Source organism: Pantoea sp. FN0307 (assembly GCF_050113815.1).
GTDB lineage: Bacteria > Pseudomonadota > Gammaproteobacteria > Enterobacterales > Enterobacteriaceae > Mixta > Mixta alhagi.
In genome coordinates this window covers 230687-346029 of record NZ_JBNJSO010000004.1, presented here as the reverse complement: position 1 = coordinate 346029, position 115343 = coordinate 230687, and the positions used below count along the sequence as shown (strand labels likewise).

Below are 115343 nucleotides of genomic sequence, written 5' to 3'. Positions count from 1 at the left end.
CCCTACTTTTGCACTGATCGCCCATTATCTGGTGGCAACCGATAAAGGGGTAAGCGCGTTACGTACCACGCTTGTTTTTGGCATGTGGGCCATTCTGCCCTACTTGTTTTATCTCCTCTCGTTATGGTTTTTCATCGGTGCAATGCGGCTACCTGTTGCGTTGGCCAGCGCCGTGCTATGCTGGGTGCTGGCCGCATGGTTACTGATCACCCTATGGACACGTTGGCATTAGCGTCCCGATTGCCAGTTTATGGAGACGCCCAACGAAGGCAAAACCTCTTCCGGGCTAAAACGACGTGCGCCACGATACTTTTCCGCTAAATCGGGCTGCTTAACCGGAATCTTAACCGCAAAAAGGTTATCTTCAGATTGAATCAAGCCCGGCGTAAGCGGTTCGAATCCTACTTTATGTTGTTCAAACATCTGCTCCAACATCGGCGTAGCGGCACTGACAAGATAATCGATGCCTGCCAGCTCTGCCAATTGCACAGCATGCCAGAGAATGGTTAGCGGTAATTCAGCATCCACATCCAGTCTGGCTGAAAAACGCGACATTTCCCATACTGCTTCTTTACGATCGAACGGGACGCTGATGCCTTCAACGTTACCCGGTTCCTGCCACTGCATCAAACGCGCGCAGCCGCAAATGCCCATACGCGCGTGCCAGGCGATAAGCCAGCTGACATCAGAACGGTCAAAGCGATCATACTCCTGCCCCGGCGTGCTGAGCCGGGAAGGTATCGACCACCCTTCACCGCGTGCAAATACGCTATAGCGATAACTGCCCAATTCCGCCAATAACGAGGATGGCATATCCTTTAGCTGGGTTTGGATAATCTTCATCATATTCCCCTGTCGCACTCCCTCGTTTAAGCCGTATTCATACGGCGCTAGCCCAGCTGAAACCCAGGCCGAAGGGTAGACAACTGGTTAACCTTATGAAACTACTAAATTTAGTAGTTGCGCTAGCGCTCACAATAAACCCATTGCCGCTGCATAGCTGGCTACCTGGGTTTTATTCGGTGCATTGAATCGTTTCTGCAAATTTTTTTGATGAAAATTTACCGTATGGGGCGAGATAGCCAGAATCAGTGAAATTTCTACAGCCGTTTTGCCCTCCGCCGTCCATTTTAATATTTCCAGTTCACGCTGGCTTAAGGTTATATCTAAAATGCGCATTGAGACATCGTCTAAACGCTGTAAAGTTTGTAATGACAGATCCAAAAGATACTGTAGTCTTAATTGTTGTTCTGGCTGTAATGTCAACATATTCAGCGCCTTTTTAGAAGACGCAGATAATATACCGAGCGCTCGATTAAGCGCCATAAGCGAACAGGAAACGCCTGAAGTCAGCCCATGGGATTTTGCCTCTTGCCAGAATAATTCCGTGCATTCCGATATGGCATCTTGCCACAGTATAAATTTCCCCGGCAGCTGGCAAAGATCAAGAATAGGATCGATTGCATAATAATTTTCATTTTCGTATTGCTTTACCCAACCCTTTGGATAGGTAGTAAAAAGAAACGTTTTAGGGCGCGTAAAGGGAACAGGATGGCGGATAAGTAAAGCAAATTGCTCCAATCCCAACGCTTTAACCTGCTGCTGTAATATATCCGTTAGCTCATCAGTGTTATTCAGTAAAAAAAACAGTGCCTCGACCTCCTTGCGCCAGGCGAAGTAATCATCGAACGTCATTAAAGCCTCACCGGTACGCGAAGGCTACTCGCGCCATGGTTTAAGTCAAACTGCCACCGATGTAACAAAAAATTAAATGCTCTCGAAAAATTATTTTAATTATATTGGCTTAAGCGGTTGCGGATAAGATCGCGCTGCATTTATGATACGTTAAGAAAATGTGATATAATTGCTTAAGCTACACGCTTTGAATCCTTATAATTTAGTAAAGTTATATTTATCAATCTTGCGCAAACTCAATACTTTGTGCATAAAGATAAGAATAAGATTTTTCTTAAAACTATTCAATCCCCTTGCAATTTAAGCCACGTTGATGTGAAAAATCGTGACGGATGTGAAATTCTTTTCATAAGAAAAAAGCGACAATAATATTCTTTTGAAACAGCATTATAGCAAAACTCATAACACAGGCTGATTGTTAACACCGTAATTATTCTAAAATCTCCGCTTTTACTTAAGCTCTTCTTAATTCATCACTAATAATCTTTTATAAAAAATTATCTGATCTCTATTAAATGCCGCTAACCTTTTTCGTAAGGCTTTATACCATTAGATACCATAGAAAAAGCGTTAAATAGTCCGTTTTTCAAATAATTCTTTATAGGCAGCAGCCAGTTAGCGACAAAGCATGTAGCCTCGCATCCCTAAATGGAAATGGCTGTCATGCGCCGCGTTATAATTTGGCCCCAGCGCGTTGCCAAACCAGGCGCAGCTGCTGTCGAACCAGCGATGCAGAAGCGCCGACGCTTCGCCCGTTCTGTGCCAGTCTCTTCCCACGCTGATTCGCGTACCGTTTGCCAGGCGAAACGCCGTTATATCCCATGCATCAGCGGTCGCATGTTCACTCAACCTGCCCTGCGCACGGTGATAAATATTGCGGCAGGCGTAGCTTCCTACATGCTCGATACGTCCCAACGGCGATTTAAGCGGGCTTGTTAGCGCTATTTGATTTGCCTGAATCACAAACATTGTACTGCTTACCGCCAACGGACAGCTGGCCAAAAAGCTGCTGCTCAGTGTTACCCTGGCAAACCGCTGTATCCGAATCGGCTTTTCCAGCGGGCAGGCTCCCTTCATCGCAGGAGGCTGAGTAAAGCTGATGAATCCTGCCTCACGGGCACGCTGCAATACCGACAGACAGGCCGCAGGATCATTGCGCAGGCGCTGAAGCTTGTAGCGCGTAATTGGCCCTGGCGCATCGGTGACCTCCAGCGGCTTAAAAGGATCCCAGTGCGATGGCAGATGGCGCTGTAGCCAGGGCATGCTTGCCAGCGCGGCCAGAATTATAATCAGCACTATCGCCATGGTTTTCACCCGCCCCTCCCCCGATTAGCCGCTACGCTTGCCTGTTAATTGTAGCCTGTGGTCCAGTTTTTACTGTGAAAGTTACGCATTTTGTGGTTTTTTGCGGCAGTACTGCATAAAAGTTGTACCTTTTCGCTGTTTGTAAATAAATGATGCCAACTTCGGGCCTCAAATTCTGCAGGATTGGCAAAAACCATTAGCTGATAATCGGTTAATTACACTATCTTATGCCAACTTACCTGCCGGTAAGCCTGATAACTATCGGCCAGCAGAGCCGCACGACATCACAGACAGGAACCACTTCATGACAGATCAAACCAAAGATACGCTGCAAAACGCAGAAAGCCCGGATAAGCTCCGGCGTAGTCTTCATAACCGTCATATTCAGCTGATTGCTATTGGCGGTGCTATCGGAACCGGCCTGTTTATGGGGTCTGGTAAAACCATCAGTCTGGCGGGACCGTCGATCATTTTTGTCTATATGATCATCGGTTTTATGCTGTTCTTTGTGATGCGCGCGATGGGCGAGCTATTGCTCTCCAATCTTGAATATAAATCTTTCAGCGATTTCGCCGCTGACCTGCTTGGCCCGTGGGCCGGTTATTTTACCGGATGGACCTACTGGTTCTGCTGGGTGGTGACCGGCATAGCCGACGTGGTCGCCATCAGCTCCTATTTCCAGCTCTGGTTCCCCGATTTCTCTATCTGGATGAGCGCCCTGCTTTGTGTTGTGGCCTTTCTGGCGCTTAACATTGTTACGGTTAAGCTGTTTGGCGAGCTGGAGTTCTGGTTTGCCATTATCAAAATCGTGGCCATCGTTGCGTTGATTGTTACCGGCATTGTCCTGGTGGCGATGCATTACCCTTCTCCGGGCGGCGGCACGGCTTCGCTGTCGAATATCTGGAATGAAGGCGGTATGTTCCCGAAAGGATTAAGCGGCTTCTTTGCCGGTTTCCAGATTGCTGTATTTGCTTTTGTCGGCATTGAACTGGTAGGCACCGCCGCAGCTGAAACGCACGACCCGCATAAGGTATTGCCGCGTGCAATTAATGCCATTCCGATTCGCGTTATTATGTTTTATGTGCTGGCGCTAATGGTGATTATGGCGGTAACGCCCTGGACGCACGTAGTCGCCGACCGCAGTCCATTTGTAGAAATGTTTATGTTGATTGGCCTGCCAGCGGCGGCCAGCATCGTGAACTTTGTAGTATTAACCTCTGCCGCCTCCTCGGCTAACAGCGGTATTTTCTCCACCAGCCGGATGCTCTACGGCCTTGCAGAACAGGGTGTGGCGCATCGCGCCTTTGGTCGTCTCTCAGCACGCGCGGTACCGACTGCAGGTCTGCTTTTCTCCTGCCTCTGTCTGCTGATTGGCGTGGCGCTGATTTACCTGATTCCGAATGTCATGACCGTGTTTACCATGGTCACTACCGTTTCGGCCATTCTTTTTATGTTTGTCTGGAGCATCATCCTCTGCTCTTACCTTGCCTATCGTAAAAAATATCCGCAGCGTCATCAGCAGTCGCGCTTTAAAATGCCGCTGGGCAAGCTGATGTGCTGGATATGTATGGCTTTCTTCGTGTTTGTCATTGTTCTGCTGACGCTACAGGAAGATACGCGCCAGGCGCTGATGGTTACGCCGCTGTGGTTTATTCTGCTGGGCATCGGCTGGTGGCTGCGTAGCCGTAAGGCAGCGGTGCGTTAACACCGGCCTGCTGCCAGAGTGACGTTCTGATACTGACAGCTTGTCAGCTCAGGGGCGAACGCAAGTTCGCCCCTTTTCGTTACAGACGCTGACGAAAGTGCCGCCACGTTTGCGTTAGTGAGGGTCTTGACGAAGCGAGCCGTGAAGGATGAGGGTTACGCGCCTGCGGAGCGCCCAGATCAAAAGTAAAGGTGAAATCTGGCGCTTCGCCCATACGCAAATCACTGATAAACAGTTTGCCGTCGCGCTGCTGCATGGCAAAAAAACCATGGCTAAACCAGGCGACACGCTCAACATGCGCATCTCCTTTCAGCTGTTGGTAGAGCGCAGCGCCACGATCGTGCATGCTAAGCTGCAGCGGTCGATGCGGCGCCAGCAGCGACCAGTAGCCCTCGTAGTAGTGCTCGGGCGTGACGGCGACTACGCGCCATACCAGCGTATTAAAAGCGGTGGGCGTTACCAGTAAATGAGACTTAACATCCAGCTGATGCGCCACCTGCGGAGCCACCTGATAAAGCGCAATTCCCTGCGCCGCCATGCTCCATAACAGATAGCCTGTACTGAGCGTCAAACCGGCGCGGCTCCAGCGCGGTTCGCGACGCCACAGGGCAACAATCAGGCAAATTATCAGCGACAGCGTATACAGCGGATCGACAATATAAATGCTGCCAATAGCCCAGGGGTAATCGGTAAAGGGCAGCCCCAGCTGGGTGCCATATACGGTCATCAGATCGAGCAACGGGTGGGTGATCAACGCCAGCCAGACAGCAGGCCACCACTGGATCCACTGAAAGCGCTGTTTGACCACGCCGGCAAGCAGCCACGCCAGCAACGGTGAAAGCAACGTTAACCAGACCAGCGCATGGCTTTCGGTGCGATGCAGAGTCATATTGCGGATTGCATCACCGTGATCGAGAAAAACATCCAGATCGGGCAAGGTGCCGCAAAATCCGCCCACCAGCGCCGACTTCCAGAGCGGCGCTTTGCGCCCCATGACCGCCATGCCTACCGAGGCGCCCAAAACCAATTGCGAAACGGAATCCATGCTTGCTCCTGGGTTGCAACCTAACGCTATAAGCCTGGCGTAATTCCGTTTCGCTGAAGGTAAAGTTTTTTAATCACCTCTCAGCGCACGCGAATGCCTTCAATCACCATATGCTGCACGTTGCGCACCGCCTGGTTAAAAAACTCTTCGTCATTCAGCGTCTGACCGGTTATCGCCTCTACCTGAACGGCAAAATCTGCGTAGTGTTGTGTGGTGGCCCACAGCATAAACACCAAATGCTGCGGCTCTACCGGCGCCAGCCGCTTTTGCGCCACCCAGTTTTCAATCACCTGCGATTTTTCATCTATCAACGCTTTAAGGTCGCTCTCAAGCTCGGCTTTCAGCAGCGGCGCGCCCTGAAGCATTTCCAGACAGAACAGTCGCGAAGCCTGGGGATGATCGCGCGATACCTCCATTTTCAGCTGGATATAGTGGCGAATCGCTGCCAGCGGCTCGTGATCTTCACGCAGCGCACGCAGCGGCGCTAACCAGACATCAAGGATCTCTTTCAGTACCGCGATATAGAGCGCTTCTTTAGAGGGAAAATAGTAAAGCAGATTGGTTTTTGATATACCGGCGCGCTCGGCCACTTTATCGAGGCGGGTGCCATGCATACCAAACTGCGAGAAGTATTCCAGCGCCGCGTTAAGAATGGCTGAACGCTTTGCCGCTGCCGCCTGTGAACGGCGTGTTGGTGCCTTATTTACCACTTTCACCCTGATCCTTTTTCTGAACAATGCCCGCGCTGCATCTTAGCAGTTGGTCGGTTCAGTTAAGAAGTAATTAACCGCTCTCATTACCTGCTGATAGCGGATAGTGCCTTGCCTGATTTCTGTGCAGCAGGTTTTGACCAAATGGTCTGTTTTAGCGCATCGCCTGGCTGCTTCCGTTGCTGCACTTGTTAATTCCAGTTTCATATCAATTAGTTAAAAATATGGCACACCTCTTGCTTTAGTTGCCTTACGCGCCGCCGGAACAGGAAAGGCAGGAAGCCCCGCAGCGCACGTTGGTTAAACCACTTCCACGAGGGCTTCATATGAAAATTGGCGTTTTTATCCCGGTAGGTAATAACGGCTGGCTGATTTCCAGTCATGCGCCGCAGTACATGCCGACCTTTGCGCTGAACAAAGCGATTGTGCAGAAAGCGGAGCATTACCATTTCGATTTTGCTTTATCAATGATCAAACTGCGCGGTTTTGGCGGTAAAACTGAGTTCTGGGATCATAACCTGGAGTCCTTCACCCTGATGGCGGCGCTGGCCGCTGTGACCACGCGCATCGAAATCTATGCCACCGCTGCCACTCTCACTCTGCCGCCCGCTATTGTGGCGCGCATGGCCGCAACTATCGACTCGGTTGCGGAGGGACGTTTTGGCGTTAACCTGGTTACCGGTTGGCAGAAGCCAGAGTATGAACAGATGGGACTGTGGCCGGGCGATGACTATTTCTCGCGCCGTTACGACTATCTGACCGAATACGTTACGGTGTTACGTGACCTCTGGGGCAGCGGCAAATCCGATTTGAAAGGCGAATTTTTTACCATGAATGACTGTCGCCTGAGTCCTCGCCCGCAAAAAGCGATGAAGGTGATCTGCGCCGGTCAAAGCGACGCCGGAATGGCCTTTTCCGCCCAGCACGCCGACTATAACTTCTGCTTTGGCAAAGGGGTTAATACCCCGGCCGCCTTTGCGCCAACGGCAGCCCGCATGAAAGCCGCTGCAGAGACCGCCGGGCGCGACGTCGGTTCGTTTGTGCTGTTTATGATTATCGCCGATGAAACGGACGAGGCGGCGCGCGCAAAATGGGAACACTATAAGGCGGGCGCGGATGAGGAAGCCCTGGCCTGGCTTACCACTCAAAGCCAGCAGGACAAGCGTTCCGGCAGCGATACCAACGTGCGCCAGATGGCCGACCCCACCTCCGCAGTGAATATCAATATGGGCACGCTGGTGGGTTCGTATGCCAGCGTTGCGCGTATGCTGGATGAGGTCGCTGCCGTTGAGGGGACGCAGGGCGTGTTGTTGACCTTTGATGATTTTCTGCAGGGCATTGAGGCCTTTGGCGAGCATATTCAGCCGTTGTTAGCCTGCCGGACACACGTTATCGCCGCAGCGCAGGAGGTAGCCTGATGAACACGGTTATTTGTAGCAGCGTCAGCCAGCAGGCGACCGTTACGCTGCCCGCCCGTCCTGAAAACATTGCTCTCCCGCCAGCGCAAACGGCGCTGATTGTGGTGGATATGCAGAATGCCTACGCCACGCCTGGCGGCTACCTTGACCTGGCGGGCTTTGACGTTTCCGCCACCCAGTCGGTAATTGAAAATATTGCCGTCGCCGTACAGGCCGCGCGCGCCGCCGGCATTCAGATTATCTGGTTTCAGAATGGCTGGGACCCGCAGTACGTTGAAGCCGGGGATGCCGGCTCGCCTAATTACCATAAATCCAACGCATTAAAAACCATGCGCAAACAGCCGCAGCTACAGGGCAAACTGCTGGCCAAAGGCGGGTGGGACTATGCGCTGGTGGATCGTCTTCAGCCGCAGCCGGGCGATATTGTGCTGCCCAAGCCGCGCTATAGCGGCTTTTACCACACCCCGCTTGACGGCATGCTGCGCAGTCGCAACATCCGCCACCTGGTTTTCACCGGCATCGCCACCAATGTTTGTGTGGAATCGACGCTGCGCGACGGCTTTTTCCTGGAATATTTCGGCATCGTTCTGGAAGACGCGACTTATCAGGCAGGCCCAGCTTTTGCCCAACAGGCAGCGATTTTTAACATTGAGACTTTTTTCGGCTGGGTTTCCGATGTGAATACCTTTTGCGCCACGCTGGCTGAACCAGCGCTTAAGCGCCCGGCCTGAACCATTGCACCCACAGGAGCTATCGTCATGCCTAAACATGTGATTATTCCACCCGGCAGTGGAACCCCTATCGCCCCTTTTGTGCCCGGCACGCTGGCGGACGGCGTGGTGTATGTCTCAGGTACGCTGCCCTTCGATCGCGAAAACAATGTGGTTCATGTGGGCGATCCCGCCGCGCAGACGCGTCACGTCCTGGAAACCATTAAAAGCGTGATCGAAACGGCAGGCGGCACCCTGGAAGATGTGACCTTTAATGCGATTTTCCTTACCGACTGGAGCCACTACGCCACCATAAATCAGGCGTATGCCGAATACTTTCCGGGCGATAAACCGGCCCGTTTCTGTATTCAGTGCGGGCTGGTAAAACCAGAGGCGCTGGTAGAAATCGCCTCCACTGCGCATATCGCTAAGTGAGGCGCCAATGCATCTGGATATTACGGGCCTGCGCGGAGACTACGCACCGGTGCTGGTACTTGCGGCTGGCTTAGGCGGGCTGGGCAGCTTTTGGCTACCGCAGTTAAACGCGCTACGTGGACGCTATCGGGTCGTGAGTTACGACCAGCGCGGCACCGGCCGCAATGCTGACCGGCTGCCTGAAGGCTACAGCCTGCAGGATATGGCCGCCGAGCTGGCGGAAAGTTTGCGGCTGGCAGGCATTGAGCGTTTCGATCTGTTGGGACATGCGCTGGGTGGCCTGATTGGGCTACAGCTGGCGCTGGACTATCCCACACGCGTCAAACGCATTGTGGTAGTGAACGGCTGGCTTAGCCTTGATGCACATACGCGCCGCTGTTTTCGTGTTCGTCAGGATCTGTTGCTTAACGCAGGCGTTGAAGCCTGGGTGCGGGCGCAGCCGCTGTTTCTCTATCCTGCCGACTGGCTTTCCGCCCATCAGGCACGTATTGAGGCGGAAGATGCGCTGCACTGCGCCCATTTTCAGGGCATGGAAAACCTGCTGCTGCGCCTGCATGCGCTGATGAGCGCCGACTTTCGTTCGTTTGCCGCCGCCATCACCCAACCAGTGCTGGCGCTGTGCAGCCGCGATGACCTGCTGGTGCCCTGGATCTGCTCACAGCAGCTGTGCGAGGCGCTGCCCAACGCCACGTTCCGGCAAATGAACTGGGGCGGACATGCGATGAGCGTGACCGATAGCCCGGCCTTCAACGCGCTGCTGCTGGCATGGCTTGAGGCTACGCCTGACACCATGCAACCCACATCCGATGCGCTGCCAGAAACGCTGCGCAGCTAAACCGCTTACCACATAAGGAGTGATCATGTCGCATACCGCTTTATCCCCTGCGCTTTCCGCCGTGGAGAAACAGGACTTTCGTAACGCGATGGCACGCCTCGGTGCTGCCGTCAATATCATCACTACGGATGGGCCCGGTGGCCGCGCCGGTTTTACCGCATCGGCCGTTTGCAGCGTCACGGATTCGCCGCCGACGCTGCTGGTTTGCCTGAACCGCTCCGCCTCGGTATGGCCCTCGTTTATGCAAAACCAGGTGCTGTGCGTAAATATCCTTGCGGCGGAACATGAGGCGCTGTCGAACCTGTTCGGCGGTAAAACGCCGATGGCGGAGCGTTTTATTGCCGCAGAATGGTCCACGCTGCTCACTGGCGCACCGATACTGAACGGGGCCGTGGCCTCTTTCGACTGCCGCATCAGCCAGACGATTAGCGTCGGTACGCACGATATCCTGTTTTGCGAAGCGCAGGCGCTGGTTTGTAATCAACATGGCGCCGGCTTGATCTATTTCGATCGCGGCTATCACCATCTGTTACGGCAGGAAGCCCGTTAACCCCGCTGCGGCGGCTCATCCCTTTTCCCCTGCAGGAGAAAATAATGGCGCATTCCTGGTTTCCTCAATGGCATAAAAAAACGGCGATAAGCGAAGATGGCGTTATCGCCCCGGATGAGACGCTGCCACTGGGGCAGACAGTGATCCTCGGCCTGCAACATGCGGTGGCAATGTTTGGCGCAACCGTGTTAATGCCGCTCCTCATGGGGCTGGACCCCAATCTCGCCATCATGATGTCCGGCATTGGCACTCTGCTGTTTTTTCTGGTGACCGGCGGGCGAGTGCCTAGCTACCTCGGCTCCAGCGCCGCCTTTGTTGGCGTAGTGATTGCCGTTACCGGCTTTAACGGGCAGGGCCTTAATCCGCATTTAGGCGTCGCGCTGGGAGGCATTATCGCCTGCGGTCTGCTTTATACCTTGATTGGCATGGTGGTGGTCAAAGCGGGCACGCGCTGGATTGAACGGCTTATGCCGCCGGTGGTCACCGGCGCGGTGGTGATGGCGATCGGGCTGAATCTGGCGCCTGTAGCGGTGCGCAGCGTCTCCGCGTCGGTATTTGACAGCTGGATGGCGGTGCTGACCATTCTCTGTATCGGCACGGTAGCGGTGTTTACCCGTGGCATGGTACAGCGTCTGCTGATCCTGGCAGGGCTTATTATTGCCTGGGCGCTCTATGCGTTGTTGACCAACGGGTTTGGTCTCGGCAAGCCGGTTGATTTTAATCCGATTGCCAGCGCGCCATGGTTTGGTTTTCCGCAGCTTACCGCGCCGGTTTTTTCAGTGTCAGCTATCACCATGATCGCGCCGGTGGCGGTTATTTTGGTGGCGGAAAATCTTGGGCATATCAAAGCAGTGGCGAGCATGACCGGACGTAACCTCGACCCCTATATCGGACGCGCCTTCATCGGCGACGGGCTGGCAACCCTGCTTTCCGGCAGCGTTGGCGGTAGCGGCGTCACCACCTATGCAGAAAACATCGGCGTGATGGCGGTTACGCGCGTTTACTCCACGCTGGCTTTTGTGGCCGCGGCGTTAATTGCCTTGTTCCTTGGCTTCTCACCAAAATTTGGCGCGCTGATCCATACCCTTCCCGCGCCGGTCATTGGCGGAGCCTCAATCGTGGTGTTCGGTCTGATCGCCGTAGCGGGCGCGCGCATTTGGCTGCAGAATCAGGTTGATCTGAGCAAGAACGGCAATTTGATTATGGTTGCGGTTACGCTGGTGCTGGGCGCAGGCGACTTCTCGCTGAAAATCGGTGCCTTTACGCTCGGCGGAATCGGCACCGCCACCTTCGGGGCAATTATGCTGCATGCCATCCTGCGTTATCGCCGCAGTTCGTCCTTTAGCGAGGCGGAGATCCTGCGGCAGAATCGTTAGCTTCTACTCTTCCACGGCGGGTTGGCTTTTTGCCCGCCTTTTCAGTTTACATTCACTCACCAGCACTCCCAGCACAATTAATGCGCCGCCCAGCAGCGCCGTGCCGGGCAGCCGTTCGCCAGCAATACGCCCCACTACGCCCGCCCATACCGGCTCGCCGGCATAGATAACCGTGGCTCGCGTGGGTGAAACGCTGCGCTGTGCCCAGTTCATCGTTACCTGAATCAGCGCGCTGGCGAGTCCCAGTCCCAGCGCACTGCCCCAAAGCCAGGTTGACATAGCAGGCACGCTTTCACCGTTGGGCTGCATCATCAAAAAAGAAAACAGAGACGCCACGCCCAGTTGCACAATGGTGACGCGGCGAATATCGACTTTGCCTGCGCTGGCACCGATCAGAATAATTTCCGCCGCAATCGCCAGCGTACTAAGCAACGTCGCGATTTCGCCTCGATTCAGCGTCAAGCCACCGCTCTCTGGTCCCGCCACCAGTAGCAGTCCGATAAAAGCCAGCGCTACACCACACCACGCCATCAGGCCAGGCATTTTGCCCAGAAAAACCCACTGTAGTAGCGGCACCAGCGGCACATATAACGCGGTAATAAAGGCAGACTGACTGCCAGAGATGGTTTGCATGCCCCAGGTTTGTAAGCCATAGCCGCAACCAATCGCGATGCCGATCCAGAACCCCGCCAGCAGTTCATGCCGCGTAAAGCCGCCCAGCGTGCGCCATGAAAAGAGCAGCAGGAGCAGCGTTGCGGTGGCGAAACGCACGCCGACGAAAAAGAAAGGGCCGCTCATGGTCATCGCATGATGCACCACCATAAAGGTGCCGCCCCAGATCATGGTAATAAAAATCAGGATGCCTTCCTGCAGCGTAAGCGTCCATTTGTAGCGAGATAACCGGCCCAAGATATTTATCCATTCCTTACAACGAAGGCTGCCAGTGTGCTTGTCTCACCACATCGGGTCAATGGTGCTAACGGCTTCCAGGCAAGCTTGTGGAGTTCTTCTATACTCTGTTACTGAAGTTATCTTTCATTGCTACAGGAGAACGTTATGTCACAGAAACAATCCCAGCAGAGTAAAGACGATCCAAAACAGGCGCCGGAATCAGGTGATAAAAAGCCTGCTAACCCGAAAAAATAAACGCGCCCGGCTGACCGCCGTAGAGATCGAAACTATTCCACAGGGAGCTGAACAATGGCAAAAATTCTGGTGCTGTATTATTCCATGTATGGTCACGTTGAAACCATGGCGCAGGCCGTTGCCGAAGGCGCAAGCCGCGTTAGCGGCGCTGAGGTAACCGTCAAACGCATACCTGAAACCATGGATGCTGAACGCTTTGCTCAGGTTGGCGGTAAAACGCAGCAGGATGCGCCGGAAGCGACCCCAGAAGAACTGCCGCAGTACGATGCTATTTTGTTCGGCACCCCTACCCGTTTTGGCAATATGTCTGGTCAGATGCGTACTTTTCTCGATCGCACTGGCGGGCTGTGGGCCTCTGGTGCGCTTTACGGCAAGCTGGCCAGCGTATTTACCTCAACCGGCACCGGCGGCGGTCAGGAGCAGACCATTACCTCCACCTGGACCACGCTGGCGCACCACGGCATGGTGCTTGTGCCTATCGGCTACGGCACTAAAGAGATGTTTGATATCAGTCAGGTTCGCGGCGGCACGCCTTATGGCGCGTCTACCTATGCCGGCGGTGATGGCTCTCGGCAACCAACGGCAGAAGAGCTAACTATTGCTCGCTTTCAGGGCGAGCATGTCGCCCGGCTGGCGGTAAAAATCAACGGATAGTCTCAATCAACACAGGAGAACATTATGGCAACGCAACAATCCAAAGCACATCATGTTGGCGAATGGGCAAGCCTGCGCCATACCTCACCTGAGATTGCTGAGGCAATTTTTGAAGTCGCAAATTACGATGAAAAACTGGCGGAAGAGATTTGGCGCCAGCAGGGTAATGACGACGTGCTGTTTCGCGCCTTCGATAAAACCGATGCAGATGTCCTGACCTGGGACGATGTGGTAGTGGAACGTAAAAACGTTTAGTCCGCCATGATATCTGCGGGCGGGAATTTCCCGCCCTTTTTATTTTTATTCCGCGAAAGGAGTCCTCTATGTCTACCTACCAGTCTGTTAACCCTGCGACCAATGAAGTCACTAAAACCTGGCCTGCGCATAGCGATGAGTATGTTGAAGACGCGCTGGCAACTGCCGCGCAGCTTTATCAGTCAGCCTGGTCGAAGGGCGATATCCAGCCGCGTATCCAGGTATTACATAAACTGGCAGACCTGATCGACAGTCGTGCAGAAGAGTTGGCTAAAATCGCCAGTCTTGAAATGGGTAAATTGCTGAAACAGAGCCGTGGCGAAGTGCAGATTTGCGCGCAAATCGCCCGCTATTATGCAGAGCATGCCGAAAAATTTTTACAGCCGGTGCCCTATCCCACTGATTTGGGTGAAGCATGGGTTGAACATCATCCGCTTGGCGTTCTGGTCGCTGTCGAGCCGTGGAACTTCCCTTACTATCAGCTCATGCGCGTGCTGGCACCCAATCTGGCGGCTGGTAATCCGGTACTGGCAAAACATGCGGCGATTGTCCCGCACTGCGCCAGCATCTTTGAGCAGCTGGTGCTGGAAGCAGGTGCGCCAAAAGGCGCCTGGACTAACCTTTTTATCTCCAGCGAGAAAGTGGCTGAACTGATCGCCGACGATCGCGTTCAGGGCGCCGCGTTGACTGGTTCTGAGCGCGCAGGCAGCGCCGTCGCACAGCAGGCCGGCAAATATCTGAAGAAAACCACTCTTGAACTGGGCGGCAATGATGTGTTTGTGGTGCTGGACGACTGCGATTTAGAAGAAGCGGTTAAACAAGGCGTCCAGGCGCGTTTGAGCAATGCCGGTCAGGTCTGTACCGCGGCGAAACGCTTTATCGTTCAGCGCAGCGTTGCCGATCGTTTCCTGGAAAAATTCACTGAAACCTTCAAAGCAGTGAAAATCGGCGATCCGCTGGATGAAAACAGCACGCTTGGTCCGCTTTCCTCTACCAGCGCGCGCGATACGCTGATTAAACAGGTTGAGGAGGCGGTCGCTAAAGGCGCGACGCTGCATTACGGCGGCGAGGCGCTATCCGGCCCCGGCTGTTTCTATCAACCCACTATTCTGACCAATATCACACGTGACAATCCCGCCTATTTCACCGAATTTTTCGGTCCGGTGGCGCAGGTTTATGTGGTTGAGAACGACGACGAGGCGGTACAGCTGGCCAATGATTCCCATTACGGCCTCGGCGGTGCCGTGTTTACCGGCGATATCGCGCGCGGTAAGCGTATGGCTGCGCGCATCGAAACCGGCATGGTGTTTATCAATTCCGCCAGCGATACCGCTGCAGAGCTGCCTTTCGGCGGCGTTAAACGTTCCGGCTATGGACGTGAGCTGTCCGATTTGGGCATTAAAGAGTTCGTGAATCAGAAACTGGTAGTGGTTTCCGGTCAGTAAGCGGACGGATCCATAAAAAAGGGAGCCTGAGGCTCCCTTTTTATTCTCTGTCTGGGATCAGCTGGCAGATCCTGCCTGTGTTGTCGGTGCCTGCTGCGCTTTCTCATCAGCGGCTTTTGGCTGTGGTTCAGCTTTTGGCTGTGCAGCAGATTCGGCTTTCTCGCTTGCCGCTTTATCTTTTGCAGCCTGCTCAGCATCCGCTTTGGCTTTAGCCGCAGCGGCCTTCGCTTTCTCTGCATCCGCCTGCGCTTTCTCTGCCGCAGCTTTCGCGGCATCGTCCTCCCCAGCGGCCTGTTTTTCCGTAGCTTTTGCCTGCTGGTCAGCTTTAGCGGCGTCCGCTTTATTCACCGGTGCATCCACTGCGGCTTTATTGGCTGCGGGTTTATCCGCGGCAGCTTTGTCCGCAACTGACTTACCGGCAGCAGGTTTGGCTGCAGCAGGTTTATCAGCCGCTGGCTTATCGGCGGCCGGTTTAGCTGCCGCTGCATTATCCTGTGCTGTTTTGGCCTCTGGTGCCGGTTTTACAGCAGCAGGCTGCAGCGCGGTGCCCTGCAATGCTGCATTCAATGCATTGCTGAACTGCTCCCATGAACAGAAACCGTTCGCATCCGTCTGGCAGCCGTTAAGCTGCAGCGTTACGCGTTTTGGCGGGTTTTTCAGGCTAAGCGCTTCGGCATCACGTAACTGCTCGGCGGTCTGGTAAACATATTCAATTTTCACCAGATCTTTATCTGCTTTCGCATCGTGCCAGCGCTCAAAAACAACCTGGCCGCCAATCGGCGTTTTCTCATACTGTCCCGGCAGCGTATAGGCTTTGGTATCCAGCGCTGCCAGCAGCGAAGCGATATTTGAGTCATGACCCACCATCAGCGTTACTTTTGGCGCAGAGGCTTTATCCTGATCCACCAGCTGGCTGCGAATGTAATCAATCAGCGGCGCTGCTACTTCCCGGGCAATTTCCGGCGAGGTAAACAGCGCATCCTGATAGCCGTTTTTAATCGCCGCCAGCTCCTGCCACTGTTCTGGGGTTTTAATCTGTCCCCAGGCGACCTGCTCCAGCGGGAAGCCCTGATAATATTGCAGGGTAAAGGCGTCTACCAGCGAATTACCCACTTTCAGCGGACCGGCAACGTTAGGTTCTTTGCCATTTTCCGCGCTGAATTTGTTTTGGTTATCGCTGCTCAGCGTGCACTGCTTTTTGCCGTTGCAGGCCGGTGAGTTTTTATAATCGACAATTTTTTCCAGACGCTGGAAGGCGGGCTTAAGGCTCAGCTTTTCACCTTGCGCATTCAGGGCCGCCAGCGCTTTCTTGTTGAACTCTTCGCTGTCGTTACTGATGACCGGGCTGAATACGGGATCCATAGTACCCATTTCATCCTGATGCGTTACGGTAACGTCGCAGCCGGGAAACGCGCCGGTAACAAAATATTGTGCTGTCGCGACGGTACGTTGCAAGCTGTTGGCATAGGCAAATACCTCGCTGGAAGCCGGACAGGCATCGTTTTTCATCAGTCCCTGCTGCGCCAGCCACTCGCGCGTATAACGCCCCATATAGACCTCCAGCACGCCGCCTTTGGTGGTCAGCTCGCCGCCCGCCACATCCCACTGCGGCCAGGCTTTTTTGGTCGCCTGCGCCAGCAGACTGCCGTTATCAGCCAGCGGAGCCCGCAGGTTATGACGGCTAAGCATTAATACCTGCTGGAGTTGCAGATCGCCGTCAGCAGCGTGGGCAGAAAATCCTAAGGGTAACGCCGCAATAACCGACAATGCGCAAAGACTGAGTTTTTTGATCATTGTTACTGTTCCATTCGATCTGATGATGACTGGCTGACCGCTGACCGCAGGGGCGTCAGCGCCAATAATGGGTATAGCATTACGCCCGACGCCATAATGCACAGCAGTCGGAAGCAGGCTTTATATCGTATCAGGACTATAGCAGACGTGCGACACTGCGCTTTAATCTGTTTAGCTAATTGAAAAGTAACGAAATGTTTTGGAAAGGCATCCGTTTGCGCCCGCTGGCGTCGACAAGATAAAAGAAAAAAGGCGAATCCTGACAAATTAGCCGGGCGTGAACAAGATTTAGCTGGCTTTGCTCTTGCAGACAGGGATTGCAGGCATAAAAAAAGCCAGCACGCTGTGCTGGCTCTTAAAATTTGGCGGAGGAGGAGAGATTCGAACTCTCGGATGGTTTCCCATCGGCGGTTTTCAAGACCGCTGCCTTAAGCCACTCGGCCACCCCTCCACAAGACAATCCACAACTGCGTTGCGACGTGTCATATTGTGCGACGAAGTCTAACGGCTTGATTCTGCTTGTGCAAGCCTCTTTTATGCAAAAAAGATCTGACTGATTATTTTCGCAGCGCCGCGCTGAAAACATAAGCAAAACCGCTTACGGCACAAACGAAAACGGGCCAGCATTGCTGCTGACCCGTTGTAATTCAGTGGCGGAGGAGGAGAGATTCGAACTCTCGGATGGTTTCCCATCGGCGGTTTTCAAGACCGCTGCCTTAAGCCGCTCGGCCACCCCTCCGCAATGAGGCGAACTATAAACACCCCTCAGCGCAATGTAAATAGTCAGGCTTGCTGTTCGCCTGAAAAACAGCCAAACCCTTTTTATTTGCTGGCTTAATCACCATTTGGTTCACAAAAACAGCGGCTTCACGCGTAAAGAAGGGTAAAGCGCCTTTTCCCTTTCCGCCGCGCTTCGTATGCTCTGCGCTAAGATTGTTACCCCTGTATGAGGTGCATTATGGATCGTATTGTTTCCCGCTCTGGTACCGGCACATCGTTGCTGAGTACTCATAAAGTTTTGCGTAATACCTATTTCCTGCTGGGGCTGACGCTGGCCTTTTCTGCCGCGACCGCAACCGCCAGTACCTTACTGAACCTGCCTGCGCCTGGCCTGATTCTGATGCTGGTGGGTTTTTATGGCTTGATGTTTTTAACCTACCGCCTGGCCAATAGTCCGGCCGGTATTGTGGCCGCTTTCGCCTTTACCGGCTTTCTCGGCTATAGCCTGGGCCCGATCCTGAACTCCTTCCTGTCGGCAGGCATGGGCGATGCCATTGCGCTGGCGCTGGGCGGTACCGCTCTGGTGTTTTTCTGTTGCTCCGCCTATGTGCTGACAACGCGCAAGGATATGTCTTTCCTTGGCGGCATGATGATGGCGGGATTTGTAGTGCTGCTGGTTGCGGTGGTTGCTAACCTGTTCCTGCAGTTGCCGGCTCTGCAGCTGGCTATCAGCGCCCTGTTTATTCTGTTTTCTACTGGTGCGATCCTGTGGGAAACCAGCAATATTATTCACGGCGGTGAAACCAACTATATTCGCGCCACCATTGGCCTCTATGTCTCGCTGTACAATATTTTTATCAGCCTGCTGAGCATTCTTGGCTTCTCACGTAATAACTAAACGCCCTCCGCGTATCGTTTTGCATGCCTGATTAAGGCCTCGCCCACCGGCGGGGCCTTATTTTTTGCCGCCGTTAAGTTTGCTAAGATAGCCACCGGTTAAACAAGTGAGGCCATATTGTGCTGTTTGAAGGTAAAGAAATTGCGCGCGACGCTCAGGGCTATCTGCTGAATTCTGCGGACTGGAGCGAAGCGCTGGCGCTGCATATCGCAGCTGAAGAAGCGATTACAATGAGCGAAGCGCACTGGGAAGTGGTGCATTTTGTTCGTGAGTTTTATCTGACCTACAATACCTCTCCGGCAGTAAGAATGCTGGTAAAAGCGATGGCGCAGAAGTACGGCGAGGAAAAAGGCAACAGCCGCTATCTGTTTCGTCTGTTTCCCGATGGCCCGGCAAAGCAGGCGACCAAAATAGCCGGCCTGCCCAGGCCGGTTAAATGCCTGTGACGCTTAAGCGAAGCAGCCCCTGCCCCGCTCTGATTAGCCTGTGGTAAAGCGCTGCGGGCGCTCACCCGCATGATGCGGCTCTGTTAATACGCGATCGACGCGCGCGCTGCGTGGCCCACCAGCCTTTAACCAGGCCACCAGCTGTTCCAGAGCCTCGCTTGCGCCACAGGCAAGCACTTCCACGCTGCCGTCATCCAGATTGCGCGCATAGCCGGTTAATCCAAGCTGCTGCGCCTGCATCTGGGTGCTGTAGCGAAACCCTACGCCCTGCACCTGACCATGAACCCAGGCTTTAATACATTGTTGCGTCATTGCGCGCTCCCCTGATGTCCGCTGATTGCATTTTGCCGGTAACCACCGGACAATGTCGCTTCATTTTCCGTTGGTAAGCATAGCAAAATATGACCGTTCGATTGATTCTCGCTAAGGGACGTGAAAAGTCCCTGCTCCGTCGTCATCCCTGGGTTTTTTCCGGCGCCGTTGCGCGTATGGAAGGTAAAGCCCAGCGCGGTGAAACCATTGACGTTTGTGACAGCCAGGGTAAATGGCTGGCCCGCGCAGCCTTTTCACCCGATTCGCAAATCCGCGCACGTGTCTGGAGCTGGCAGCAGGACGAATCTGTCGATATCGCTTTTTTTGTCCGCCGCCTGCAGGCAGCCCAGCAGCTGCGTGACTGGCTGGCGGTACGGGATGGCCTGGACAGCTACCGTTTGATCGCCGGTGAGTCTGACGGCATGCCGGGCGTGACGATCGATCGTTTTGGCTCCTTTTTGGTGTTGCAACTGCTTTCTGCCGGTGCGGAGTATCAGCGTCCGGCAATTATTTCCGCGCTGCAGCAGTGCTATCCCGACTGTAACATCTACGACCGCTCCGATGTGGCCGTACGCAAGAAAGAAGGACTGGAGCTGACCCAGGGGCCAGTTTGTGGGGCATTACCGCCCGATCTGCTGTCGATTAGCGAACATGGCATGAAGCTGCTGGTAGATATTCGTACCGGCCACAAGACCGGCTACTATCTGGATCAGCGCGACAGTCGCTTTGCTACCCGGCGCTATGCGCAAAATAAACGCGTGCTTAACTGCTTCTCCTATACCGGCGGCTTCGCTGTTTCTGCTCTGCTTGGTGGCTGTAGTGAGGTTATCAGCGTGGATACGTCGCAGGCGGCGCTGGATGTGGCGCGTCAGAACGTAGAACTGAACGGGCTGGATGTCAGTAAGGCGCAATTCCTGCGCGATGATGTGTTTAAACTGTTGCGCCGCTATCGCGATAACGGCGAAAAATTTGATCTTATCGTGATGGATCCGCCTAAGTTTGTTGAAAACAAAAATCAGCTGGCAGGCGCATGTCGTGGCTATAAAGACATTAATATGCTGGCGATGCAGCTGCTGAATCCGGGCGGCATGCTGATGACCTTCTCCTGTTCAGGACTGATGGCAACTGATTTATTTCAGAAAATTATCGCTGACGCCGCCGTTGACGCTCATCGTGATGTACAATTTATAGAGCAGTTCCGTCAGGCGGCGGATCACCCGGTTATCGCCAGCTATCCTGAAGGTCTCTATCTGAAGGGATTTGCCTGCCGCGTGCTGTAACTTGAAAACGATGCTTTTATCCCCATATTTGTGGTTAAAGGCAATGTTTGTCAGGAGGTATTGATGATTGCCAGTAAATTTGGAATTGGTCAGCAGGTGCGTCATAAGATGCTGGGCTTTCTGGGCGTGGTGGTTGATGTCGATCCCGAGTATTCGTTAGACGACCCTGATATTGATGATGTGGGCGCAAATGAGATGTTACGTACGGCGCCCTGGTATCATGTCGTTACCGAAGACGATGACGGTGAGCCGATTCATACCTATCTGGCCGAAGCACAGCTTGCAGGCGAAGCGCAAACCGTTCATCCCGAACAGCCTTCGCTGGATGAACTGGCCGAGTCAGTTCGTCAACAGCTTTTATCCCCTCGCTTACGTCACTAATATTATGCCTGGCGCGCCAGGCATCTCATTTCTCTACGCTGCGCGATCAGTTCGCCTGATTTTTCAGTAACCCCAGCCGCGGGATCTCAATTTTTGGACAGCGGTCCATGATCACGTTTAGCCCTGCTTCTCCAGCCAGCACCGCAGCCTGTTCATTGATCACCCCCTGCTGCAGCCAGAGCGTCTTCGCACCGATAGCAATCGCCTCCTGCGCCACGCCCCACGCCGCCTCTGAATTACGGAACACATCCACCATGTCAACCGGCACAGGGATGTCTGCCAGCGTGGCATATACTTTTTGTCCCAGTAATGTCTGGCCTGCCAGCTTTGGGCTGACCGGAATAACCTGATAGCCCTGCTGTAACAGCCAGGCCATCACGCCATAGCTGGCACGGGTTGGTTTATCGCTGGCCCCCACTAACGCAATAGTACGGGTAGAACGCAGCACGTCGGCAATCATTTGATCGTTCATGAATGACTCCTGATACAATGGTTTGACCCATTTTAGGTTATTTACGGTTCGGTAATGAATTGCTGGCATTCATCTGCACATTTAGCGATTCAGGGCACAAAATAATATGTTAAAATGTTAACACACTGCCATAATGTAAGAATTTGATACATTCACTGCCGGGATTCCCGTGCGCCTTCTGGAGAAATAATGAAGCTGCGTTTGATCTGTTCAGGTATGTTTGCGTTGTTGTTCGCAACGTCCTGTTACGCGACTACGCTCAGGCTCGATCCCAATATCGATCTACTGGTACTGGACGGACGCAAAATTTCAGGCTCGCTGCTCAAGGGAGCTGAAGGACTGGAGCTGGACAATGGGGAGCATCAGCTTCTGTTCCGCGTTGAAAAAGTACTCGACACTTCTCATGGCAACGTAAAGCGTAGCTATATTTCCGCCCCTTTGATCGTGACATTTGTCGCCAAAGCCAAATCCATTTCTATTCGGCTTCCCGCGCTGGAAAACCTGCGCGATCGTCGCCAGTTTGATAAAAACAGCGCGTTTATCCTGGTAGACGAAAAAGGTCAGACGGTTGAAAGCCGCCGCGATCGCCTTCCCCTGCTGCAGGGACATCAGACCGATCTGGAAAAAGCGCTGATAGCCTATAACCGCAACGGTCAGGTGGCATCCGTTCCCCGTTTTGCTCAGCAACCGCCATTAAGCATGCAACAGGACAAATTCCCGGTTGATGTGGTAGGCGCCAATATGCCCGCAGAGCGTATGCTGCAACTCTGGTTTCATCAGGTCGACAGCGCCACGCGCCAGCGCCTGGTAAGCTGGATGAAAGCGCTACGGCCAAGTTGATGTTTACCGCTCCGCAGCGGTAAACTCTGGGTTTGTTTCCCTATTTTTACCTTATTCTCAACAGGATGCATCAATGGAGCAAACCAGCCGTATTCTTGCCGAAGCGAAAACCATTGCCCTGGTGGCACACGATCATTGTAAAACCGCACTGCTGGAGTGGGTCAGCCAGCACAAAACGCTGCTGGATGCACACAGGCTCTATGCCACCGGCACCACGGGCAATTTGATCCAGCGGGCTACCGGCCTTGAGGTTAATGCCATGCTCAGCGGCCCAATGGGCGGCGATCAGCAGGTAGGCGCGCTAATCGCCGAAGGTAAAATCGATCTGTTGATCTTCTTCTGGGATCCGCTGAACGCCGTGCCGCACGATCCAGATGTAAAAGCGCTGCTGCGTCTTGCCACCGTCTGGAATATCCCAACGGCCACTAACCGTTCCACCGCTGACTTCCTGATCCAGTCACCGTTATTTAATCAGGCGGTTACCATTCAGATTCCCGATTATCAAAACTATCTGCAGGCGCGCCTTAAATAAGCGCACCGGGCTTGCCCTCTCTAGGGCTTACGCAGCAGCGGCACGCCCAGTCGTTTAAAATCTTCGACGAATACCGACGGCTGCTGACGATTATAAAGCAGCCAGACCTGCTGTTTCGCTCGCGTTATTGCCACATAAGCCAGGCGTCGCTCTTCCGCATCAGGAAAATCTTCAGGCTGAGGCAGCAGCCCCTCTTCGATTACCGACTCACGCGTCGGTGCCGGGAAACCGTCACTTCCCGCCTGCAATCCCAACAGGATCACATAATCCGCCTGCTGCCCTTTGCTGGCGTGAATCGTCATAAAATCCAGCCTGAGCTTAGGCCAGCGGGTTTTGGCTTTTGCCAGCAATGCGGGTTGCAGATGATGATAACGAGCCAGCAGCAATACCCGCTCTTCTGGCAGGGCGTAGCCGCTCATTTTATTCAGCAAATCTTCCAGCCGGTCATCAGGCAGCAGCGAAATAGCTTTCCTGGTACCTTTTGTCAGGCTGTTAAGCGGTTTGGCAAGCTGATGAGGATTTTCCTGCACGAAGCGGTTGGCGATGTCACCGATACGATCGTTAAAACGCCAGGTGGTATCCAGCATGCAGCTATCCCCCTGGCCAAAGTAATGATGAAATGAGGTGGTCAGCGTCATTTCCGCTCCGTTAAAGCGGTAGATCGCCTGCCAGTCGTCGCCTACGGCAAACAAGCTGGTTTGCCGATTCTGTTTGCGCAAAGCGGCCAGTAATAACGCCCGCTGCGGCGAAATATCCTGAAACTCATCCACCAGGATATGTTTCCAGGGACTGATAAACCGCCCTTTCTCTACCAGGTTGATCGCCTGATGAATCAGCCCGGAGAAATCGACCGCGCCCTCTTCTTTCAGCGCGCTTTTCCACGCTTTCAACAGTGGCGCCATCAGCTTAACGCGTTTAGCGAAGAGATCGCGTATCGCGTCTGGCGCATCAGCAATCATTGCCGCCTGGGCACCGCCATGCATACGCATCAGGCCAAGCCAGCTTTCCAGACGGCTTGCCAACCGCTGCGCCAGCGCATGGTCTTGCCAGAAATCGCCTTCCGGCACCGCCCACTCCAGCTCTTCCGTCAGCCACTGCCGCCAGCCATTAGCGTGGGATTTCTTTTCCGCGCACTGTTGTTGCCAGATTTCAACCAGAAGCTGGCGTCTTGCCTCGCTATCGGTTTCAAGGCGGGAGATTAGCGGCATTTTACTGCTGCTCTCGCGGATGATATGCAGCGCCAGCGAGTGAAAGGTGCGCGCCTCCGGCTCTTCAATATGCAGTCGGCTCCTGATGCGCTCGTTCATCTCTTCCGCAGCCTGACGCCCGAACGCCAGCAGCAAAATCTGCTGCGGCTGAGCCTGTTGCTGACGCAGCAGCCAGCCCGCCCGCGCTACCAGAACCGCTGTTTTACCACTGCCGGCACCCGCCAGCACCAGCAGCGTCTCTTCACCATTCACCACCGCACGCGCCTGCGCAAGATTGAGCGGGGCTGACTCTACTGTAGCGAAAAAATCGGCATGCTCTTCCAGCATCCGTTGAGTCCAGACGTCGTTACGCCTTGCCCGTTCTGCTTCGCCACGGCATAGCCACTCCCGGCACTGCCGGTAAAGCGTCCGACAGTTATCGTAATTCTCCAGCCGTGAGGAAGGCAGCGGTAAAGCGGAAAAGGTTTCTTCGATTTGCTGCTGCAGTTCAGCCAGCTCACGCTGCTTTAACCAGCGAGCCTGCGTTTCCTGCTGCGGTAAGGCTGCCACCAGCGTCTCCAGCACTCCGGCGCTGATTGCGCTCATCTCTTCGCTCCAGCCCTGCCATGCCTGCATAAGATAGTGATAAAAGCGCTGCGTTTCCTGCCACTCCGTACCATGCAGACGCACTACTTTTTCATCCGGTAGGGTAAACTCCAGCTCTCCCCAGATCAGGCCGCGTTTGCATTTAATTTCCAGCAGCTGGTTAAACGGGATCAGATACTCATGTTTTTCACCGCTGACTTCTACCCCGGCGCTTAATAGCCGTACCCGATTGTACGGGTGCTGCGCCAGATGTTTGCCGAGCGACGTTGCTTTTAGTTCCATGCGTTATAACCAAAGGTGGATGGATACGGTTTGCTGTTTAGTCTACCGAGCCGTAGTTTACCGCTCCAGGGTTAAAACAGGTTACAATCAAGCGCAGTTATGCTGGATAAATTCTGTTTTTGAAGGAAGCCTGTTATGCGTACCGTTTTGAATATCCTTAATTTTGTATTAGGTGGCTTCTTTACCACACTGTGCTGGTTGTTCGCTACCCTTGTAAGTATCGTTTTGATCTTTACCCTGCCGCTGACACGCTCCTGCTGGGAGATAACGAAACTTTCCCTGCTACCTTATGGTAATGAGGCGGTTCATGTAGATGAATTACGTCCTGAACAAAGCAACACGCTGCTGAATACCGGCGGCACGTTGCTGAATATTTTTTGGTTTATCTTCTTTGGCTGGTGGCTGTGCCTTTCCCACATTGTGCTCGGCATTACACAATGCATCAGCATCATTGGCATTCCGGTAGGTATTGCCAACTTTAAACTGGCGGCGATTGCGCTATGGCCGGTTGGTCGCCGCGTTGTCTCCACTGAAGAAGCGCGTGCAGCACGTGAAGCTAATGCGCGTCGTCGCTATCAGTAAGGTCGCCATGTCATGATTGCGTTAACTGCGGGTTTGCGTCGTTATACGGCGAACAGTACCGGGCTTTATCTGACCCGCATTTTTCTGGCGCTGGCGGGCGCGGCCGCCTTTCCCTGGTGGATCCAGCAGGTTGTCTGGACATTACCGCTTACGCTGGGCGTGGTCGCCGCCGCGCTGGCCGATCTTGATGACCGCTTTACTGGCCGATTGCGCAATCTGTTTATCACGCTGCTCTGTTTTTGCATCGCTTCGGTTTCGGTAGAGTTACTTTTCCCCTGGCCCTGGCTATTTATTCTCGGCCTGGCGATTTCTACCTGGGGTTTTATTTTGCTGGGCGCGCTTGGCCAGCGCTATGCCACTATCGCCTTTGGCGCGCTGCTGATTGCTATTTACACCATGCTTGGCGCGGGTCTCTTTTCGCAGTGGTATCTCCAGCCGATCCTGCTGCTGCTGGGCGCTGTCTGGTATAACCTGCTAACGCTGACAGGACACCTGCTGTTTCCTATTCGTCCGTTACAGGAGAACATGGCGCGCAGCTACAGCATGCTGGCTAATTACCTGGACGCCAAGGCCAGCCTGTTTGATCCCGATACGGAAGAAAACGACGACGGCGGGCTGGTTGAAGTGGCGATGGCTAACAGCAAGCTGGTGGCCGTGCTTAATGAGACGAAAACCTCAATTCAGAGTCGGTTACGCGGCGATCGCGGGCAACGCGGTACACGGCGAACATTGCATTACTATTTTGTCGCGCAGGATATTCATGAACGCGCCAGCTCTTCTCATGTGCAATACCATGCCCTGCGTCAGGAGTGGCGCTACAGCGAAATCCTGTTTCGTTTTCAGCGTTTGTTGACCATGCAGGCGCGCGCCTGTCGTCAGCTTTCCGATGCGATTCTGCTGCAGCGCAGCTATCAGCATGATATGCGTTTTGAGCGCGCTTTTAATCATCTGCAGGCGGCGCTGGATCGGCTGCCTGATACAACGCAAGATAAAGCGCGACAAAAAGCGCTGCGATATTTACTGCGCAATTTAAAAGCAATTGATGCCCAGCTGGCGACGATAGAATCAGAACAAGCGCTGGAGCAGGCGCATCGGGACGGCAGCGATACGCACCTCTCCAGCGAGGGATTAACCGGCTGGAGCGATATTCGTCTGCGCATTAGTCGTCATTTAACGCCAGAATCACCGCTTTTTCGTCATGCCGTGCGGATGTCGCTGGTGCTGTGCGTTGGCTACGCCTTTATTCAGTTGACCGGTCTGGAGCGTGGCTACTGGATCCTGTTGACCAGCCTGTTTGTTTGCCAGCCCGGCTATAACGCAACGCGCCGCCGCCTGGCGCTGCGCATTATTGGCACCTTAACCGGCATCGCTATTGGTTTGCCGGTTTTATGGCTGGTGCCTTCTGTGGATGGGCAGCTGCTGCTGATTGTGCTGTCAGGCGTGCTGTTTTTTGCTTTCCGCCAGGTACAGTATGCGCATGCCACTATGTTCATCACGCTGCTGGTACTGCTCTGCTTTAATTTGCTGGGCGAAGGCTTCGATGTGGCGGTTCCCCGTATTGTCGACACGCTGTTGGGCTGTGGCATCGCCTGGCTGGCGGTCAGTTTTATCTGGCCAGACTGGCGTTTCCGACGCCTGCCGGCGGTGGCGGAAAAAACCTTAACGGCTAACTGCCGATATCTGGATGCAATTCTGGAACAGTATCACCAGGGGAAAGATAACCGCCTGGCCTACCGTATTGCGCGTCGCGACGCGCATAACGGTGATGCCGAGCTGGCCTCGGTGGTTTCCAACCTTTCAACCGAAATGCGCCCGGATCCGCAGCTGCGTGAAGCGGCATTTCGTCTGCTCTGCCTGAATCACTCTTTTTTAAGCTACATCTCCGCATTAGGCGCGCATCGTGAAAAAATAACGCAGCCAGAGCTGCTGGCGCTACTGGATGATGCCGTCTGCTATGTTGATGATGTATTACAGATAGATATCGTCAGCGAGCAGCAAGCGCAGCGGATGATGGGTGAGCTTGCTACCCGTATTGGGGGGTTTGACAGCGAGGCGGATTCACAGGCGCAGCTGGTATTACAACAAATCGGTTTGTTGATTGCGCTGTTGCCCGAAATTGCTCGCCTGAAAAAGCAGCTGGCCTCCCGTTCCGCCGGTTAGTTTTGTCGTGCTTTTTCCACATGCACGGCGCAATTAAACCAGTTACGCAGCTCTTCTTTTATCTCTGCGGGCAGGGCCGCCTGATGATGACCAGAAATCGCGCCCTGCAGAGCCATTAAACAGTTCAGCCCCAGGTGCTGGTTACGCATCCTTAAGCGTAGCCAGCACCGCTTTGCTCCCGCCTCGCGCAGTGCATATACGCTGTTGATGCCGATCTCGCGCAACAGCATTTCCATGCGAATGCCCAGATTAGGCAGATCTTTAAGGCGTACATTATTTTGGCGCGCACTTTTTTGCTGCTGCGCCAGCGCCAGCGCCGATTTTGACAGTCTGATCAACAACGGCCGGTTGTTCCATAACGCTTCATCAATATGGTAATAACGTAATTCTACCGCGATGCCGCGTTTATCGATAACCAGCGGCGTTAACGATTGCGTACGGAGATAGCGCGTTAGCGTTTCGCTGGCTCGCAGATAGAGTTCGCCATCGGTAATCAAGGCGAACACCACTTTTTCCACGGCCAGGCTATAGCCGCCGAATTGCGAGCGCACGGTAATATTGCCTAATGCCGCCAGCTGCTGTTTTGATTGAATTATCCGTTGGTAAGAATCCATATGCTGCTCCTTTTCCTTAAGAAACCTAAACTAACCTACTGTTTTCCATCAGCTAAAACATAGGCAATTCTAATTAATGGTTCAATTGTTAAATGAGCTTGCATTCATTTGCATGTGAAAAGTGCGAGACGTTTTCAAAAAAATGAGGTTGATCTTAAGCGCTCAGCGCATTACTGTATATCCATACAGTAACCACATGAGCTGATAATCATGCGTACTCATTTACTGAAGTCTTCTGTTGCTCGTTCTGCTTTGCCTGGCCATTCTCGCGTTGCCGTATCGCCGGTCTTAACAACCGGTTGGATCAGCGAGCTAAGCTATAGCGAAGCTCAGCCAGGGCTAACGCAGCTGTTACTCCTGCCGCTATTACAGCAGTTAGGTACGCAGTCGCGCTGGCAGCTTTGGCTAACGCCGCCGCAAAAGATCAGCCGGCAGTGGCTTAAGGCTTCGGGCCTGCCGCTGAATAAGATGATGCAGCTCCCTTATCATCAAGCGTTCAGTACGGTTGAGGCGATGATAAAAGCGCTGCAAACAGGGAATTACAGTGTGGTTTTGGGCTGGTTTGCTAATGATATAAGCGAAAACGATCGTCGTCGGCTTGAAGAAGCAGCCTCTGCAGGGCAGGCTCTTGGACTCATAATGCGACCCCAAACTGGCGCTACTTGTCCCAGCGGACAAAAAAATCGGCTGAAAATTCACTCAACTTTGTATCATTAAGTAAATATAAGATAAATCTCAGCTAAAAATTCTCACTTTCTTTTGATAACCCGCTGATTCTACTCTCACGCGGCTAAGCCTCGCTTTTGCCGCGCTAAATAACCTTTTTTAGCTCGTTAAAACGGGTGACTATTGTTAAAATTTATGTCTGAAACGCCCTTTTTTTGCCGAGCGCCTTCACATCTTACTTGTAAGTTTCTCGCCACGTTGTAGACTTTATCTCGCCAGGGTGCTCAATAACCTCCGTTTTCCGGTAGAGTAATAATCGAGCAAAAGGACCCGGCGAAGGATTACAACCAAGAGCTTAATTTAAGCTCCTTGCCTATTTGGATGATAACGAGGCGCAAAAAATGAAAAAGACAGCTATCGCAATTGCAGTGGCACTGGCTGGCTTCGCTACCGTAGCGCAGGCCGCACCGAAAGATGACACCTGGTATACCGGTGCCAAACTGGGCTGGTCTCAGTATCACGATACTGGTTACTACGGTAACAACTACGTGAACAACGATGGCCCGACTCACGAAAGCCAGCTGGGCGCTGGTGCATTCGTTGGTTATCAGGCTAACCCGTACCTGGGCTTCGAACTGGGTTATGACTGGCTTGGCCGCATGCCTAACAAAGGCAACGTAGTTAACGGCGCATTTAAAGCACAGGGCATCCAGCTGGCAGCGAAACTGAGCTACCCGATCATGGATGACCTGGACGTTTATACCCGTCTGGGTGGTATGGTATGGCGCGCTGATTCTACTCAGCACGTTGTGGGTACCAACATCAGCCGTAACGACCACGACACCGGCGTTTCTCCGCTGGCAGCCGTTGGTGTTGAATACGCACTGAACAAAAACTGGGCTACCCGTCTGGACTACCAGTGGGTTAACAACATCGGTGACGCAGGTACCGTTGGTACTCGTCCTGACAACGCCATGCTGAGCTTAGGTCTGTCTTACCGTTTCGGTCAGGACGATGCAGCAGCTCCGGTTGTAGCGCCGACTCCTGCTCCGGCTCCGGTTGTTGAAACCAAACACTTCACGCTGAAATCAGACGTGCTGTTCACCTTCAACAAAGCAACCCTGAAAGGCGAAGGCCAGCAGGCGCTGGATCAGCTGTACTCTCAGCTGAGCTCAATGGATCCGAAAGACGGTTCCGTTGTTGTTCTGGGCTACACTGACCATATCGGTTCTGAGCAGTACAACCAGAAGCTGTCTGAAAAACGCGCTCAGTCTGTGGTTGACTACCTGGTATCTAAAGGTATCCCGTCTGACAAGATCTCTGCACGTGGCATGGGTGAATCTAATCCGGTTACCGGCAACACCTGTGACAGCGTGAAAGGCCGTAACGCCCTGATCGACTGCCTGGGTCCGGATCGTCGCGTAGAAATCGAAGTTAAAGGTTTGAAAGACGTTGTTACCCAGCCGCAGGCTTAAGTAATACGTTAAGAAAAACCCCGCTCCGGCGGGGTTTTTTATTGGCTGCTTAATGGAAAAAACGCTTATTTTTCCTTTTCCCGCATTAGCTCACATCGTCTTTGCCTAAAATAGCCTGCAGATCCTGACGTAGCGTCGACATCTGGCTGGCATATTTTTCTTTTCGCTCAGCATCCTCAATCAACTGTACGATAGTATCCGATAAGGTGCTGTTGCGACGCTGCGCCAGCCCCGCCAGCCGTTGCCACACCAGATATTCTAAATCGATCGATTTCTTACGCGTGTGCTGATGCTCGGCATTAAAGTGACGTTTACGGCGCGCACGAATCGTCTGCTTCATACGGTTTTCCAGCGCCGGATTAATATGTTGCTCAATCCATTTCAACACCTCTACCGGATGGTTTTCCATGGCCAGCAAAGCCCTGACGGCTTCCTGTGCGGCGCTGATTTCAATGTAACGGGTGATCGGCTCCCCTTCCCGGTATTTTTTTACCAGGTATTTCCATTTCCATCCGCTTTCAAGATTTTCCAGCTGCTGATATTTCATCGGAATCTCATCATGAGCAGGTAACAAACTAAGAATAACAGCTTTTTTACGACTTGCGGCAGAGAAAGGCGCAGCGGCGACTCCGCTACTCTGCTGAGAATCAGTCTAATCTCTGCCGTGCGTAACAGCCTGAAAAGCTGTATAATCGCGCTTTTCATTTATTCAGACAAATACGATTACTTTGACCAGCAACCGACTTGCATGGCAGGCGCTACAGCCTGATGCCGAAAGCTTCCAGCCTCTTTTTTCCCGCGTCTTTAGCGATAATATCGGCGATATTCTCCCCGACGTTCAGCCTCGTCTGTTTGATGCAGCCAGCCTGCTGCATAACAGCAGCGCGCCTTTTTCACTGATGCTGATACGCTGTGCGGAAAACAGTGAGAATCTGTCATTGCTGGCGCAGACATTACAGCATAACAGTAGCCAGACGGAAGCGCTTTACGGCGGTAACTATCTGATTAATGACGAACAGATAACCTGGCAGCCTGCCAAATCAGCAGATGATCCCTTCGCCAGTCGCGGCGGCGTACATTTCGCCGACTGGATCGAGTCTGAGCAGCTATTTGGCTGCGTACGTATTTTTTCCCAACGCATCAGCCTGCAGCCGGGTCTGATCCATCGGGCTAACGGCGGCATCTTAATGCTTTCGTTGCGCGCTCTGCTGGCCCAACCGCTGCTGTGGCTGCGGCTGAAGCAGACCATTGCCCAGCAGCGTTTCGACTGGCTATCGCCTGATGAATCGCGCCCGCTGCCGGTGACCATCCCCTCAATGCCGTTGCAGTTAAAACTGGTGCTGTGCGGCGATCGTGACGCCCTGGCTGACTTTCAGGAGATGGAGCCTGAGCTGGCGGCGCTGGCAATCTACAGCGAATATGAAGAGAGCCTGCAGCTCGACGAAGAAGAAGATATGGCGTTATGGTGTCGCTGGGTAACCGCGCTGGCGCGGCAGGCGGGCTTACCGCCAATTGCCGCTGACTTCTGGCCAGCCCTGCTGCAGGAGGCCGTGCGCTATAGCGGCGACCGCGAAACACTTCCGCTCTGCCCGGCCTGGCTTGGTCGCCAGCTGCGCGATGCTGCCTTATATGGTGAGCAGCTGGATGCCGCCGCGCTTCAGGCCGCTCTGGACGCGCGCCTGTGGCGCGAAAGTTTCCTGCCCGATCGTATGCGTGATGAGATTCTTCTTGATCAGGTTCTTATTGAAACAGAAGGCGCCGTGGTAGGGCAAATCAACGGCCTGTCGGTCATTGAGTTTCCCGGACATCCGCGCGCGTTCGGCGAGCCTTCGCGTATCAGCTGCGTGGTACACGTGGGCGATGGCGAGTTTACTGACGTTGAGCGCAAGGCTGAGCTGGGCGGCAACATTCATGCTAAAGGCATGATGATTATGCAGGCGTTTTTGATTGCAGAACTGGAGCTGGATCAGCAACTGCCCTTCTCCGCTTCGCTGGTATTTGAGCAGTCCTATTCGGAAGTAGACGGCGACAGCGCCTCTCTTGCCGAACTGTGCGCGCTGGTCAGCGCGCTGGCCGGAGAGCCTATTAATCAGCAAATTGCGGTAACCGGCTCGGTGGATCAGTTCGGTCATGTGCAGCCGGTAGGCGGCCTGAATGAAAAAATCGAAGGCTTTTTCGAGATCTGCCAGCAGCGAGGCTTAACCGGTCAGCAGGGCGTGATTATCCCTGCTGCCAATGTGCGACATCTCTGCCTGCAACAGCAAATTGTTGATGCGGTACAGGCGGGAGAGTTTCATATCTGGGCCGTCAGTGAGGTGGATGAAGCGCTGCCGTTGCTCACCGGCGTTCCGTGGAAAAAAGATGATGCTCCCTGCCTGTTACAAACTATCCAGGCGCGCATCACAGAATTTAATCAGCAGGAGGCGCGCCAGCGTCCCTGGCCTCTACGTTGGCTAAACTGGTTTAACCACAGCTGATCGGAGTTGTTCAGCTTACACCTGTTAGCTAATGTTCGTGATTCACTAAAAAAAGGCTTATTGAAACATGGTAGATAAACGCGAATCCTATACAAAAGAAGACCTGATTGCCTCTGGTCGCGGCGAGCTGTTTGGTGCTGAAGGCCCGCCGCTGCCGTCTGGCAATATGCTGATGATGGACCGCGTGGTCAAAATGAGCGAAGAAGGCGGCAATTACAACAAAGGTTATGTTGAAGCCGAGCTGGATATCAATCCTGATCTCTGGTTCTTCGCCTGTCACTTTATTGGCGATCCGGTGATGCCGGGCTGTCTGGGCCTGGATGCGATGTGGCAGCTGGTTGGTTTCTATCTCGGCTGGCTGGGTGCAGAAGGCAAAGGCCGTGCGCTGGGCGTAGGCGAAGTGAAATTTACCGGTCAGGTTCTGCCTACGGCGAAAAAAGTGACCTATCGTATTCACTTCAAGCGCGTTATCAACCGTAAACTGGTGATGGGCGTGGCCGATGGCGAAGTGCTGGTTGACGGTAACGTTATCTATACCGCCAGCGATCTGAAAGTGGGTCTGTTTAAAGATACCAACGCTTTTTGATGCAGTGAATTAAAAACCTCCGCAAATGCGGAGGTTATCCTTTTTATGACAGGCCGTCAGACCATCGAGGCACTTACGCTAACTGCCCTGTCCTCCATGGCTTTTCGCCAACCTCCCAACCAGTGAGACCGAGCCTCAATCATTTGATAAGGACACATTTCTTTTGAACGCCCGGTGATGCCAGCCTGATAGCCTCGTGAATGTGCTCGTTCCAGGCGGTCTCGTTTCTGTCTCTTCATGCCTCATTTCCCTCATTCAGGTATGGTGGAACTGGTGGAAAGAAAACAATGGTCACAAAGTGCGCAACCACTTTTCTTTTCTACCCCTATCGCTGAAAAAGATCAATGCGCAAATTTCACGCCACTGTCATACAGGCAGGCTATTTTTAAAGGTTTTTCTGCGGTGAAAATCTGCGGGTGGGATAACGGAATGATCTGCAATAAAAATTCCGGTCAGCGAACGCACTATGCGCTGCCGAACCGGAATTCACTGTTAAGAAAAATTAATTACTTCTTATGGCACTAAACGCTGTCGCTATACGCTGCGCTTGCTGTTGCCATCCCTGCGCCAGGGTTCTGACCATCGCATCATAGCCATCTTCCTGCTGCGGCAGCGTCAGATTAAAGTTCTGACGCGTAATTTGCCCGTTATGCTCCAGCGTCCAGCTGCCGCTAATGATCGCCTGGCCATCATAACGTCCGTGGAAGCCAGTAACATTAACGTTCAACGTATCGTGCTGCTCACCCAGCGGCGTGGTGGAGATCAGCCTGCCCGGCAATGCATTACTCAGGTTGGTTACCAGCGTTTGCTGTAGTTGCTGATCGAGCGGACTGGCCCACAGATTGCTGGTGGCGACAACATATTTAACGTCGCTGGTCTGATAAACCACGCCATTGCCTGCCAGATAATCAGGCACCGAAACGCGCTCGATCCAGATCGGCAACGCATTATTTACCATCAACGCGCTCTGGCTAACCGGCGCAACCGCCGACGTTGCCGCCGGCAGCTGATACAGGGTGGTTTGCGTGTTACTGCTGCAGGCGCTCAGCGCCAGCACCAGCAATGGCATCCATTTCATCATTGTTTCGCCCTCTTCGGCTGTGGGTCTTCGCCCGGTTTAGCTTCAAATACCAGCGCATTGCTCTTTTGATTGAGCGTTTTCAGCACCGGCTGCAGCTCACGCAGCACCTGATCCAGTCGTTGCATATCGCCAACCAGCTTGTTGTAGGCCGGAGAGCCGGGCTGCAAACCTTTCATACTGCGGTTCAGCTCGCGCAGCGTTTGCTGCATATCCTGCGGCAGCTGCTGCATCGACGGGCTGGCGGTGATTTTATTCACGTTGTCCAGCGTCTTTTGCAGCTCGCGCAGGGTACGCTGGCTCTCTTTCAGCGTGCCGGTGGCCTGATTAATCATAGGATTCAGCGGCAGATTATTAATCTTATCCAGCGCATCCATAAGCTTCTGCTGAATCTGACTCAGACCGCCGCTAACGGTAGGAATGATCTCCAGTCCGGCAACTTTTTCCGGGCCTTTATACTGCGGCGCGTTGTCATAGAAATCGAGATCGATATACAACGAGCCGGAAAGCAGGTTGCCGGTTTTCAACGAAGCACGCAGGCCGCGTTTTTTGCCGTCGCGCAGATGCTGGCGAATATCAAAGTCACCGCCCAGGCGGTTAACAAAGCGATCGGGTTCAATACGCACCAGAACCGGAATACGGTAATCCGTATTCAGCGACTGATTCCAGCCCGGAACGGTATAAGGCACCTGCGCCACTGTTCCCAGACGGATGCCGCGGAACTCTACCGGCGCACCTGGCTGCAGCCCACGAATCGAATCGCTAAAGAACATCAGGAAATCCAGATGCGTGGTATACAGCGAGTCCTGGATGCTGCGCTGATCGTCATACAGATGGTATTCCGCTTTGTTTTCTGCCGGTACACCCAGCTCCCAGCCGTCAGGCACGTCAAAACTGACGCCGCCGCTGAACAGCGTGGTTAATGAGCCCATCTCCACACGCATGCCGGAGGCGGACATCTCTACGGCGATGCCGCTGTCTTTCCAGAAACGCACATTTGAGGTAACCAGGCGATCGTAGGGCGCGGCGACAAACAGCTGATACTGCATTGCGCGTTTATCCGCATCAAAGCTGCTGGTTTCCACTGAACCCACACGATAGCCGCGGAACAGGACCGGATCGCCAGGGGTGAGCTGGCCCGCCTTGGTGCTGTCGAGCACAATACGGATACCTTTCGCATCCGGCGGCGCCAGCGGCGGCGAATCCAGCAGTTTATATTGTTCTGGCTTTTCGCCTTTGCTGCCGGGCTGCAGTTCAATATAAGCGCCAGATAATAACGTGCCCAGACCGGTGATGCCTTCGCGTCCTACCTGCGGCTTCACTACCCAGAAGGCGCTGTCACCATGCAGCAGCTTCTCCATTCCCGCGTTAAGGCGGGCTTTGATTTCTACATGATGCAAATCGTCAGTTAATACCGCGCTCTCCACCACGCCCACATCAACGCTGCGGCTTTTAATGGCCGTTTTACCGCCTACGATGCCTTCGGCATTGGTGGTAATCAGCGTCACTTCTGGTCCCTGATGGCTGAAATGATAAAACAGGATCCAGGCGCCAATCAGCACGGTAACAAGAGGAATGATCCACACCGGTGACCAGCGCTTGATCTGATCGACCTTCGCAACGCCGTGATTATTTTCCGTCAAGGCTCGGCTCCTTCAGATTATTTTCTGGTTCACGATCCCACGTCAGACGCGGATCAAACGTCATGGCGGCAAACATGGTCAGAATGACCACCGCCGCAAACAAGAGTGCGCCTGGCGCAGGATAGATATTCATTAACTGTCCGATACGCACCAGCGCGGAAAGTACCGCAATCACAAAAACGTCGATCATTGACCAACGCCCCACAAACTCCACCACCTCATAAATCAGGTGCATTTTTTCGCTGTCTCGCCTGCCATGCCCCCGCGCATCCCAGCACAGCCAGCCAATCGCCAACATTTTCAACGACGGCACCATAATACTGGCGATAAAAATCACCAGCGCCACCGGATAAGAGCCATCGCTCCAGAGCAGGATCACCCCGCCCATAATATTGGAGTTCATCCTGTCGCCGAGCGCTTCGGTGACCATAATCGGCAGGATATTGGCGGGGATGTAGATCATAATAGAGGTGAACAGCAGCGCCAGCGTCCATTGCAGACTGTGCCGCCGACGCGCATGGCCTGTTGTGCCGCAGCGTGGACAGAGATAACGATCGGCCGGCAGCACCGCTGTACAGCACGGACAGGATCGCAGCCCCTGTTTCAGACCGCTGATGCCCGCCTGCGGCGCAGCTGGCAGCGGCGGTTCAGGCGCTATCTGACGCCACAGCCAGCGCCGATCGACACACTGAAAGGCACGCAGCTGCAGCAGACAGAATAAACACCAGGGTAAAAAGCTGCTGCCGATACCAATATCGCCGTAAGCCATCAGCTTAACAAAGCTAACCAGCACGCCTGCGAGGAAGATTTCCGCCATCCCCCAGCTTCTGAGCTGAAACAGAATGCGGGCGGTAGCAATTTGCAGACGCTGCGGCAACGGTAGCCGATTCACCAGCAGCAGGATCGCAACCATGCAAAAGGCCGGCACCGCCTGAACAAACAGCATAAACAGCGTGGCGAGACTGGCGTAGTGCTCTGAGACCATGACCTGTGGAATTTCCATCAGGGTGATTTCACTGCTCAGGCCCGACACGTGCATATTGACGAAAGGAAACAGGTTTGCCAGCAGCAACATAAACAGCGCAGCCAGCGCATAGCCGGAGGGCCGCTTGCGCGGCTCGCTCCAGTTAGCGGTTAGCGTAGTATGACAGCGTGGACAGCTGGCTTTCTGACCAATGGCAACCGATGGCAACTGCGTCATCAGGTCACACTGTGGACAAAGCATCCAGTGTTGCGGGTGTTCAGCTGAACACATACCCTACTCCCGGTTTCAGCCGCCGTTTTTCAGCGATTCAAGATATTCCCAGCGTTCAAACGCGGTTTCCAGCTGCTGTTCCGCTTCTGCCAGCGCTGTTACCACCGGCTGCGTTTTCTCATGCGGCTGGGTGAAAAAGTTAGCATCCGCCATCTGCAGTTGCAGCTGCTCTATCTGCTTTTCCAGCGCTTCCAGCTGTTGCGGCAGCTGATCCAGTTCACGCTGCAGCTTATAGCTTAGTTTAGTGCCGGACGCTTTTACTTCGTTTTTAACCGTCTGGTTTTTTACTGGCTTCTCTGCTGCCGCCACGGTTTTCACCGGCGCAGCGCGACTCTGACGTGAAGCGGCGCGCTGCTGTTGCGCATCATGATAGCCGCCGACAAAGGTGCCGATATCGCCATTGCCTTCAAAGATCCAGCATTCGGTAACGGTATTATCTACAAACTGACGATCGTGGCTGACCAGCAGCACGGTGCCCTGATAGCCATCAATCAGCTCCTCCAGCAGCTCCAGCGTTTCAACATCCAGGTCGTTAGTTGGCTCATCGAGAATCAACAGGTTGCTGGGCTTCAGGAACAGACGCGCCAGCAGCAGGCGGTTGCGCTCTCCGCCGGAAAGCGCCCTGACCGGCGTCATCGCCCGCTTCGGATGGAACAGGAACTCCTGCAGGTAGCCCAGAACATGACGTGGCTTACCGTTTACCATCACTTCCTGCTTGCCTTCCGCAAGGTTATCCATCACGGTGCGATCCGGATCCAGGATGGCACGGTGCTGATCGAAATAGGCCACTTCCAGTTTGCTGCCGCCGTGCACGCGGCCGCTGTCCGCCTTGAGCTGTCCCAGCATCAGCTTCAGTAACGTGGTTTTACCGCAGCCGTTAGGACCAATCAGCGCAATCTTATCGCCACGCTGTACCTGCGCGCTAAAGTCTCTGACCAGCGTGCGGTCGCCAATGCTGTAATTGACGTTTTCCAGTTCAAAGACGATTTTGCCGGAGCGCGATGCTTCTTCAACCTGCATCTGCGCTTTGCCCATCACCTCACGACGTTCTGAACGCTCGCGACGCAGCGCTTTCAGAGCGCGGACGCGACCTTCGTTACGGGTACGACGCGCTTTGATACCCTGGCGGATCCAGACTTCTTCCTGTGCCAGCTTGCGGTCAAATTCAGCGTTTTGCATCTCTTCAACGCGCAGCGCTTCCTCTTTCCCTTCCAGATATTTGTCATAGTCGCCTGGCCAGGAGACCAGTTTGCCGCGATCGAGATCGACAATACGCGTTGCCATATTGCGGATAAAAGAACGGTCATGCGAAATAAAGACGATGCTGCCCTGGAAGGTTTTCAGGAAATTTTCCAGCCAGTCAATGGTTTCAATATCCAGGTGGTTGGTTGGCTCATCCAGCATCAACACACGCGGATTACTCACCAGCGCACGTCCCAGCGCAGCTTTACGCAGCCAGCCGCCGGAAAGCGACGACAGCTCAACCTCCGGCTCCAGGCCAATCTGTTGCAGCACATCGTTAATGCGCGATTCCAGCTGCCACAGATTATGGTGATCCAGCAGCGACTGCAGGCGTGCCATCTCATTTAGGTTTTTCTCGCTCGGATCTTCCATCACCACATGCGAAATCGCGTGATAGGCTTTCAGATGCTCAGCCTGCTCGGCCACGCCTTCAGCCACAAAATCATATACCGTGCCGGCGATATTGCGCGGCGGATCCTGTTGCAGACGCGCCACCACCAGATCCTGCTCGTAAATAATCCGACCATCATCCAGCGGTTGCTCGCCGTTAATGATTTTCATCAGCGTGGATTTACCGGCGCCGTTGCGCCCGACCAGACAGACGCGTTCGTTCTCTTCGATATGCAGCTCGGCATAATTCAGCAACGGCGCATCGCTGAACGAAAGGTAGGCATTGTGAATACTAATCAGTGACATACAGCTTATTCCTTACCGGCGTGCGTAATCAGCCAGCAGTTGTGAATATGACGGTTGCGGGCAAAATCCTGCGACTGTGTTTTCGCGGTGATCTCCTGTGCATGCAGGCCGAGCGTGGCCAGCCCCGGATGATCCATTTTAAAACCGCGTTTGTTGTTCGAGAACATTATGGTGCCGCCCGCGCGCAGCAGGCGTTTGAGATCGCGCATCAGCTGCAAATGATCGCGCTGAACGTCAAAACTCTCTTCCATGCGTTTGGAGTTGGAGAAGGTCGGCGGATCGATAAAGATCAGATCAAATTGTTCGTTGCTCTCACGCAGCCAGCTCAGGCAATCCGCCTGCATCAGCCGGTGCTGACGGCCGCTCAGACCATTCAGACGCATATTACGTTCCGCCCACTCCAGATAGGTACGGGACATATCCACGGTCGTGGTGGAACGTGCGCCGCCAAGTCCGGCATGGACGCTGGCGCTGCCGGTATAGGCAAACAGGTTGAGGAAATCTTTGCCTTTGCTCATTTGCCCCAGCATACGACGGGCAAGACGGTGATCGATAAACAGGCCGGTATCAAGATAGTCGGTGAGGTTCACCAGGAAGCGGGCGTTAAACTCGCGCACTTCAAAATATTCGCCTTTTTCACCCAGCTTCTGATACTGGCTTTTGCCTTTCTGCTTTTCACGGGTTTTCAGCACCAAACGGTTCGCCGGCAGCTCCAGCACCGTCAGCGTGGCGCTAATCACATCAAACAGACGCTGGCGCGCCTTCATGGCATCAATGGTTTTCGGCGGCGCATACTCCTGGATCACCACCCAGTCGGCATAGCGATCCACGGCCACGTTATATTCCGGCAAATCGGCGTCATACAGGCGATAGCACTCAATGCCCTCCTGACGCGCCCATTTATCCAGTTTCTTCATGTTTTTGCGCAGGCGGTTGGCGTAATCTTCCGCCATCTGAGCCGGAACGCCATCACCGCTGATGACCGCCAGCTGATAATTTTTCTGTACGCAGTCCAGCGGACCGTTTTTCGCTTTGAACTGGCGATCGGCGCGTAGCTGTAAACAGCTCAGCAGGTCGGGCGAGGCGCTAAACAGCGAGAGATTCCAGCCGCCAAACTGGCTTTTCATTACGCGTCCCAGCAGGCTGTGCAGAGCGATCAGCGCCGGCTCGCTTTCCAGACGTTCACCATACGGCGGGTTGCTGATAACGGTACCGGCTGGCCCCTGCGGCAGCGGATTGCTGAGCTGCGCAACATCCTGTACGGCAAAAGTGAACAGATCGGCCACGCCAGCACGACGGGCGTTGCCGCGCGCGCGCTCCAGCACACGCTCATCGTTATCGTAACCAAAGAAGCGTGACGTAGTTTGCGCAACTCCCTGGCGGGCGCGGGTTTGCGCTTCGTCAATCAGCTCGCGCCACAGCTCAGGCTGATGCGCTTTCCAGCCGTGAAAACCCCAGTGGCGGCGATTCAGGCCCGGCGCGCGATCGCTGGCGATCAGCGCCGCCTCGATCAGCAGCGTGCCGGAGCCGCACATTGGATCGAGCAGCGGCGCGCCTGGCTGCCAGCCGGAACGCAGCACCGTGGCCGCCGCCAGGTTTTCTTTCATCGGCGCGAGGCCGGTTTGCTGGCGGTAGCCGCGCTGATGCATGCCTTCGCCACTGAGATCGAGCGCGATGCTGGCGGTATCTTTATTCAGCCAGACATTAATCCGCACATCCGGCTGCTCGCGATCGACATCCGGGCGCGGAAGATTTTTACGGGTGAAGCTATCGACAATCGCATCCTTTACTTTCAATGCGCCAAACTGGCTGTTACGAATCGCTTCGTTGGTGCCGCTGAAATGCACGGCAAAGGTTCCGTCAATCAGGTTGGTCCAGTCAATCGCCTGCGCGCCGAGGTAGAGATCGAGATCGCTGTATACCGCGCATTCGCTGAGCGGCAGCAGAATACGCGATGCCAGCCGGCTCCACAGCAGACTGCGGTACATCAAACGATCGTCTCCCTGAAAATGTACGCCGCCCTGGACAACCTGCAGGTTCTGCGCCCCCAGCGTTTCCAGTTCACTCTTTAATAGCTCTTCGAGCCCACGCGCCGTACTGGCAAACAGAGAATTCATATCGTCACTTACAGTATTGGGAAAATTGCTGCGCATTATAGCTAATCACCGCCGCATGTCATAAAGTTAGCTTCCTTTAGCCGCAGATTCCTGTTGTCGTGGCCGGGCGCCGCAACAGCACAGCATGGAGAGCCTTATGATCGTCCTGTCACGCCTGTTTATTCATCCGGTTAAATCGATGCGGGGGCTACAGCTTTCGCATGCGCTGGTTCAGGAGAGCGGGCTGGCTTTTGATCGCCTGTTTATGTTGACGACGCAGGATGGCACTTTTATCACTGCCCGCCAGTATCCTCAGCTGGTGCAGTTTACTCCGGCGCTCATTGCTGACGGGCTGTGGCTTCAGGCGCCCGATAACAGCAGCGCCGCCCTGCGCTTTGCCGACTTCCAGCCGCAGGAGGCTGAAACCGAAGTCTGGGGCAATCATTTTACCGCCCGTATCGCCCCGCAGCCGATCAATGCGTGGCTGAGCGGTTTTTTCCCCATCCCGGTACAACTGCGCTGGACCGGTCCGGAAATGACGCGTCGGGTTAAGCGTCAGCCACAGGTGCCGCTGGGCTTTGCCGACGGTTATCCTTTCTTGCTGATGAACGAGGCCTCGCTCTACGATCTGCAGCAGCATTGCCCGGCCAGCGTTCGGCTGGAGCAGTTTCGCCCGAATCTGGTGGTTACCGGCGCGCGCGCCTGGGAAGAGGATAGCTGGCAGCGCTTACGTATCGGCGAAGTGGAATTTGAGGTCGCCAAGCCCTGTAGCCGCTGTATCTTTACCACCATCAGCCCTGAACGCGGGCTAAAACATCCTGACGGCGAACCGCTTAAAACGCTGCAAGCCTTCCGCAGCGCACAGGATGGCAGCGGCGATGTCGACTTTGGCCTGAATTTGCTGGCCTGCAATAGCGGCGTAATACGCGTCGGCGATACGCTGGAAACGATCGCAACGCAGCCGGCGCGCCGCTATGGCGCAGGTCGGGTTGTGGAAACGCTGGCGATAAAACAGGAAGCGGAGCAACAGGTCACCATTAACTATCGCGGCAACCGGTTTAGCGGAAACAATCAGCAGCTGCTACTGGAACAGCTGGAAATGCAGGGTCACCGCATTCCCTACTCCTGTCGCGCCGGTCTGTGCGGCAGTTGTAAAATGCAGCTGATTTCTGGCAAAGTGAAAGCGTTAAAGCAGGATGCGGTGCGTAACGACGGCACCGTTTTAAGCTGCAGCTGTATTCCGGACGGCGATATCGAGCTGGCTTAAGGCACCGGGTCAGTTAGCCGGCCCATGCGTAACGCTGCGCCTGTTCCGCCTGCCACGGTTGCAGGCGGTCATGCATAATTTTAATCGCATCGCCCAGCACCATGGTTTTACCCGCGATCTGCAGTTCGGGCTGAGCCAGCACGCAAAGCGCGGCGTTCTCTCCCGCCTCGATAACTAACATCCTCGCCTCTTCGCCGTTCTCCTCCAGCGTGACCGTTACCAGGTCGCTAACGCCGGGCTGCCAGGTTTGACGCTGGCAAACGCGAAAATGCCAGCTTTTCGGCATCAGCGGTTTCATAAAGCGCCAGGCGACCAATGCATTCAGCAGCAGCTCATCACACTGCTCTTCGCTGAGCGAAGTTTCGCGGCAGATCTCCTGCCAGGATAATAACTGCGCCGCATCGTCAACATTAAAAACCGCCTCGCTAAAGGCATCCGGCGTCAACATTTTGCGGGAAAAACGGGAGCGAAACAGCATACCATCCGCCAGGTCGAGCATCATACGATCCTGCTCTGCATCGAAAAACCAACGCCATTTGTCGTCAGGTTTTATCTTCATGGTTTGCCTTACTACAGTTGAGGGTTGCAAAAACAGGCTACTTTATTGCGCGATATCAATTGAACTGACAGCGCTCAAAACATAAAAAAGAATTAACCTGCCGCGAATAATATTTCCTGAAACGAACAAGGAATAGACAAAATATAAACCAGCCGGGAACAGATTAAAAGCCCCCGGCCAGATTCTTCAAAAAAGGTCAGAGATGAGTCACAATCTCTTTTACCAAATCCGGGCCTTTATAAATAAAGCCGGAATAAATTTGTACCAGCGTTGCGCCGGCAGCTATTTTTTCACGCGCTGCCATCAGTGAGTCGATACCGCCTACGCCAATAATCGGCAATTTGTCCTGCAGCTCCTGCGCCAGACGGCGAATCACTTCGGTGCTACGCTGCTGCACCGGACGCCCACTAAGACCACCCGCCTCTTCGCTATATTTCAATCCATTCACCAGCGAACGATCCAGCGTGGTATTTGTGGCGATGACGCCATCAATTTGATGACGAACCAGGCTATCGGCAATCTGCACCAATTCCTCTTCCGAAAGATCGGGCGCAATTTTTACCGCAACCGGCACATATTTCAGATGGCGCTTTTCCAGAATCTTCTGCTGTGCTTTTATTGCCATCAGTAAGTCGTCCAGCGCCTCACCATATTGCAGGGTTCTTAAACCCGGCGTATTCGGCGAGGAGATATTAACGGCAATATAACCGGCGTGAGGGTAGACTTTTTCCATACAGGCCAAATAATCATCTTTGCCCTGCTCTACCGGCGTATCTTTATTTTTGCCGATATTAATGCCCACTATGCCATTAAAGTTGGCGCGCTTAACGTTTTCAACCAGCTGATGCACGCCCAGATTATTAAATCCCATGCGGTTAATAATCCCTTCCGCTTCAATCAGGCGGAACAGACGCGGCTTGTCGTTACCCGGCTGCGGACGAGGCGTGACCGTTCCCACCTCAACAAAACCGAAGCCCATCGCGCCGAACGCATTAATACACTCGCCGTTTTTATCCAGCCCGGCTGCCAGGCCAAGCGCATTTTTGAAAGTCAGCCCCATACATTTAACGGGACGTGCAGGCAAGCGCTGGCGAATCAGCCCTTCCAGCGGCGTACCGCCGATGCGGCGTAGCTGCTGTAGCGTCAGTTCATGGGCGTGCTCAGCGTCGAGACGGAACAAAGCTTTACGTGCGAGGGGGTAAAACATGGACTCTCCTGAATTCCCGGTGGCAAACGGGGCGGTATTATCCGGTATAACCACCATAAAAAGCCAGAATTGTTAAACCAGCGCTCCTTTAGCACACCTTTTCCCCTCGCTGTTCTGCCTTAGCGCAAAAACAGCTTTTTATTGCCGGATAAATCATTTAAAAGCCGCCGCACGCGCTATCAGGATGCAACTATTCGTTCTCAATACTTTTTAATCGATAACTAATGATTATAAGGAGTGGCTATACATTGCAGGCGCTGACTGAAAACTCTGATGTCAGCAGAGCTTCACCGTTCTGCTGGTAACTCATCAACGGTGACGGCAGGCATTAAAAAGGGCAGCTATGGCTGCCCTGAAAAGTTTTCCTGACTCAAGTGCCGGGCGACCGGCAGCGGAACGTTTTTGTAAGGATGCCTTAAACCGCGCTTTGTACATCTTTATGCTCTGCCAGTGCTCAACTCACGCTGAGTTCGTCGCCCTTTAAGGTGATTACGCGCTTAACGCCTTACTGATTTTCTCATAGAGATCGCCAGAGAGATTGTCCAGATCGCGCAGTTGCTCCAGCGCTTCGCGCATCATACGCTGACGATCGTCATCGTAACGTTTCAGACGAATCAGCGGCTCAATCATTCGCGCCGCCACCTGAGGGTTACGACTATTGAGATCGGTCAGCATCTCTACCAGGAAGCGATAGCCGCTTCCGTCCCTGGCATGGAAAGCCGCCGGGTTAGCCGAGGCGAAAGCGCCAATCAGAGAACGCACGCGGTTTGGATTGCCCATGCTGAAGGAGCGATGATTCAGCAACGCACGCACGCGCGTCAGCACATCCAGCGACGGACTGGTGGCCTGCAGCGTAAACCACTTATCCATTACCAGGCCATCCTTATGCCAGCGCTCATCCCATGCGCTCAGCATCTCATTACGACAGTCAAGCTGCGCCATAACCGCCGCTGAAAGCGCCGCCAGCGCATCGGTCATATTATTAGCCTGCTGATACTGCGCCTGGACCAGACGGTTTGCCAGTGTCGCGTCGCCCAGCGCCAGATAGCTCAGGCAGACATTTTTCAGCGCACGTTTGCCAATATCCGCATGTTCGACACGATACTCCGGCGTTTGATACGCGTTATAGACAGCCAGCCACTCATCAGCCAGTTCAACGGCCAGCGTACGCATCAGCGCATCCCGCACCGCAGCGTTAGCTTCCGGATCGATAGTATCGAACAGGGCAGCAATTTCATTTTCGCTCGGTAAGGTGAGGATCAACGCCATCAGCGCCGGATCGCTATGTTCATCCAGCAGCACCGCGCGGAAAGCATCAGCCACGTGCAGCGGCAATGATAACGCCTGCCCTTGCTGGAAACGCGCCACGTTGAGCTTGATATAGGTCGCCAGCAGGCTTTGCGCGGCGTCCCAGCGCGAAAAATCGTTACGCGCATGGCGCATCAGAAAGGTTAACTGAGCATCGCTCCAGTTGTAATCCAGCTTAACCGGCGCGGAGAACTCACGCAGCAGCGAAGGCACCGGCTGGTGCCAGACCTTATCGAAAATAAAGGTCTGGAACTCTTCCGTCACGTTCAGAACATGATGAACGGGCTCACCGTTGTGCTGAAGCGGAATCGGCTCGCCCCGATCATCATACAGCTCAATATCGAGCGGAATATGCAGCGGCAGCTTCTCCTGCTGATCGGCTGTTGGCGGCGTCGTTTGCGTAACGTGCAGCGTATATTGCTCTAGCTCCGGATTATAATCGTCACGCACGCTCAGCACCGGCGTACCGGACTGGCTGTACCAGCGGCGGAACTGCGTCAGATCGATGTGGGAAGCATCCTCCATCGCCTGTACAAAGTCGTCACAGGTGGCAGCGCTGCCGTCGTGGCGCTCAAAATAGAGCTGCATCCCTTTCTGGAAATTCTCTTCGCCCAGCAGCGTATGCAGCATGCGGATCACTTCCGAACCCTTTTCATACACCGTAAGCGTATAGAAATTGTTCATTTCAATAACCCGCTCGGGACGAATCGGATGCGCCATCGGACTGGCGTCCTCAGCAAACTGCGCGCCACGCATAATGCGCACGTTATCAATGCGGTTAACCGCACGCGAGCCGAGATCGGAGCTGAACTCCTGGTCACGGAATACCGTCAACCCCTCTTTCAGGCTGAGCTGGAACCAGTCACGGCAGGTGACGCGGTTACCGGTCCAGTTATGGAAATATTCGTGGCCGATCACCGCTTCAATGCCAAGGTAATCTTTGTCGGTTGCGGTTTCCGCTTTTGCCAGCACATATTTGGAGTTAAAGATATTCAGACCTTTATTCTCCATTGCGCCCATATTAAAGAAATCCACCGCGACGATCATAAAGACGTCAAGGTCATACTCCAGGCCAAAGCGCTCTTCGTCCCATTTCATGCTGTTTTTCAGCGAGGTCATCGCCCAGTCTGCACGGTCGAGGTTACCGCGATCCACGTAGATCTCCAGTGCGACATCGCGGCCAGAGCGGGTAGTAAAGCTATCGCGCAGCACGTCGAAATCGCCGGCAACCAGCGCAAACAGATAACAGGGTTTAGGGAAAGGATCCTGCCACTTAATCCAGTGGCGTCCATCATCCATCTGTCCGGCATCAACGCGGTTGCCGTTTGACAGCAGGAACGGATAACGCGCCCGATCGGCAATCAGCGTCGTGGTGAAACGCGCCAGCACATCGGGACGATCCAGATACCAGGTAATATGACGGAAACCTTCCGCCTCGCACTGCGTACAAAGCGCCTCGCCAGATTGATACAATCCCTCCAGCGCGCTGTTTTTATCCGGGTGAATATCGTTGATGATGTGCAGCGTGAAATTATCCGGCAGGCCAGTGAGCACCAACGCGCCCTCTTCCAGGCGGTAAGCCTCCCACGGCTGATCATCAACCCTCAGCGAGACCAGCGTTAACTCGCCACCGTCCAGACGCAGCTCGGCCTGATTCGCGCCAAGGCGTTTAACCCTGCTGACAGCGGTGACACGGGTCACGCTGGCGTCCAGATTAAAGGTCAGGTCAATATCTGTGATGGTGTAATCTGGAGCCCGGTAGTCATGGCGGTACTTTACTTGCGGCTTTTGCGTCATAAACTCTTCTCGTATCAACAATGGTTTAACCCGCTAAGTCTATTCCGGTTGCGCCTGGCTTGCCATGTTGAAACCCAGCTTTTCGCAGTTAATGCTACATCCTGTTTACAATGGCACGTTTCCTCTCGACCTCCCACCGGGTTTTATGCTGTGATTGGCTTCTATTAATCTGCTGGCAGGTTATACTTTTTATCTTTGCGACCTGTATACACCTACGGAAACGCCCCGCGCGAGAGGATGCTGAAACGCACCATGACACGATACGCTTCCCCGATTTTAACCACGCTGCTTGATACCGATGCCTACAAGCTTCATATGCAACAGGCTGTGTTTCATCGTTATCACGACGTGACCGTTACCGCAGAATTCCGTTGCCGGGGCGACGATCTGTTAGGTATCTATGCCGATGAAATTAGCGCTCAGATCGCGCTGATGAGCCAGTTGGCGCTTTCTGATGATGAATACGCCTGGCTTGCTGGCCTGCCCTTTTTTAAAACGGATTACCTGGACTGGTTGAAAACCTTTCGCTATAACCCGGACCAGGTAAAAGTACGTAATCATGCGGGCAAGCTGGATATTCGTATCAGCGGCCCGTGGCGCGAAGTGATTATGTGGGAAGTTCCGCTGCTGGCGCTGATTAGCGAAGTGGTTCATCGTCATCGTTCGCCGCAGGCGACGCCGGAAATGGCCGTGGATCGCCTGCTGGAAAAAATCAGCAGCTTTAAGCTGCTCACGCAGAATATCGATATGTCGCGCTTCCGCCTGATGGATTTCGGCACCCGACGTCGTTTCTCGCGCGATGTGCAGTTGGCTATTGTCAGTACGCTGCAGCGCGATTTCCCGTGGCTTATCGGCTCCAGCAATTATGATATTGCTCGTCAGCTGGCGATTACGCCGGTAGGTACCCAGGCGCACGAGTGGTTCCAGGCGCATCAGCAAATCAGTCCGGTATTAGCTAACAGTCAACGCGCGGCGTTACAGGCCTGGCTGGATGAGTATGACGACAGGCTCGGCATTGCCCTGACCGATTGCATCACCATGGATGCTTTTCTGCGTGATTTTGGACCCGGCTTTGCCCATCGCTATCAGGGTCTGCGTCATGACTCAGGCGATCCGGTGGAATGGGGTGAAAAGGCGCTGGCGCATTATCAAAAGCTGAATATCGATCCGCAAACCAAAACGCTGGTGTTTTCCGATAACCTCGACTTCACCAAAGCGGTGGATCTCTATCGCCACTTTGGTCAGCGCACCAATGTTGTTTTCGGTATTGGCACCCGCCTCACCTGCGATATTCCCGGCGTTAAGCCGCTTAATATTGTGATCAAGCTGGTGGAATGCAATGGCAAACCGGTGGCTAAACTTTCCGACAGCCCGGGCAAAACTATCTGCCAGGATAAAGCCTTTGTGCGCGCATTGCGTAAAGCCTTCGATCTTCCCCTGGTGAAAAAAGCCAGCTAACGCTTATGGCCAGCGCGATTTTTCAGCGCGCTGGCGATTATTTTCTTCTCTAATATTCATTAATTCGTGAAATAAAAAGAAAACTGTTGCCTGACGGTGAATTCTGCTTGTGTCCTGCCGGACGGCAAGTAACATAGATTAACCCTAAATTCGGGGTTAACCTGTTTATTTTCGAACTAATAAAGAGAGAACTTTATGAGCGTTGTGCCTGTAGCGGACGTACTGCTCGGCCAGGTTGCGGTTGGCGAAGAAGTCACCGTGCGCGGTTGGGTACGTACCCGAAGAGATTCAAAAGCCGGTATTTCCTTTGTCGCCGTGTATGACGGCTCCTGCTTTAATCCCGTTCAGGCTGTCGTCAATAATTCTCTGCCTAATTACCAGAGCGAAGTGCTGCGTTTAACAACCGGTTGTTCCGTTATCGTCACGGGCAACGTAGTTGAATCTCCGGGCCAGGGACAGAGTTTTGAGATTCAGGCGACGGCTATTGAGGTGGTTGGCTGGGTAGAAGATCCCGATACCTATCCGATGGCGGCAAAACGTCACAGTATTGAGTATCTGCGCGAAGTTGCTCACCTGCGTCCGCGTACCAATCTCATTGGCGCCGTTGCGCGTGTGCGCCATACGCTGGCTCAGGCGCTGCACCGCTTTTTCCATGAAAATGGTTACTTCTGGGTTTCCACGCCGCTGATCACCGCATCCGATACCGAAGGTGCCGGTGAAATGTTCCGTGTCTCTACGCTGGATTTAGAGAACCTGCCGCGTGATGCGCAGGGCAAAGTTGATTTCAGTGAAGATTTCTTCGGTAAGGAAGCGTTCCTGACGGTTTCCGGGCAGCTGAATGGCGAAACCTACGCCTGCGCCTTATCAAAAATCTACACCTTTGGCCCAACCTTCCGTGCCGAAAACTCCAATACCAGTCGCCACCTGGCGGAATTCTGGATGCTGGAGCCGGAAATTGCGTTTGCTTCGCTCGACGATGCAGCGGATCTGGCAGAAGCGATGCTGAAGTATGTCTTTAAAGCGGTGTTAAGCGAGCGTGCGGACGATATGGCGTTCTTTGCCGAGCGCGTTGATAAGGAAGCCGTTAGCCGCCTGGAGAAATTCGTCACGGCAGATTTCGCCCGCGTCGATTACACCGATGCTATCGATATTCTGCTGGCCAGCGGTCAGACGTTTGAAAACCCGGTTGAGTGGGGTATCGACCTCTCTTCCGAACATGAACGCTATCTGGCGGAAAAACACTTCCAGGCGCCGGTTGTGGTGAAAAACTATCCTAAAGACATTAAGGCTTTTTATATGCGCCTTAATGAAGATGGTAAAACCGTGGCGGCGATGGATGTGCTGGCGCCAGGCATTGGTGAAATTATCGGTGGTTCACAGCGTGAAGAGCGTCTGGATGTGCTGGACCAGCGTCTCAGTGAAATGGGCCTGAATAAAGAAGATTATTGGTGGTATCGCGACCTGCGTCGTTATGGCACCGTGCCCCACTCTGGTTTTGGCTTAGGCTTTGAACGTTTGATCGCTTATGTCACCGGCGTACAAAATGTAAGGGATGTTATTCCTTTCCCACGCACACCGCGTAATGCCAGCTTCTAAAAACTGTCATTAAACATAAGAAATTCATATATATATAAAGGCTGACTTTGTCAGCCTTTTTTTATTTTTGTAAATTTTGAGGTATCTCACAAAGTTCCATTGATTTTACATTTTGAAATACATATTTTCTTTCTGAAACCACTATTAGGGTTTAGTAGCATTTTCGAGGTAGAATTACCTGGCGGCGAATGGAAAGATGCCTGCAGACACAGGAAGACACCAAACTCTGATCAAGCCTTTGTAAATAATTCTTGACGGCAGTGGCAGGTGTCCAAATAACTCCAATGAGGGTAATAAAAAATGATGAAGCGCAACATTCTGGCAGTAGTTATCCCTGCTCTGTTAGCTGCCGGTGCAGCCAACGCAGCGGAAATTTATAATAAAGACGGTAACAAGCTGGATCTGTACGGTAAAGCAGTAGGTCTGCATAAATTCTCTGATAACGATGGCGAGGATGGCGATCAGACCTATGTTCGTTTCGGCTTTAAAGGCGAAACCCAGATTAATGACCTGATGACCGGTTTCGGTCAGTGGGAATACAACGTTCAGGCAAACAATTCTGAAGGTTCTGATGCTCAGGATGGTAACAAAACCCGTCTGGGCTTTGCCGGTCTGAAATTCGGTAACTACGGTTCTTTCGATTACGGCCGTAACTACGGCGTTGCTTACGACGCGATGGCATGGACTGATATCCTGCCTGAGTTCGGTGGTGACTTTGCCCAGTCCGATACCATGACCGGCCGTACTGGCGGTGTAGCAACTTACCGTAACAGCAACTTCTTTGGTCTGGTTGATGGCTGGAATTTCGCGGTTCAGTATCAGGGTAAAAACGAGCGTGACGATCTGCAGCGCTCTAACGGCGACGGCTACGGCTTCTCAACCTCTTATGTTTCTCCGATCGGTGTTGGCATCGTAGGTGCTTACAGCTCTCAGGATCGTACCAATGCGCAGAATACTGCTGCACTGGGTAGCGGCGACCGCGCTGAATTCTGGGGCACCGCGCTGAAATATGACGCGAATAATGTTTACCTGGCTGCAAGCTATGGTGAAGGCCGTAACGCCACTCGTATCTCTGGTAACGTTGCTGGTGCTGGCGCGGTATCTGGCTTCGCGAATAAAACTCAGGATATCGAGCTGGTTGCACAGTATCAGTTTGATTTTGGCCTGCGTCCTTCACTTGCTTATGTGCAGACTAAAGGCAAAGACATTGAAGGCGTTGGTGACGTTGACCTGATTAAATATATTGATGTGGGCGCAACCTACTACTTCAACAAAAACATGTCTACCTACGTTGACTACCGTATCAACCAGATTGATGACAACAACGCACTGGGTGTGAATTCAGATGATATCGTAGCACTGGGCCTGGTTTACCAGTTCTAAGTCAGCCTGCCGCAGAGCATATTGCGCTGATAAGGTTAAAAAACGGGGCCAAAGGCCCCGTTTTTATTTGCCCTTTTTTCAACCATCTTATTCACTATTCTTTTTCTCGCAAACGGTTGGCTTTTCAACTTTCTGGCGTTAACCTGAGGTCTCATTTCGCTTTTCTTGAAGCTTACGGACCTCTCACATGTTTGAAAATATCACTGCTGCACCCGCCGATCCTATTCTTGGTTTAGCCGATCTTTTCCGCAACGATGACCGCCCGAATAAAATCAACCTTGGCATCGGTGTCTATAAAGATGAAACCGGGCAAACGCCGGTATTAACCAGCGTTAAAAAAGCCGAGCAGTACCTGCTGGAAAACGAAACCACGAAAAACTATCTCAGCATTGATGGGCTGGCTGACTTTGCCCGCTGCACCCAGACACTGCTGTTTGGACAGGAGAGCACCATTGTTAGCGCAAAACGCGCCCGCACCGCCCAGACGCCAGGCGGAACCGGTGCCCTGCGCGTAGCCGCCGATTTTTTAGCGACGCAAACCAGCGCAAAACGCGTCTGGATCAGCAATCCCAGCTGGCCAAACCATAAAAACGTCTTCAGTGCTGCCGGTCTCGAAGTATGCGAATATGATTATTATGATGCAGAGAGCCATCAGCTCGATTTTGACGCGATGCTGGCAAGCCTGCGTGGTGCTAAAGCAGGAGATGTAGTGCTGTTTCACGGCTGCTGCCACAACCCAACGGGTATTGATCCTACCGCAGAACAGTGGGCCCAGCTGGCGCAGCTGTCAAAGGCAAGCGGCTGGCTGCCGCTGTTTGATTTTGCCTATCAGGGCTTTGCGCGTGGTCTGGAAGAAGATGCAGAAGGCCTGCGAATTTTTGCTGCCTGTCATGAAGAACTCATCGTCGCCAGTTCATATTCCAAAAACTTTGGTCTTTATAATGAGCGCGTGGGTGCCTTTACGCTGGTCGCAGCAGATGCCAGCGTAGCCGATACCGCTTTCAGCCAGGTTAAATATACTATCCGCGCAAACTATTCTAATCCTCCGGCGCATGGTGCCGCCGTTGTTGCCACCATTCTTGGTAATGATGCGCTGCGTGCGATTTGGGAGCAGGAATTAACGGATATGCGCCAGCGCATTCACCGCATGCGTCAGCTGTTTGTGAATACGCTCCAGGAAAAAGGCGCTAACCGCGATTTCAGCTTTATTACTCATCAGAACGGGATGTTCTCTTTTAGCGGGCTGAGTAAAGATCAGGTGATTCGCCTGCGTGAAGAGTTTGGCGTTTATGCAGTGAATTCAGGACGTGTTAACGTAGCTGGCATGACGCCAGATAATATGGCCGCCCTGTGCGAAGCAATCGTTGCGGTTTTATAAAACGATAACGTAAAAAATGGGCCTGCGGGCCCATTTTGATTATTCAGATTAAAAAAGGATTACTGATACGCTCACGGCCTAAAGTGGATATTGGCCCATGACCGGGAATGAAGGTGATATTATCGCCAAGCGGCAGCAGCTTATTTTTAATGGAATCAATCAGCGCCTGGTGGCTCCCCTGTGGGAAATCTGTACGACCTACGCCGCCGTTAAAAATAACGTCGCCGGATATCAATAACCGCCCGGCACGGTGGTAAAAAACAATATGACCGGGTGTATGGCCAGGGCAGTGCAAAACTTCCAGCGTCGCATTGCCAACCTGTACCGTCTCCCCTTCTTCCAGCCAGCGATCGGGCGTAAGCGGCGCGCATTCCGCAAGACCAAACATTTGGCTTTGCGTTGGCAGAGCTTCCAGCCAGAAGGCATCGAGTTTATGCGGCCCGATAATTTCTACGCCATAATAAGCGGCCAGCTCAGCGGCAGCCCCTACATGATCCAGATGACCATGGGTAAGCAATATGGCGGTTATCGTGACCTTCTTCGCTTCAACCTGTTGTTTAATGAGTTCCGCATCGCCGCCGGGATCGACCAGCGCAGCCTCATGCGTTTCACTGCACCAAATTAACGAGCAGTTCTGCGCAAATGCCGTTACGGTAATAATATGATAATCCATAAAGCTCCATGACCCGCACAGCTGGCGGGGTTCACTGCATTACCAGTGGCGCACCGGCCCGGTATCAATATGCACAAAGTTACTACGTGGATAATATCCTACACCACCAGCGCGCATTTTTAGCGCCGCTTTGCGTATATTACTCAGAGAAATCCCTTCAATATGAAAATCCATCGCCTGGCCAAGGGTATGATAGCTATGTTTTGCTACCCCACTGCGCTTGCTTTTGCCGCGCAGCATATTATTGGTGGCTAAAGAGCGATAACCCGAAATAAGCTGAATGGGTTTACGATTTTCCAACATTGTCTGTAATCGATAAAGCTGATCAAACAGCCTGGGATCGATGTTTTTAACTTTGTTTGCCCGATAATCGCGGAAAAAGTGATTCAACCGCGCCAGCTCATCCTGATCGTAACTTTGCCCATTAAAAAACTCGGTTTTCAGCGTTTCACCGGTATGAAGATTGTTCAGCGTAAGGATACGAGGACGGGAAGTCGAAACAGAGGCAAGAGCTGAGCCTGGAAGTAGCGCAAGCCCTGCTGCTGCACCACCTAAAACCAGCAGCTTACGACGTTGTGGATCAAAATTAGCCATAAATTGCGTTTACCTGAGAAAAGAAAGCGAACCGTGCAAAAAGTACACAAGCCCGCACCTTAACCGCCACTCCGAATGACGTCAAGGTAGTAAACGGCAGTAATGTGAGAATAAACGAAATTGCAGGCGATAACCCGACCGCCAGAAACAACCGACAGTCGGGAAAAAGTTTACTGAATCAATAATTAAAGCAGGAGTTGGCCCGCCTGCGCCAGAATACGCGTGCCTGACTGCGCAGGGGTATCGTAATTGTAAATATCTGTGCGGAACTGTGTCTTGCCGTCATCCGCTACCCAGGCTGTGAGATAAAAGAGATTTACCGGGACATGATGGCGAACAGGAACATAGCGCGTATCGCCCTGCTGTAAGCTACTGGATATACGCGCCTTATCCCAGCCTGCATTCTGCAACAGTAAACTGGCTAATTCCGAAGCCTTATTTACCCGCACGCAGCCAGAACTCAGCGCGCGAATATCTTTCTGGAAAAGATTATGGTTTGGCGTGTCATGCAAATAGATAGCATCAGAGCTGGGCATATTAAATTTAAAACGTCCCAGCGAATTATGCGCGCCCGGTGCCTGACGTATGCGATAGGGGAATGTGGCTGCTGAGACCATACTCCAGTCAATCATGCTGGGATCGATAACCTCCGCATCATTGCTCCAGCCGGAAAGCAAGGTATAGCCATGCTGATAAAGATAAGAGGGATCGCGTTTAACTTTGGGAATAATATCCTGGCGTACCAGCGTAGTAGGCACATTCCACGGCGGATTTAGCACCACATTATTTAACGCGCTGCGCATCAGCGGCGTTTTACGGTCGGGGCGCCCTACAATCACGCGGGACGATAGGATTTCATTGCCGTCCGCGTAATAGACCAGCGAATAGTTGGCGATATTCACCATGATGCCATTACGCATATCATCCGGCAGCAGGCGCAAACGCTGGATGTTCAGCGCCAACAGCGAGGCTCGCAGCTGCGGCGACACATTAAGCCATTCGCGCGTGCGCGGACCAATTGCCCCGTCTGCTTGCAGGCCCTGCCAACGCTGAAAACGCTTTACCGCCTCAATCAGCGTGGGACCATAAATATTGTCGTTTGTCGCCACCGGTTGTGAAGAGGCGACACTGCCCGGCGCATCCGGCGTGGACGCTGGCATATCAGCCACAGGTGTTGCAGAAGGGCTTACCACAGCCAGCCGATCGCTCTGTGGGGGATTGGCGGCTTCCGCATCCTCATTCGGCGCTGGCGCGTCATGCTGCGCCGCCAGCATGCCGGTACGCTGCAGGATCTCTTTTAACGCCGGAACATCATCGCTGATCTGCCCGGGACGCAGCGTCTGTTTATCTTTTAGCTGCGGCCAGGGATGGTTATCCGCCAGTAACTGCTTCAACGCGTTATGCATTGGGGTATATTGAGGATGCTGCGGAACTAACGAGTTTACGAAGTGAGTCAACTGCCCGGCGTCAACCGCCGCCAGCCACTGGTTGGTAACCGAAAGCGGCGGCAGCGCCATTTTGTAAGGCACGCGGCTATAGAGCCAGCTTTCACCCTGCTTCGGCACGTTAGCAACAAATTGCAGGTAGCCCAGCATCGCGTCCGATAAAACAATATCGCGCGCCATACCGGTGATTTCAGGATCGGTTAACAGCTCTACCCAGCGGGTAAACTGCGGCTGAACCCCAGAAATTGCCACTTCCGCCAGCTGCTGCTGGAAGTGCTGCACCGCTTCTTTTTCCTGCCAGACAGGCTGCATCTGGCGGGCAGCATATAGAGATGCCAGCGAGCCGGTGTAAAAAGGCTTAACGCCCTGCGGCAATGCGGCCAACATTTGCTGTTGTCCTGCCGCCGCGCTCATGGATTCACCGGCTCTTTCTACCGGCACGGCCGTAATAATTGCCGCCGCAGCGGTTGATACCTGTACCAGGCTGATTGCAACTGCCCAAGCCAGCGTTGTTTTCTTCAGTGCTTGATATTTTGCCAGCAACATCCTTGCCCCCTGCCTGCTTTGGTCCGAGGTTAACACACCCTCAGGACTGTTAATTATTATAATAAGTATATAAACGAACAACGGCATTTGTCTCATAGAGCAAATGCCGTTGGCTAGATTAAACGCGAGGCAACCGTTTTACTACATTTATACCTGCGTTTTTTCATCCTCCGACTGGTCCTGCTCCGTCCGAGACATCGTCGCGCCTGGCAGCGGATCGGCAGAGAAACCTCTCAGGCCAACCACATGCACATGTTCCGTATTGTTGAAAACCTTACGCACCAGTTTATAGGTGGTACCTTTTTCCGGGCTGATGTTTTCCGGGGCGGCGATAATCAGCTGCATCTCCAGACGTTCGCAAAGTTCAAACAGCGTCGCGATCGATTTGGCATCAAGGCGCGCGGCTTCATCAAGGAACAACAAGCGACACGGGCTGATATCTTTGCCGCGCAGACGACGCGCCTCTTCTTCCCAGCTCTGCACTACCATAACCAGAATTGACATCCCGGTACCGATCGCTTCACCGGTTGACAGCGCGCCGCTTTCAGCACGCAGCCAGCCATCAGAACCACGGTTAACCTCAACTTCCATTTCCAGATAGTTGCGATAATCCAGTAGCTCTTCGCCGATGGTTTGCGCCGTGCGCTGTCCCATATCGATCTGTGGATTGAGTCGCTGCCAGAGTTTGGCCAGCGCCTCGGAGAAGGTCAGCCGGTTGCTGTTAAACAGATCCTGATGCTGCTCATGCTGTTCAGAGAGGACATCCAGCAGCGTCGCATGGCTTTCGCGCACGTTAACATTCAGGCGCACGCTACGCACCTGACCAAAGCTCACGCTTTGCAGGCCCTGGTTAAGCTGGCGAATACGGTTCTGTTCGCGCTGAATCGTCTTGCGAATAATATTGGCCACGCTACGCGAACTGATAGCCAGCATCTGTTCACGCGCGGTCAACTCTTCAGTCAGACGGCTAAGCTCAATTTCCATCTGCTCGATCGCTTCAACCGGATCGTCGGTACGAATAATATCCTGGCGGATACGCTCGCGCAGATGCTGATAAACGGCGATAAAGAACTGAATCTTACGCTCAGGACGTTTTGGATCTTCAGAAAGACGCAGCACGTCTCGCAGATGTTCATTATCGGCAACCGCCAGACGCAGCGCGCCCAGCGCTTTATCCGACATTGAACGCAGCTCATCGCCGCCCAGATAGGCCAGTTCACGGCGATGCAGACGTCGCTCAACGCCGTTATCTTTCACCATGCGCATCACCGCGCACCAACCCGCTTTGGCGCTGACCACTTGCTCGCGGCTGATATGGTAATCGCGCTCCAGACGACGCAGTTTTTTCTGCAGGCCGTCCATTTCCGCTTCACAGAACGTTAGCTGTTTTTCCAGCTGGTTGCGCCGCGAACGGTTATGGCTAAGGGCATTGTGCAGCTCATCACGGCGGATTCTGGCGCGCTCCTCGGCGCTGGTATCGGCCTGGACGCCAATATCCTGCATCTCCTGCTGCAGCTCTTTCAGCATATCGCGCTTGGCATCCCAGGCGCTTTTTAACGAGGCCAGAACCTGTGAATACTGCGTTAGCTTCGCCTGATGCTCACGCAGCTGCTCACGCGCTCGCGCACGTTCCGCTTCCGCCTGCTCCAGACGCTGACGCAGTTTTTCATTCAGATCGCTGGTTCCGGTCAGCATACCGGCAGAGTCTGCATAGCCGAAATGGGCGCGACGCTGTACTACCTCGGTAATAGCAAACGCCTGCTGGCGCGCTTCACGCTGCGTCTGCTGCGCCTGCTGATAGTCTGCTTTTAACTGTTCATGCTGCTGCGGATCGCTCTGCAGTACCGACAACAGCGGCTCAAGACGAGCCAGATGATTGCCATGCTGTTGTACAAAGCGCGCCGCCTCCTGCGCTTCACTCATCAGTTCACGCAGTTCTTCGCAGCGATCCGCCAGCGTCTCATCAAGCAGCAGATTTACACGCGGTAACAGGCGGTTCAGCTGTGCAACGCCCTCTTTTGCCTGCTCAAACTGCTGACGCTGCTGCTGATTTTCGCTTTCGTGCGCATTGAGGGCACGTTCGATTTCGCTACGGCGCGCACTAAGCTGACGGATTTGCGCTTCAGGATCCTCTTCAAAAGCCACCGCCAGGTGACTGCCGATAAAGCGGCTAAAGGATTGATGCAAACGCTGGGTTTTCTGCACGTCAAAAGAGAGCGTGGCGTAAGTCTCTGCCAGTTGCTCGCGTTCAGCATGCAGCAGCTCCAGCTGCTTCTCTCGTGCGGCGCGACCGAACAGCGGCACTTTAGGGAAGCGGGAGTAACGCCACTGGCGCTCTGCCACCTTGACCACTACGGCTTTTTCCAGCTCTTCGGTGCTGAAAACGCTGTCGTCAAAAGATTGCGGATCCCCTTCGATCAGGTAGAGATCTTCCGGGCACTCTTCCAGGCCATCCAGCTGCTCGCGTACCAGCGAGAGGTCAGGCACCACGATGGCATGACGCGAAGGACCATACAGCGCCGAGAAATAAGGCGCATCCTCCAGGGTGACGTCGTCATAGATCTCTGACAGCAGCACGCCGCCGAAACGCTCAGCCAGCGCGTTCAGCCGCGGATCTTCAGAACCGCCGGGCTGGCTTAAGCGCTCAATCTGCTGTTCCGCTTCACGCTTACGCGCCGCCACCTCATCGCGCTCGACCGTGGTTTCACGCTCGCGCTCCAGCAGCTGCTGCATAAATTCGGTAACCTGCTGGCTGTTTTCCAGCGGCTGCCCGGTCTGTTCGCTAAGCTGAGTCAGGATCTCCTGCGCTGCCAGCCAGTGTGGCGCACGCGCCGTCAGCTGGCTGATACGTTCACGCAGCTGTTCCAGCTCCTGGCGCATCATCATGCGCTGCTCGCCGGCATCGGCTACGCTCTGCGAGAGCTGTTCAATTCGCGCTTCCAGCTCATGCTGCAGCGCTTCCAGCTCATGCGCCTCATACTGCTGGCCCTGACGCTTGCAAAATTCGTTCAGCAAACGCTCCGCTTCATACTGCTCGCGCAGGCGCTGTTCCATTTCCGACAAGCGCATCCGCAGCGATGGCAACTGCTCAGCCTGATGACGCTGGTTAGCCGCGTCGCGCAGCAGTTCCCGTCCGGTTTGCCAGGCTTCACTACGGCTGACCGGCCCGGCAATTTTGCAAACCAGTTCAAAGGCCTGCTCGAACTGACTGTGCGCCGCTTCGGCCACGCTCATTTTCTGCTCAAGCATCAGCAGATTTTCCGTGGCTTCCTGCTCACGCGCCTGGAAGGTTTCCTGCCAGCTTTCCGCATTATCGATGGTGAGTTCAGGCAGACGGCAAATTTCCTGCGCGCGTTGTAACGCCTGCAGCGCTTGCTGATACTGAATCGCACGCGTTTGCTGGACATCCAGCGCCTGCTGGTAGTCTGCCAGCTGGCTTTTCAGCTCATCAACTTCCAGTTCGGCCGCTTCCCGACGCGCTTCGTTCTCTTCCTGCACTTCACGCGCTTCGGCCACTACCTCATTCTGCTCTTCCAGACGGTAGGTTAGCTCATCAATATCGGCTTCGTAGCGTTCGATTTTTTCCTGTTGGCGCACCGCCGTCTGCACCAGGTTCAGGTGATCGCTGGCTGCCTGATAATCGGTTTCCAGGTCGCTTTCAGCAGCGCTGTGCTCCGCCAGCTCACGCGCCATTTCCACATGACGATACTGTTCAGCGGCCAGCTGTTTACGGCTGGCGAAAAGATCATTACGCAGCACCAGCGCGCCATCCAGATGGGTACGGCGTTCATTGGCGTGACGCATATAGTCCGCCGCCACATAGTTGGTGGCTTCAGAAATCAGGTGCTTAAACAGGTCACGATCGGACTGCGTAACGCGAATCGCTTCCAGCGTCATGCGGTTTTCCCGCAGCGCCGCTTCCATATCCTGAAACGCTTTACGCACGCCGCTGTTTTCCGGCAGCAGATAATCACGCAGCGAACGGGTGATGGCGCTGGAGATCCCGCCATACAGCGAAGCCTCAATCAGACGATAAAACTTGCTGCGATCGCTGGCGGAGCGCAGGCGACGCGCCACAATGCCCAGTTCAAACATCAGGCTGTGGTAATCGGTAATGGAGTTGTACTGTTTAAACTGCACCCCTTCCATTGCCTCAACGCGATCTTTCAGCTCGTTCAGCGGCAGGACGCGCGCCTGACGCGTGCCAACCGTTTCTGTAAGCATTTCAGTGGGATGCGTAGCAGTGGGCAGACCGTGAATACTAAATGGACGAATATCCACTTTTTTATCACGTCCGGCAACCTGCTGCAGACGCACCCCGACCACCACGCGCTGGTGACGTGAATTGACCACGTCCAGTACGGAGTAGCAGACGCCCGGACGCAGCTTACCGTGCAGACCTTTGTCACGCGATCCGCTGGTAGAGCCCGCCTCGGTGGTATTACGGAAATGAAGCAGCGTCAAGTCGGGGATCATCGCCGTAATAAAAGCCGCCATGGTGGTGGATTTACCGGCGCCGTTTCCGCCTGAAAGCGTGGTGACCAGGTTATCAAGCTCAAAAGTACGCGCAAAAAAACCGTTCCAGTTAATCAGCGTGAGCGAGCGAAACTTTCCGCGTTCAATCATTCCTCTTCATCCTCTGCCATGTCTGCCTGGCGCTGCTGGCTATCCGCTTCTTCTTCGCTGTTTTCCGTGGTTTCCAGCGTCATGGCTTCGCCGGTGCGAATCATACGCAGCTGCGCTTCGCGCGGATCGTCGCCGCTGCGAACATCGGCGCCAAAGCGAAAAACGGATTCCATAATGCGAAATTTACTGCTGTCGTTGCCCATGAACCACACCATGCCAAGACGGCGCAGACGATTAAGCGACGCGCGCATTTTTTCCTGCAGCTTCTGACGATCGAGATCCGACCCGGTGGAACGCTGATTCACAACCTTTAGCAGCTTCCCTTCATCCGCCAGGCTCACCAGTTCGTCATAGAGTTCCTGCTGGGTAAAAATCCCCTCGTTCGCCAGGCGTTCCGGGCTGAGATAGAGATAACAGAGAATTTTTCCCACCAGCATATCCAGCTCAGAAAGTACTGAACGTGGGATCAGCGTGGTAGAACGCGGACGTAAATAGAAAAAACCTTCCGGCGCACGCACCAGTTCAACGTTATAGCGCGCATAAAACTCTTCAAGGTATTCCTGGTAATCCATTAAAAAGGCATGGTTGTCCAGCTCTTCAATGCCGATATGTCGCCCCGCACGCAGCTGGCTGTCCAGCGCGGGAAAAAGCGGATTCGCCAGTGCCTGAGCCATTTTAACTGGCATCACTTGTTCAATATTTGTCGATGACATGTGCCTGCACCTTGGCTCCGTAATCATTAATGGGCTGCCATTGCGCCGGCAACCCGGAAAAATCAGCTTCCGCCACGCCTAAACGCACCGCCTGGTCGACGACAATGCGCGCCACGTCAAAATGACGGGCCCGTGGGTACTGCGCCAGATAATCCCGCATGACCTCACCGAGGTTAAGCGGTCTGTTTTCCGTTTTGTAAATCTGCAGCGCTTCTTCAATCATCGCTGCAAGCTGCTCACGGATTTCATTAAATTCTTCATACTCCAGTTCCGAAGGCAGCTCGCCGGTGACCTCTTCGTCACGCAGCGTCAGCTCTTCGTCACGCATATCAAACAGGCGATCGGCATTGGCATAGGTCAGCGCCCAGGGCTGATCAAAATAGTTCTGTACCGACTGACGCAAGCGCTGCGCAAAGACACGGTTTTTATCCATATCGATAGCGGTACGGATAAACTTATGGACGTGACGGTCATAGCCGATCCACAGGTCAATCGCCTGCTGGCCCCAGCTAATAATACGATCGAGTTTATTCTGCAGATCGAACACCAGCTTATCGACAAAACCAAGATCCGGGCTGCTGAGCGTAGCATCCTGAATGCGCAGCAGATTTGCCTGCAGCTTATCGCCCGCAGCTTCCAGCGTATCCTGCAGCTCGCGCAGCGTGCCAGACGTTTCCGAAAGCAGCAGTTCACAACTGGAGATAGCGGCGCGCCAGTCCTGATTTAGCAGCGCGGCGATATCGTTTTTAACCGACTGCTGTTGCTCATCCATCAGGCGCTGGGTTAAATCGATGCTGTCGAAAATCTCCGCCACCGAGTATTTCAGCGGCGCGAAAACGTTGCGGTGCCAGTGAAATTCGTCGCCATCCTCTTCCGCTGCATCCGCCGCCCGCTTCAACTCCTGGGCAACAATCGAAAGCTGCATAGAGAGACGCAGAGTGGAAAATTCACGCTGGCGGATATAGTAATCGGTAATACCGATCGCCAGCGGCGTCAGACGATAGATAGCGTTGCCATCCGCCAGTTCGCTGGTAAAGCGATTAAGCAGGCGCTGGCGCACCATATCGTTTATCGCATTATTGGCGCGTACCACTACGGTTTCATGGCTTTGCTCAAAAGCGTTACTGACGTGACGAAACGCATCGATCAATTCGCCCTCGCTCATTTCCCCATCCATGCGCTCGCTGTTTAGCGTGGCGATAGCCAGCAGAAACGCCAGACGTTCGGTGGGTAACGAAACGGAAAAATCGTTTTTCCGCGCCCAGGAGACCAGCTCCGGGACAGTCTGGGAAAAATCACTCATAGTAGGTCCTTCGGGCCGGGTTTGCGCGCCGTGACATGGATATACCGCCCCAGGCTGATAAAGGGTTCCTGGCGGCAATATTGGGTTTCTAATGCCAACAGCCGATCAAATTCATCTATTCGTCGTTGTTTATCGTGCATGTAATCGTGAAATACCCGAATGCCGGCGCGGCGTTCAATAATGAAGCCGCAGGATTGCAGCCACTGATAGACCTGTTGGGGATCGCGCGGATAATCAGGCGAAAGCGTTTTCTTTTTGCCTTTCTTCATGCCTACTTCCAGCCAGCCAAAATTGCCATGCGCCGCCGTACTTAATATCTGCCCGTGCAGGTTGTAAAACATCAACGATAATATGCCGCCCGGTGCCAGCGCTTCATACAGCGTAGCCAGAATCGCTTCAGGCTCGGCGACCCATTCCAACACAGCGTGAAACAATACCAGATCCGCTGGCTTATCCAAGCATTGCGCCACCTGCTGCGCGCTAATTTGTTTGAATTGCATGTTATCCAGCACATCCTGCTGCGCCGCATGTTCGCGGGCACGCTGCAGCATTTCACCGGATATGTCGCACAGCAATACCTGATGACCGCGCGCGGCCAGTCCGCAGGCAATTTGTCCCTGACCGCCGCCAACGTCCAGAATGTTCAGCGATCGCGCCGGTAGCGTCTCCAGCAACGCATCCAACTCCTGCCACAGGATAGCCTGACGAATACGCCCTTTGGTGGTACCGTAAATGTTTTGCGCAAATTTAAGGGCAATATCGTCAAAGTTACGATCCTGCATGCCTCAGCTCCGGGGATTGCTGTTTCAGGGCGCCTATTTTGTCATACCCCGCCGCAGAATGAACCTTTGATGCAGAGTCTGGCTATCAGATGATGTTTTTTCGGACAAAAGGAATCGGTATTCATGCTTTTTACCCTAAAAAAAATAGTTGGCGGCCTGTTGCTGCCCTTGCCTTTGCTGCTTTTGTTAATGGCGGTCGGGCTTTTGCTGCTTTGGTTCTCACGCTGGCAAAAAAGCGGGAAAACGCTTGTTTCCGCCGCATGGATTATGCTTTTTTCTCTGAGCCTGCAGCCGATAGCGGATAGTTTGCTGCGTCCGCTGGAGCAGCGTTATCCCACCTATAATCAAACCGATCCCGTGGCGTTTATTGTGGTGCTTGGCGGCGGCTATACCTGGAATCCAGCCTGGGCGCCGAGCTCCAATCTGATTGGCAACAGCCTGCCCCGCGTAACTGAGGGCGTAAGGCAATGGCGAATGCACCCTGGCGCTAAGATGATTTTTACCGGCGCGTCCGCGTTATCCAATCCCGTCAGCAATGCCGAAGTCGCCGCCCGGGTCGCGCGCTCTTTGGGAGTGCCGTCGGCGGATATCATTCAACTCGACCAGCCACGGGATACGGACGAGGAGGCGCTGGCGGTGAAACAGATCGTGGCACAGCGTCCTTTTCTGTTAGTGACTTCTGCCAATCATATGCCGCGCGCCATGACGTTTTTCCATCATCAGGGCCTGATGCCAATTGCCGCACCGGCAAATCAGATGGCAATCGATTCGCCGCTTAACTGGTGGGAGAAAGCGTTGCCTGCGCCGCTGTGGCTAAGTCATAGCGAACGTGCGGTCTATGAAAGGCTGGGCGCGCTGTGGCAGAGTCTGAATGGGAAAACCGCCGCGGATGGCACGATATCGCAGGCTGCGCCTTTAGCGGATAAGCGGGAGTAGAGAGCGGAAACGCCCGTGTCAGTGTGACAGGGAGGAAAGGCAAAACAAAGGGAGAAACCTGAAGGAGACTCCCTTCGCTGGCAACGTCTGTTTAGCGTAACGCCTCACGAACGCGAGCCAGATCTTCAGCCGTGTCAACGCCTGCGGCTGGCGTTGTCGCTGCGACATCGACATGGATCTTTTCGCCATACCAGAGTACGCGCAGCTGCTCCAGCAGTTCGATCTGTTCCAGTTCGCTGGGCTCCCAGCTTACGTAGCGACGAATAAAACCGGCCCGGTAAGCATAAATACCGATATGACGCAGCAGGCTGCCGCCAATAGTGTCACGCGACTGTGCAAAGCGCTCACGATCCCAGGGAATGGTAGCGCGAGAAAAATAGAGCGCATATCCCCGCGCATCGCGGACTACTTTCACCGCATTGGGATTAAAGGCTTCCTCAGCATCGGTAATTGGCACCGCCAGCGTTGCCATGCCCGCCTCGGACTCAGCCAGATTTTCAGCAACCTGACGGATAATTTCAGGCGGAATCAATGGCTCATCGCCCTGCACGTTAACAATGATGGTGTCATCGGCAAACTGATACTGTTCGATCACTTCAGCCAGCCGCTCGGTACCCGATTGATGATCGGGCCGCGTCAGGCAAACTTCGCCGCCTGCCGCGGTAACTGCCGCCGCCACGTCGGGATGATCGGTGGCAACAATAACGCGATCTGCGCCCGACTGCAGCGCTCGCTCCATCACATGCACCACCATCGGTTTACCGTGAATATCAACCAGCGGTTTACCGGGTAAACGTGTTGATGCAAAACGAGCCGGAATGATGGCGACAAAACTCATGGATGTATCTCATCTGCAGAGAGCGTACGGGCTTCGTTTTCCAGCAGCACCGGAATGCCGTCGCGCACCGGATATGCCAGGCCATCTGGTTTGCAGATAAGTTCCTGCTGCTCTTTGTTGTAGTAGAGCTTGCCGTTACAGACCGGACAAGCAACGATTTCAAGTAAACGGTGATCCATGTTTCCTCCGTAATGCACCGAAGCCTCAGGATGGCAAGCATAACACAGCCGCTGAATGGGCGATAATGTCACGCTTGCGTCGTTAGCGGCCAGTGGGTTCCCATGAGCTGTAACAGCTTATCGGGCCCTTTTTCTATTCTGACCTGCTCAGCGCCCTGCCAGCGGGCAAAGCGATCGATAGCTTTACGCATGTCATTCACCAGGCCTGCGCCAACCCGGGTTTTGTCTTCCAGCCATACGTTCTTAATCTGTAAGCAACGCTCGCGGCGTAACATTTTCGCATCCAGCCGGGCCTTGAGTGCGCCACGATGCAGTAACGGCAAGGTAAAATAACCATAAAGGCGCTTTGCTTCAGGCGTATAGCACTCCAGCCGATAATTAAAATCAAATAGCGCCAGTGCGCGGCGTCGATCCCAGACCACAGGATCAAAAGGAGAGAGAATAGCCGTATGGGTGGCTTTCAGCGGCTTTTCTAATAATGCCGCACTCTCATGATGCAGCCACATCTCGCCCATATCTTCCACCGTTACCGCGACGACAAAGCCCTCTTCCTGCCAGCGTGGCATCAGCTCTTTTAACGCAACGCGTTTCAGGCGGTAATAGTCCGGTAACCACTCGGCGCGAAACAGCCCCAGGCTCCGGGCGCTGTTGCGTAACATCTGTTCCCGGGCATCTTTTTCGCTAAGCATATGCAATGCATCATCCCATTCCGGTAGCACCCGTTGCCGCAGATCATAAATACGCTGAAAATTTTGTCGGCCAGTAACCATCAGCTCCCCGGCGGTAAACAGATTTTCCAGATGTCGCTTATGCGGCTTCCACGCCCACCAGCCTGGCTGATGTCCGGGCGTCGTGGCAAAATCAGCAGAACGTACCGGGCCGTGGGTGGCGATATGTTGAAGCAGGTTCGCCACTTCATCAGCATGTTGCCTCATCCATTCAGCGCTGTATTTCCAGCCCATTTTTTCTGGTTGCAGCATTCGGTGGCGCAATAAGGGGTAATCTTCAGCAGGAATAAAACAGGCTTCATGCGCCCAGTATTCAAACAGACTGCCGGAAGCCAGAGCCTGCTCCAGCCAGATGGCAGGATAATCGCCCAGGCGGCTAAACAGGACCAGATAAGGACTACGCGCGACGACATGAATGGTATCGATTTGCAGCAGCGACATGCGCCGAATTATTGCCAGCAAATCGTTGTAGGTGGCCTGACGTGCAGGTGGATGCAGCAACCCTTGCGCAGCAAGATGCAGGTTACGGGCAGTCTGGCGGGAAAGAGAAACGGGTGCCATCAGCTTTTCCTTTCATTCGGATAGCACCAGTTTAGTGGCTCTGCTCAACGCTGTTAAACCGCTAACGGCACAGCGCGATAATTTTTTGCAGTAGTGGCTCTGCCGTCGTGGAGAAATGCGCTCTAACCGGCAAATACCACCAGTTCTCATGAGCGAAAGCCCGGCACTTTACCGCATCCTTTTCCGTCATGATCAAGGGTTCATTGTTCGGAGTCAGCGCTGTCAGGCTCGCTTCGCTGTAGGCCTGATGATCGGCAAAAGGGATGGCCTGGATAACCTCAACCCCATGCTGACGCAGCGTAGAGAAAAAGCGCGGCGGATGTCCGATACCCGCCATCGCCACCACCGGCGATAAGGCTGCTGCCTGACGGCTGGCCCCGGTCTTCAGGTTTATCGCTTCGCCCGGCTGAAGCGTCATTGACAGCTCGCCTTGCCTGGCCTCTCCACCGTTAATAATCACGGCATCCACCTGTTGCAACCGGCTGGCGCGCTCACGCATCGGGCCGGCAGGTAACCACCAGCCGTTGCCGAAGCGCCTTTCGCCATCGACCACAACAATTTCCATATCGCGTGCCAGCGCATAATGCTGTAAACCATCATCAGTCACGATCAGATCCAGCGGACCGGCGGCGAGCAAGGCTTTAACCGCATCACTGCGTACCGGCGCGACGGCAACCGGGGCACCGGTACGCTGAGCGATCAGTACTGGCTCATCGCCCGCTTCCAGCGTCGAGGTTGCAGCGTTCAGCAGTAGCGGATAACGCTCGGCCTTGCCGCCATAGCCACGTGAGACTACGCCGACGCGCAGCCCCCGCTGCTGCAGTTGCTCCACCAGCCAGATAACCACCGGCGTTTTACCGTTACCGCCTGCAGTGAGATTCCCCACCACTACCACCGGAACCGGCGCACGCCAGGCGTGACGCAGGCCAAGGCGATAGCTCAGCCGGATAAGGCTGGCGATCAGCCCATACAGCAGGCTGAACGGCAACAGCAGCAAATAGAGCGCCGAGCGACCGCTCCAGATACGCTCAATCATTGACCAAACTGCATCTTATGCAGCTGCGCATAGGCGCCCCGCTGGCTAAGCAATTCATCATGCGTGCCGCGCTCAATAATCTGTCCATCCTCAACCACCACGATTTCATCAGCTTTTTCGATAGTGGAGAGGCGGTGCGCGATAACCAGCGAAGTACGGTTTTTCTGCAGTTCATCCAGCGCGGTCTGGATAGCACGTTCAGATTCGGTATCCAGTGCCGAAGTCGCCTCGTCAAGAATCAGGATCGGGCTGTCACGCAGCAGCGCGCGAGCTATGGCGATACGCTGACGCTGTCCGCCGGAAAGCAGAACGCCGTTCTCACCAATAACGGTATCCAGGCCGTTATCCATTTTGCGGATAAAGTCCATGGCATGTGCCATTTCGGCGGCCTTTTCGATCTCCTGGCGGTTATAGACGTCGTTTCGCGCGTAGGCGATGTTGTTAGCAATGGTATCGTTAAACAGATGAACATTTTGCGAGACCAGCGCAACCTGATTACGCAGAGAGCGCAGAGTATATTCACGCAGATCGTGACCATCCATCAGGATCTCCCCCTGCTGGATATCGTAAAAACGCGTCAGCAGGCTGGCGATGGTCGATTTACCCGAGCCGGAACGTCCGACCAGCGCCACGGTTTTACCTGCCGGGATGGTCAGATTGATATTACGCAGTGCCGGGAGATCGCGACCTGGGTAGCAGAACGTAACGTTACGGAATTCGATATCCCCTTTCGCTCGTTCAACTTCACGCTTGCCGGTATCCACTTCCTGCTCGCTATCAAGAATAGAGAACAGCGTCTGACAGGCGGCCATGCCGCGTTGAAACTGAGCATTCACATTGGTTAATGACTTTAACGGACGCATCAGCGCAATCATTGAAGAAAAGACCACGGTGATGGTGCCTGCCGTCAGGGTATCCATTACGCTGGGGAAGCTGGCGGCATAAAGCACAAAAGCCAGCGCCAGAGAAGCGATCAGCTGAATGATAGGGTCGGAAATAGATGAAGCAGAAACCAGCTTCATTCCCTGATGACGCATGCGGTTGCTGACTTTATCAAAACGCTCCGCTTCCACATCCTGACCACCGAAAATCAGTACTTCTTTGTGCCCTTTCAGCATCTGCTCAGCGCTGGTGGTTACCTGCCCCATGGTGTTCTGCATATTTTTACTGATGCTGCGAAAACGTTTGGAGACGGTACGAATCGCTATAGAAACAATCGGTGCGAGCACAATCAGGATCAGCGACAGCTGCCAGCTGTAGTAAAACATCATGATAAACAGGCCGATAATCGACGCGCCTTCGCGTACTACGGTAACCAGAGCGCTGGAAGAAGAAGAGGCAACCTGTTCAGAATCATAGGTTATACGCGACAGCAGTGTCCCGGTGGACTGCTGATCGAAAAAGGAGACCGGCATTCCCATCATATGATTGAATAAGCGACGACGCATATTCATGACAACATTGCCGGAAACCCATGAAATACAGTAGCTTGAAATATAACTCGAGACGCCGCGAATCAACATCAGGCCGATTACCGCCAACGGCATCCACATTAAGACCGATTTATCGGCCTTACCAAAGCCTTCATCCAGTAAAGGTTTCAGCAATGACAGCATAAGGGTATCGCCTGCCGCGTTGATGATAAGCGCTACGGCTGCCGCAATCAGTCCCGCTTTATGCGGTGCGATCATCGGCCAAAGGCGACGAAAAGTCTGCCATGTTGAGAGATCTTTATCTTGATGCATTATTTAACCAGCATTGTTTGAAATAGCCGCTCATTTTACCTGGATTCGCTCTGTACGCCAAACCACTGATGATACCAGCGGGGCATTATTTGTTCTCTTAACCCCTTGACTTGCCATCCATCATGATAAAAACCCACGCTAAGCTGCCCGGAACGCGAAGTATCGCGCCAGTAATAGCCATTTTTACGATAGCGCCCGATAACCTGAACCGAAGGCAAACGCCAGGTGTTATAACGCGCCACCGAAGCAAGCGCCACGCTTCCCTTAACATTGCGTAACAGCGCTGCGGTCGATGAGGTCTTGCTGCCATGATGCGGCACCTGAATAATATCGGCCTGTAGCGCCAGACGATCGCGTCGCAGTAGCGCTTTTTCCGCAGCCGCTTCCACGTCGCCCGTCAACAGTACCCGGTAGCGTCCATCATCAATCCGCACCACACAAGAGTCATTATTATTGCCATGCTCGCTTGTCGCCAGCGGCCACAGTACATCAAAAGTCAACTGCTGCCATTGCCAGCGCGTTCCCGCAATACAGGGTTGATGTCCTGGCAAGGTAAGCGCGCTACGTACCACTGCCCCAGGCCAGGCCTGCTGCATATCAGCTAATCCCCCCATATGATCGAGGTGCTGATGGCTGATAATGATTTCATCCACCGACAGACCGTGCCAGTTTAACCATGGCAACAGAGTTTGCCGGGCGGCGCTTCCTCCAGGCCAGCGATTGCCGGTGTCATACACCAGCGCGTGTCCATTTTGCGAGATAACAATTGCCAGGCCATGACCAATGTCGAGCATATCCAGCCGCCACTCAGGCTCAACACGGGTGATATGCCACAGCGCGGGCAGACAGCAGGTAGCAATTAACGCCGCCGGCGCGCGTCGCCACCATCCCAGACGAAAAGCGATAAAAAGTAGCCAGATGATAAAGCTGGCGATCAGCGCCTTTTTCCCCAGCCATAGCCATCCCTCCGGCAAAAGGGTTAAGAGATAAAAGGTTAGCGCAAGAGAGCGATCGGCCATCCACCAAAGCGGAAAGGCAAGCCAGCTGGCGGGCATCACCATCGCCAACAACAAGGCCGGCACCGTGATAAAAGAGACCACGGGTATAGCCAGCAGATTAGCTGGCAGAGAGGACAAACTTACGCCATGAAAGATATAAATCTGAATGGGGACCAGTAACAGCAACATCCCCAACTGCAAATGCATGAGTTGCAGAAGCATCCAGCGCTTGCGCCAGCGCCAGCGGGCAGGCAATGGAAACCACTGAAACCAAAACAGCAAAATGGCTACCGCCACGGCCGAAAGCCAAAAGCTGTCCGACAGAACCGCCATGGGATCAACAAACAGGATCCCGCCCACGCAGATCAGCCAAATTTGCCAGCTGCTGCAGTTGATCGCCTGAAAGCGCACCAGCGTCCATAGTGTTAACGCACTCATGGCCCTTATAGCCGGTGGGCTATTGCCTGCCAGCCAACAGTAGATTGCGGCGACGCACAGGCTGAACGATAGCGGCAACGCATAGCCTATGCGCCATGTCGGCAACAAATATTGTAAGGCTCTGGCCGCCAGCCATCCCAGCGAGGCAGCCAAACTGATATGCATACCGGAAATGGCCATTAAATGCGCAATTCCGGTATCCCTCAACAGAGCGCGGGTGTCAGCATTAACCTCTTGCCGATCGCCAAAGAGCAAGGCAGTCATTACACCGTGCCAGGGCAGATGCTGATATTGCTGCTGAGCATGGTTCATCAGGCGCTGACGCCATGAACAGTCGCTACTGAGCAATCTTGCAGCCAGCAGTCTGCCCTGTAGCGGCGTATGATTAGCCAGAGCGAATCGCTGGGCGTCAAAACCCCCTTCGTTTAAGCGCGCATGTACCGGGCGCAGACGCAGCGTCATTTCCCAACGTTGCCCCATACACCATTTCTGCTGAAACTTATCTGCTGTTACGCTGGCATAAACCGGGGGAAATATCCGCTGATTATCATACTCAACTATTTTTACCTTTAGCTGTGCCTTATCATGCCGAACCTGAGCGATCTCTGCGGGTACCTTAATGATCCCTTCAGTTAATTTAGCAAGCGGTTCCGTGGCCTGGCGTGCGGCCAGTAATGCCCAGACCATTAATATCCCAGCGGTTGCCAAATAGCGTAACGCCCGCTGCGGCAGCATGAAAAACGTCAGCGCTGCAATTAGCATACAGACCAGGCTGTTATGTTCCGGCAACTGCGCCAAAAACAGCAGGGGCAATGTCGCGAGCGTGGCTAATAAAGCCAGCACATGGAGAGAATACGGCATGGTTTCATCCTTATGAACGAAGGATGAGTATGCCGAATTGACAGGCTACGCACAGCGGAAAGCTGGCATTGCTGAAAGCAATGACGCAAAGAAATTCCTGGGTTTACAAAGGTTGTCGGCTCGCTGTGAACATGCGCGCATTCACTGAATCGAAAGCAAAAAAAAACGACACAACGTGTCGTTTTTTTATATATCGTCATTTTACTTTAGCCGTAAATGTTCGCACGATCGCGCAATTCTTTACCGGGTTTAAAATGGGGAACGTATTTACCTTCCAGTTCCACCTTATCACCAGTTTTAGGATTGCGGCCAACGCGCGGCGCACGGTAATGCAAAGAGAAACTGCCAAACCCCCGGATTTCGATGCGTTCACCCTGAGCCAACGTAGTGGCCATATGCTCAAGCATCTCTTTTACCGCATCCTCTACGGCTTTCGCCGGGATATGAGTTTGCTGGGCCGCAAGTCTTTCAATAAGTTCTGACTTGGTCATTAATCCTCCGGTTAATCCCTGTGGGAATGGTCTGACAGCTTGCTACAGGAACCGGGCGCCCAAAGGCGACCCGGAGCCTGAAGACGATTATTCGCCTTTAGCTGCTTTGAATGCTTCAGCCATAGCGTTAGAGAAGTTGCTCTCTTCCTGTTTGTTGTTAACAGTAGCGATAGCATCTTTTTCGTCAGCTTCGTCTTTAGCACGTACAGACAGGCTTACAACACGGTTTTTACGATCAACGCCAGTGAATTTCGCTTCAACGTCATCACCAACATTCAGAACCTGAGTTGCGTCTTCGATACGGTCGCGAGAAGCTTCAGAAGCGCGCAGGTAGCCTTCAACGCCGTCTGCTAATTCAACTGTAGCACCTTTAGCGTCAACTGCAGTTACTTTACCAGTAACAATTGCACCTTTCTTGTTCAGAGAGATGTAGTTGTTGAACGGGTCTTCTGCCAGCTGCTTAACGCCCAGGGAGATACGCTCGCGCTCTGCGTCAACCTGCAGAACAACAGCGGCGATTTCGTCACCTTTTTTGTACTCACGAACCGCTTCTTCACCAGTCGCGTTCCAGGAGATGTCAGACAGGTGAACCAGACCGTCGATGCCGCCTTCCAGGCCGATGAAGATACCGAAGTCAGTGATTGACTTGATTTTACCTTCAACACGGTCGCCCTTGTTATGGGTTTCCGCAAACTGCTGCCATGGGTTGGATTTGCACTGTTTCAGGCCCAGAGAGATACGACGACGTTCTTCGTCGATATCCAGAACCATCACTTCTACCACGTCGCCAACGTTAACAACTTTGGACGGGTGGATGTTTTTGTTGGTCCAGTCCATTTCAGACACGTGTACCAGGCCTTCAACGCCTTCTTCGATTTCAACGAAGCAGCCGTAGTCAGTCAGGTTGGTCACGCGACCGGTCAGTTTAGTCCCTTCCGGATAACGTTTAGCGATAGCTACCCACGGATCTTCGCCCAGCTGTTTCAGGCCCAGAGACACACGGGTACGCTCGCGATCGAACTTCAGCACCTTAACGGTGATTTCGTCGCCAACATTGACGATTTCGCTCGGATGCTTAACGCGTTTCCACGCCATGTCAGTGATGTGCAGCAGGCCGTCAACGCCGCCCAGGTCAACGAAGGCGCCGTAGTCAGTGAGGTTCTTAACGATACCTTTGACTTCCATGCCTTCCTGCAGGTTTTCCAGCAGCTGGTCGCGTTCTGCGCTGTTTTCAGATTCGATAACGGCACGACGAGAAACAACAACGTTGTTGCGCTTCTGATCCAGCTTGATTACTTTGAACTCAAGCTCTTTGCCTTCCAGGTGCAGCGTATCGCGCACTGGACGCACGTCAACCAGAGAACCTGGCAGGAACGCACGAATACCGTTCAGCTCAACAGTGAAGCCGCCCTTGACTTTGCCGTTGATCACGCCAGTTACAGTTGCAGCTTCTTCGTAAGCTTTTTCCAGCATCAGCCATGCTTCGTGACGCTTCGCTTTCTCACGAGACAGCAGGGTTTCACCGAAGCCGTCTTCTACTGCATCCAGAGCAACGTCAACTTCGTCACCAACCTGGATTTCAATCTCGCCCTGGGCGTTCTTGAACTGCTCAGCCGGAATGGCGGACTCAGATTTCAGACCGGCGTCAACCAGTACGATATCTTTGTCGATAGCAACAACAACACCGCGAACGATGGAACCCGGGCGGGTTTCGATTTCTTTCAGGGATTCTTCAAACAGTTGAGCAAAAGATTCAGTCATATTTAATCTTTAGATAGGTAAATTTAACGTCCACCTGACTTCCTGCCGGATGGGGTTGTTTAACATGCCTGATGACGTTCCTTATCACCAGGTTATTACATCTGTTCAGCCGCCAGCCTACGATAATGCCAGTTTTTCACGGGCATAATTGAGCGCGGTATCAATCACCTGCTCAATACTCATGCTGGTTGAATCCAACACTAGCGCATCTTGCGCGGGTACCAGCGGCGCAATAGCTCGGTTACGGTCGCGCTCGTCGCGCTCCTTTATCTCGGCTAAAAGGCGTTCAAAGTTAACACTAAAGCCCTTCTCCTGCAACTGTAGCATACGACGGTGTGCACGCTCTTCGGAGCTGGCGTCCAGAAAAATTTTTACTGGCGCATCGGGGAAAACCACCGTGCCCATATCACGACCGTCGGCAATCAGGCCTGGCGCATCGCGAAACGCACGTTGACGACGCAATAACGCCTCACGTACCCGAGGAAAGGCCGCCACTTTCGAGGCCGTATTGCTCACTTCCTGCGTACGGATTTCACCCGTTACATCTTCGCCTTCCAGAATGACCGCCATTTCCCCATCGGTAGAGATAAAGCGCACATCTAAATGCGCGGCGATAGGCACCAGCGCCTCTTCTGATTCGATATCTACCTGATGATGAAGCGCTGCCAACGCTAATACGCGATAAATAGCACCAGAATCAAGCAGATGCCACTGCAGCGCCTCAGCCATTGCCTTGCAGAGCGTGCCTTTGCCCGCGCCGCTTGGACCATCAATGGTAATTACCGGGGCTGTTGCCGTCATTTTATTCTCCTGTCGCTGCTGGTCGTTCTTATTGCTACCTGCATTCATAAGTCGCGGCATATTATACGCTGCAATCATTAAGAACGTTATCTTTAAGGACAGACAGGCACCAAATAATCTTCTTTTTAGGAACTTCCGCTCACAGATAAAATAACGTAACGGTTCAGCCGCCACCGCTTAAATCTGCGCTGACGGCCTTTTTTCAGGCTAAGGTGCTGATAGCCGCCAGACGTTCAAAGTAGTCCGGAAAAGTTTTTGCCGTACATTTTGGATCAAGGATGGTAACGGCAGTATCAGAGAGCGCTACCAGCGAGAAACACATCGCCATGCGGTGATCGTTATAGGTGCCGATGTGTGCTGAAGTAAGATGTTGCGGAGGTGTAATACGGATAAAGTCATGGCCCTCTTCTACTTCAGCGCCGACTTTACGTAGTTCGGTAGCCATCGCAGATAACCGATCGGTTTCTTTCACCCGCCAGTTATAGATATTGCGTAATACCGTTGTGCCCTCAGCAAATAACGCCGCAGTAGCAATGGTCATTGCCGCATCGGGGATATGGTTCATATCCAGATCCACAGCCTGTAATTTATCACGTGTACAGGCAATATAATCATCACCCCACTCGATTTTAGCGCCCATTTTTTCCAGCACGTCAGCAAAACGGATATCGCCCTGTACGCTATTACGCCCCACGCCGGTAACGCGCACCGTACCGCCTTTTATCGCGGCGGCGGCAAGAAAGTAAGAGGCAGAAGACGCATCGCCTTCCACCAGATAGTTGCCGGGTGAGATATAACGCTGCTGCCCACGAATCGAGAAGCGTTGGTAATTACTGTTTTCTACCCTGACGCCAAAGGTATTCATCAGATGCAGCGTAATATCAATATAGGGTTTGGATACCAGCTCGCCTTTGATCACAATATGGGTGTCCTGCGCTGCCAGCGGCGCAGCCATCAGCAGAGCCGTTAAAAACTGGCTTGAGACGCTGCCATCTACGCTCACTTCGCCGCCGACGAAACCGCCATGAATATGTACCGGCGGATAGTCGTTCTGCTCGAGATAATCAATTTGCGCGCCGCCCTGACGCAGCGCATCAACCAGGTGACCGATGGGGCGCTCTTTCATGCGTGGCTCGCCGGTCAGAACAATGTCATTGCTGCCCAGGCAGAGCGCCGCAGCCAGTGGACGCATAGCGGTTCCGGCGTTGCCCAGGAACAGCTCCAGCGCCTTTTCCGCTTTTAGCGGCCCGCCGACGCCGTTAACTTCACAGACGGTACGATCTGCTGACAGCTTATAGCCAACGCCTAAAGCGCCAAGCGCATTAAGCATATGTTTAACGTCATCGCTGTCCAGGAGATTAGTCAGGCGTGTCGTTCCCTGAGCCAGCGCAGCCAGCAGTAAGGCGCGGTTAGAAACGCTTTTTGAGCCAGGCAAATTTACCGTGCCGTCAACGCGGACTATAGGTTGTAGTGTCAGGGATTCCTGCATGTGAAAACTTCTCTCCGTAAAGCCAGTACAAGAAAACCTCGTGCCAGGACGAGGTTTGTAGAAAATATGAAACCGGGATCAGCCGTGCCGACGTTCGAAATCAATCATGAAATCGGTGAGGACTTTTACGCCTTCCAGCGGCATAGCGTTATAGATAGACGCGCGCATTCCGCCGACAACGCGATGCCCTTTCAAAGCATGCAGCCCGGCGGCAAAAGATTCTTCAAGGAAAAGTTTATCCAGCGCGGCATCAGCCAGCTGGAAAGGCACATTCATCCGTGAACGGTTGCTGACGGCAACGTCATTGCGATAGAAATCACTACGGTCAATAACGCCATACAGCAAATCGGCTTTGGCCTGGTTGATTTTATCCATTTCGCTGATGCCGCCATGCTCTTTCAGCCATTTAAATACCAGACCAGAAAGGTACCAGGCAAAAGTCGGCGGGGTATTGTACATAGAATCATTGTCCGCCAGCGCTTTATAATTCAGTACGCTGGGCAGCGTCTGCTGGGCGCTGCCCAGCAGATCGTCACGTACAATGACCAGCGTCAGCCCGGCAGGGCCAATATTTTTCTGCGCTCCGGCGTAGATAACGCCGTAACGACTGATATCCAGTGGACGAGAAAGAATGGTGGAAGAGAGATCGGCCACCACGATTTTATCGCCAAAATCAGGTTGTTCATCAATGGCAAGGCCATCGATGGTTTCATTTGGGCAGAAATGAACATACGCAGCCTCATCGCTTAATGCCCATTCGCGCATAGGCAGTAAAGCGCGCTTGCCATCAACCTGAATCTTCGCGTCAATCACGTTAGGCGTACAGTATTTTTGTGCTTCCTGAACAGCGCTATGCGCCCAGTAGCCGCCGTCGATATAGTCTGCGGTTTTGGCCGCGCCCAACAGATTCATCGGCACTGCGGCAAACTGCGCGCGTGCGCCGCCCTGACAGAATAAAACTTTATAGTTATCGGGGATTTTCAGCAGATCGCGCAGATCTTTTTCTGCTTCTTCTGCAACCTGAATAAACTCCTTGCTGCGATGGCTGATCTCCATCACGGAAGTGCCCAATCCATTCCAGTTGCAAAGCTCTTGTTCTGCACGGCGAAGCACTTCTACCGGCAGCATTGCCGGACCGGAGCTAAAATTATAAATCTGCGTCATTTCCCGTCACCACTGTCAGATCTGTTGATTATGAATAGGCTATCGGTTTTATCACTGCCTTCGGCATGCTGCAAACATTTATCCGGGCGCGATCACATTTTCCAGTGGCCTGCCGCAACAGCTTGTATGGCGAAAGCAAAGCAGCACGATATTTTGTGAGGTTCCGCGCTGAGTGAAATTATTGAACCAGTAAGAAAATGGTAATTTTGCCATAATAGCAGCGACGAAATCGCTGTCCGCTAATAGCGCCAGCGCCGGAAAGTACGTATCATTGCGCGCTTTACGCTCAACCAACATCATATAGTAGGCTACATGACTCAAACCTTTATCCCCGGCAAAGACGCCGCGCTGGAAGATTCCATTACCCGCTTCCAACAGAAGCTGCAGGACTTTGGTTTCAATATTGAAGAGGCCTCCTGGCTGAATCCCGTGCCCCACGTCTGGTCGGTGCATATTCGTGACCGCGATTGCCCGCTTTGCTTTACGAATGGTAAAGGCGCAAGTAAGAAAGCTGCGCTGGCCTCCGCGTTGGGTGAGTATTTTGAACGCTTGTCGACAAACTATTTCTTCGCTGATTTTTGGTTAGGCGAGACGATTGCTAACGGCGAGTTTGTTCATTATCCCAATGAAAAATGGTTCCCGCTGCCGGATGATGACAGCCTGCCGGAAGGTATCTTGGATCCGCGCCTGCGTGAGTTTTACGATCCGGAAAATGAGCTGAGCGCCAGCGATCTTATCGATTTGCAGTCGGGTAATGCCGAGCGCGGGATCTGTGCCCTGCCCTTTACCCGTCAATCTGACGAGCGGACGGTGTACATTCCGATGAATATCATTGGCAACCTGTATGTCTCTAACGGCATGTCCGCGGGCAATACGCGTAATGAAGCACGCGTACAGGGCCTCTCGGAAGTGTTTGAACGTTATGTGAAGAACCGCATTATTGCAGAAGCGATCAGTCTGCCGGCGATCCCGCAGAATGTCCTGGATCGCTATCCGGGCGTTGTTGAAGCCATCAATAGTCTGGAAGCAGAAGGTTTCCCAATTTTTGCTTATGACGCCTCGTTAGGCGGCAAATATCCGGTTATTTGTGTTGTGTTATTTAATCCGACCAACGGCACCTGCTTCGCTTCATTCGGTGCTCATCCAGATTTTGGCGTGGCGCTGGAGCGTACCGTAACAGAGCTGCTGCAGGGTCGCAGCCTGAAGGATCTGGATGTTTTTACTCCGCCGACTTTCGATGATGAAGAGGTGGCGGAACATGCCAACCTGGAGACGCACTTTATCGATTCCAGCGGTTCAATCTCATGGGATTTGTTCAAAGAAGAGTCTGACTATCCGTTTGTAGACTGGCGCTTTGACGGCAGCACAGAACAAGAATTCGCGACGCTGATGGCTATTTTCAAGGCTGAAGATAAAGAAGTCTATATTGCGGATTATGAGCATCTGGATGTTTACGCCTGTCGCATCATTGTTCCGGGCATGTCTGATATTTATCCGGCGGAAGATCTGCTGCTGGCAAATAACAATATGGGCGCAGGCCTGCGTGAAACGGTGTTAGCGTTGCCTGGCAGTCAATGGGATCAAGCAGATTATCTGGCGCTGATCGAGCAGTTAGATGAAGAAGGACATGATGATTTTACTCGCGTCCGTGAGCTGCTTGGCCTGGCTACCGGTAAAGATAATGGTTGGTATACCCTGCGTATCGGCGAGCTAAAAGCGATGCTGGCTCTGGCCGGCGGCGATCTTGATCAGGCGTTAATCTGGACTGAGTGGACAATGGAGTTTAATGGTTCAGTCTTCTCTGCTGAACGCGCTAACTACTATCGCTGCCTGCAAACGCTCCTGCTGCTTTCCCAGGAAGAAGAGCGCGACCCGACCCAGTATTATCATGCCTTTGTCAGGATGTATGGTGCTGAGGCTGTTGAAGCCGCTTCTGCCGCTATCAACGGTGAGATGCCTTTCTATGGTCTGCAGCCTGTTGATCTTGATCTGCAGGCGTTCCCTGCTCATCAGGCTCTGCTGGCTGCTTATGAAAAGTTGCAGCAGGCCAAGCGTAATAACTGGAAATAAATAGCCCTGTTTTTCTGGAATCGAAGCCAGCTGATGAACCCAGCTGGCTTTTAAGTTAGCGCAATGTTGCCAATCGGTTATTTTAAATTTCAACTTACTAACATTTAATGAGTAATATTTTTTTATATAACCATTTCGCATTGTGCATTAAATGCCTAATTCAATTTTAAATGCATAATTTAAAATAAATTTTATTATTAATTATCAGCAACATAGATAGGAAAGCCGCGTATTTATTGCGACTAATCCTTTTCAGCCGCTCGGCTAATATGATCTAAATCAATTTTCACTAAATACTCCTTTGTTAGTATCTCTACGACAATATTTCATGGGAGTACGTTAGTGTGAATGCTGACAACCCTTTCAATTTATTATTGCCGCAGGCAATGGCGAAAGTCGCTGAAGAAGCGGGCGTTTATAAAGCCACAAAACATCCTTTAATTACCTTTTTTTTGGCCATTAACGCAGGCGTATTTATTTCCATTGCCTTCGTTTTTTATATTACCGCAACAACAGGCACGGCTGATATTCCTTATGGCCTGGCGAAACTGGTTGGCGGCCTCTGTTTTTCGCTGGGGCTTATGCTGGTCGTGGTGTGCGGTGCAGATCTGTTTACTTCAACCGTTTTAATTGTTGTGGCGAAAGCCAGCGGACGCATTAGCTGGGGTCAACTGGCTCGCAACTGGATAAACGTTTATATCGGTAACCTGTTTGGCGCGCTGTTTTTTGTCGGCCTTATCTGGTTTTCCGGCGAGCATGAAGTGGCTAACGGCGCGTGGGGATTGAATGTCTTACAAACCGCCGACCATAAAATGCATCACTCTTTCATTGAGGCTGTCTGCCTCGGTACGCTGGCTAACTTAATGGTTTGCCTGGCCATCTGGATGAGCTACTCAGGCCGCAGCCTGACAGACAAGATGCTTGCCATGGCCCTGCCCGTCGCGATGTTCGTTGCCTGCGGTTTCGAGCACAGCATCGCCAATATGTTCATGATTCCAATGGCAATCGTTATTCATGATTTTGCATCACCGGCGTTTTGGCAGGCAACGGGCGCAACGGCCGCACAGTTTCCAAACCTGACGCTGAGCCATTTCATCATGGATAACCTGATCCCCGTCACCATTGGCAACATTATCGGTGGTGGGCTGCTGGTAGGGTTAACCTACTGGGTTATTTATCTGCGCGGCAACGGTGCGCACTAGCAGTAACAGCATAACGAATTCGAGCCGACAGAGAATTTTCTGTTGGCTCCAAAAAAGAACTTTTATCAGAAGGTAGGTATATTATGACCGAGCTCAATGAGAAACTGGCTGCCGCCTGGGAAGGCTTTACCGCAGGTGAATGGCAGAAATCAGTTAACGTTCGCGATTTTATTCAGAAAAACTATACGCCGTATGAAGGAGATGAATCCTTCCTGGCCGGTGCTACCGATGCGACTACCCAGCTGTGGAACAAAGTGCTGGAAGGCATCAAAATTGAAAACCGTACCCATGCGCCGGTTGATTTTGATACCAGCGTTGCAGCAACCATCACTTCACATGATGCAGGCTATATCGATCAGAGCCTGGAAAAAATTGTCGGCTTACAGACTGACGCTCCGCTGAAACGTGCCATTATCCCCTTTGGCGGGATCAAAATGGTGGAAGGTTCCTGCAAAGCCTATAACCGTGAGCTGGACCCACAGCTGAAAAAAATCTTTACCGAATACCGTAAAACCCATAACCAGGGCGTGTTCGACGTTTACACTCCGGAAATTTTACGCTGCCGTAAATCTGGCGTGCTGACCGGTCTGCCGGACGCATATGGTCGTGGCCGTATTATCGGCGACTACCGTCGTGTCGCGCTGTACGGTATCGATTATCTGATGCAGGATAAATTTGCGCAGTTCACCTCCCTGCAGGACGATCTGATCAATGGCGTTAATCTGGAAGCGACTATTCGTCTGCGTGAAGAGATTGCCGACCAGCATCGCGCGCTGGGCCAGCTGAAAGAGATGGCAGCAAGCTATGGCTGCGATATCTCTCGCCCGGCAACCAATGCACGTGAAGCAGTACAGTGGACCTACTTCGGCTATCTGGCTGCAGTGAAATCACAAAACGGCGCAGCGATGTCCTTTGGCCGTGTTTCAACCTTCCTTGATGTCTTTATCGAACGCGACATGCAGGCAGGTAAACTCAGCGAGCAGGAAGCACAAGAGCTGATTGACCATCTGGTAATGAAACTGCGTATGGTGCGTTTCCTGCGTACACCTGAATATGATGAGCTCTTCTCTGGCGACCCGATTTGGGCAACGGAATCCCTGGCAGGTATGGGCCTGGATGGCCGTACGTTGGTGACAAAAACCACCTTCCGCTTCCTGAACACCCTGTACACCATGGGGCCGTCTCCGGAGCCGAACATGACTATTCTGTGGTCAGAACAGCTGCCGATTAACTTCAAAAAATATGCGGCTAAAGTCTCTATCGACACCTCATCCGTCCAGTATGAAAACGACGACCTGATGCGTCCGGACTTTGATAATGATGATTATGCCATCGCCTGCTGCGTAAGCCCGATGATTGTCGGTAAACAGATGCAGTTCTTCGGTGCTCGCGCCAACCTCGCCAAAACGCTGCTGTACGCAATCAATGGCGGCGTCGATGAAAAAATGAAAATGCAGGTCGGCCCGAAAGAAGCGCCGATCATGGACGATGTGCTGGATTTCGATACCGTAATGGCTCGTCTGGACCACTTTATGGACTGGCTGGCTAAACAGTATGTCACCGCGCTGAATATCATTCACTATATGCATGATAAATATAGCTATGAAGCTGCGCTGATGGCACTGCATGACCGTGACGTTTACCGCACCATGGCCTGTGGTATTGCCGGCCTGTCCGTAGCGGCAGACTCACTTTCAGCTATCAAATATGCCACAGTAAAACCGATTCGCGATGAAGATGGCCTGGCAACAGATTTTGAAATCGAAGGTGAATACCCGCAGTTTGGTAACAACGATCCGCGCGTTGATGATCTGGCCTGCGACCTGGTTGAACGTTTCATGAAGAAAATTCAGAAACTGAATACCTACCGCAACGCCGTACCCACTCAGTCTGTGCTGACCATTACTTCCAACGTGGTTTACGGTAAGAAAACCGGTAACACTCCAGATGGTCGTCGTGCTGGCGCACCTTTTGGCCCTGGCGCTAACCCAATGCATGGTCGCGATCAGAAAGGCGCGGTTGCCTCGCTAACTTCTGTCGCTAAGCTGCCGTTTGCTTACGCTAAAGATGGTATCTCTTATACCTTCTCTATCGTACCGAACGCGCTGGGTAAAGATGACGATGTGCGTAAAACTAACCTGGCGGGTCTGATGGATGGTTACTTCCATCACGAAGCGGCAATTGAAGGCGGTCAGCATCTTAACGTTAACGTTATGAACCGTGAAATGCTGATGGACGCGATGGAGCATCCGGAAAAATATCCGCAGCTGACCATTCGCGTTTCAGGTTATGCGGTACGTTTCAACTCGCTGACTAAAGAACAGCAACAGGATGTGATTACACGTACTTTCACCCAGTCGCTGTAATCGCTCCTTGTGCTAATAAAAGGCTCCTGCGGGAGCCTTTTTACCAGCAGCCTGGTTTGCCAGAGATCTATACTGGGGTCATCTGGCAAAACAGACTTACTTAACGCAGCAGCCATTAAAGACTGCGTCACCTGCCAGGCAGGTTCACTTTGGAGAACACATCGCAATGTCATCATCCGTCGGTCGTATTCACTCATTCGAATCCTGTGGCACCGTTGATGGCCCAGGCATCCGCTTTATCACTTTTTTTCAGGGCTGCCTGATGCGCTGCCTTTACTGCCATAATCGCGATACCTGGGATACCCATGGCGGGAAAGAGGTTACGGTAGAAGAGCTGATGAGAGATGTTCTTTCTTATCGCCATTTCATTAACGCCTCCGGTGGCGGCGTTACCGCTTCAGGTGGTGAAGCGATACTGCAGGCCGCTTTTGTTCGCGACTGGTTCCGCGCCTGTAAGGCGGAAGGCATTCATACCTGTCTTGATACCAACGGCTTTGTACGTCGTTACGATCCGGTAATTGATGAGCTGCTGGAAGTGACCGATCTGGTGATGCTCGATTTGAAACAGATTAATGACGATGTTCATCAGATTCTGGTTGGCGTCTCTAATCATCGCACCCTGGACTTTGCTCGCTATATTGCTAAAAAAGGCATCCGAACCTGGATACGCTACGTCATCGTGCCGGGCTATACCGATGACGACGACTCCGCGCATCGCCTTGGCGAATTTACGCGCGATATGCAAAACGTCGAGAAGATTGAACTGCTTCCCTATCATGAGTTAGGCAAGCATAAATGGATCGCCATGGGGGAAGAATACAAGCTCGACGGGGTTAAACCGCCCAGGGCTGACACGATGGAACGCATCAAACATATTCTGGAAGGGTACGGTCATAAGGTCATGTATTAATCCGTAAACCACTAAAAAGGGCGACTTCACCGTCGCCCTTTTTTATACTGATTATGCCTGCGCCACAGGTGTAATATGATGGTCTGCTTTACGCAGCAGCATAACCAGATAGATGAACGCAACGGCCGCTATCATCACGAACAGTAAGCGATCGGAGTAGTTTTGCATCAGCATCGCCGTCATACTCGGCCCTGCCAGGCTGCCAATGGTATAGCTCAGCAGCAGAGCCTGATTCATCGCCACCAGTTCATGGTGCTTGACCGTCTCGCATGCCCATGACATGGCTACCGGATAAAGCGTAAAACCGGCAGCGCCCAGGATAAACAGTGCCGGAACCATAGCCATATTGCTGAGCATGGCAATCGAGCCAAGGATCACAATAAACACCTGCACGCGCAGCACCAGCAGACGACCGTAACGATCGGCCATACGCCCTACCGGCCACTGCCCTACGATGCCCGCGCTCACCAGTAACGCCATCCAGTAGCCGACGTTAGCGTCGCTGATCCCCTGATGAGAAAGATAAAGCGGCATCAGGCCATACAACGAGCCAAGTACAATGCCGGAAATAATACAACCGTTGATGCCAAGCCGTGAACTGCGGCGACGGAGCATTGGCCACATGCGAGCCGGGGCGCCATCTTCCTCACTCGCGGTAGCGGTAATTTTCATAAAGATAACCGGCAGTACGCCAGCGACAATCACGGCGGTGATCCAGGGCAAGACGTTCAGCAATTCGGTAGAGACTTTACTTACCAGCAACTGACCGGCCACCGTGCCCAGGTAGTAAACAATCATATAGGCAGCCAGCAGCTGACCGCGATTACGCAACGTGCCGCTACAAAGCAATGCGCTTTCCACTACCACCCAAATCCAGGCGCAGCCAATACCTGCCACCAGACGCCAAAGCGTCCAGCTCCAGAAGCCCTCATTCATCCCCAGCGCCACCGTGGCGACAGCAAAAACCAGCGAAGCAAAATAGTAGCTGCGATTAAATCCATAGTGTTTAATCAGCCAGCCCGCCAGTAAAGTCCCGATAAGATTACCTGTGTAATAAGATGAGCTAACCATGCCTACCTGCCAGGTGGGCAGATTGTCGTGTGTCAGCCACAAAGGCACCAGAGTATTAAGTACGGCAATAGAAACTGTCAGCAGCAGCAGGCCGCAGAGCAACAGCACAACGGGACGAGACCAGGTGAACATTGGCTAAATCACAGGGAAGAAAAGAGAAAGTGCGCGAATATTGCCACTCTTGTTTTTAAAGTCAATCAGCCCGATTTACACGCCGCACAATTTGCCCTGGGCCGATTTAATATTTTTATCCTGAAAGGATTTTTGCAGAATAAAGTTTATACAGAAAAAGAAATCCGCCCTTGTAAATCAGGGGATTATATTTATTGCTGCGAAAGATAACGATATATTTATTTTAATAAAAAAAAGCCCGCCGGAATTAGCGGCAGGCCTGATAGTTCACGAAAAGTATTAACCAATCATGGTTAATCCGCCCATATAAGGGCGCAACACTTCTGGTACTTCGATACGGCCATCAGCCTGCTGATAGTTTTCCAGCACCGCCACCAGCGTACGACCGACTGCCAGGCCTGAGCCATTCAGCGTGTGAACCAGACGCGGTTTCTTATCATTCTTACTGCGGCAGCGTGCCTGCATACGGCGAGCCTGGAAATCCCACATATTAGAGCAGGAAGAGATCTCGCGGTAAGTATCCTGCGCCGGCAGCCAGACTTCCAGATCGTAAGTCTTCGCCGCGCTGGCACCCATATCACCGGTGCAGAGCAGCACTTTACGGTAAGGCAGATTCAACAGCTGCAGCACTTTTTCTGCATGGCCCACCAGCTCTTCCAGTGCCTGCATGGAGTCTTCCGGACGAACAATCTGCACCATCTCAACTTTATCGAACTGGTGCATACGGATCAGTCCACGCGTATCACGGCCATAGGAGCCAGCTTCAGCACGGAAGCAAGGCGTATGGGCGGTGAGTTTAATCGGCAGGGACTCTTCCTCAACGATCTCGTCGCGGACCAGGTTGGTCAGCGGCACCTCGGCAGTTGGGATCAGCGCATAGTTGCTGCTGTCTGATTCTTCTTCCAGCGGGCGGGTATGAAACAGGTCTTCGCCAAATTTAGGCAGCTGTCCGGTACCAAACAACGTGGCATGGTTAACCAGATAAGGCACATAGGTTTCAGTATAGCCATGCTGCTGCGTATGCAGATCGAGCATGAACTGACCCAACGCACGATGCAGACGCGCAATCTGCCCCTGCATGACCACAAAACGGGAACCGGTCAGCTTAACAGCAGCGGCGAAATCCAGTCCTTTTGCCATTTCGCCAAGGTCAACGTGGTCACGTACCGGGAAATCATACTGGCGCGGCTCGCCCCAGCGCAGAATTTCCTGATTTTCAGTCTCATCTTTGCCCAGCGGCACCTCATCTGCAGGCAGATTCGGTAAAGCGAGAGAAAAATCACGGATTTGTTGCTGCAAGATATCCAGTTCGGCTTTAGCCGCATCCAGACGCTCGCCCAGCGCGTTAACTTCCTGACGCAGCGGCTCAATGTCTTCCCCGCGCGCTTTAGCCTGCCCGATGGATTTGGAACGCGCATTACGCTCAGCCTGCAGGTTTTCCGTTTCTACCTGCAACACTTTACGGCGCTCTTCAAGAGAGAGCAGCGTTTCCACATCCAGTTTAAATCCTCGGCGTGCCAGTTTTTCTGCGACTGCGTCTGGCTCGTTACGCAGCAGATTGGGATCGAGCATGCTTATCCTGTGCTTACTGTGATTAAAAAAAGGTTTTGAACCAAAGCGTTCCTTCAGGATCCACCCGGCTATTGCGCTAACCTTACCGCAACGTCTGGGTTAGCGGTAGCGTTTTGTCGGGCTATTTTGATCCTGTTCCGCAAGCCAGGCGAGCTTTTCGCCAATTTTACCTTCCAGCCCGCGACTGGTGGGCTGGTAGTAACGCGTTTGCGCCATCTCAGCAGGGAAATAGTCTTCGCCGGCGGCATAGGCGTTCGGCTCATCGTGCGCATAGCGATACGCCTTGCCCAATCCCATCTCCTTCATTAATTTCGTCGGTGCATTACGCAGATGTTCCGGCACATCAAAATCGGGTTTTTCACGCGCATCGCGCAGCGCGGCCTTAAAGGCGGTATACACCGCATTGCTTTTCGGTGCGCAGGCCAGATAAACAATCGCCTGGGCAATAGCGCGTTCGCCTTCTGCCGGGCCGACGCGGGTAAAACAATCCCATGCGGCAATCGCCACCTGCATCGCTCGTGGATCGGCATTTCCTACATCTTCAGAAGCGATGGCCAGCAGACGACGCGCAACGTAGAGCGGATCGCCGCCCGCCGTAATGATACGGGCATACCAGTAGAGCGCAGCGTCAGGAGCAGAGCCGCGTACTGATTTATGCAACGCTGAAATCAGGTCGTAATAGCGATCGCCTTTATTATCAAAGCGCGCTGCGCGTTCGCCGGATACCTCATTTAACAGCTGCGGCGTTAATTCCCGTTTGCCCTGCGCATCGCTTTCGGCCATATCCGCCATCATTTCCAGCGTATTCAGCGCGCGGCGCGCATCGCCATTCACCAGTTCGGCAATCATCCGGCGGGTTGAGTCAGGCAGGACGATATCCTCTTTGCCCAGCCCGCGCTCTTTATCGGTTAGCGCCTGCTGCAATACCGTTTCGATATCCTCTACCGTCAGGGATTTCAGCAGATAAACGCGCGCGCGCGATAACAGCGCGGAATTCAACTCAAAGGATGGATTTTCCGTGGTTGCGCCAATAAAGGTAATGGTGCCGTCTTCTATATGGGGTAAAAACGCATCCTGCTGGCTTTTATTGAACCGATGCACCTCATCTACAAACAGAATGGTGCGCCGCCCTGCCTGACGATTCTGACGTGCGCGTTCAATCGCTTCGCGTATCTCTTTAATGCCGGAGGTAACGGCAGAAATCCGTTCGACGTCGGCATTGCCGTAACGGCCAATCAGCTCAGCCAGCGTGGTTTTTCCGGTGCCGGGCGGGCCCCAAAGGATCATTGAATGAAGATGGCCTGCTTCAATAGCGCGCGTTAGCGGCTTATCCGGGGCCAACAGATGCTGCTGTCCGATATACTGTTGCAGCGTGGTTGGCCGCATACGCGCGGCCAACGGTTGAAACTGCTCGGAAGAAAAATCAAGGGAGAGATTACTCAACTCAACCTCACTGACGTTGATCGTCTACCGTCACCCCTTTCGGTGGCGTAAAGGTAAATTTATCCGCGCTGACCGGCCCATTATTTTGGCTTTTCAGCACGTAGCTGCTGCGCTGTCCATCCTGCTCAATGGCGCTGAACTGATTAATGGTGCCGTTACCAGAAACGTTAATCATAAACTGCTTGAGGTTACCGGCGTCTGTTTTCGGCGTCAGTTCAAAATTATCACCCTGCTGTTTCACATTATACTGTTTCCAGTCGCTGCTTTGATTACGGGCAATCAGCATAAACGGCGTATTACTGGTGGCACTGTTCAGCCAGGTAGCGCTGACCTGCTCCACGAAAGGATTGTAAAACCACAGGGTTTTACCGTCTGAAATAATAACGCTCTCATCCGGTGCGGTCATATGCCAGTTAAACAGGTTGGGACGTTTTACCCACATTTCCCCTTCACCTTCCTGAACATTCGAACCGCTGCTGTCGGTAACCTTCTGGCTAAAGCTGGCGTGGAAGCTGCTGACTTTATCCAGACGTTGCTGTAATTCACTGGAAGCATCGGCCAGCGCACCGGCGGAGGTCAACGCTGAAAGTAAACCGCAAGCAAGTACTAATTTTTTCATGACTACCGATTCCTTTTTAAGTCGTTATATTCCGCATCAGGCGGCCTTATTACACATTAGACTGACAATTCGCTTCCTGACAGGAGAAAATACTGAAAGCGACGCGGTTAGCCGTTTCTGATGTTTAAATAAACAACGGGCCGGATTTTACCGGCCCGTATAGCGTCTGACAGCACAAACGCTGTTTTATTACATTTCGTGCGGCGGCGGCGCAAGAACCTCACGGTTACCGTTATGCCCAGGCGGAGAGACGATAGCCTGTACCTCCATCTGCTCAATAATACGCGCGGCGCGGTTATAACCAATACGGAACTGACGCTGAACGCCAGAAATCGAAGCCCGACGTTTTTCCACCACAAAGGCCACTGCCTGATCGAACAGCGGATCCAACTCTTCGTCGCCGCCATCTAAGCCCAGGCCGCCACCGTCGCCTTCTTCGCCCGCCGTAATGCTTTCAATATACTGCGGACGACCACGCGCTTTCCAGTCCTGTACCACTGCATGCACTTCCTGGTCACGTACAAAGGCGCCGTGAACACGCACTGGAATCGAGGAGTTTGGCGGCATATAGAGCATATCGCCCATCCCCAGCAGGGATTCCGCACCGCCCTGATCAAGGATCGTACGGGAGTCAATTTTACTGGATACGGTAAAGGCGATACGCGTTGGAATATTAGCCTTAATCAGGCCGGTAATCACATCTACCGACGGACGCTGCGTAGCAAGCACCAGATGAATCCCCGCTGCACGCGCTTTCTGAGCCAGACGCGCAATGAGTTCTTCCACTTTTTTGCCTACCGCCATCATCAGGTCGGCGAATTCATCCACCATGACCACGATATAGGGCAGCTTTTCCAGCGTCGGCGGCAGCGTATCCATACTGTCGCCAGGCTTCCAGAATGGATCCGGGATGGGTCGTCCCATCGCTTCCGCCTGCTCGATTTTCTCGTTGTAACCCGCCAGATTTCGTACGCCAAGCGCAGACATTAGTTTATAGCGACGCTCCATCTCGCCAACGCTCCAGCGCAACGCATTAGCCGCGTCTTTCATGTCGGTGACCACTTCCGTTAACAGATGTGGGATACCTTCATAAACCGAGAGCTCCAGCATTTTCGGATCGATCATAATAAAGCGCACCTGCTCCGGCGTCGCTTTATAAAGCATACTGATGATCATCGCGTTCACGCCTACCGATTTACCAGAACCGGTAGTACCGGCCACCAACAGGTGAGGCATTTTGGCCAGATCGGCCACCACCGGCTGGCCTGCAATATCTTTACCCAGTACCACAGAAAGCGGCGAAGGATTATCACGGAAGCTGGCGCAGTCGAGCACTTCGCGCAGATAAACGGTCTGACGATGCTTATTCGGCAGTTCGAGACCCACATAAGGTTTGCCCGGGATCACCTCAACCACGCGCACTGCCACCGCAGAAAGTGAACGGGCCAGATCGCGTGACAGGTTAGAAATGCGTGCCGCCTTGACGCCTGGGGCTAAATCCAGTTCAAAGCGGGTGATCACCGGCCCTGGTGAAATACCAACCACTTCCGCTTTTACCCGATAGTCAGCCAGCCGCGCTTCAACCAGGCGGGCAGTCTGTTCCAGCGCAAACATATCTACCGGTTCTTCTTCTGCCGGCGGCGAGGTTAACAGATCCAGCGTCGGCAATGGCGTAGTCGGTTTATAGGTTGGCTGCTCATGACGCATCAGGAAAGGATGAATCAGGCTATCCGTCAGCGAATCATGGCTTTCAGACTGTGGCGCTACTTCCACGGCTGCGGGCGTAAAGGCTGACGACGCGCTGCTTTGCCATTGAGAAACGGGCGGCTCAATGGGGCGCTGAACCGGTTCGCTCGGCTGCGTCACCTGCGGTGCCGGGACATCCGTCGGCTGAGAGGCATAACGCGGCTCTGCTGATGCCGGCTGCTGCCACTGTGGCTCCGCTGCCGAAGTCTCTGGCTCAGGCGTAGCGGCAATAGTAAACAGCGGCTCGCCTGGACCATCATCAATCAGATCTTTCATTGGTGAAAAATCGAAAGCGGCAGCAGGATCGATCGTAAAGGCTGGCGTATCGCGCGGCGGCGTTGCAGCCTCCTGAGGAGGCGTATCTGCCAGATGTTCACTGCGCGGCTGTAGCGTATTCTGCTGCGGCTGCGGCTGCGGCTGCGGCTGATAAGTACTATCGGGCTGCGTTGGCTGCGCATATCGCTGCTGAACGTTACCCTCTTGCTGAACCTCAGGCACCGCCGGTTCAGGCTGTGCGTAACGTTGCTGCTGTTGCTGCGCGAACTGCTGCGCCAGCGCCTCTTGCTGCAATGCACCCTCATCCTCGTCAGAGGCATAGTCTGCGCCATAGCGCGCCTGCTGCTGTGCCATAAACGCATCACGTAACTGGTGTTCGTCTTCGGCAATTGACTGCGCATCGGCAGGCTGAGACAGAGCCTGTTGCTGGGCCTCCTGCTTCGCTTTTTCCTCTGCCAGACGCTGGGAAGGCAGCTTAATGCCAAAGGAAGCGAGTTCACGGCGCGTAGGCAACTTAACCGGTTTCGGACGCGGAAGCTCTGGACCGATGCCCTGTTTGATCTGCGGATTAATCTCTTCAGGTGCAGTGGCCGGCATAAAAGGAACGGCGCCTGTGGCCGCAGCTGGCGCTGGTGATGAGGTTGTCGCCTCTTGCCAGTTACCCATTTGCGGACCCTCGTCTTCTGCACCCGGCGTGAAGACGTCGATTGACTGCTGAGGCATTTCAAAACGATAAAGCGGCGGCGCAGCGCTTACGCTCTCGCTTTGCGCCGCTGCGGCAGGCGCAGGAGATACGTTTACAGGCGCGACATTATCGCGCGCTGACACAACCGGCTGTGCCGGACCTGATTGTTCCGCCTGAGTTGGCACAGAATCGTTCTGCTCATTCAGAGCATGAACTACCGGCTGAGCGGATGCAGAAGCTTCGGCGTTCGCCTGGGTCATCGCGGCGCTGTTAGCGACCGGTGCTTTAGCAAACAGGGGATCCTCTTCTTCCGTATCATCTTCCACGGCGTGCAATCTACGCGGCGGCGACAGCAGAATGTCATCGTCTTCATCCAGCTGAACCGCGCTTTTAATCGTGGGTGCCGGACGATAGTCATCCTCTTCATGCCAGGCTTCGTCATTGCGTGAGCGATTGCTGGCAAAGGTCAGCACGCCCATAACCACCGCACCGATTTTCTCGGCAATCGTCAGCCAGGACCAACCGGTATACAGGGTTAACCCCGCTGCCCACAGGCAGAGCAAGGCCAGCGTCCCGCCCGCGCCGCTCAAATACGGCGCCATTGCGTTACTGACCAGACTGCCGATCACCCCGCCGGAGGCAAAGTACCAAATGTCATCAGCATTCAGCGCGGCAAGGCCACAGGTGGTCACCACCAGCGCCAGCACGCCTATCAGACGCAGGCCCACGGCAAAGTAGTCGATATAGTCCTGGCGATCGCGCTGCTGAAAAGTGATCCAGCACAGACCAAGGATCACGGGCGGAATGGCGTACGCCATCACTCCAAAAATAAACAGTAACGTATCGGCCAGCCAGGCGCCGACGCTGCCGCCCAGATTATGGATAGGTTCATGCCAGGCGGTCTGAGACCAACTGGGATCGGAGGGATTAAAACTAACCAGCGCCACCATCAAATAGACAGCGAATAGCGCAACAAGGATCAGCAACGCTTCGAGCAGACGGCGACCACTACTAAGCGGCTTAAGTGACACTTCTTTATCTTCTGTATATTCCTGGCTCAAGAGAACTCTCCAGGTACCTGTAAACTATGAAGGAAACAGCGCCGGGCTACCCGACGCTGTGCCTGTATGAATTCACAGGAGTGTACCGAATACCACCAGGTTTTGCACCTGTCCTGTGTTATCGCGTCTTAATAACCAAACGGTTACTCTGTTTGACTTCTTCCATCACCACGTAAGTCCGCGTATCGTTAACGCCCGGCAGGCGCAGCAGGGTTTCACCCAGCAGTTTACGGTAGGCGGACATATCCGGCACGCGGGTTTTCAGCAGGTAGTCAAAATCACCGGAAACAAGGTGACACTCTTGAGTTTCCTCAAGTTTTTGCACGGCGGCGTTAAATTGTTCAAACACATCCGGCGCACCGCGATTCAGAGTAATCTCAACGAAAACCAGCAATGATGCGTCAAGATAGTGAGGATTGAGCAACGCGGTATAGCCCAGAATAAAGCCCTGACGTTCCAGGCGGCGTACGCGTTCAAGGCATGGCGTGGGCGATAAGCCAACGCGTTTTGAAAGCTCCACGTTAGAAATACGACCATCCTTCTGCAGTTCATTCAGGATATTTCTGTCTATTCTGTCGAGGTCTTTTCCGGGGCGTTTTTTATTGTCTACCATTATTATTGTCTCTCTTCATTCCTTCCCTTTACCTGCCATACCCTGAACGAAATCAATGTACAGGGTCTTTCGTCAGTGAAGACATAGAGCCTGTTGCTATTGCAGCGCCCATCCGCATGACGCATGCTGTCTGTCCACACCATGCGTCATTACGAATGACAGACTGAGTTTATTCGGCGTTGTACGCAAAAGCTGGTACGAAACTCTGTTTACATAGCTCAAATATTCTCTGCTTCCCACAATGTTTTCGCAAAAGCGCAGGCGATTGTCAAAGCAAAACATTGAAAATCAGGAGAACATGCCAGCCCGTGGCGCGTACCGCCATTTTTAACCGGATATTTTGGGCGTTTTGCCTGCAATTTATTTGCTGTGAAGCTTTTTTACGCCGGCCTTTCTTCCCTGCCCCGCGTTATCGGTGAAACCTGTTGCATCAATTGTTAACAAAATCGCAGAACGCTTTTTTTGCGTCATTAAATTCCCTACAATCTGGCTCCATGTTGCCAGTTAACTAATGAGGATCTCATGGGCACGGCCAAACACAGTAAATTGCTTATTCTGGGCTCTGGTCCGGCGGGCTATACCGCAGCCGTCTACGCTGCACGCGCTAATCTGAATCCGGTAATGATTACCGGCCTGGAAAAAGGCGGCCAGCTAACTACCACTACCGACGTTGAGAACTGGCCTGGCGATCCTGAGGATCTAACTGGTCCGCGGTTAATGGAACGTATGCATGAGCATGCGTTGAAATTTAATACCGAAATCATCTTTGATCATATCCATACGGTTGATTTGCAAAATCGTCCGTTTCGTCTGGTTGGCGACAGCGGCGAATATACTGCCGATGCGCTGATCATCGCTACCGGCGCTTCCGCCCGTTATCTGGGCCTGCCTTCCGAAGAAGCGTTCAAGGGTAAAGGCGTCTCCGCCTGTGCGACCTGTGACGGGTTCTTCTATCGTAAGCAGAAAGTTGCCGTCGTGGGCGGCGGCAATACCGCTGTTGAAGAAGCGCTATATCTCTCTAATATCGCCTCTGAAGTTCATTTGATTCACCGTCGCGAGACTTTCCGCGCCGAGAAGATCTTGATCAATCGCCTGATGGAAAAAGTCAGCAGCGGCAATATCGTGCTGCACACCCATCGCGAGCTGGACGAAGTGCTGGGCGATCAAATGGGCGTGACTGGCGTGCGTCTGCGTGGCGCGCAGAACAGCGAAATCACGGAAGAGCTGGATGTCGCTGGCCTGTTTATCGCTATCGGGCACAGCCCGAATACCGCTATTTTCGCCGGACAGCTGGAGCTGGAAAATGGCTATATTAAAGTGCAGTCAGGTTTGCAGGGCAACGCCACGCAGACCAGCATCCCAGGCGTATTTGCCGCTGGCGATGTGATGGATCATACCTATCGTCAGGCAATTACCTCTGCCGGTACGGGCTGTATGGCAGCGCTGGATGCGGAACGTTATTTAGATGGTCTGGTTAAAAACGATAAGTAAGTTGTTAATTAACTGATCTTATTTTTCTGAGGCGACAGTTCAACTGTCGCCTTTTTTCTTTCTGCCATGCTACATTGCCTGCGCCTCTACTGGCATATTCCCTGGCGATATCGGCCAGCCTGTTCTTCTTGAGAAACGGCCCCGGATGGAAAAGAAACGTCAACAACAACTCACCCGCTGGCTGCGCCAGCAGCGTGTCTGTGCCCGCCCCTGGACAACCCTTTCTACGCTGCTGGGCCTGGCAAGCGCCCTGCTGATCATCGCCCAGGCATGGCTGCTGGCCACCCTGATGCATCATTTGATTAGCGAACAGCAGCCGCGTGCGCAATGGCTTTCCACTCTATTTCTGTTGCTGCTCTGTTTCGCGGTACGCGCCTTGCTGAGTTGGCTTCGCGAACAGGCGGGCTATCGGGCGGGAGAACAGATACGACGTGCCCTGCGCAAACAGGTGCTTGACCGTTTACAGCAGTCAGGCCCCGCCTGGATACAGGAGAAGCCGGTCGGCAGCTGGGCCAGCCTGCTGCTGGAGCAGACGGAAGAGATGCAGGACTATTATGCGCGTTATCTGCCGCAGATGACGTTAGCTGTGCTTATTCCCGGTCTGATCCTGCTGGTGATTTTCCCGGTGAACTGGGCCGCCGGACTGATTTTGTTGGCCACGGCTCCGCTCATTCCGCTGTTTATGGCGTTGGTGGGAATGGGGGCCGCCGATGCAAATCGGCGTAATTTTCTTGCGCTGGCGCGGCTTAGCGGTGATTTTCTCGATCGGCTGCGTGGCCTGGATACGCTGCGTCTGTTTCATCGCGGCGCGGCGGAAACGCGCGCCATTGCTGCCGCTTCCGAAGATTTTCGGCAGCGCACTATGGAAGTCCTCAGGCTGGCTTTTCTCTCTTCGGCGGTGCTGGAATTTTTCGCTTCTGTCTCTATTGCCATTGTCGCCGTCTATTTTGGCTTCTCCTATTTAGGCGAGCTGAATTTTGGTCACTACGGTACCAGCATCACTCTGTTTGCCGGCTTTTTGGCCTTGATTCTGGCACCGGAATTTTTTCAGCCGCTGCGCGATTTAGGCACGTTTTATCATGCCAAAGCTCAGGCGGTGGGTGCAGCCGATGCGCTGCACGCTTTCCTCTCCTCCCAACCAGAGGTCACGTCAGCCAGGGGCAAACCTGGATTTTCGCCCGATCGACCGCTGCAAATCGACGCCCGCGGGCTGATGATTATGGCCCCGAACGGAACCTTGCTCGCTGGCCCGCTCGATTTCTCTTTGTCGCCAGGCAGACGTGTAGCGCTGGTGGGTCAAAGCGGCGCGGGGAAAAGCTCGCTGATCAATGCGCTGCTGGGCTTCCTGCCTTATCAGGGCTCCTTACGGATTAACGGCTATGAGCTACGGGATCTTCCACGTCGCGACTGGCATCAGCTTCTGGCCTGGGTAGGTCAAAATCCTCATCTGCCGGAACGTACGGTTCGTGAGAATATAATCAACGGTCAGAGAGTATCGGCGGCACGTTTACAGGAGATACTGACGTTAGCTGGTGTTGATGAGTTTCTTTGCCGTCTGCCGCTGGGGCTGGAGCACGAGATGGGCGATCAGGCTGCCGGCCTGTCGGTGGGACAGGCGCAGCGGATTGCCGTAGCGCGGGCGCTGCTAAAACCTCGTCAGCTGTTATTGCTGGATGAACCGGGTGCCAGCCTGGACGCGCGTAGTGAGCAGCATGTCATGCGGGCGCTGTTGGCCGCATCACAGCAACAAACCACCCTGTTGGTAACGCATCAGCTAAATGAGCTGGCGCAGTGGGATGAAATTTGGGTGATGCGGGATGGTCAACTTATTCAACAGGGCAGCTGGCAGCAGCTTACCAGTCAGCCGGGCCCCTTTGCCACGCTGCTGACCCATCGTCAGGGAGATATAGCCTGATGGCGAAACTACAACCTTTTCTGCGGCTCTATCGCCGTCATTGCTGGCGTCTGTTGTTGGGGGCGTTATTAGCTATCGTGACGTTATTAGCCAGCACAGGACTGCTCACGCTTTCAGGATGGTTTCTCGCGGCTTCATCGCTGGCAGGCACGGCGGGGCTCTACAGCTTTAACTATATGCTGCCCGCTGCGGGCGTACGCGGCGCGGCTATCATCCGCACCGTTGCGCGCTATTTTGAACGTCTGGTCAGTCATGACGGGACATTTCGCGTGCTACAACATCTGCGTGTTTTTACTTTTCGTCGACTGATGCCGCTCTCGCCTGCAGGGCTTACCCACCTGCGCCAGGGCGACTTACTTAACCGCTTTGTTGCCGATGTCGATACGCTCGATCATCTCTATCTCAGGCTAATTTCGCCGCTCTGCGGCGCGCTGATAGTGATTATCGTGGTGACGCTGGGGTTATGCTGGCTGGATGTCTCGCTGGCGTTGACGCTGGGTGCCATTATGCTGCTGACGCTGCTGCTACTGCCGCCGCTGTTTTATCGCGCCGGACGTCCCGCCGGCGAGATCATTACCGCCGAGCGTGCACGTTATCGCCAGCAACTGACTCACTGGCTGCAGGCGCAGGCAGAGCTTTCACTGTATGGCAGCGTTGAAGCCTGGCGCGCGCAGCTGGATTTAGTGGAACAGCGTTGGCAACAGGCGCAGCGCAGGCAGGCCAGCCTGACCGGCCTGTCACAAGCGCTGCTGCTGCTGATCAGCGGCGCGGCGGTAACGTTGATGCTCTGGCTCAGCGCTGGCGGCGTAGGCCACTGGCCGCAGCCTGGCGCCTTGATTGCTCTGCTGGTTTTTTGCACTCTGGCGGCGTTCGAAGCGTTAGCACCGGTGGGTATGGCCTTCCAACATCTTGGGCAGGTTTTTGCCTCTGCTGAGCGTATCAGCCAGATTATCGATCGCTCGCCCGCCGTGGAATTCCCCTCTGAGCAACGCGACGATCTTCCTGCGCCTGGCTCGCTGGCGTTAGAACAGGTTACCTTCTCATATCCGGATGCGGTTTCCCCTGCCCTGCAGCGCCTGTCGCTCCAGGTTAACGCCGGTGAAACCATTGCGCTGCTCGGCCCTACCGGCTGCGGCAAAAGCACGCTGCTACAGCTGTTAACGCGAGCATGGGATGCGCAGCAGGGTGAGATTTGGCTACAGGGCCTCCCGCTACGTCAATGGAGCGAACCAGCTTTACGCGCCGCTGTTAGCGTGGTCAGTCAGCGGGTTCACCTGTTTAACCAGACATTACGCGATAACTTATTACTGGCTGCGCCGGAGAGCAGCGATCGGGCTCTGTGCGCCATACTGGAACAGGTGGGTCTGGAAAAGCTGCTGGACGGCGAGGGGCTAAACGCCTGGCTGGGCGAAGGCGGCCGACAGCTTTCTGGCGGTGAATTACGTCGTCTGGCTATTGCCCGGGCGCTGCTGCACAATGGGCCAATAATGTTGCTTGATGAACCCACCGAAGGTCTGGATGCGGAAACAGAACGGCATATTCTTGCCCTGCTGGCTCAGGTTACCGCCGACAAAACGGTGATAATGGTTACCCATCGCCTGCAGGGGCTGGACAAAGTCGATCGGATTTACGTTATGGATCAGGGTGAGATCATTGAGCAGGGAACGCATGTGGAATTAATTGCAAAAGGCGGACGCTACTGGCATTTTCAGCAGCGGTTTACGCTATAGTCATAGCTTCTTAAACTGCGGGGCTTTCGAGAAATGCGACTGATTCAGTTGTCACGTGAATCGCTTAACTTTCCGCCGCCGGAAATGGCGCTGCGTGAACCAAATGGCCTGCTGGCTATGGGCGGCGACCTTAGCCCTGCACGTTTACTCAATGCTTACTACCGGGGGATTTTCCCCTGGTTTTCGCCAGGCGATCCTATTTTATGGTGGTCGCCCGATCCGCGTGCGGTATTAATCCCGGATGCGTTTCATTGCAGCCGCAGCATGAAGCGTTTTCACCGACGCTCGCCCTATCGCGTCACCATGAACCGTGCGTTTGCTGAGGTAGTAGAAGGTTGCGCCAGCGATCGTAACGAGGGAACCTGGATCACGCCGGAGGTAAAACGCGCCTGGTGGCGTCTGTACGATCTGGGTCATGCACACTCGATCGAAGTCTGGTGCGATCGGGAACTGGTTGGCGGCATGTATGGCCTGGCGCTGGGACAACTCTTTTGCGGCGAGTCGATGTTTAGCCGGAGTGAAAACGCATCAAAAACCGCGCTGCTGGTATTTTGCCAACATTTTTCCCAACATGGCGGCCAGCTGATCGATTGCCAGGTATTAAATCCGCATACCGCATCGCTTGGGGCTACAGAGATTGCACGTACCGATTATTTGCTGGCGCTGAGTCGCCTGGGGAATGCGTCGGTGAACGAGGCCTGCTGGTGTACAGATACGCTTTTTGCCCCTGAACCGATGTTTTACACGCAACGGTGAGGAATAGTGGTATAATAGGAAAGTTTGGTATGTCGTCCGTTTATTGCGTAAGCGCATCGGAATTACCAGGCTGGGAATCACCACGCATCTTCAGAACTGTTTTCTGGCTGTGGCCGGTTAATGGATTCTTAGCCGCTATTCCCCCTCGCTAACGTCACTGTCATCAGACGACGAAAGTTATGCTTGTATGCTGCGCTACAGGTGCATGCGGGCGTTGGTATAATAACCAACAATTCTTTACATAATTCGTGGAATTCGGCATTATCTTGCCGGTTCAAAACTTGGAAGTCCACCCAGAGGATTCGATGGCCAAAGAAGACAATATTGAAATGCAGGGTACCGTACTTGATACGTTACCTAACACCATGTTCCGCGTGGAATTAGAAAACGGACACGTGGTTACCGCCCATATCTCCGGTAAAATGCGCAAAAACTACATCCGCATTCTGACGGGCGACAAAGTCACTGTTGAGCTGACCCCGTACGACCTGAGCAAAGGCCGCATTGTCTTCCGTAGTCGTTAATAAAGCTCTGCGTTAATCTGACATTAACGCCTGACTGTTAACAAAGGCCAGATAATCTGGCCTTTTGCTTTTACGATGCATCAATGCGTGCTCTGTTGTTAATAACGATACGCTGATAAAAAAGGCCGGATTAATCCGGCCTTTTGCTTTTCTGCTGCGCTTATTGCACTGAACCTTCCGTTTTGCGCTTCTCAGCGCTAACAAAATGGTAAGCCAGCTGATTTTTCTCTTTATCCAGCGTGACCGATACCGATCCGCCATCTACCAGCGAACCAAACAGCAGTTCGTTAGCCAACGGTTTTTTCAGGTTTTCCTGCACGGTACGCGCCATTGGACGTGCACCCATCGCTTTGTCATAACCTTTCTCTGCCAGCCATTCACGCGCTTCGTCGCTGACTTCCAGTGAAACGCCTTTGGCGTCCAGCTGGGCCTGCAGTTCCACGATGAATTTGTCCACCACCTGGTGAATAACTTCAGCAGAAAGGTGATCAAACCAGATAATGTTATCAAGGCGGTTACGGAACTCCGGCGTAAAGATCTTTTTGATCTCTTCCATCGCATCGGTACTGTTATCCTGATGGATAAGACCAATGGATTTACGCTCGGTTTCACGCACGCCAGCGTTGGTGGTCATAACCAGAACCACGTTGCGGAAATCCGCTTTGCGGCCATTGTTATCGGTCAGCATTCCGTTGTCCATTACCTGCAGCAGCAGGTTAAAGACATCCGGATGCGCTTTCTCAATTTCATCCAGCAGCACCACGGCATGAGGATGCTTGATCACCGCATCGGTCAGCAAACCACCCTGATCAAAGCCAACGTAGCCCGGAGGCGCACCGATCAGACGGCTTACGGTATGACGTTCCATATACTCGGACATATCAAAACGCAGCAGCTCAATGCCCAGCGCCTTCGCCAGCTGTACCGTCACTTCGGTTTTACCTACCCCGGTAGGGCCGGCAAACAGGAATGAACCCACCGGTTTACGTTCATGTCCCAGCCCGGCGCGGCTCATTTTGATCGCCTCGGTTAATGCTTCAATCGCTTTATCCTGGCCAAACACCAGCATTTTCAGCCGCTCGCCAAGGCTTCTCAGCGTATCGCGATCGGTTGCAGAAACGCTTTTCTCCGGAATGCGGGCAATACGCGCCACTACCGACTCAATATCCGCCACGTTAACGGTTTTCTTACGCTTGCTGACCGGCATCAGTCGGCTGCGTGCGCCAGCTTCATCAATAACATCAATTGCCTTATCCGGCAGGTGACGATCGTTGATATATTTTACAGCCAGCTCAACGGCGGCACGTACCGCTTTGGCGGTGTAACGGACATCGTGATGCGCTTCATACTTCGGTTTCAGACCGTTAAGGATCTGCACCGTTTCATCCACGCTCGGCTCGGTAACGTCAATTTTCTGGAAACGACGCGCCAGCGCACGATCTTTCTCAAAGATATTGCTGAATTCTTGATAGGTTGTAGAACCCATCACGCGGATCCGTCCACTCGACAGCAACGGTTTGATCAAATTCGCCGCATCAACCTGACCGCCGGAAGCCGCACCTGCGCCGATGATAGTATGGATCTCATCGATAAACAGAATACTGCTTTCATCCTGTTCCAGCTGTTTGAGCAGCGCCTTAAAGCGTTTTTCAAAATCACCGCGGTATTTCGTCCCGGCCAGCAGCGAACCAATATCCAGAGAATAGATGGTGCAGTCTTTGATGATTTCCGGCACGTCACCCTGCACGATGCGCCAGGCGAGGCCTTCAGCGATAGCGGTTTTACCCACGCCCGACTCGCCCACCAGCAGCGGGTTATTTTTCCGACGACGGCAGAGCACCTGAACGGTACGCTCCAGCTCCTTGTCGCGGCCGATCAGCGGATCGATACCGCCAACGCGAGCAAGCTGGTTAAGATTGGTGGTGAAGTTTTCCATACGTTCCTCCCCGCCTGCCTGCTCTTCATTGATCTGATTTTCCGGCCCCTGCGCCTGGCCCGGTTCATCTTTACGCGTCCCGTGGGAAATAAAGTTCACCACATCAAGACGGCTGACTTCATGTTTGCGCAGCAGGTAAGCCGCCTGGGACTCCTGCTCGCTAAAAATGGCCACCAGCACGTTTGCGCCCGAGACTTCGCTGCGTCCGGACGACTGAACGTGGAAAACCGCACGCTGCAACACACGTTGAAAGCTGAGCGTCGGTTGCGTATCGCGCTCTTCTTCCGTTACCGGCAATACCGGCGTGGTTTGTTCGATGAAGGCTTCGAGCTCCTGGCGCAGAGCCACTATATCCACCGTACAGGCTTCCAGTGCCTCTCTGGCCGACGGGTTGCTGAGCAAAGCCAGCAACAGATGCTCGACGGTCATAAATTCATGACGGTGCTCACGCGCTCTGGCGAAAGCCATGTTTAAACTGAGTTCCAGTTCTTGATTGAGCATTAGGCACCTCCCCCAATTATCGCCCTACGGTTCATGCCGGAATAGCATAACGCCGATCAGGCTTTTTCCAGCGTACACAGCAACGGATGCTCATGCTCTTTAGCATAGCGGTTTACCAGCGCCACTTTGGTTTCCGCCACTTCGGCAGTAAACACGCCGCAAATCGCTTTGCCCTGATAATGCACTCTGAGCATCAGTTGCGTTGCACGCTCAATATCATAAGAAAAGAACTTTTGCAGAACGTCAATAACAAATTCCATAGGAGTGTAATCGTCATTGTTGAGTATAACTTTATACATCGAAGGCGGCTTGAGACCTTCGCGCAGTTTCTCTTCTGCAAGATGTTCAAAGTTAAGCCAGTCGTTAGTGTTTCCCATAATGTTCCGTCGTATCTGTGTTGCGCACTGGCACGAAAGCCGCATGCCATATTATTCAGTGTAACACGCGTGCCATCCGGCTTCGCGCGGGTAAAAATTCTCCGCGGCGCTACAGGCGCGACCGCTATCACAAATTTGGCAATAGCGTTAACTACCTCAAAGTTTAGCGATTTTATCAATGCCTGAACCGGCCGATGGCTTGACGCTTACCCTTGTTTCTCTACATTCTACAAGCACAAGCTGATTGAGTTTTAAACAACTCTTACAGCTTCCTTACCTCACCTACCTAGTAAAAAAAACGTCTCGCGAGGGAACCAGAAGTATGGAGAAGGGTACCGTTAAATGGTTCAACAATGCCAAAGGATTCGGCTTTATCTGCCCGATCGGCGGCGGCGATGATATCTTTGCCCACTATTCCTCAATTCAGATGGAGGGATACAGGACGCTCAAAGCCGGGCAACAGGTGCAGTTTGACGTTCATCAAGGACCGAAAGGCAATCATGCCAGCCTTATTGTTCCGGTGGAGGCGGTCGAAGGTATCCACGCCTGAACCCGTGTTAACACATTCTGTACAACCCGACTAAAAAATGCCAGCGACAGATGCTGGCATTTTTATTAAACATTTTGGACACCTTATACAGGTGGGGCTGACAACGCATTTTTCAACCCTGCTTACCATGCTGAACGCTCATAAAGAGGAAATGCGGCGCAGATGTAGCCCGAAGCGCACAGCCAAGAATAATGGCTGCAAAATTTCCCACTAAACCATTTGTGCCTCGCGGCATTAACCCGCTGTAGCGCATAATTTTTTAGTTTGTCTGTTAAAAAGCGTGAAAAGGCCTGCCGTTGCGTCAGGCCTTAGCGGGTGACAGTGTGGCCTTACTCGCCGCGCAGCGCCCGCGGGAACAGCAGGTTGTTCTCCAGATGGATATGCTGCATCAGGTCCTTAATAAACTGGTCTGTGCCGCTATACAGGGCGCGCCAGGTGGTGCAGGCACCCTCGGGCGGAGTGAGGTTATTGGTCAGAGATTTAATGATTTCCAGCTGTTCGCCCGCTTCATTATGTTCAAACTCCATCACGGCGATGGGGTTGCCGGCATGCGCGCCCATTCCCTGCTCAATCATGGGAAACAGCACGCGTTCTTCTTTCATCATATGCTCGCTGAGATGCTGCCAGACCGCCTGCAGGGTGCTGGCCAGTCCACGCGGACAGTCTGGTTTTGCGCCATGCACGCGCTCAACCTTTTCCGCCATCATAATCAGATCGGGCAGCTGCTGACGATGCACGTTGTGGTAACGGTCAATAATATGTTTAATCACGTCGGCAAGCGGCGCGTTACGCCAGTTTTCTTCGCTGCTTTCCTGCTGCATCAATTGCTGTAATTCTGTTTCAAGCTGTTCAATATCCAGGTGACGTTTGGCAGCCATCTCCTCCAGCGTATGTTTGCCGCCACAGCAGAAATCGAGATGATATTTATGGAACAGCGCGGTTGAGCCTGGGATAGCAATAACCAGTTCGCCCAGAGAAGTAGTACGTAACGACATAGCTTTTACCTTTTGCTGAAATTATAAGATGCATTTTAAATGCAACTTTAAATCCAGGCCACTCCATTTTGCTTTTACGTTATAAAACAGCTCTTATGGGAAAAAACATGGCTTAACGTTACCCGTGATGTGTGCTCGTCAGAGCGGCAGCGAACAAATTTCCCGTCGGCCTTTACCCTATTGCCTTTTTTGGTTAGCGTGAGGTACTTCAAATTTGTTTATGGATTTTAAAGGATATGTATTCAGGACTGCTGATTATTCTTTTGCCGCTGGTTATTGGCTATTTGTTACCGCTTAAATCCCCCGCCCTGCAACGCCTGGTTAACCACCTGCTGAGTTGGATGGTCTACGTTATTCTGTTTTTTATGGGCATCAGCCTGGCGTTTTTAGATAATCTGGCTGCAAACCTGCTGGCTATTTTACGTATCGCCAGCGTCAGCGTGATGGCTATTTTGGCCTGTAATCTAATCGCGCTGCGCCTGTTAGAAAAGCGTCGTCCCTGGCAGCATCATCATCAGCAGCAGCAGGCGCTGCCGTCGCGCCTTCACATGGCGCTGGAATCGCTGAAACTACTGGGCGTTGTGATGTTGGGCTTCCTGCTGGGCCTGTCGGGCTGGGCATTTTTACATCATGCCGCTCAGGCGAGTGAATATGCCCTGTTGCTGTTGCTGTTTCTGGTTGGTCTGCAGCTGCGCGGCAGCGGCATGACGCTACGGCAAATTGTGCTGAACCGGCGCGGGATGATGGTCGCGGTAGTGGTCTGCGTAAGCGCGTTTGCTGGCGGTATACTGGCAGCGCTGTTGCTCGGCCTGCCCTTAACAACCGGCCTGGCGCTGGCCAGCGGCTACGGTTGGTATTCGCTCTCTGGCATTTTAATGACGGAAAACTTCGGACCGGTTATCGGCAGCGCGGCGTTTTTTAACGATCTGCTGCGCGAACTGGTGGCAATAATGCTGATCCCGCTGCTGATCCGTCAACATCGTTCCAGCGCGCTGGGGCTGTGCGGTGCAACCTCTATGGACTTCACCCTTCCCGTTTTGCAGCGTGCCGGCGGCGTTGAAATTGTGCCCGCGGCAATTGTACACGGCTTCATTCTTAGCCTGGCTGCGCCAGTGCTGATCGCCCTCTTTTCTGCATAGCAAAATGGCGGCATAAAACCAGGCCGCCTCCCCTTTTCTTTTTGCTTTAGATCAATCGTGCTTCAATTATTTCAGCCTGCACTTGCCTGCCAGCGCCCCTTCTCTTTAAAGTTTTATTTAAAATACATCTTATAAAGGGATACCAGAATGTTTTGTGTGCAATGTGAGCAAACGATTCGCACTCCGGCGGGCAACGGCTGCGCCTGGGCGCAGGGGATGTGTGGTAAAACTGCGCAAACGTCCGATTTACAGGATTTGCTGATCGCCGTGTTACAAAGCCTTTCCGCATGGGCTTTGCACGCACGTACCGACAGCATTATCGATCATGAAATCGACAGTTTTGCGCCGCGCGCTTTTTTCTCCACCCTGACCAACGTTAACTTTGACTCCGGTCGCATTATTGATTACGCCATTCAGGCGCAACGCTATCGCGATGATTTAAAAGCCCGCTGTGCCGTGCTGGGTCTGGGTGCACCACAGCATCCGCTAAGTGACCTGAGCCTGAACGGCAGCGATGCCGAGGTCTTACAGCAGCAGGCTCACGCGTTTGCGCTGAATGCCGGTGACGATCATGAAGATGTGGTCGGCCTGCGTCTGCTCTGCCTGTATGGCCTGAAAGGCGCTGCCGCCTATATGGAACATGCGCACGTGCATGGCCGTTACGATAACGAAATCTATCATCAGTACCATCAGATCATGGCATGGCTCGGCACGCGTCCGAACGAGATCGAGACGCTGCTGGCGGAAGCGATGCATATCGGCAAAATGAACTTCTCTATCATGGCGATGCTGGATGAAGCGCAAACCACCACCTACGGCGATCCGCAGCCGGTTAAGGTTAACGTGCGTCCCGTGGCGGGCAAGGCGATCCTGATTTCCGGCCACGATCTGAAAGATCTGCAACTGCTGCTGGAACAAACCGTCGGCACCGGTATTAATGTCTATACCCACGGCGAAATGCTGCCTGCGCACGGCTATCCCGAGCTGAATAAATATCCTCACCTGGTGGGTAACTACGGCAGCGGCTGGCAGAACCAGCAAAGCGAGTTTGCCCGTTTCCCTGGCCCGATTGTGATGACCTCTAACTGTATTATCGATCCGAATCCGGGTGATTATCAGCAGCGTATCTGGACGCGCAGTATTGTGGGCTGGCCGGGCGTAAACCATCTTGATGGCGACGATTTCACCCCGGTGATTGCGCAGGCACAAACCATGGCAGGCTTCCCGTGGAGTGAAATTCCGCATGAAATTACCGTTGGCTTTGGTCGTCGCGTGCTACTGGACGCCTGTGATTCTATTATTGAACTCGCTACCCAGAAAAAACTGCGTCACGTCTTCCTGATTGGCGGCTGTGACGGTAGTCGTGACAAACGCAGCTACTATACCGATTTGGCGACGGCAGTGCCGGACGACTGCCTGATCCTTACGCTTGCCTGTGGTAAATACCGCTTCAATAAGCTCGATTTCGGCACGCTGGAGGGGCTGCCGCGCCTGCTGGATGTGGGTCAATGTAATGACAGCTACGCCGCGATCGTGCTGGCGGTCAAGCTGGCGGAGAAACTGAACTGCGGGGTTAACGATCTGCCGCTGTCGCTGATCCTCTCCTGGTTCGAGCAAAAAGCGATTGTGGTGCTGCTGACATTGCTGGCGCTCGGCGTGAAAAATATCCGCACCGGCCCGACCGCACCGGCGTTTCTCACCGATAACCTGATTGCCATTCTGGAAAAAGAGTTTGGTATGACGCCAGTTACCACCGTTGAAAACGATCTTGCCGCAATTCTGTCGCCACAGGAGTAAACCATGAACACCACCACACTTTGCCCCTGGCGCATGCAGGTTCACCATATTACCCAGGAAACGCCGGATGTCTGGACGCTGGCGCTGATCGATCACGATTTTTACCGCTGGCAGGCAGGCCAGTTTGCGCTGGTACGCATCGGCAACAGCGATGAAGTCCGCGCTTATACGCTGTCTTCGACCCCAGGCCAGAGCCAGTTTATTACCCTGACGATTCGCTATATCGAGCAGGGTAAAGGTTCCGGCTGGCTTACCCGTCAGGTGAAGCCAGGCGACTATGTCTGGTTATCCGATCCGCAGGGCAGCTTCAGCTGCGAACAGCATCCTGCTTCGCACTATCTGCTGCTGGCAGCGGGCTGCGGTATCACGCCAGTGATGTCAATGGCGCGCTGGCTGCACAGCCATCGCCCGGAAACCGATGTACATCTGATCTACAGCGTCCGTTCGCCGCAGGATGTAATTTTTGCCGCTGAACTGCAGGCGCTGCGCCCGTGGCTGAAGCTGACGATTATTGCTGAGCAGCAGCCGGAAGCGCAGATGCTGAAGGGTCGTCTAACCGCAGAAATCCTGGCGCAGCAGGTGCCGGATATTGCCCGGCGTACGGTCATGATGTGCGGTCCGCAGCCCTATATGGACCTGGCAGAAAACAGCGCTCGCGCGCTGGGCGCAGTCAATGTATTGCGCGAGCAGTTTACCGCCGCCGCGCCTGATAACGTCGAGGATAACGGCGTACGTTACCACCTGAGCAGCGCTTCGCATCAGCTACAGCACGCGGCGTTCCCGGCGGGCTGGTCGTTGTTGTCAGCAATGGAACAGCATAAGCTGCCGGTTGAGGCGGTTTGCCGCGCTGGCGTGTGCGGCTGCTGTAAAACGCGCGTGGTCAGCGGCCAGTATCAGACCAGCAGTACGGTTGGCCTGACGGAAGAAGAGATCGCGGCAGGCTACGTACTGGCCTGTAGCTGTCAGCCAGCGGGCAATATCGAGCTGGCCTGATACCCCGGAAATAGCTGGTTTCATCGTGGTTCCCCCGCTTTGCGTGACGTTGACTAGACTTTTTATCGTCTGACATCTCCCCATCGGGATGATGGGTCAACCACAGTAAGGAACCACTATGAAGCAAACCGTTGCGGCGCTACTGGCAAAAACGCTGGAAAGCGCCGGTGTAAAACGCATTTGGGGAGTCACCGGGGATTCCCTTAACGGGCTGAGCGACAGCCTGAATCGCATGGGCACCATTGAATGGATGCCCACACGTCATGAAGAGGTGGCCGCTTTTGCCGCTGGCGCCGAGGCGCAAATCAGCGGCGAGCTGGCGGTCTGCGCAGGCTCATGCGGGCCCGGCAACCTGCATTTGATTAACGGCCTGTTTGACTGTCATCGTAATCATGTGCCGGTACTGGCAATCGCCGCTCATATTCCTTCAAGCGAAATCGGCAGCGGTTATTTTCAGGAAACCCACCCTCAGGAACTTTTCCGGGAATGCAGCCATTACTGCGAGCTGATCTCCAATCCGGAACAGCTGCCGCAGGTATTGGGCATCGCCATGCGTAAGGCCATTCTTAATCGCGGCGTTTCAGTGATTGTACTGCCCGGCGATATCGCGCTGAAGCCCGCGCCGGAACAGGCGTCATCCGCCTGGTATTCACCTCAGCAGCCAATTATCCAGCCTGCAGAGCGCGAACTGGATAAGCTGGCTGCCCTGCTAAACAGTGCAAAAAATATCACGCTGATGTGCGGCAGCGGTTGCGCAGGCGCGCATCAACAGATCGTTGAATTGGCCGCTACGCTAAAAGCGCCGGTGGTTCATGCCCTGCGCGGCAAAGAGTATATTGAGTATGACAACCCTTACAGCGTCGGCATGACCGGGCTGATCGGCTTCTCATCGGGCTATCACGCCATGATGAATGCCGACACGCTGTTGCTGCTGGGTACACAATTCCCCTATCGCGCCTTCTATCCTGAAAAAGCGCAGATTATTCAACTGGATATTAATCCCGGTAGCATCGGCGCGCACTCCCATGTGGATATGGCGCTGGTTGGCGACGTGAAAGCGACGCTGTCAGCCCTGCTGCCGCGTTTGCAAAACAAACAGGATCGCGCCTTTCTTGATAACGCGCTGGAGCATTACGCCAACGCCCGTAAAGATCTGGACGATCTGGCGAAGCCCAATGATAAACAGGCCATCCATCCGCAATATCTGGCGCAACGACTCAGCCATTTTGCATGCGAGGATGCGATTTTTACCTGCGATGTGGGCACGCCGACGGTATGGGCGGCACGCTATCTGGCAATGAATGGCAAACGCCGCCTGCTGGGCTCGTTTAATCATGGCTCAATGGCTAACGCCATGCCGCAGGCGCTGGGCGCTCAGGCGCTGGACAGGAAGCGCCAGGTGGTAGCGATGTGCGGCGATGGCGGTTTCAGTATGTTAATGGGCGACTTTATTTCCGTCGCGCAGCTTAAACTGCCGGTTAAGCTGGTGGTATTTAATAACAGCGTGCTGGGCTTCGTGGCAATGGAGATGAAGGCTGGCGGCTACCTGACCGACGGCACCGATTTGCACAATCCCGATTTTGCCGCCATTGCCAACGCCTGTGGAGTAAAAGGCATTCGGGTGGAAAAGGCCTCGGAGCTGGACAGCGCGATTGAACAAGCCTTTGCCCATGATGGTCCGGTGCTGCTTGATGTCATTACTGCCAAAGAGGAGCTGGCGATGCCGCCGCAGATCAAAATGGAGCAGGCAAAAGGCTTTAGCCTCTATATGCTGCGCGCCATTATTAACGGTCGTGGCGACGAAGTCGTCGAGCTGGCAAAAACCAACTGGCTACGGTAAAACATTAATGACTTTTTACGGGCACACAGGTGCCCGTTTTTTTAAGGAGCCTCTTAGTGATAGATCTACGTAGCGATACCGTCACCCGCCCATCGCCAGCGATGCTGTCGGCCATGGTCTCTGCCCGTACCGGCGACGACGTTTACGGTGACGATCCCACCGTAAACGCGCTGGAGGCAGAAGCCGCACAGCTGAGCGGCAAACAGGCCGCACTGTTTTTGCCTACCGGCACGCAGGCCAATCTGGTCGCCCTGCTTACTCATTGCCAGCGCGGCGACGAATATATTGTTGGTCAGCAGGCGCATAACTATAAATATGAAGCAGGCGGCGCGGCGGTACTGGGCAGCATTCAGCCTCAGCCGCTGGAGGCCGCGGAAGATGGCTCGCTACCGCTGGAGAAGGTTGCGGCAGCCATTAAGCCTGACGACATTCACTTTGCCCGCACGCGCCTGTTAAGCCTGGAAAATACCTTTGGCGGCAAAGTGTTGCCCGTGGGTTATCTGGCCGAGGCATGGCGCTTTACACGCGAGCATCAGCTGGCGCTGCACATTGATGGCGCCCGCATCTTCAATGCCGCCGTGGCGCTTGATCTGCCGCTGGAATCCCTTGCCCGCTATTGCGACACGCTAACGATCTGCCTGTCGAAAGGATTAGGCGCACCGGTGGGTTCGCTGCTGTGCGGCGATGCGCAATATATTCAACAGGCGCGGCGCTGGCGTAAAATGACCGGCGGCGGAATGCGCCAGGCGGGCATTTTGGCTGCGGCCGGACTCTATGCGCTGGAAAATAATGTGATGCGCCTTAAAGAGGATCACGATAACGCCCGTTGGCTGGCGGAGCAGCTGGGCGAACTGGATATTAACGTCAGCCAGCATACCAATATGGTTTTCGCACAGCTGCCGCCAGAGCAGGTTGCGCCGTTAAAGGCCTGGATGCAGGCGCGCAATATTCTGCTGTCGGCGGGGCCGGTTACGCGACTGGTTACCCACCTGGATGTGGATCGCGCCGCCCTGCAACAGGTAGTAAAACAGTGGAAAGCCTTTCTCGTCGCCCGGTAAGCGCCAGTCACCCACGATCGCCTCAGCGCCCATATTTCTCTACCAGCGCCTGGGCGATCGCCCACGTTTCTGCATCAGCCCGCCCGGAATAGCTGGCGGGTCGGAAATGCATCTGAAATGCCGCGATCAGCTTTTGCTGCTGCGCCGGCGTCACCGCCGCGTTAACCTCATAGCCATAGCGCGCCAGCAAACCAAGCAACCTATCCTGCGCCACCGGCTGCAAGCGTTCGTGCCCCTGTAAGAGCGCTTCTACCCGCTGCGGATCCGGCCAGGCACCAATACCCTGCGCGGCCAGTTGCGCCCAGGGAAATCGTGGTCCCGGATCCTGTTTGCGCTGCGGCGCAATATCGCTGTGTCCCACAATGTTTTGCGGCTGAATATGATAACGACTGATTAAATCGCGCAGCAGCGGCAGCAGCGCGGCAATTTGCGCGGGGGCAAAGGGATAAAACTGCCGCCCCTGCGCCGTCAGGCGGTAACCGGGATTGACCAGTTCAATGCCTACAGAGGTATCGTTAAGACGCGTGGCGCCGCGCCAGTAGCTTGGCCCTGCGTGCCACGCCAGTTCATGTTCCGGCACCAGCTGCCAGATAAGCGGTGTACCACGATGCAGCGGCGGCTGAGCCGGGATCAGATAATGCACGCTCACCTCTTTATCAGTAAGCGTCGTCAGCGAAGAAGAGAAATCCTCCGCCGTATAATGAATCACAATCGCCTTCACACGGGGCCGGGCACCCTGTGCCGCCAGCCGGGTATCCACGCTATAGCCCTGACGCTGCTCAAGGCCCGATGTACAGCCAGCTAACAGCAGCGTCAGGAGCAGCGCTAAATACGCTTTCACCGCGTTTTAACCGCCGTACCGCTGACGCTGACCATCAGCATGCTGCTGTCTTTGCCCACGGTTTCATAATCAATATCGATACCCACCACCGCATTCGCACCCAGCGCCTTCGCCTGCGCCTCCAGTTCTGCAAAAGCAATCTCACGCGCCTTACGCAACTCTTTTTCATATGCGCCGGAACGACCGCCGACAATATCGCGGATGCCGGCAAAGAAATCGCGGAAAATATTCGCCCCAAGAATGGCCTCGCCGGTGACGACGCCGCAATACTCAGTGATCGTTTGTCCTTCCAGCGTTGGCGTAGTGGTTAATTTCATGCTCTTCTCCTTTTCTGATTCAGCGATAGTTTAGCCCGTGCAGCTAAAAAGCACGGCTATACTTTATGCTAAAACAAAGCGTTACCCGTTGACCATAAGGAAAATGAGATGAAAAACAAAGCGTTTGCCGCCCTGCTGCCGGCTGTTCTGCTGCTGAGCGCCTGTACTACCGTAGAGCCTGCCTATAAAGATATCGGTACGCGCGTAGCCGCTTGTGTGGATGGCGGACCGGATACGGTAGCGCAAAAATTCTATGATCTCCGTACCGCTCAGCCCACTCAGGGTCTGCCGGACACGCAATTGCTGGCGCGCTACCGCCCCTACCTGAGTGAAAAACTTTATCAAAGCCTGTTGAAAGCCAATGCGCAAAGCGATAAGCCAGCCGAATGGCGTCAGGGCGATCTTTTTTCCAGCCTGGCACAGGGTCCTGACCACGCCGAAGTGGCCGACGCGTCGCGCATCCCTAATACCGATGCGCGCAATATTCCGCTACGCGTTGAGCTGACGCGCGAAGGCGATAAAAGCGTAAGCTGGCAGGATGAGATCTTGATGGTACGCGAAGGCACCTGCTGGACGGTGGATGATGTGCGTTACATGGCTAACTGGCAGCGTCCTGGCGGTGGTGCTTTAAGCCAGGTACTGGAACAATAAAGCTGCCTCGTCAGGCGATCATCATTAATCTTTATGCATAGCGCCGCAGGCATGCGGTGCTATGGTTATCCGACCAGGCCAGAAACTTCCTGCTTATTCACCCCTTCTGCGCGACATGCCAGGATCATGTGCTACGCTTTAGGCATTCCGCTATTCATTAATAAATTTTAACGCACAATGATTGCATAACTATGCTGTGAGCGTTAATATTTGCCGCATCAATTGCTATTCATTTTTGGCGCATGAGTATTCAACTTAACGGTATAAATTGCTTTTATGGCGCCCAGCAGGCGCTGTTCGATATCCAGCTAACGTGTCCGGAAGGCGAAACGCTGGTGCTGTTGGGTCCCAGCGGCGCCGGTAAAAGCTCGCTCCTGCGCGTACTTAATCTGCTTGAAATGCCGCGTTCCGGTACGCTCAGCATCGCTGGTCATGATTTTGATTTCAGCAAAAAGCCTGGCGATGACGCAATCCGCGAGCTGCGACAGAACGTGGGCATGGTGTTTCAGCAATATAATCTCTGGCCGCACCTGACGGTTAAACAGAACCTGATCGAAGCGCCCTGTCGCGTGCTGGGGCTGTCGAAAGAGCAGGCTCACCAGCGTGCCGATAAGCTGCTGGAGCGTTTGCGCCTGACGCCGCACGCCGATCGTTTTCCGCTGCAGCTTTCCGGTGGTCAGCAACAGCGCGTAGCCATTGCCCGCGCGCTGATGATGGAGCCGGCGGTGCTGCTGTTTGATGAACCTACCGCCGCGCTCGACCCGGAAATCACCGCACAGATCGTCAGCATTATTCGTGAACTGGCACAAACCAAAATCACTCAGGTCATTGTTACCCATGAGGTTGAAGTTGCGCGTAAAACCGCCAGCCGCGTGGTGTATATGGAAAATGGCTATATTGTTGAACAGGGCGATGCCAGCCGATTTACACAGCCGCAAACCGAGGCGTTTGCAAATTATCTCTCGCACTGAGTAAGGCCATAAAGATGAAAAAAATCGTTCTTGCTGCTCTGTTAGCCGGTATCAGCCTGAGTGCCTCTGCCGCCGAAACCATTCGCTTTGCTACTGAAGCCTCTTACCCTCCGTTTGAGTTTGTCGATAGCAACAACAAAATTATGGGCTTTGATGTCGATCTGGCTAACGCGCTGTGCAAAGAGATGAATGCCACCTGTACCTTCACCAATCAGGCGTTTGATAGCCTGATTCCCAGCCTGAAATTCCGCCGTTTCGATGCGGTAATGGCCGGAATGGATATTACCCCTGAACGTGAAAAACAGGTGCTGTTCAGCAAGCCTTACTATGATAACTCGGCGCTGTTTATTGCGCAGAAAGATAAGGTTACCGATGTCGCGGCGCTGAAAGGCAAGCGCGTTGGCGTTCAGAATGGCACCACGCACCAGAAATACCTGATGGACAAGCACAGCGAAATTACCACTGTGCCCTATGACAGCTATCAAAACGCGATTCTCGACCTGAAGAATGGTCGTATCCATGCGGTATTTGGCGACACGGCCGTGGTGAACGAGTGGCTGAAACAAAACCAGAACCTGACGGCGGTCGGTGAGAAAGTCACAGATAAAGCCTATTTCGGCACCGGTCTGGGCATTGCGGTGCGTCAGGGCAACAGCGCGCTGCAGCAAAAATTCAATGCCGCACTGGATAAAGTCAAAGCTGACGGCACCTACCAAACCATCTACAGCAAATGGTTCCAGCAGTAATTAAATGAACGAATTCTTTCCTCTTGCAAGCGCCGCCGGGATGACCGTCGGCCTTGCCGTCTGTGCGTTACTGGTGGGCCTGGTGCTGGCGATGCTGTTTGCCGGTTGGGAATCGGTGCGCTGGCGTCCGCTGGCCTGGGCTGGCACGGCACTGGTGACGCTGATCCGTGGCCTGCCGGAAATT

99 protein-coding genes, 2 tRNA genes and 2 pseudogenes (2 of these 103 running past the window's edge) are annotated in these 115343 nt (G+C 53.6%); 49 read left to right on the top strand and 54 right to left on the bottom strand.

Annotated elements, in window-relative coordinates; all coding sequences use genetic code 11:
- Positions 1-232: the 3' portion of a GlpM family protein gene (locus tag ACQE3Z_RS14275; RefSeq protein ID WP_250652315.1), read on the top strand. It extends 104 nt beyond the left edge of the window; the window shows 232 of its 336 coding nt (coding positions 105-336); its start codon lies beyond the left edge, outside the window; its stop codon occupies positions 230-232.
- On the opposite strand, the gene ACQE3Z_RS14270 is transcribed toward ACQE3Z_RS14275, so the two are convergent.
- The 3 genes from ACQE3Z_RS14270 to ACQE3Z_RS14260 form a co-directional block, all read right to left on the bottom strand.
- The gene (locus tag ACQE3Z_RS14270) at positions 229-843 is read right to left on the bottom strand and encodes an acyl-homoserine-lactone synthase (RefSeq protein ID WP_426974376.1); all 615 of its coding nucleotides are present in this window, start codon (positions 841-843) and stop codon (positions 229-231) included. The two genes, ACQE3Z_RS14275 and ACQE3Z_RS14270, sit on opposite strands and share 4 nt — an antisense overlap.
- 129 nt (positions 844-972) lie before the next feature.
- On the bottom strand, positions 973-1695 hold the full coding sequence (sdiA, locus tag ACQE3Z_RS14265; protein ID WP_426974284.1) for a transcriptional regulator SdiA: 723 nt from the start codon (positions 1693-1695) through the stop codon (positions 973-975).
- Between the two features lie 615 nt (positions 1696-2310).
- On the bottom strand, positions 2311-3009 hold the full coding sequence (locus ACQE3Z_RS14260; RefSeq protein ID WP_426974283.1) for an extensin family protein: 699 nt from the start codon (positions 3007-3009) through the stop codon (positions 2311-2313).
- 295 nt (positions 3010-3304) lie between these two features.
- Between ACQE3Z_RS14260 and cycA the strand changes: the two genes are divergently transcribed.
- The gene (cycA, locus tag ACQE3Z_RS14255) at positions 3305-4705 is read left to right on the top strand and encodes a D-serine/D-alanine/glycine transporter (protein WP_426974282.1); all 1401 of its coding nucleotides are present in this window, start codon (positions 3305-3307) and stop codon (positions 4703-4705) included.
- Between the two features lie 79 nt (positions 4706-4784).
- Here cycA and ACQE3Z_RS14250 read toward each other — a convergent pair whose 3' ends face one another.
- Both ACQE3Z_RS14250 and rutR read right to left on the bottom strand, forming a co-directional pair.
- Positions 4785-5750: a metal-dependent hydrolase gene (locus ACQE3Z_RS14250; protein ID WP_426974281.1), complete on the bottom strand. Its 966-nt coding sequence runs from the start codon at positions 5748-5750 to the stop codon at positions 4785-4787.
- An 80-nt stretch (positions 5751-5830) separates the two neighbouring features.
- Positions 5831-6466, bottom strand: a complete 636-nt coding sequence (gene rutR, locus ACQE3Z_RS14245) for an HTH-type transcriptional regulator RutR (protein ID WP_426974280.1) — start codon at positions 6464-6466, stop codon at positions 5831-5833.
- A gap of 320 nt (positions 6467-6786) precedes the next feature.
- Here rutR and rutA point away from each other — a divergent pair, with 320 nt between their 5' ends.
- The 6 genes from rutA to rutG are packed head-to-tail and all read left to right on the top strand — an operon-like array spanning position 6787 to position 11784.
- Positions 6787-7878: a pyrimidine utilization protein A gene (gene rutA / locus ACQE3Z_RS14240; RefSeq protein WP_426974279.1), complete on the top strand. Its 1092-nt coding sequence runs from the start codon at positions 6787-6789 to the stop codon at positions 7876-7878.
- Positions 7878-8609: a pyrimidine utilization protein B gene (gene rutB, locus ACQE3Z_RS14235; RefSeq protein ID WP_426974278.1), complete on the top strand. Its 732-nt coding sequence runs from the start codon at positions 7878-7880 to the stop codon at positions 8607-8609. Before rutA ends, rutB begins: the two co-directional genes overlap by 1 nt.
- A gap of 27 nt (positions 8610-8636) precedes the next feature.
- Positions 8637-9023 (top strand): pyrimidine utilization protein C, encoded by a 387-nt coding sequence (rutC, locus tag ACQE3Z_RS14230; RefSeq protein WP_426974277.1) that lies wholly within the window; start codon positions 8637-8639, stop codon positions 9021-9023.
- Between the two features lie 7 nt (positions 9024-9030).
- Positions 9031-9858: a pyrimidine utilization protein D gene (gene rutD, locus ACQE3Z_RS14225; RefSeq protein WP_426974276.1), complete on the top strand. Its 828-nt coding sequence runs from the start codon at positions 9031-9033 to the stop codon at positions 9856-9858.
- Between the two features lie 25 nt (positions 9859-9883).
- Positions 9884-10408: an NADH-dependent FMN reductase RutF gene (gene rutF / locus ACQE3Z_RS14220; protein WP_426974275.1), complete on the top strand. Its 525-nt coding sequence runs from the start codon at positions 9884-9886 to the stop codon at positions 10406-10408.
- 44 nt (positions 10409-10452) lie between these two features.
- Complete coding sequence (rutG, locus tag ACQE3Z_RS14215; protein ID WP_426974274.1) at positions 10453-11784, top strand: pyrimidine utilization transport protein G; 1332 nt, start codon at positions 10453-10455, stop codon at positions 11782-11784.
- Positions 11785-11787: 3 nt separating this feature from the next.
- On the opposite strand, the gene ACQE3Z_RS14210 is transcribed toward rutG, so the two are convergent.
- Positions 11788-12696 carry a DMT family transporter gene (locus ACQE3Z_RS14210; protein WP_426974375.1) on the bottom strand — a complete coding sequence of 303 codons (909 nt, stop codon included), beginning with the start codon at positions 12694-12696 and terminating at the stop codon, positions 11788-11790.
- Between the two features lie 144 nt (positions 12697-12840).
- Here ACQE3Z_RS14210 and ACQE3Z_RS14205 point away from each other — a divergent pair, with 144 nt between their 5' ends.
- From ACQE3Z_RS14205 to ACQE3Z_RS14190, 4 genes are all read left to right on the top strand, one after another.
- A complete protein-coding gene (locus tag ACQE3Z_RS14205) occupies positions 12841-12930 on the top strand; it encodes a hypothetical protein (RefSeq protein WP_237172438.1) in 90 nt (29 codons plus the stop codon).
- A gap of 54 nt (positions 12931-12984) precedes the next feature.
- On the top strand, positions 12985-13584 hold the full coding sequence (gene wrbA / locus ACQE3Z_RS14200; protein WP_250652304.1) for an NAD(P)H:quinone oxidoreductase: 600 nt from the start codon (positions 12985-12987) through the stop codon (positions 13582-13584).
- A 24-nt stretch (positions 13585-13608) separates the two neighbouring features.
- Complete coding sequence (locus ACQE3Z_RS14195) at positions 13609-13839, top strand: YccJ family protein (protein ID WP_085072177.1); 231 nt, start codon at positions 13609-13611, stop codon at positions 13837-13839.
- A gap of 68 nt (positions 13840-13907) precedes the next feature.
- Positions 13908-15284, top strand: a complete 1377-nt coding sequence (locus ACQE3Z_RS14190; RefSeq protein WP_426974273.1) for an NAD-dependent succinate-semialdehyde dehydrogenase — start codon at positions 13908-13910, stop codon at positions 15282-15284.
- A 57-nt stretch (positions 15285-15341) separates the two neighbouring features.
- Here the strand turns inward: ACQE3Z_RS14190 and agp are convergent, their stop codons facing one another.
- From agp to ACQE3Z_RS14175, 3 genes are all read right to left on the bottom strand, one after another.
- Positions 15342-17078 (bottom strand): bifunctional glucose-1-phosphatase/inositol phosphatase, encoded by a 1737-nt coding sequence (gene agp, locus ACQE3Z_RS14185; protein ID WP_426974272.1) that lies wholly within the window; start codon positions 17076-17078, stop codon positions 15342-15344.
- Positions 17079-17441: 363 nt separating this feature from the next.
- Positions 17442-17529: transfer RNA gene (locus ACQE3Z_RS14180), tRNA-Ser, on the bottom strand.
- A gap of 200 nt (positions 17530-17729) precedes the next feature.
- Positions 17730-17817 (bottom strand) — tRNA-Ser (locus tag ACQE3Z_RS14175).
- A 219-nt stretch (positions 17818-18036) separates the two neighbouring features.
- On the opposite strand from ACQE3Z_RS14175, the gene yccA reads away from it, so the two are divergent.
- Positions 18037-18696 carry an FtsH protease modulator YccA gene (gene yccA / locus ACQE3Z_RS14170; RefSeq protein ID WP_426974271.1) on the top strand — a complete coding sequence of 220 codons (660 nt, stop codon included), beginning with the start codon at positions 18037-18039 and terminating at the stop codon, positions 18694-18696.
- 119 nt (positions 18697-18815) lie between these two features.
- Complete coding sequence (locus tag ACQE3Z_RS14165; protein WP_426974270.1) at positions 18816-19142, top strand: TusE/DsrC/DsvC family sulfur relay protein; 327 nt, start codon at positions 18816-18818, stop codon at positions 19140-19142.
- Between the two features lie 33 nt (positions 19143-19175).
- Here the strand turns inward: ACQE3Z_RS14165 and yccX are convergent, their stop codons facing one another.
- Positions 19176-19454: an acylphosphatase gene (gene yccX, locus ACQE3Z_RS14160; protein ID WP_426974269.1), complete on the bottom strand. Its 279-nt coding sequence runs from the start codon at positions 19452-19454 to the stop codon at positions 19176-19178.
- Positions 19455-19543: 89 nt separating this feature from the next.
- On the opposite strand from yccX, the gene rlmI reads away from it, so the two are divergent.
- Both rlmI and hspQ read left to right on the top strand, forming a co-directional pair.
- Complete coding sequence (gene rlmI / locus ACQE3Z_RS14155; protein WP_426974268.1) at positions 19544-20734, top strand: 23S rRNA (cytosine(1962)-C(5))-methyltransferase RlmI; 1191 nt, start codon at positions 19544-19546, stop codon at positions 20732-20734.
- A 63-nt stretch (positions 20735-20797) separates the two neighbouring features.
- Positions 20798-21115 carry a heat shock protein HspQ gene (gene hspQ, locus ACQE3Z_RS14150; protein ID WP_085072184.1) on the top strand — a complete coding sequence of 106 codons (318 nt, stop codon included), beginning with the start codon at positions 20798-20800 and terminating at the stop codon, positions 21113-21115.
- 46 nt (positions 21116-21161) lie between these two features.
- Here the strand turns inward: hspQ and ACQE3Z_RS14145 are convergent, their stop codons facing one another.
- The gene (locus ACQE3Z_RS14145) at positions 21162-21587 is read right to left on the bottom strand and encodes a CoA-binding protein (RefSeq protein WP_426974267.1); all 426 of its coding nucleotides are present in this window, start codon (positions 21585-21587) and stop codon (positions 21162-21164) included.
- 189 nt (positions 21588-21776) lie between these two features.
- Here ACQE3Z_RS14145 and ACQE3Z_RS14140 point away from each other — a divergent pair, with 189 nt between their 5' ends.
- Complete coding sequence (locus ACQE3Z_RS14140) at positions 21777-22427, top strand: DUF2057 family protein (protein ID WP_426974266.1); 651 nt, start codon at positions 21777-21779, stop codon at positions 22425-22427.
- A gap of 73 nt (positions 22428-22500) precedes the next feature.
- A complete protein-coding gene (locus ACQE3Z_RS14135) occupies positions 22501-22959 on the top strand; it encodes a methylglyoxal synthase (RefSeq protein ID WP_085072187.1) in 459 nt (152 codons plus the stop codon).
- 20 nt (positions 22960-22979) lie between these two features.
- On the opposite strand, the gene helD is transcribed toward ACQE3Z_RS14135, so the two are convergent.
- Complete coding sequence (gene helD / locus ACQE3Z_RS14130; protein ID WP_426974265.1) at positions 22980-25034, bottom strand: DNA helicase IV; 2055 nt, start codon at positions 25032-25034, stop codon at positions 22980-22982.
- Positions 25035-25169: 135 nt separating this feature from the next.
- On the opposite strand from helD, the gene ACQE3Z_RS14125 reads away from it, so the two are divergent.
- On the top strand, positions 25170-25616 hold the full coding sequence (locus ACQE3Z_RS14125) for a YccF domain-containing protein (RefSeq protein ID WP_426974264.1): 447 nt from the start codon (positions 25170-25172) through the stop codon (positions 25614-25616).
- Between the two features lie 12 nt (positions 25617-25628).
- Positions 25629-27776 carry a YccS family putative transporter gene (gene yccS / locus ACQE3Z_RS14120; RefSeq protein ID WP_426974263.1) on the top strand — a complete coding sequence of 716 codons (2148 nt, stop codon included), beginning with the start codon at positions 25629-25631 and terminating at the stop codon, positions 27774-27776.
- Here the strand turns inward: yccS and ACQE3Z_RS14115 are convergent.
- On the bottom strand, positions 27773-28390 hold the full coding sequence (locus ACQE3Z_RS14115; RefSeq protein WP_426974262.1) for a TfoX/Sxy family DNA transformation protein: 618 nt from the start codon (positions 28388-28390) through the stop codon (positions 27773-27775). The genes yccS and ACQE3Z_RS14115 overlap by 4 nt on opposite strands.
- A gap of 210 nt (positions 28391-28600) precedes the next feature.
- On the opposite strand from ACQE3Z_RS14115, the gene sulA reads away from it, so the two are divergent.
- Together sulA and ompA are read left to right on the top strand one after the other, a co-directional pair.
- Complete coding sequence (sulA, locus tag ACQE3Z_RS14110; protein ID WP_426974261.1) at positions 28601-29107, top strand: SOS-induced cell division inhibitor SulA; 507 nt, start codon at positions 28601-28603, stop codon at positions 29105-29107.
- Positions 29108-29457: 350 nt separating this feature from the next.
- A complete protein-coding gene (gene ompA / locus ACQE3Z_RS14105; RefSeq protein WP_426974260.1) occupies positions 29458-30531 on the top strand; it encodes a porin OmpA in 1074 nt (357 codons plus the stop codon).
- An 85-nt stretch (positions 30532-30616) separates the two neighbouring features.
- Here ompA and matP read toward each other — a convergent pair whose 3' ends face one another.
- The gene (gene matP / locus ACQE3Z_RS14100; protein WP_085072194.1) at positions 30617-31078 is read right to left on the bottom strand and encodes a macrodomain Ter protein MatP; all 462 of its coding nucleotides are present in this window, start codon (positions 31076-31078) and stop codon (positions 30617-30619) included.
- A 181-nt stretch (positions 31079-31259) separates the two neighbouring features.
- On the opposite strand from matP, the gene ACQE3Z_RS14095 reads away from it, so the two are divergent.
- Both ACQE3Z_RS14095 and fabA read left to right on the top strand, forming a co-directional pair.
- On the top strand, positions 31260-33008 hold the full coding sequence (locus ACQE3Z_RS14095; RefSeq protein ID WP_426974259.1) for an AAA family ATPase: 1749 nt from the start codon (positions 31260-31262) through the stop codon (positions 33006-33008).
- Between the two features lie 67 nt (positions 33009-33075).
- A complete protein-coding gene (fabA, locus tag ACQE3Z_RS14090) occupies positions 33076-33594 on the top strand; it encodes a bifunctional 3-hydroxydecanoyl-ACP dehydratase/trans-2-decenoyl-ACP isomerase (RefSeq protein WP_085067388.1) in 519 nt (172 codons plus the stop codon).
- A 56-nt stretch (positions 33595-33650) separates the two neighbouring features.
- Here the strand turns inward: fabA and rmf are convergent, their stop codons facing one another.
- From rmf to rlmKL, 6 genes are all read right to left on the bottom strand, one after another.
- Positions 33651-33833: a ribosome modulation factor gene (gene rmf / locus ACQE3Z_RS14085; RefSeq protein ID WP_426974258.1), complete on the bottom strand. Its 183-nt coding sequence runs from the start codon at positions 33831-33833 to the stop codon at positions 33651-33653.
- 263 nt (positions 33834-34096) lie between these two features.
- Entirely contained in the window at positions 34097-34675 is a 579-nt protein-coding gene (gene pqiC / locus ACQE3Z_RS14080; RefSeq protein WP_426974257.1) for a membrane integrity-associated transporter subunit PqiC, read from the bottom strand.
- Entirely contained in the window at positions 34672-36315 is a 1644-nt protein-coding gene (pqiB, locus tag ACQE3Z_RS14075; protein ID WP_426974256.1) for an intermembrane transport protein PqiB, read from the bottom strand. Before pqiB ends, pqiC begins: the two co-directional genes overlap by 4 nt.
- Positions 36302-37570 carry a membrane integrity-associated transporter subunit PqiA gene (pqiA, locus tag ACQE3Z_RS14070; RefSeq protein ID WP_426974255.1) on the bottom strand — a complete coding sequence of 423 codons (1269 nt, stop codon included), beginning with the start codon at positions 37568-37570 and terminating at the stop codon, positions 36302-36304. The genes pqiB and pqiA overlap by 14 nt, the downstream gene beginning before the upstream one ends.
- Positions 37571-37585: 15 nt before the next feature.
- Positions 37586-39508 carry an ABC transporter ATP-binding protein gene (locus tag ACQE3Z_RS14065; protein ID WP_426974254.1) on the bottom strand — a complete coding sequence of 641 codons (1923 nt, stop codon included), beginning with the start codon at positions 39506-39508 and terminating at the stop codon, positions 37586-37588.
- A gap of 5 nt (positions 39509-39513) precedes the next feature.
- Positions 39514-41625, bottom strand: coding sequence for a bifunctional 23S rRNA (guanine(2069)-N(7))-methyltransferase RlmK/23S rRNA (guanine(2445)-N(2))-methyltransferase RlmL (gene rlmKL / locus ACQE3Z_RS14060; RefSeq protein WP_426974253.1), 2112 nt, complete (start codon positions 41623-41625; stop codon positions 39514-39516).
- A gap of 136 nt (positions 41626-41761) precedes the next feature.
- Between rlmKL and ACQE3Z_RS14055 the strand changes: the two genes are divergently transcribed.
- On the top strand, positions 41762-42871 hold the full coding sequence (locus ACQE3Z_RS14055; RefSeq protein WP_426974252.1) for a YcbX family protein: 1110 nt from the start codon (positions 41762-41764) through the stop codon (positions 42869-42871).
- Positions 42872-42884: 13 nt separating this feature from the next.
- Here the strand turns inward: ACQE3Z_RS14055 and ACQE3Z_RS14050 are convergent, their stop codons facing one another.
- From ACQE3Z_RS14050 to pepN, 3 genes are all read right to left on the bottom strand, one after another.
- Positions 42885-43430, bottom strand: coding sequence for a cell division protein ZapC (locus tag ACQE3Z_RS14050; RefSeq protein WP_250652285.1), 546 nt, complete (start codon positions 43428-43430; stop codon positions 42885-42887).
- 196 nt (positions 43431-43626) lie between these two features.
- Positions 43627-44637 (bottom strand): quinone-dependent dihydroorotate dehydrogenase, encoded by a 1011-nt coding sequence (gene pyrD / locus ACQE3Z_RS14045; RefSeq protein ID WP_426974251.1) that lies wholly within the window; start codon positions 44635-44637, stop codon positions 43627-43629.
- 489 nt (positions 44638-45126) lie between these two features.
- Complete coding sequence (gene pepN / locus ACQE3Z_RS14040; protein ID WP_426974250.1) at positions 45127-47742, bottom strand: aminopeptidase N; 2616 nt, start codon at positions 47740-47742, stop codon at positions 45127-45129.
- Between the two features lie 252 nt (positions 47743-47994).
- Here pepN and pncB point away from each other — a divergent pair, with 252 nt between their 5' ends.
- The 4 genes from pncB to ACQE3Z_RS14020 all read left to right on the top strand — a co-directional run bounded on the left by pncB (position 47995) and on the right by ACQE3Z_RS14020 (position 53557).
- Positions 47995-49200, top strand: a complete 1206-nt coding sequence (gene pncB / locus ACQE3Z_RS14035; protein ID WP_426974249.1) for a nicotinate phosphoribosyltransferase — start codon at positions 47995-47997, stop codon at positions 49198-49200.
- Positions 49201-49395: 195 nt separating this feature from the next.
- Positions 49396-50796, top strand: coding sequence for an asparagine--tRNA ligase (gene asnS, locus ACQE3Z_RS14030; RefSeq protein WP_426974248.1), 1401 nt, complete (start codon positions 49396-49398; stop codon positions 50794-50796).
- Between the two features lie 300 nt (positions 50797-51096).
- On the top strand, positions 51097-52179 hold the full coding sequence (gene ompF / locus ACQE3Z_RS14025; RefSeq protein ID WP_426974247.1) for a porin OmpF: 1083 nt from the start codon (positions 51097-51099) through the stop codon (positions 52177-52179).
- 187 nt (positions 52180-52366) lie between these two features.
- Entirely contained in the window at positions 52367-53557 is a 1191-nt protein-coding gene (locus ACQE3Z_RS14020) for an amino acid aminotransferase (protein ID WP_426974246.1), read from the top strand.
- Positions 53558-53600: 43 nt separating this feature from the next.
- On the opposite strand, the gene ACQE3Z_RS14015 is transcribed toward ACQE3Z_RS14020, so the two are convergent.
- The 7 genes from ACQE3Z_RS14015 to cmoM all read right to left on the bottom strand — a co-directional run bounded on the left by ACQE3Z_RS14015 (position 53601) and on the right by cmoM (position 64239).
- Entirely contained in the window at positions 53601-54230 is a 630-nt protein-coding gene (locus ACQE3Z_RS14015) for an MBL fold metallo-hydrolase (protein ID WP_426974245.1), read from the bottom strand.
- 39 nt (positions 54231-54269) lie between these two features.
- Positions 54270-54824, bottom strand: a complete 555-nt coding sequence (locus tag ACQE3Z_RS14010) for a DUF882 domain-containing protein (protein ID WP_426974244.1) — start codon at positions 54822-54824, stop codon at positions 54270-54272.
- 185 nt (positions 54825-55009) lie between these two features.
- A complete protein-coding gene (gene ldtD, locus ACQE3Z_RS14005) occupies positions 55010-56815 on the bottom strand; it encodes a L,D-transpeptidase (RefSeq protein WP_426974243.1) in 1806 nt (601 codons plus the stop codon).
- A gap of 147 nt (positions 56816-56962) precedes the next feature.
- Positions 56963-61441: a chromosome partition protein MukB gene (mukB, locus tag ACQE3Z_RS14000; RefSeq protein WP_426974242.1), complete on the bottom strand. Its 4479-nt coding sequence runs from the start codon at positions 61439-61441 to the stop codon at positions 56963-56965.
- Positions 61438-62154: a chromosome partition protein MukE gene (gene mukE, locus ACQE3Z_RS13995; RefSeq protein ID WP_085067410.1), complete on the bottom strand. Its 717-nt coding sequence runs from the start codon at positions 62152-62154 to the stop codon at positions 61438-61440. The genes mukB and mukE overlap by 4 nt, the downstream gene beginning before the upstream one ends.
- Positions 62135-63457 carry a chromosome partition protein MukF gene (gene mukF / locus ACQE3Z_RS13990; protein ID WP_085067411.1) on the bottom strand — a complete coding sequence of 441 codons (1323 nt, stop codon included), beginning with the start codon at positions 63455-63457 and terminating at the stop codon, positions 62135-62137. Before mukF ends, mukE begins: the two co-directional genes overlap by 20 nt.
- Positions 63454-64239 carry a tRNA uridine 5-oxyacetic acid(34) methyltransferase CmoM gene (gene cmoM / locus ACQE3Z_RS13985; RefSeq protein WP_250652271.1) on the bottom strand — a complete coding sequence of 262 codons (786 nt, stop codon included), beginning with the start codon at positions 64237-64239 and terminating at the stop codon, positions 63454-63456. The genes mukF and cmoM overlap by 4 nt, the downstream gene beginning before the upstream one ends.
- A 123-nt stretch (positions 64240-64362) precedes the next feature.
- Between cmoM and elyC the strand changes: the two genes are divergently transcribed.
- Positions 64363-65175 (top strand): envelope biogenesis factor ElyC, encoded by an 813-nt coding sequence (gene elyC / locus ACQE3Z_RS13980; protein WP_426974241.1) that lies wholly within the window; start codon positions 64363-64365, stop codon positions 65173-65175.
- Positions 65176-65266: 91 nt separating this feature from the next.
- On the opposite strand, the gene kdsB is transcribed toward elyC, so the two are convergent.
- The 12 genes from kdsB to ACQE3Z_RS13920 all read right to left on the bottom strand — a co-directional run bounded on the left by kdsB (position 65267) and on the right by ACQE3Z_RS13920 (position 78565).
- Positions 65267-66013 carry a 3-deoxy-manno-octulosonate cytidylyltransferase gene (gene kdsB, locus ACQE3Z_RS13975; RefSeq protein ID WP_250652269.1) on the bottom strand — a complete coding sequence of 249 codons (747 nt, stop codon included), beginning with the start codon at positions 66011-66013 and terminating at the stop codon, positions 65267-65269.
- Positions 66010-66192, bottom strand: coding sequence for a Trm112 family protein (locus tag ACQE3Z_RS13970; RefSeq protein ID WP_038627028.1), 183 nt, complete (start codon positions 66190-66192; stop codon positions 66010-66012). The genes kdsB and ACQE3Z_RS13970 overlap by 4 nt, the downstream gene beginning before the upstream one ends.
- A 68-nt stretch (positions 66193-66260) precedes the next feature.
- Positions 66261-67481 (bottom strand): winged helix-turn-helix domain-containing protein, encoded by a 1221-nt coding sequence (locus ACQE3Z_RS13965; protein ID WP_426974240.1) that lies wholly within the window; start codon positions 67479-67481, stop codon positions 66261-66263.
- 61 nt (positions 67482-67542) lie between these two features.
- Positions 67543-68517 carry a tetraacyldisaccharide 4'-kinase gene (gene lpxK, locus ACQE3Z_RS13960; RefSeq protein ID WP_250652267.1) on the bottom strand — a complete coding sequence of 325 codons (975 nt, stop codon included), beginning with the start codon at positions 68515-68517 and terminating at the stop codon, positions 67543-67545.
- Positions 68514-70262 (bottom strand): lipid A ABC transporter ATP-binding protein/permease MsbA, encoded by a 1749-nt coding sequence (gene msbA, locus ACQE3Z_RS13955; RefSeq protein WP_426974239.1) that lies wholly within the window; start codon positions 70260-70262, stop codon positions 68514-68516. The genes lpxK and msbA overlap by 4 nt, the downstream gene beginning before the upstream one ends.
- A 35-nt stretch (positions 70263-70297) precedes the next feature.
- The gene (locus tag ACQE3Z_RS13950) at positions 70298-72559 is read right to left on the bottom strand and encodes a ComEC family protein (RefSeq protein ID WP_426974238.1); all 2262 of its coding nucleotides are present in this window, start codon (positions 72557-72559) and stop codon (positions 70298-70300) included.
- Positions 72560-72765: 206 nt separating this feature from the next.
- Positions 72766-73050, bottom strand: a complete 285-nt coding sequence (gene ihfB / locus ACQE3Z_RS13945) for an integration host factor subunit beta (protein ID WP_038627039.1) — start codon at positions 73048-73050, stop codon at positions 72766-72768.
- 87 nt (positions 73051-73137) lie between these two features.
- Entirely contained in the window at positions 73138-74811 is a 1674-nt protein-coding gene (rpsA, locus tag ACQE3Z_RS13940; RefSeq protein WP_085067418.1) for a 30S ribosomal protein S1, read from the bottom strand.
- Positions 74812-74928: 117 nt separating this feature from the next.
- Positions 74929-75612, bottom strand: a complete 684-nt coding sequence (cmk, locus tag ACQE3Z_RS13935; RefSeq protein WP_085067419.1) for a (d)CMP kinase — start codon at positions 75610-75612, stop codon at positions 74929-74931.
- Between the two features lie 202 nt (positions 75613-75814).
- Complete coding sequence (gene aroA, locus ACQE3Z_RS13930) at positions 75815-77101, bottom strand: 3-phosphoshikimate 1-carboxyvinyltransferase (protein ID WP_426974237.1); 1287 nt, start codon at positions 77099-77101, stop codon at positions 75815-75817.
- Positions 77102-77179: 78 nt separating this feature from the next.
- Complete coding sequence (serC, locus tag ACQE3Z_RS13925; protein ID WP_426974236.1) at positions 77180-78265, bottom strand: 3-phosphoserine/phosphohydroxythreonine transaminase; 1086 nt, start codon at positions 78263-78265, stop codon at positions 77180-77182.
- 78 nt (positions 78266-78343) lie between these two features.
- Positions 78344-78565 carry a hypothetical protein gene (locus tag ACQE3Z_RS13920; RefSeq protein WP_426974235.1) on the bottom strand — a complete coding sequence of 74 codons (222 nt, stop codon included), beginning with the start codon at positions 78563-78565 and terminating at the stop codon, positions 78344-78346.
- Between the two features lie 12 nt (positions 78566-78577).
- On the opposite strand from ACQE3Z_RS13920, the gene ycaO reads away from it, so the two are divergent.
- From ycaO to pflA, 4 genes are all read left to right on the top strand, one after another.
- Positions 78578-80335: a 30S ribosomal protein S12 methylthiotransferase accessory factor YcaO gene (gene ycaO / locus ACQE3Z_RS13915; protein WP_426974234.1), complete on the top strand. Its 1758-nt coding sequence runs from the start codon at positions 78578-78580 to the stop codon at positions 80333-80335.
- A gap of 344 nt (positions 80336-80679) precedes the next feature.
- Complete coding sequence (gene focA, locus ACQE3Z_RS13910; protein ID WP_426974233.1) at positions 80680-81537, top strand: formate transporter FocA; 858 nt, start codon at positions 80680-80682, stop codon at positions 81535-81537.
- Positions 81538-81620: 83 nt separating this feature from the next.
- Positions 81621-83903, top strand: a complete 2283-nt coding sequence (gene pflB / locus ACQE3Z_RS13905; protein WP_250652259.1) for a formate C-acetyltransferase — start codon at positions 81621-81623, stop codon at positions 83901-83903.
- 166 nt (positions 83904-84069) lie between these two features.
- The gene (gene pflA / locus ACQE3Z_RS13900) at positions 84070-84813 is read left to right on the top strand and encodes a pyruvate formate lyase 1-activating protein (protein ID WP_426974232.1); all 744 of its coding nucleotides are present in this window, start codon (positions 84070-84072) and stop codon (positions 84811-84813) included.
- A gap of 51 nt (positions 84814-84864) precedes the next feature.
- On the opposite strand, the gene ACQE3Z_RS13895 is transcribed toward pflA, so the two are convergent.
- The 7 genes and pseudogenes from ACQE3Z_RS13895 to lrp form a co-directional block, all read right to left on the bottom strand.
- Positions 84865-86016: an MFS transporter gene (locus tag ACQE3Z_RS13895; RefSeq protein WP_426974231.1), complete on the bottom strand. Its 1152-nt coding sequence runs from the start codon at positions 86014-86016 to the stop codon at positions 84865-84867.
- A 279-nt stretch (positions 86017-86295) separates the two neighbouring features.
- The gene (serS, locus tag ACQE3Z_RS13890; protein ID WP_085067428.1) at positions 86296-87588 is read right to left on the bottom strand and encodes a serine--tRNA ligase; all 1293 of its coding nucleotides are present in this window, start codon (positions 87586-87588) and stop codon (positions 86296-86298) included.
- A 99-nt stretch (positions 87589-87687) separates the two neighbouring features.
- Positions 87688-89031 carry a replication-associated recombination protein A gene (locus ACQE3Z_RS13885; protein ID WP_250652256.1) on the bottom strand — a complete coding sequence of 448 codons (1344 nt, stop codon included), beginning with the start codon at positions 89029-89031 and terminating at the stop codon, positions 87688-87690.
- 7 nt (positions 89032-89038) lie between these two features.
- Positions 89039-89650 (bottom strand): outer membrane lipoprotein chaperone LolA, encoded by a 612-nt coding sequence (lolA, locus tag ACQE3Z_RS13880; RefSeq protein WP_085067430.1) that lies wholly within the window; start codon positions 89648-89650, stop codon positions 89039-89041.
- Between the two features lie 189 nt (positions 89651-89839).
- Positions 89840-91711: pseudogene (locus ACQE3Z_RS13875) on the bottom strand (DNA translocase FtsK); the annotation flags it as partial.
- A gap of 189 nt (positions 91712-91900) precedes the next feature.
- Positions 91901-93418 (bottom strand): annotated as a pseudogene (locus tag ACQE3Z_RS13870) (DNA translocase FtsK 4TM domain-containing protein); the annotation flags it as partial.
- Positions 93419-93536: 118 nt separating this feature from the next.
- Positions 93537-94031 (bottom strand): leucine-responsive transcriptional regulator Lrp, encoded by a 495-nt coding sequence (lrp, locus tag ACQE3Z_RS13865; RefSeq protein ID WP_017347019.1) that lies wholly within the window; start codon positions 94029-94031, stop codon positions 93537-93539.
- A gap of 522 nt (positions 94032-94553) precedes the next feature.
- Here lrp and trxB point away from each other — a divergent pair.
- The 5 genes from trxB (at position 94554) to infA (ending at position 100447) form a co-directional block, all read left to right on the top strand.
- Entirely contained in the window at positions 94554-95522 is a 969-nt protein-coding gene (gene trxB / locus ACQE3Z_RS13860) for a thioredoxin-disulfide reductase (protein ID WP_426974230.1), read from the top strand.
- Between the two features lie 145 nt (positions 95523-95667).
- Positions 95668-97437 carry a heme ABC transporter permease/ATP-binding protein CydD gene (gene cydD / locus ACQE3Z_RS13855; RefSeq protein WP_426974229.1) on the top strand — a complete coding sequence of 590 codons (1770 nt, stop codon included), beginning with the start codon at positions 95668-95670 and terminating at the stop codon, positions 97435-97437.
- The gene (cydC, locus tag ACQE3Z_RS13850) at positions 97437-99167 is read left to right on the top strand and encodes a heme ABC transporter ATP-binding protein/permease CydC (protein WP_426974228.1); all 1731 of its coding nucleotides are present in this window, start codon (positions 97437-97439) and stop codon (positions 99165-99167) included. The genes cydD and cydC overlap by 1 nt, the downstream gene beginning before the upstream one ends.
- Positions 99168-99200: 33 nt before the next feature.
- Entirely contained in the window at positions 99201-99923 is a 723-nt protein-coding gene (gene aat, locus ACQE3Z_RS13845) for a leucyl/phenylalanyl-tRNA--protein transferase (RefSeq protein ID WP_426974227.1), read from the top strand.
- Between the two features lie 305 nt (positions 99924-100228).
- Complete coding sequence (gene infA / locus ACQE3Z_RS13840; protein ID WP_002211347.1) at positions 100229-100447, top strand: translation initiation factor IF-1; 219 nt, start codon at positions 100229-100231, stop codon at positions 100445-100447.
- A gap of 160 nt (positions 100448-100607) precedes the next feature.
- Here the strand turns inward: infA and clpA are convergent, their stop codons facing one another.
- Complete coding sequence (gene clpA, locus ACQE3Z_RS13835; RefSeq protein WP_250652249.1) at positions 100608-102884, bottom strand: ATP-dependent Clp protease ATP-binding subunit ClpA; 2277 nt, start codon at positions 102882-102884, stop codon at positions 100608-100610.
- 56 nt (positions 102885-102940) lie between these two features.
- Complete coding sequence (gene clpS / locus ACQE3Z_RS13830; RefSeq protein ID WP_085067438.1) at positions 102941-103261, bottom strand: ATP-dependent Clp protease adapter ClpS; 321 nt, start codon at positions 103259-103261, stop codon at positions 102941-102943.
- Between the two features lie 322 nt (positions 103262-103583).
- On the opposite strand from clpS, the gene cspD reads away from it, so the two are divergent.
- Positions 103584-103811, top strand: coding sequence for a cold shock-like protein CspD (gene cspD / locus ACQE3Z_RS13825; RefSeq protein ID WP_085067439.1), 228 nt, complete (start codon positions 103584-103586; stop codon positions 103809-103811).
- Between the two features lie 329 nt (positions 103812-104140).
- Here cspD and ytfE read toward each other — a convergent pair whose 3' ends face one another.
- Positions 104141-104806 carry an iron-sulfur cluster repair protein YtfE gene (ytfE, locus tag ACQE3Z_RS13820; protein WP_426974226.1) on the bottom strand — a complete coding sequence of 222 codons (666 nt, stop codon included), beginning with the start codon at positions 104804-104806 and terminating at the stop codon, positions 104141-104143.
- A 236-nt stretch (positions 104807-105042) separates the two neighbouring features.
- Between ytfE and ACQE3Z_RS13815 the strand changes: the two genes are divergently transcribed.
- The 5 genes from ACQE3Z_RS13815 to ltaE all read left to right on the top strand — a co-directional run bounded on the left by ACQE3Z_RS13815 (position 105043) and on the right by ltaE (position 111633).
- On the top strand, positions 105043-105945 hold the full coding sequence (locus ACQE3Z_RS13815) for a lysine exporter LysO family protein (protein ID WP_426974225.1): 903 nt from the start codon (positions 105043-105045) through the stop codon (positions 105943-105945).
- Between the two features lie 147 nt (positions 105946-106092).
- Positions 106093-107742 carry a hydroxylamine reductase gene (gene hcp / locus ACQE3Z_RS13810; protein WP_426974224.1) on the top strand — a complete coding sequence of 550 codons (1650 nt, stop codon included), beginning with the start codon at positions 106093-106095 and terminating at the stop codon, positions 107740-107742.
- A 3-nt stretch (positions 107743-107745) separates the two neighbouring features.
- Positions 107746-108735 carry an NADH oxidoreductase gene (gene hcr / locus ACQE3Z_RS13805; protein WP_426974223.1) on the top strand — a complete coding sequence of 330 codons (990 nt, stop codon included), beginning with the start codon at positions 107746-107748 and terminating at the stop codon, positions 108733-108735.
- Positions 108736-108853: 118 nt separating this feature from the next.
- Positions 108854-110575 carry a ubiquinone-dependent pyruvate dehydrogenase gene (poxB, locus tag ACQE3Z_RS13800; protein ID WP_426974222.1) on the top strand — a complete coding sequence of 574 codons (1722 nt, stop codon included), beginning with the start codon at positions 108854-108856 and terminating at the stop codon, positions 110573-110575.
- Between the two features lie 56 nt (positions 110576-110631).
- A complete protein-coding gene (gene ltaE / locus ACQE3Z_RS13795) occupies positions 110632-111633 on the top strand; it encodes a low-specificity L-threonine aldolase (RefSeq protein ID WP_426974221.1) in 1002 nt (333 codons plus the stop codon).
- 22 nt (positions 111634-111655) lie between these two features.
- Here ltaE and ACQE3Z_RS13790 read toward each other — a convergent pair whose 3' ends face one another.
- Both ACQE3Z_RS13790 and ACQE3Z_RS13785 read right to left on the bottom strand, forming a co-directional pair.
- Positions 111656-112474, bottom strand: coding sequence for an N-acetylmuramoyl-L-alanine amidase (locus ACQE3Z_RS13790; protein ID WP_426974220.1), 819 nt, complete (start codon positions 112472-112474; stop codon positions 111656-111658).
- Positions 112471-112791: a heavy metal-binding domain-containing protein gene (locus ACQE3Z_RS13785; protein WP_085067447.1), complete on the bottom strand. Its 321-nt coding sequence runs from the start codon at positions 112789-112791 to the stop codon at positions 112471-112473. The genes ACQE3Z_RS13790 and ACQE3Z_RS13785 overlap by 4 nt, the downstream gene beginning before the upstream one ends.
- Before the next feature lie 108 nt (positions 112792-112899).
- Between ACQE3Z_RS13785 and ACQE3Z_RS13780 the strand changes: the two genes are divergently transcribed.
- The 4 genes from ACQE3Z_RS13780 to artQ form a co-directional block, all read left to right on the top strand.
- The gene (locus tag ACQE3Z_RS13780) at positions 112900-113442 is read left to right on the top strand and encodes a lipoprotein (protein ID WP_426974219.1); all 543 of its coding nucleotides are present in this window, start codon (positions 112900-112902) and stop codon (positions 113440-113442) included.
- A gap of 242 nt (positions 113443-113684) precedes the next feature.
- A complete protein-coding gene (gene artP / locus ACQE3Z_RS13775; RefSeq protein ID WP_157130124.1) occupies positions 113685-114413 on the top strand; it encodes an arginine ABC transporter ATP-binding protein ArtP in 729 nt (242 codons plus the stop codon).
- A 14-nt stretch (positions 114414-114427) separates the two neighbouring features.
- The gene (gene artJ, locus ACQE3Z_RS13770) at positions 114428-115159 is read left to right on the top strand and encodes an arginine ABC transporter substrate-binding protein (protein WP_426974218.1); all 732 of its coding nucleotides are present in this window, start codon (positions 114428-114430) and stop codon (positions 115157-115159) included.
- 4 nt (positions 115160-115163) lie between these two features.
- Positions 115164-115343, top strand: the 5' portion of a protein-coding gene (gene artQ / locus ACQE3Z_RS13765; RefSeq protein WP_085067451.1) for an arginine ABC transporter permease ArtQ. 537 nt of this gene lie beyond the right edge of the window; the window shows 180 of its 717 coding nt (coding positions 1-180); it begins with the start codon at positions 115164-115166; its stop codon lies beyond the right edge, outside the window.

What these genes read in the sequence shown, in the direction of transcription:
- ACQE3Z_RS14270 (WP_426974376.1), bottom strand. Translation starts at nt 843, where the DNA reads ATGAAGATTATCCAAACCCAGCTAAAGGATATGCCATCCTCGTTATTG.
- sdiA (WP_426974284.1), bottom strand. Translation starts at nt 1,695, where the DNA reads ATGACGTTCGATGATTACTTCGCCTGGCGCAAGGAGGTCGAGGCACTG.
- cycA (WP_426974282.1), top strand. Translation starts at nt 3,305, where the DNA reads ATGACAGATCAAACCAAAGATACGCTGCAAAACGCAGAAAGCCCGGAT.
- ACQE3Z_RS14250 (WP_426974281.1), bottom strand. Translation starts at nt 5,750, where the DNA reads ATGGATTCCGTTTCGCAATTGGTTTTGGGCGCCTCGGTAGGCATGGCG.
- rutA (WP_426974279.1), top strand. Translation starts at nt 6,787, where the DNA reads ATGAAAATTGGCGTTTTTATCCCGGTAGGTAATAACGGCTGGCTGATT.
- rutB (WP_426974278.1), top strand. Translation starts at nt 7,878, where the DNA reads ATGAACACGGTTATTTGTAGCAGCGTCAGCCAGCAGGCGACCGTTACG.
- rutC (WP_426974277.1), top strand. Translation starts at nt 8,637, where the DNA reads ATGCCTAAACATGTGATTATTCCACCCGGCAGTGGAACCCCTATCGCC.
- rutD (WP_426974276.1), top strand. Translation starts at nt 9,031, where the DNA reads ATGCATCTGGATATTACGGGCCTGCGCGGAGACTACGCACCGGTGCTG.
- rutF (WP_426974275.1), top strand. Translation starts at nt 9,884, where the DNA reads ATGTCGCATACCGCTTTATCCCCTGCGCTTTCCGCCGTGGAGAAACAG.
- rutG (WP_426974274.1), top strand. Translation starts at nt 10,453, where the DNA reads ATGGCGCATTCCTGGTTTCCTCAATGGCATAAAAAAACGGCGATAAGC.
- ACQE3Z_RS14205 (WP_237172438.1), top strand. Translation starts at nt 12,841, where the DNA reads ATGTCACAGAAACAATCCCAGCAGAGTAAAGACGATCCAAAACAGGCG.
- wrbA (WP_250652304.1), top strand. Translation starts at nt 12,985, where the DNA reads ATGGCAAAAATTCTGGTGCTGTATTATTCCATGTATGGTCACGTTGAA.
- ACQE3Z_RS14195 (WP_085072177.1), top strand. Translation starts at nt 13,609, where the DNA reads ATGGCAACGCAACAATCCAAAGCACATCATGTTGGCGAATGGGCAAGC.
- ACQE3Z_RS14190 (WP_426974273.1), top strand. Translation starts at nt 13,908, where the DNA reads ATGTCTACCTACCAGTCTGTTAACCCTGCGACCAATGAAGTCACTAAA.
- agp (WP_426974272.1), bottom strand. Translation starts at nt 17,078, where the DNA reads ATGATCAAAAAACTCAGTCTTTGCGCATTGTCGGTTATTGCGGCGTTA.
- yccA (WP_426974271.1), top strand. Translation starts at nt 18,037, where the DNA reads ATGGATCGTATTGTTTCCCGCTCTGGTACCGGCACATCGTTGCTGAGT.
- yccX (WP_426974269.1), bottom strand. Translation starts at nt 19,454, where the DNA reads ATGACGCAACAATGTATTAAAGCCTGGGTTCATGGTCAGGTGCAGGGC.
- rlmI (WP_426974268.1), top strand. Translation starts at nt 19,544, where the DNA reads ATGACCGTTCGATTGATTCTCGCTAAGGGACGTGAAAAGTCCCTGCTC.
- hspQ (WP_085072184.1), top strand. Translation starts at nt 20,798, where the DNA reads ATGATTGCCAGTAAATTTGGAATTGGTCAGCAGGTGCGTCATAAGATG.
- ACQE3Z_RS14145 (WP_426974267.1), bottom strand. Translation starts at nt 21,587, where the DNA reads ATGAACGATCAAATGATTGCCGACGTGCTGCGTTCTACCCGTACTATT.
- ACQE3Z_RS14140 (WP_426974266.1), top strand. Translation starts at nt 21,777, where the DNA reads ATGAAGCTGCGTTTGATCTGTTCAGGTATGTTTGCGTTGTTGTTCGCA.
- ACQE3Z_RS14135 (WP_085072187.1), top strand. Translation starts at nt 22,501, where the DNA reads ATGGAGCAAACCAGCCGTATTCTTGCCGAAGCGAAAACCATTGCCCTG.
- helD (WP_426974265.1), bottom strand. Translation starts at nt 25,034, where the DNA reads ATGGAACTAAAAGCAACGTCGCTCGGCAAACATCTGGCGCAGCACCCG.
- ACQE3Z_RS14125 (WP_426974264.1), top strand. Translation starts at nt 25,170, where the DNA reads ATGCGTACCGTTTTGAATATCCTTAATTTTGTATTAGGTGGCTTCTTT.
- yccS (WP_426974263.1), top strand. Translation starts at nt 25,629, where the DNA reads ATGATTGCGTTAACTGCGGGTTTGCGTCGTTATACGGCGAACAGTACC.
- ACQE3Z_RS14115 (WP_426974262.1), bottom strand. Translation starts at nt 28,390, where the DNA reads ATGGATTCTTACCAACGGATAATTCAATCAAAACAGCAGCTGGCGGCA.
- sulA (WP_426974261.1), top strand. Translation starts at nt 28,601, where the DNA reads ATGCGTACTCATTTACTGAAGTCTTCTGTTGCTCGTTCTGCTTTGCCT.
- ompA (WP_426974260.1), top strand. Translation starts at nt 29,458, where the DNA reads ATGAAAAAGACAGCTATCGCAATTGCAGTGGCACTGGCTGGCTTCGCT.
- matP (WP_085072194.1), bottom strand. Translation starts at nt 31,078, where the DNA reads ATGAAATATCAGCAGCTGGAAAATCTTGAAAGCGGATGGAAATGGAAA.
- fabA (WP_085067388.1), top strand. Translation starts at nt 33,076, where the DNA reads ATGGTAGATAAACGCGAATCCTATACAAAAGAAGACCTGATTGCCTCT.
- rmf (WP_426974258.1), bottom strand. Translation starts at nt 33,833, where the DNA reads ATGAAGAGACAGAAACGAGACCGCCTGGAACGAGCACATTCACGAGGC.
- pqiC (WP_426974257.1), bottom strand. Translation starts at nt 34,675, where the DNA reads ATGATGAAATGGATGCCATTGCTGGTGCTGGCGCTGAGCGCCTGCAGC.
- pqiA (WP_426974255.1), bottom strand. Translation starts at nt 37,570, where the DNA reads ATGTGTTCAGCTGAACACCCGCAACACTGGATGCTTTGTCCACAGTGT.
- ACQE3Z_RS14065 (WP_426974254.1), bottom strand. Translation starts at nt 39,508, where the DNA reads ATGTCACTGATTAGTATTCACAATGCCTACCTTTCGTTCAGCGATGCG.
- rlmKL (WP_426974253.1), bottom strand. Translation starts at nt 41,625, where the DNA reads ATGAATTCTCTGTTTGCCAGTACGGCGCGTGGGCTCGAAGAGCTATTA.
- ACQE3Z_RS14055 (WP_426974252.1), top strand. Translation starts at nt 41,762, where the DNA reads ATGATCGTCCTGTCACGCCTGTTTATTCATCCGGTTAAATCGATGCGG.
- ACQE3Z_RS14050 (WP_250652285.1), bottom strand. Translation starts at nt 43,430, where the DNA reads ATGAAGATAAAACCTGACGACAAATGGCGTTGGTTTTTCGATGCAGAG.
- pyrD (WP_426974251.1), bottom strand. Translation starts at nt 44,637, where the DNA reads ATGTTTTACCCCCTCGCACGTAAAGCTTTGTTCCGTCTCGACGCTGAG.
- pepN (WP_426974250.1), bottom strand. Translation starts at nt 47,742, where the DNA reads ATGACGCAAAAGCCGCAAGTAAAGTACCGCCATGACTACCGGGCTCCA.
- pncB (WP_426974249.1), top strand. Translation starts at nt 47,995, where the DNA reads ATGACACGATACGCTTCCCCGATTTTAACCACGCTGCTTGATACCGAT.
- asnS (WP_426974248.1), top strand. Translation starts at nt 49,396, where the DNA reads ATGAGCGTTGTGCCTGTAGCGGACGTACTGCTCGGCCAGGTTGCGGTT.
- ompF (WP_426974247.1), top strand. Translation starts at nt 51,097, where the DNA reads ATGATGAAGCGCAACATTCTGGCAGTAGTTATCCCTGCTCTGTTAGCT.
- ACQE3Z_RS14020 (WP_426974246.1), top strand. Translation starts at nt 52,367, where the DNA reads ATGTTTGAAAATATCACTGCTGCACCCGCCGATCCTATTCTTGGTTTA.
- ACQE3Z_RS14015 (WP_426974245.1), bottom strand. Translation starts at nt 54,230, where the DNA reads ATGGATTATCATATTATTACCGTAACGGCATTTGCGCAGAACTGCTCG.
- ACQE3Z_RS14010 (WP_426974244.1), bottom strand. Translation starts at nt 54,824, where the DNA reads ATGGCTAATTTTGATCCACAACGTCGTAAGCTGCTGGTTTTAGGTGGT.
- ldtD (WP_426974243.1), bottom strand. Translation starts at nt 56,815, where the DNA reads ATGTTGCTGGCAAAATATCAAGCACTGAAGAAAACAACGCTGGCTTGG.
- mukB (WP_426974242.1), bottom strand. Translation starts at nt 61,441, where the DNA reads ATGATTGAACGCGGAAAGTTTCGCTCGCTCACGCTGATTAACTGGAAC.
- mukE (WP_085067410.1), bottom strand. Translation starts at nt 62,154, where the DNA reads ATGTCATCGACAAATATTGAACAAGTGATGCCAGTTAAAATGGCTCAG.
- mukF (WP_085067411.1), bottom strand. Translation starts at nt 63,457, where the DNA reads ATGAGTGATTTTTCCCAGACTGTCCCGGAGCTGGTCTCCTGGGCGCGG.
- cmoM (WP_250652271.1), bottom strand. Translation starts at nt 64,239, where the DNA reads ATGCAGGATCGTAACTTTGACGATATTGCCCTTAAATTTGCGCAAAAC.
- elyC (WP_426974241.1), top strand. Translation starts at nt 64,363, where the DNA reads ATGCTTTTTACCCTAAAAAAAATAGTTGGCGGCCTGTTGCTGCCCTTG.
- kdsB (WP_250652269.1), bottom strand. Translation starts at nt 66,013, where the DNA reads ATGAGTTTTGTCGCCATCATTCCGGCTCGTTTTGCATCAACACGTTTA.
- ACQE3Z_RS13970 (WP_038627028.1), bottom strand. Translation starts at nt 66,192, where the DNA reads ATGGATCACCGTTTACTTGAAATCGTTGCTTGTCCGGTCTGTAACGGC.
- ACQE3Z_RS13965 (WP_426974240.1), bottom strand. Translation starts at nt 67,481, where the DNA reads ATGGCACCCGTTTCTCTTTCCCGCCAGACTGCCCGTAACCTGCATCTT.
- lpxK (WP_250652267.1), bottom strand. Translation starts at nt 68,517, where the DNA reads ATGATTGAGCGTATCTGGAGCGGTCGCTCGGCGCTCTATTTGCTGCTG.
- msbA (WP_426974239.1), bottom strand. Translation starts at nt 70,262, where the DNA reads ATGCATCAAGATAAAGATCTCTCAACATGGCAGACTTTTCGTCGCCTT.
- ACQE3Z_RS13950 (WP_426974238.1), bottom strand. Translation starts at nt 72,559, where the DNA reads ATGCCGTATTCTCTCCATGTGCTGGCTTTATTAGCCACGCTCGCGACA.
- ihfB (WP_038627039.1), bottom strand. Translation starts at nt 73,050, where the DNA reads ATGACCAAGTCAGAACTTATTGAAAGACTTGCGGCCCAGCAAACTCAT.
- rpsA (WP_085067418.1), bottom strand. Translation starts at nt 74,811, where the DNA reads ATGACTGAATCTTTTGCTCAACTGTTTGAAGAATCCCTGAAAGAAATC.
- cmk (WP_085067419.1), bottom strand. Translation starts at nt 75,612, where the DNA reads ATGACGGCAACAGCCCCGGTAATTACCATTGATGGTCCAAGCGGCGCG.
- aroA (WP_426974237.1), bottom strand. Translation starts at nt 77,101, where the DNA reads ATGCAGGAATCCCTGACACTACAACCTATAGTCCGCGTTGACGGCACG.
- serC (WP_426974236.1), bottom strand. Translation starts at nt 78,265, where the DNA reads ATGACGCAGATTTATAATTTTAGCTCCGGTCCGGCAATGCTGCCGGTA.
- ACQE3Z_RS13920 (WP_426974235.1), bottom strand. Translation starts at nt 78,565, where the DNA reads ATGATGTTGGTTGAGCGTAAAGCGCGCAATGATACGTACTTTCCGGCG.
- ycaO (WP_426974234.1), top strand. Translation starts at nt 78,578, where the DNA reads ATGACTCAAACCTTTATCCCCGGCAAAGACGCCGCGCTGGAAGATTCC.
- pflB (WP_250652259.1), top strand. Translation starts at nt 81,621, where the DNA reads ATGACCGAGCTCAATGAGAAACTGGCTGCCGCCTGGGAAGGCTTTACC.
- pflA (WP_426974232.1), top strand. Translation starts at nt 84,070, where the DNA reads ATGTCATCATCCGTCGGTCGTATTCACTCATTCGAATCCTGTGGCACC.
- ACQE3Z_RS13895 (WP_426974231.1), bottom strand. Translation starts at nt 86,016, where the DNA reads ATGTTCACCTGGTCTCGTCCCGTTGTGCTGTTGCTCTGCGGCCTGCTG.
- serS (WP_085067428.1), bottom strand. Translation starts at nt 87,588, where the DNA reads ATGCTCGATCCCAATCTGCTGCGTAACGAGCCAGACGCAGTCGCAGAA.
- lolA (WP_085067430.1), bottom strand. Translation starts at nt 89,650, where the DNA reads ATGAAAAAATTAGTACTTGCTTGCGGTTTACTTTCAGCGTTGACCTCC.
- lrp (WP_017347019.1), bottom strand. Translation starts at nt 94,031, where the DNA reads ATGGTAGACAATAAAAAACGCCCCGGAAAAGACCTCGACAGAATAGAC.
- trxB (WP_426974230.1), top strand. Translation starts at nt 94,554, where the DNA reads ATGGGCACGGCCAAACACAGTAAATTGCTTATTCTGGGCTCTGGTCCG.
- cydD (WP_426974229.1), top strand. Translation starts at nt 95,668, where the DNA reads ATGGAAAAGAAACGTCAACAACAACTCACCCGCTGGCTGCGCCAGCAG.
- cydC (WP_426974228.1), top strand. Translation starts at nt 97,437, where the DNA reads ATGGCGAAACTACAACCTTTTCTGCGGCTCTATCGCCGTCATTGCTGG.
- aat (WP_426974227.1), top strand. Translation starts at nt 99,201, where the DNA reads ATGCGACTGATTCAGTTGTCACGTGAATCGCTTAACTTTCCGCCGCCG.
- infA (WP_002211347.1), top strand. Translation starts at nt 100,229, where the DNA reads ATGGCCAAAGAAGACAATATTGAAATGCAGGGTACCGTACTTGATACG.
- clpA (WP_250652249.1), bottom strand. Translation starts at nt 102,884, where the DNA reads ATGCTCAATCAAGAACTGGAACTCAGTTTAAACATGGCTTTCGCCAGA.
- clpS (WP_085067438.1), bottom strand. Translation starts at nt 103,261, where the DNA reads ATGGGAAACACTAACGACTGGCTTAACTTTGAACATCTTGCAGAAGAG.
- cspD (WP_085067439.1), top strand. Translation starts at nt 103,584, where the DNA reads ATGGAGAAGGGTACCGTTAAATGGTTCAACAATGCCAAAGGATTCGGC.
- ytfE (WP_426974226.1), bottom strand. Translation starts at nt 104,806, where the DNA reads ATGTCGTTACGTACTACTTCTCTGGGCGAACTGGTTATTGCTATCCCA.
- ACQE3Z_RS13815 (WP_426974225.1), top strand. Translation starts at nt 105,043, where the DNA reads ATGTATTCAGGACTGCTGATTATTCTTTTGCCGCTGGTTATTGGCTAT.
- hcp (WP_426974224.1), top strand. Translation starts at nt 106,093, where the DNA reads ATGTTTTGTGTGCAATGTGAGCAAACGATTCGCACTCCGGCGGGCAAC.
- hcr (WP_426974223.1), top strand. Translation starts at nt 107,746, where the DNA reads ATGAACACCACCACACTTTGCCCCTGGCGCATGCAGGTTCACCATATT.
- poxB (WP_426974222.1), top strand. Translation starts at nt 108,854, where the DNA reads ATGAAGCAAACCGTTGCGGCGCTACTGGCAAAAACGCTGGAAAGCGCC.
- ACQE3Z_RS13785 (WP_085067447.1), bottom strand. Translation starts at nt 112,791, where the DNA reads ATGAAATTAACCACTACGCCAACGCTGGAAGGACAAACGATCACTGAG.
- ACQE3Z_RS13780 (WP_426974219.1), top strand. Translation starts at nt 112,900, where the DNA reads ATGAAAAACAAAGCGTTTGCCGCCCTGCTGCCGGCTGTTCTGCTGCTG.
- artP (WP_157130124.1), top strand. Translation starts at nt 113,685, where the DNA reads ATGAGTATTCAACTTAACGGTATAAATTGCTTTTATGGCGCCCAGCAG.
- artJ (WP_426974218.1), top strand. Translation starts at nt 114,428, where the DNA reads ATGAAAAAAATCGTTCTTGCTGCTCTGTTAGCCGGTATCAGCCTGAGT.